Origin of the sequence: Thermus sp. 2.9, from assembly GCF_000794385.1 — a bacterium.
GTDB classification, from domain to species: Bacteria; Deinococcota; Deinococci; order Deinococcales; family Thermaceae; genus Thermus; species Thermus thalpophilus.
On sequence record NZ_JTJB01000039.1, the window covers coordinates 1 to 102766 of the forward strand.

The 102766-nt window shown below is 67.6% G+C and carries 89 protein-coding genes, 1 tRNA gene, 4 pseudogenes and 1 riboswitch; of the genes and pseudogenes, 63 read left to right on the plus strand and 31 right to left on the minus strand.

Going from position 1 to position 102766, the window contains the following annotated elements; genetic code table 11:
* Positions 1 to 43: 43 nt before the first annotated feature.
* From QT17_RS10350 to QT17_RS10445, 20 genes and pseudogenes are all read left to right on the plus strand, one after another.
* A tRNA-Gln gene (locus QT17_RS10350) sits at positions 44 to 117 on the plus strand.
* Between the two features lie 44 nt (positions 118 to 161).
* Entirely contained in the window at positions 162 to 542 is a 381-nt protein-coding gene (locus QT17_RS10355) for a hypothetical protein (protein ID WP_039459786.1), read from the plus strand.
* Positions 543 to 576: 34 nt separating this feature from the next.
* Positions 577 to 2667, plus strand: coding sequence for a transglycosylase domain-containing protein (locus QT17_RS10360; protein WP_152607391.1), 2091 nt, complete (start codon positions 577 to 579; stop codon positions 2665 to 2667).
* A complete protein-coding gene (locus tag QT17_RS10365) occupies positions 2651 to 3391 on the plus strand; it encodes an RNA methyltransferase (protein WP_039459787.1) in 741 nt (246 codons plus the stop codon). The genes QT17_RS10360 and QT17_RS10365 overlap by 17 nt, the downstream gene beginning before the upstream one ends.
* Positions 3384 to 4929, plus strand: a pseudogene (locus tag QT17_RS14900) (GAF domain-containing sensor histidine kinase). Before QT17_RS10365 ends, QT17_RS14900 begins: the two are co-directional and overlap by 8 nt.
* 10 nt (positions 4930 to 4939) lie before the next feature.
* Positions 4940 to 5434, plus strand: a complete 495-nt coding sequence (locus QT17_RS10375) for a low molecular weight protein-tyrosine-phosphatase (protein ID WP_039459918.1) — start codon at positions 4940 to 4942, stop codon at positions 5432 to 5434.
* Positions 5397 to 6185 carry a fructosamine kinase family protein gene (locus QT17_RS10380; RefSeq protein WP_039459789.1) on the plus strand — a complete coding sequence of 263 codons (789 nt, stop codon included), beginning with the start codon at positions 5397 to 5399 and terminating at the stop codon, positions 6183 to 6185. The genes QT17_RS10375 and QT17_RS10380 overlap by 38 nt, the downstream gene beginning before the upstream one ends.
* Positions 6161 to 6916, plus strand: coding sequence for a DUF4388 domain-containing protein (locus tag QT17_RS10385; RefSeq protein ID WP_039459791.1), 756 nt, complete (start codon positions 6161 to 6163; stop codon positions 6914 to 6916). Before QT17_RS10380 ends, QT17_RS10385 begins: the two co-directional genes overlap by 25 nt.
* 7 nt (positions 6917 to 6923) lie before the next feature.
* A complete protein-coding gene (locus QT17_RS10390; protein WP_039459792.1) occupies positions 6924 to 7769 on the plus strand; it encodes a pseudouridine-5'-phosphate glycosidase in 846 nt (281 codons plus the stop codon).
* A gap of 4 nt (positions 7770 to 7773) precedes the next feature.
* Positions 7774 to 8637, plus strand: a complete 864-nt coding sequence (locus tag QT17_RS10395) for a RodZ domain-containing protein (RefSeq protein WP_039459793.1) — start codon at positions 7774 to 7776, stop codon at positions 8635 to 8637.
* A 60-nt stretch (positions 8638 to 8697) separates the two neighbouring features.
* Positions 8698 to 10002 carry a 30S ribosomal protein S12 methylthiotransferase RimO gene (rimO, locus tag QT17_RS10400; RefSeq protein ID WP_039459795.1) on the plus strand — a complete coding sequence of 435 codons (1305 nt, stop codon included), beginning with the start codon at positions 8698 to 8700 and terminating at the stop codon, positions 10000 to 10002.
* 12 nt (positions 10003 to 10014) lie between these two features.
* Positions 10015 to 11352 carry a Trk system potassium transporter TrkA gene (trkA, locus tag QT17_RS10405; protein WP_039459796.1) on the plus strand — a complete coding sequence of 446 codons (1338 nt, stop codon included), beginning with the start codon at positions 10015 to 10017 and terminating at the stop codon, positions 11350 to 11352.
* The gene (locus QT17_RS10410; protein WP_039459797.1) at positions 11324 to 12796 is read left to right on the plus strand and encodes a TrkH family potassium uptake protein; all 1473 of its coding nucleotides are present in this window, start codon (positions 11324 to 11326) and stop codon (positions 12794 to 12796) included. The genes trkA and QT17_RS10410 overlap by 29 nt, the downstream gene beginning before the upstream one ends.
* Positions 12797 to 12820: 24 nt before the next feature.
* On the plus strand, positions 12821 to 15277 hold the full coding sequence (gene glgP, locus QT17_RS10415; protein ID WP_152607387.1) for an alpha-glucan family phosphorylase: 2457 nt from the start codon (positions 12821 to 12823) through the stop codon (positions 15275 to 15277).
* 56 nt (positions 15278 to 15333) lie between these two features.
* Positions 15334 to 16098, plus strand: a complete 765-nt coding sequence (locus tag QT17_RS10420; RefSeq protein ID WP_039459799.1) for an ABC transporter substrate-binding protein — start codon at positions 15334 to 15336, stop codon at positions 16096 to 16098.
* 48 nt (positions 16099 to 16146) lie between these two features.
* Positions 16147 to 16935, plus strand: a complete 789-nt coding sequence (locus QT17_RS10425; RefSeq protein WP_039459800.1) for an amino acid ABC transporter permease — start codon at positions 16147 to 16149, stop codon at positions 16933 to 16935.
* A gap of 56 nt (positions 16936 to 16991) precedes the next feature.
* Positions 16992 to 17942 (plus strand): TAXI family TRAP transporter solute-binding subunit, encoded by a 951-nt coding sequence (locus QT17_RS10430; protein ID WP_039459803.1) that lies wholly within the window; start codon positions 16992 to 16994, stop codon positions 17940 to 17942.
* 63 nt (positions 17943 to 18005) lie between these two features.
* On the plus strand, positions 18006 to 19979 hold the full coding sequence (locus QT17_RS10435; protein WP_039459805.1) for a TRAP transporter permease: 1974 nt from the start codon (positions 18006 to 18008) through the stop codon (positions 19977 to 19979).
* Positions 19976 to 20710 (plus strand): amino acid ABC transporter ATP-binding protein, encoded by a 735-nt coding sequence (locus tag QT17_RS10440; RefSeq protein ID WP_039459921.1) that lies wholly within the window; start codon positions 19976 to 19978, stop codon positions 20708 to 20710. The genes QT17_RS10435 and QT17_RS10440 overlap by 4 nt, the downstream gene beginning before the upstream one ends.
* Before the next feature lie 3 nt (positions 20711 to 20713).
* Positions 20714 to 21127, plus strand: coding sequence for a hypothetical protein (locus tag QT17_RS10445; protein WP_039459807.1), 414 nt, complete (start codon positions 20714 to 20716; stop codon positions 21125 to 21127).
* Here QT17_RS10445 and QT17_RS10450 read toward each other — a convergent pair.
* Positions 21078 to 21929 carry a patatin-like phospholipase family protein gene (locus tag QT17_RS10450; protein ID WP_039459809.1) on the minus strand — a complete coding sequence of 284 codons (852 nt, stop codon included), beginning with the start codon at positions 21927 to 21929 and terminating at the stop codon, positions 21078 to 21080. The two genes, QT17_RS10445 and QT17_RS10450, sit on opposite strands and share 50 nt — an antisense overlap.
* Positions 21930 to 21951: 22 nt before the next feature.
* On the opposite strand from QT17_RS10450, the gene trpC reads away from it, so the two are divergent.
* The 5 genes from trpC to QT17_RS10475 are packed head-to-tail and all read left to right on the plus strand — an operon-like array spanning position 21952 to position 26275.
* Complete coding sequence (trpC, locus tag QT17_RS10455) at positions 21952 to 22716, plus strand: indole-3-glycerol phosphate synthase TrpC (RefSeq protein WP_039459810.1); 765 nt, start codon at positions 21952 to 21954, stop codon at positions 22714 to 22716.
* 4 nt (positions 22717 to 22720) lie between these two features.
* Positions 22721 to 23425: a 1-(5-phosphoribosyl)-5-[(5-phosphoribosylamino)methylideneamino]imidazole-4-carboxamide isomerase gene (hisA, locus tag QT17_RS10460; protein ID WP_039459812.1), complete on the plus strand. Its 705-nt coding sequence runs from the start codon at positions 22721 to 22723 to the stop codon at positions 23423 to 23425.
* A 6-nt stretch (positions 23426 to 23431) separates the two neighbouring features.
* Positions 23432 to 23746, plus strand: coding sequence for a LapA family protein (locus QT17_RS10465; protein WP_039459814.1), 315 nt, complete (start codon positions 23432 to 23434; stop codon positions 23744 to 23746).
* The gene (locus QT17_RS10470; protein ID WP_039459815.1) at positions 23743 to 25740 is read left to right on the plus strand and encodes a DHH family phosphoesterase; all 1998 of its coding nucleotides are present in this window, start codon (positions 23743 to 23745) and stop codon (positions 25738 to 25740) included. The genes QT17_RS10465 and QT17_RS10470 overlap by 4 nt, the downstream gene beginning before the upstream one ends.
* On the plus strand, positions 25712 to 26275 hold the full coding sequence (locus QT17_RS10475; protein ID WP_039459818.1) for a hypothetical protein: 564 nt from the start codon (positions 25712 to 25714) through the stop codon (positions 26273 to 26275). Before QT17_RS10470 ends, QT17_RS10475 begins: the two co-directional genes overlap by 29 nt.
* Here the strand turns inward: QT17_RS10475 and QT17_RS10480 are convergent.
* Entirely contained in the window at positions 26259 to 28850 is a 2592-nt protein-coding gene (locus QT17_RS10480) for a valine--tRNA ligase (RefSeq protein ID WP_039459923.1), read from the minus strand. The two genes, QT17_RS10475 and QT17_RS10480, sit on opposite strands and share 17 nt — an antisense overlap.
* A 49-nt stretch (positions 28851 to 28899) precedes the next feature.
* Positions 28900 to 29487 (minus strand): hypothetical protein, encoded by a 588-nt coding sequence (locus tag QT17_RS10485; RefSeq protein WP_039459820.1) that lies wholly within the window; start codon positions 29485 to 29487, stop codon positions 28900 to 28902.
* Positions 29488 to 29561: 74 nt separating this feature from the next.
* Here QT17_RS10485 and QT17_RS10490 point away from each other — a divergent pair, with 74 nt between their 5' ends.
* From QT17_RS10490 to QT17_RS10510, 5 genes are read left to right on the plus strand one after another with little or no spacing between them, the layout of a single operon-like run.
* Positions 29562 to 30614, plus strand: a complete 1053-nt coding sequence (locus QT17_RS10490; RefSeq protein ID WP_039459822.1) for an Mrp/NBP35 family ATP-binding protein — start codon at positions 29562 to 29564, stop codon at positions 30612 to 30614.
* 1 nt (position 30615) lies between these two features.
* Complete coding sequence (locus QT17_RS10495) at positions 30616 to 31212, plus strand: metalloregulator ArsR/SmtB family transcription factor (protein WP_039459824.1); 597 nt, start codon at positions 30616 to 30618, stop codon at positions 31210 to 31212.
* Between the two features lie 4 nt (positions 31213 to 31216).
* Entirely contained in the window at positions 31217 to 31981 is a 765-nt protein-coding gene (locus tag QT17_RS10500) for a 50S ribosomal protein L11 methyltransferase (RefSeq protein WP_039459826.1), read from the plus strand.
* A gap of 3 nt (positions 31982 to 31984) precedes the next feature.
* Complete coding sequence (locus QT17_RS10505; protein ID WP_039459828.1) at positions 31985 to 32671, plus strand: 16S rRNA (uracil(1498)-N(3))-methyltransferase; 687 nt, start codon at positions 31985 to 31987, stop codon at positions 32669 to 32671.
* Positions 32668 to 33054 (plus strand): hypothetical protein, encoded by a 387-nt coding sequence (locus QT17_RS10510; RefSeq protein WP_039459830.1) that lies wholly within the window; start codon positions 32668 to 32670, stop codon positions 33052 to 33054. Before QT17_RS10505 ends, QT17_RS10510 begins: the two co-directional genes overlap by 4 nt.
* Here QT17_RS10510 and QT17_RS10515 read toward each other — a convergent pair.
* The gene (locus tag QT17_RS10515) at positions 33013 to 33915 is read right to left on the minus strand and encodes an AEC family transporter (RefSeq protein ID WP_152607388.1); all 903 of its coding nucleotides are present in this window, start codon (positions 33913 to 33915) and stop codon (positions 33013 to 33015) included. The genes QT17_RS10510 and QT17_RS10515 overlap by 42 nt on opposite strands.
* Positions 33916 to 33924: 9 nt before the next feature.
* On the opposite strand from QT17_RS10515, the gene QT17_RS10520 reads away from it, so the two are divergent.
* On the plus strand, positions 33925 to 34746 hold the full coding sequence (locus QT17_RS10520) for an ornithine cyclodeaminase (protein WP_039459832.1): 822 nt from the start codon (positions 33925 to 33927) through the stop codon (positions 34744 to 34746).
* Here QT17_RS10520 and QT17_RS10525 read toward each other — a convergent pair.
* From QT17_RS10525 to QT17_RS10545, 5 genes are read right to left on the minus strand one after another with little or no spacing between them, the layout of a single operon-like run.
* Positions 34741 to 35649, minus strand: coding sequence for an NADPH:quinone oxidoreductase family protein (locus QT17_RS10525; RefSeq protein ID WP_039459833.1), 909 nt, complete (start codon positions 35647 to 35649; stop codon positions 34741 to 34743). The genes QT17_RS10520 and QT17_RS10525 overlap by 6 nt on opposite strands.
* 15 nt (positions 35650 to 35664) lie before the next feature.
* Positions 35665 to 36471: a carbohydrate ABC transporter permease gene (locus tag QT17_RS10530; RefSeq protein WP_039459835.1), complete on the minus strand. Its 807-nt coding sequence runs from the start codon at positions 36469 to 36471 to the stop codon at positions 35665 to 35667.
* Positions 36471 to 37580, minus strand: a complete 1110-nt coding sequence (locus tag QT17_RS10535) for a carbohydrate ABC transporter permease (protein ID WP_039459838.1) — start codon at positions 37578 to 37580, stop codon at positions 36471 to 36473. Before QT17_RS10535 ends, QT17_RS10530 begins: the two co-directional genes overlap by 1 nt.
* A gap of 54 nt (positions 37581 to 37634) precedes the next feature.
* Complete coding sequence (locus QT17_RS10540; RefSeq protein ID WP_039459840.1) at positions 37635 to 38870, minus strand: ABC transporter substrate-binding protein; 1236 nt, start codon at positions 38868 to 38870, stop codon at positions 37635 to 37637.
* A complete protein-coding gene (locus QT17_RS10545) occupies positions 38827 to 40020 on the minus strand; it encodes an ROK family transcriptional regulator (protein ID WP_039459842.1) in 1194 nt (397 codons plus the stop codon). Before QT17_RS10545 ends, QT17_RS10540 begins: the two co-directional genes overlap by 44 nt.
* 120 nt (positions 40021 to 40140) lie before the next feature.
* Positions 40141 to 40300, plus strand: a riboswitch (cobalamin riboswitch).
* Between the two features lie 141 nt (positions 40301 to 40441).
* Between QT17_RS10545 and QT17_RS10550 the strand changes: the two genes are divergently transcribed.
* Genes QT17_RS10550 through QT17_RS10575 form a run of 6 tightly spaced genes read left to right on the plus strand, consistent with a single transcriptional unit; the run spans position 40442 to position 45368 of the window.
* Positions 40442 to 41296, plus strand: coding sequence for an ABC transporter substrate-binding protein (locus QT17_RS10550; RefSeq protein ID WP_039459844.1), 855 nt, complete (start codon positions 40442 to 40444; stop codon positions 41294 to 41296).
* A gap of 3 nt (positions 41297 to 41299) precedes the next feature.
* Complete coding sequence (locus QT17_RS10555) at positions 41300 to 42328, plus strand: iron ABC transporter permease (protein ID WP_039459845.1); 1029 nt, start codon at positions 41300 to 41302, stop codon at positions 42326 to 42328.
* Positions 42315 to 43067 carry an ABC transporter ATP-binding protein gene (locus QT17_RS10560; protein ID WP_039459847.1) on the plus strand — a complete coding sequence of 251 codons (753 nt, stop codon included), beginning with the start codon at positions 42315 to 42317 and terminating at the stop codon, positions 43065 to 43067. The genes QT17_RS10555 and QT17_RS10560 overlap by 14 nt, the downstream gene beginning before the upstream one ends.
* Entirely contained in the window at positions 43048 to 43380 is a 333-nt protein-coding gene (locus QT17_RS10565) for a hypothetical protein (RefSeq protein WP_039459849.1), read from the plus strand. Before QT17_RS10560 ends, QT17_RS10565 begins: the two co-directional genes overlap by 20 nt.
* Positions 43381 to 43419: 39 nt before the next feature.
* Positions 43420 to 44157 carry an SDR family oxidoreductase gene (locus QT17_RS10570; RefSeq protein WP_039459850.1) on the plus strand — a complete coding sequence of 246 codons (738 nt, stop codon included), beginning with the start codon at positions 43420 to 43422 and terminating at the stop codon, positions 44155 to 44157.
* A gap of 41 nt (positions 44158 to 44198) precedes the next feature.
* Positions 44199 to 45368 carry a serine hydrolase gene (locus tag QT17_RS10575; RefSeq protein WP_039459851.1) on the plus strand — a complete coding sequence of 390 codons (1170 nt, stop codon included), beginning with the start codon at positions 44199 to 44201 and terminating at the stop codon, positions 45366 to 45368.
* Here QT17_RS10575 and mntR read toward each other — a convergent pair.
* Both mntR and QT17_RS10585 read right to left on the minus strand, forming a co-directional pair.
* Positions 45365 to 46021 carry a manganese-dependent transcriptional regulator MntR gene (mntR, locus tag QT17_RS10580; RefSeq protein WP_039459852.1) on the minus strand — a complete coding sequence of 219 codons (657 nt, stop codon included), beginning with the start codon at positions 46019 to 46021 and terminating at the stop codon, positions 45365 to 45367. The genes QT17_RS10575 and mntR overlap by 4 nt on opposite strands.
* 108 nt (positions 46022 to 46129) lie before the next feature.
* A pseudogene (locus tag QT17_RS10585) lies at positions 46130 to 46976 on the minus strand (transposase).
* A 277-nt stretch (positions 46977 to 47253) separates the two neighbouring features.
* On the opposite strand from QT17_RS10585, the gene QT17_RS10590 reads away from it, so the two are divergent.
* From QT17_RS10590 to QT17_RS10615, 6 genes are read left to right on the plus strand one after another with little or no spacing between them, the layout of a single operon-like run.
* Entirely contained in the window at positions 47254 to 48030 is a 777-nt protein-coding gene (locus QT17_RS10590; protein ID WP_235283916.1) for a GGDEF domain-containing protein, read from the plus strand.
* A gap of 14 nt (positions 48031 to 48044) precedes the next feature.
* Positions 48045 to 49631 (plus strand): gamma-glutamyltransferase family protein, encoded by a 1587-nt coding sequence (locus QT17_RS10595; RefSeq protein WP_039459854.1) that lies wholly within the window; start codon positions 48045 to 48047, stop codon positions 49629 to 49631.
* Positions 49632 to 49666: 35 nt separating this feature from the next.
* Entirely contained in the window at positions 49667 to 51136 is a 1470-nt protein-coding gene (locus QT17_RS10600; RefSeq protein ID WP_039459856.1) for an ABC transporter ATP-binding protein, read from the plus strand.
* Positions 51133 to 52182: an ABC transporter permease gene (locus tag QT17_RS10605; RefSeq protein WP_039459857.1), complete on the plus strand. Its 1050-nt coding sequence runs from the start codon at positions 51133 to 51135 to the stop codon at positions 52180 to 52182. Before QT17_RS10600 ends, QT17_RS10605 begins: the two co-directional genes overlap by 4 nt.
* Positions 52182 to 53015 carry an ABC transporter permease gene (locus tag QT17_RS10610; RefSeq protein WP_039459858.1) on the plus strand — a complete coding sequence of 278 codons (834 nt, stop codon included), beginning with the start codon at positions 52182 to 52184 and terminating at the stop codon, positions 53013 to 53015. Before QT17_RS10605 ends, QT17_RS10610 begins: the two co-directional genes overlap by 1 nt.
* A gap of 3 nt (positions 53016 to 53018) precedes the next feature.
* Positions 53019 to 54158, plus strand: coding sequence for a BMP family ABC transporter substrate-binding protein (locus QT17_RS10615; RefSeq protein WP_039459859.1), 1140 nt, complete (start codon positions 53019 to 53021; stop codon positions 54156 to 54158).
* A gap of 42 nt (positions 54159 to 54200) precedes the next feature.
* Here QT17_RS10615 and QT17_RS10620 read toward each other — a convergent pair whose 3' ends face one another.
* From QT17_RS10620 to QT17_RS10635, 4 genes are all read right to left on the minus strand, one after another.
* Positions 54201 to 55499 carry an acetyl ornithine aminotransferase family protein gene (locus tag QT17_RS10620; protein ID WP_039459861.1) on the minus strand — a complete coding sequence of 433 codons (1299 nt, stop codon included), beginning with the start codon at positions 55497 to 55499 and terminating at the stop codon, positions 54201 to 54203.
* Between the two features lie 65 nt (positions 55500 to 55564).
* Positions 55565 to 56119 carry an NUDIX hydrolase gene (locus QT17_RS10625; protein WP_039459862.1) on the minus strand — a complete coding sequence of 185 codons (555 nt, stop codon included), beginning with the start codon at positions 56117 to 56119 and terminating at the stop codon, positions 55565 to 55567.
* Positions 56116 to 56502, minus strand: coding sequence for a GatB/YqeY domain-containing protein (locus tag QT17_RS10630; RefSeq protein ID WP_039459863.1), 387 nt, complete (start codon positions 56500 to 56502; stop codon positions 56116 to 56118). The genes QT17_RS10625 and QT17_RS10630 overlap by 4 nt, the downstream gene beginning before the upstream one ends.
* 25 nt (positions 56503 to 56527) lie before the next feature.
* The gene (locus QT17_RS10635) at positions 56528 to 57016 is read right to left on the minus strand and encodes a helix-turn-helix transcriptional regulator (RefSeq protein WP_052155207.1); all 489 of its coding nucleotides are present in this window, start codon (positions 57014 to 57016) and stop codon (positions 56528 to 56530) included.
* A gap of 337 nt (positions 57017 to 57353) precedes the next feature.
* On the opposite strand from QT17_RS10635, the gene purH reads away from it, so the two are divergent.
* Positions 57354 to 58844, plus strand: coding sequence for a bifunctional phosphoribosylaminoimidazolecarboxamide formyltransferase/IMP cyclohydrolase (gene purH / locus QT17_RS10640; RefSeq protein WP_039459864.1), 1491 nt, complete (start codon positions 57354 to 57356; stop codon positions 58842 to 58844).
* Here the strand turns inward: purH and QT17_RS10645 are convergent.
* From QT17_RS10645 to QT17_RS10660, 4 genes are read right to left on the minus strand one after another with little or no spacing between them, the layout of a single operon-like run.
* Complete coding sequence (locus QT17_RS10645) at positions 58841 to 59875, minus strand: fatty acid desaturase (protein WP_039459866.1); 1035 nt, start codon at positions 59873 to 59875, stop codon at positions 58841 to 58843. The two genes, purH and QT17_RS10645, sit on opposite strands and share 4 nt — an antisense overlap.
* A gap of 60 nt (positions 59876 to 59935) precedes the next feature.
* A complete protein-coding gene (gene dtd, locus QT17_RS10650) occupies positions 59936 to 60394 on the minus strand; it encodes a D-aminoacyl-tRNA deacylase (RefSeq protein ID WP_039459867.1) in 459 nt (152 codons plus the stop codon).
* A gap of 4 nt (positions 60395 to 60398) precedes the next feature.
* Positions 60399 to 61223: a DegV family protein gene (locus tag QT17_RS10655; RefSeq protein ID WP_235283917.1), complete on the minus strand. Its 825-nt coding sequence runs from the start codon at positions 61221 to 61223 to the stop codon at positions 60399 to 60401.
* Position 61224: 1 nt separating this feature from the next.
* Entirely contained in the window at positions 61225 to 62067 is an 843-nt protein-coding gene (locus QT17_RS10660) for a DegV family protein (RefSeq protein ID WP_039459870.1), read from the minus strand.
* Positions 62068 to 62164: 97 nt separating this feature from the next.
* Here QT17_RS10660 and serA point away from each other — a divergent pair, with 97 nt between their 5' ends.
* Positions 62165 to 63733 (plus strand): phosphoglycerate dehydrogenase, encoded by a 1569-nt coding sequence (gene serA / locus QT17_RS10665; protein WP_039459871.1) that lies wholly within the window; start codon positions 62165 to 62167, stop codon positions 63731 to 63733.
* Positions 63734 to 63778: 45 nt separating this feature from the next.
* Complete coding sequence (locus QT17_RS10670; RefSeq protein ID WP_152607390.1) at positions 63779 to 64045, plus strand: hypothetical protein; 267 nt, start codon at positions 63779 to 63781, stop codon at positions 64043 to 64045.
* Between the two features lie 101 nt (positions 64046 to 64146).
* Here the strand turns inward: QT17_RS10670 and QT17_RS10675 are convergent, their stop codons facing one another.
* Complete coding sequence (locus QT17_RS10675) at positions 64147 to 64575, minus strand: hypothetical protein (protein WP_039459873.1); 429 nt, start codon at positions 64573 to 64575, stop codon at positions 64147 to 64149.
* A 10-nt stretch (positions 64576 to 64585) separates the two neighbouring features.
* Positions 64586 to 65959, minus strand: coding sequence for a helix-turn-helix domain-containing protein (locus QT17_RS10680; protein WP_039459874.1), 1374 nt, complete (start codon positions 65957 to 65959; stop codon positions 64586 to 64588).
* A gap of 147 nt (positions 65960 to 66106) precedes the next feature.
* Between QT17_RS10680 and hpaI the strand changes: the two genes are divergently transcribed.
* The 14 genes and pseudogenes from hpaI (at position 66107) to QT17_RS10750 (ending at position 79806) form a co-directional block, all read left to right on the plus strand.
* Positions 66107 to 67000 carry a 2,4-dihydroxyhept-2-ene-1,7-dioic acid aldolase gene (hpaI, locus tag QT17_RS10685; RefSeq protein WP_039459876.1) on the plus strand — a complete coding sequence of 298 codons (894 nt, stop codon included), beginning with the start codon at positions 66107 to 66109 and terminating at the stop codon, positions 66998 to 67000.
* A complete protein-coding gene (locus QT17_RS10690; RefSeq protein ID WP_039459877.1) occupies positions 66997 to 67737 on the plus strand; it encodes a fumarylacetoacetate hydrolase family protein in 741 nt (246 codons plus the stop codon). Before hpaI ends, QT17_RS10690 begins: the two co-directional genes overlap by 4 nt.
* Positions 67734 to 69281 carry a 5-carboxymethyl-2-hydroxymuconate semialdehyde dehydrogenase gene (gene hpaE / locus QT17_RS10695; protein WP_039459879.1) on the plus strand — a complete coding sequence of 516 codons (1548 nt, stop codon included), beginning with the start codon at positions 67734 to 67736 and terminating at the stop codon, positions 69279 to 69281. Before QT17_RS10690 ends, hpaE begins: the two co-directional genes overlap by 4 nt.
* 11 nt (positions 69282 to 69292) lie before the next feature.
* Positions 69293 to 70744: a 4-hydroxyphenylacetate 3-monooxygenase, oxygenase component gene (gene hpaB, locus QT17_RS10700; protein ID WP_039459880.1), complete on the plus strand. Its 1452-nt coding sequence runs from the start codon at positions 69293 to 69295 to the stop codon at positions 70742 to 70744.
* On the plus strand, positions 70741 to 71190 hold the full coding sequence (gene hpaC / locus QT17_RS10705; RefSeq protein ID WP_039459882.1) for a 4-hydroxyphenylacetate 3-monooxygenase reductase subunit: 450 nt from the start codon (positions 70741 to 70743) through the stop codon (positions 71188 to 71190). The genes hpaB and hpaC overlap by 4 nt, the downstream gene beginning before the upstream one ends.
* Entirely contained in the window at positions 71178 to 72137 is a 960-nt protein-coding gene (gene hpaD, locus QT17_RS10710; protein ID WP_039459884.1) for a 3,4-dihydroxyphenylacetate 2,3-dioxygenase, read from the plus strand. The genes hpaC and hpaD overlap by 13 nt, the downstream gene beginning before the upstream one ends.
* A 123-nt stretch (positions 72138 to 72260) precedes the next feature.
* Complete coding sequence (locus tag QT17_RS10715) at positions 72261 to 73433, plus strand: ABC transporter substrate-binding protein (RefSeq protein WP_039459886.1); 1173 nt, start codon at positions 72261 to 72263, stop codon at positions 73431 to 73433.
* Between the two features lie 3 nt (positions 73434 to 73436).
* The gene (locus QT17_RS10720; RefSeq protein ID WP_039459888.1) at positions 73437 to 74414 is read left to right on the plus strand and encodes a branched-chain amino acid ABC transporter permease; all 978 of its coding nucleotides are present in this window, start codon (positions 73437 to 73439) and stop codon (positions 74412 to 74414) included.
* Positions 74414 to 76165 (plus strand): ATP-binding cassette domain-containing protein, encoded by a 1752-nt coding sequence (locus QT17_RS10725; RefSeq protein WP_039459890.1) that lies wholly within the window; start codon positions 74414 to 74416, stop codon positions 76163 to 76165. Before QT17_RS10720 ends, QT17_RS10725 begins: the two co-directional genes overlap by 1 nt.
* Positions 76165 to 76890, plus strand: a complete 726-nt coding sequence (locus QT17_RS10730; protein WP_039459891.1) for an ABC transporter ATP-binding protein — start codon at positions 76165 to 76167, stop codon at positions 76888 to 76890. The genes QT17_RS10725 and QT17_RS10730 overlap by 1 nt, the downstream gene beginning before the upstream one ends.
* The gene (gene paaI, locus QT17_RS10735) at positions 76887 to 77291 is read left to right on the plus strand and encodes a hydroxyphenylacetyl-CoA thioesterase PaaI (RefSeq protein WP_039459893.1); all 405 of its coding nucleotides are present in this window, start codon (positions 76887 to 76889) and stop codon (positions 77289 to 77291) included. The genes QT17_RS10730 and paaI overlap by 4 nt, the downstream gene beginning before the upstream one ends.
* Positions 77248 to 78581, plus strand: a pseudogene (locus QT17_RS10740) (phenylacetate--CoA ligase family protein). The gene paaI and the pseudogene QT17_RS10740 overlap by 44 nt, the downstream one beginning before the upstream one ends.
* Before the next feature lie 2 nt (positions 78582 to 78583).
* Positions 78584 to 79015, plus strand: coding sequence for a thioesterase family protein (locus QT17_RS10745; protein ID WP_039459895.1), 432 nt, complete (start codon positions 78584 to 78586; stop codon positions 79013 to 79015).
* Positions 79012 to 79806, plus strand: coding sequence for an SDR family oxidoreductase (locus QT17_RS10750; RefSeq protein ID WP_039459897.1), 795 nt, complete (start codon positions 79012 to 79014; stop codon positions 79804 to 79806). The genes QT17_RS10745 and QT17_RS10750 overlap by 4 nt, the downstream gene beginning before the upstream one ends.
* On the opposite strand, the pseudogene QT17_RS10755 reads toward QT17_RS10750, so the two are convergent.
* A pseudogene (locus QT17_RS10755) lies at positions 79747 to 80944 on the minus strand (MFS transporter). The gene QT17_RS10750 and the pseudogene QT17_RS10755 overlap by 60 nt on opposite strands.
* A gap of 83 nt (positions 80945 to 81027) precedes the next feature.
* Here QT17_RS10755 and QT17_RS10760 point away from each other — a divergent pair.
* From QT17_RS10760 to QT17_RS10770, 3 genes are all read left to right on the plus strand, one after another.
* Positions 81028 to 81519 (plus strand): thioredoxin family protein, encoded by a 492-nt coding sequence (locus QT17_RS10760; protein WP_039459899.1) that lies wholly within the window; start codon positions 81028 to 81030, stop codon positions 81517 to 81519.
* A gap of 54 nt (positions 81520 to 81573) precedes the next feature.
* On the plus strand, positions 81574 to 84177 hold the full coding sequence (gene ppdK, locus QT17_RS10765) for a pyruvate, phosphate dikinase (RefSeq protein WP_039459901.1): 2604 nt from the start codon (positions 81574 to 81576) through the stop codon (positions 84175 to 84177).
* Between the two features lie 194 nt (positions 84178 to 84371).
* The gene (locus QT17_RS10770) at positions 84372 to 85316 is read left to right on the plus strand and encodes a DUF523 and DUF1722 domain-containing protein (RefSeq protein WP_039459903.1); all 945 of its coding nucleotides are present in this window, start codon (positions 84372 to 84374) and stop codon (positions 85314 to 85316) included.
* Here QT17_RS10770 and QT17_RS10775 read toward each other — a convergent pair.
* The 9 genes from QT17_RS10775 to QT17_RS10810 form a co-directional block, all read right to left on the minus strand.
* Positions 85313 to 88324 (minus strand): DUF11 domain-containing protein, encoded by a 3012-nt coding sequence (locus tag QT17_RS10775; RefSeq protein ID WP_039459904.1) that lies wholly within the window; start codon positions 88322 to 88324, stop codon positions 85313 to 85315. The two genes, QT17_RS10770 and QT17_RS10775, sit on opposite strands and share 4 nt — an antisense overlap.
* Positions 88321 to 92571, minus strand: a complete 4251-nt coding sequence (locus QT17_RS14905) for a hypothetical protein (protein ID WP_081995812.1) — start codon at positions 92569 to 92571, stop codon at positions 88321 to 88323. The genes QT17_RS10775 and QT17_RS14905 overlap by 4 nt, the downstream gene beginning before the upstream one ends.
* Positions 92568 to 93710, minus strand: a complete 1143-nt coding sequence (locus tag QT17_RS14570) for a hypothetical protein (protein WP_081995813.1) — start codon at positions 93708 to 93710, stop codon at positions 92568 to 92570. Before QT17_RS14570 ends, QT17_RS14905 begins: the two co-directional genes overlap by 4 nt.
* Positions 93707 to 96343, minus strand: coding sequence for a DUF11 domain-containing protein (locus tag QT17_RS14910; RefSeq protein WP_039459906.1), 2637 nt, complete (start codon positions 96341 to 96343; stop codon positions 93707 to 93709). The genes QT17_RS14570 and QT17_RS14910 overlap by 4 nt, the downstream gene beginning before the upstream one ends.
* A 150-nt stretch (positions 96344 to 96493) precedes the next feature.
* On the minus strand, positions 96494 to 99196 hold the full coding sequence (locus tag QT17_RS10790) for a DUF11 domain-containing protein (protein ID WP_039459908.1): 2703 nt from the start codon (positions 99194 to 99196) through the stop codon (positions 96494 to 96496).
* 12 nt (positions 99197 to 99208) lie between these two features.
* Positions 99209 to 99697 carry a hypothetical protein gene (locus QT17_RS10795; protein WP_039459910.1) on the minus strand — a complete coding sequence of 163 codons (489 nt, stop codon included), beginning with the start codon at positions 99695 to 99697 and terminating at the stop codon, positions 99209 to 99211.
* Positions 99698 to 99784: 87 nt separating this feature from the next.
* The gene (gene fni / locus QT17_RS10800; RefSeq protein ID WP_039459912.1) at positions 99785 to 100783 is read right to left on the minus strand and encodes a type 2 isopentenyl-diphosphate Delta-isomerase; all 999 of its coding nucleotides are present in this window, start codon (positions 100781 to 100783) and stop codon (positions 99785 to 99787) included.
* A complete protein-coding gene (crtI, locus tag QT17_RS10805) occupies positions 100780 to 102348 on the minus strand; it encodes a phytoene desaturase family protein (protein ID WP_039459913.1) in 1569 nt (522 codons plus the stop codon). The genes fni and crtI overlap by 4 nt, the downstream gene beginning before the upstream one ends.
* A gap of 44 nt (positions 102349 to 102392) precedes the next feature.
* Positions 102393 to 102617, minus strand: coding sequence for a hypothetical protein (locus QT17_RS10810; protein WP_200883399.1), 225 nt, complete (start codon positions 102615 to 102617; stop codon positions 102393 to 102395).
* Positions 102618 to 102766: the final 149 nt, after the last annotated feature.

Here is a 102766-nt window from a genome sequence, read left to right on the forward strand (position 1 = left end):
TTTGACGGTAAGGCTTTTTTGCCCTACAATCCCCCTTGGACGCTGGGGCGTCGTCTAATGGCAGGACAGCGGACTTTGGATCCGCCGGTCGTGGTTCGAGTCCACGCGCCCCAGCCAGATTTTTTCATCGCATTTTCGCAGAGCTTGGGTAAACTGGCGCCGTGGCGGCGGAGTATCCGGGGCTTCTTCTATTAAGCCGCAACGAGGCGCTGCGGGCTTACGTGGAGCTGGTATTGGTGGAAACCGGTATCCCGATCCGCTACTTTGACTCCGCCAAGGAAGGCCTGTTCTGGCTTCTGGACCACACCCCGCGGGCAATCCTGCTGGACGAGGACCTGGACGTGGACCCCTTTGCCGCCGCGGTACGGATCCGCCACGTGAAGCGGCTCAAGGAGGTGCCCCTGGCGGTGCTCATCTCCCCCTCGGAGCGGCTTCGTGCCACGGCGGAGGTGGTCCGGGTTTTGCCCTTGGAAAAACCCTTAAGCCGCGAGAAGCTTTTCCACTTTTTGCGCCTTTCCCCCCAACAGGGAGAGCTTGGGTAAACTGGTGGGCGTGCGGCTGTTCCGCTGGCTCGTCATGGTGCTGTTGGGGCTTTTGGTGGGGGGGGGCTTCGCCTTGGGCTACCTGGCCTACGCCTACACCCGCCAACTTCCCGACCTTTCCCAGTTTGAGCGCCTGCGCCTCACCGCCACCTCGGTCCTTTACGCCCGGGACGGCACCCCCTTGGCCCAGATCGCCAGCGTGGAGGAAGGGCGGGCCATTCACCGGAGCCTGGTGCGGCTAAAGGATGTGTCCCCGGCGGCGGTGGCGGCCATCGTCTTCTCCGAGGACCGCCGCTTTTTCCAGCACTACGGGGTGGACTTCCTGCGGCTTCTGGGAGCGCTTTATGCCATCGCCCGGGGGGATTTGCAGGGGGGGAGCACCATCACCACCCAGGTGATCAAGAACACCCTCCTCAAGGAGCTGGCCCAGGCCCGTTCCCTGGAGCGGAAGTTCAAGGAATGGGCCTTGGCCTTGGAGTTGGAGCGGCGCTACACCAAGGAAGAGATCCTGGAAATGTACCTGAACGTGGTTCCCTGGGGCGGGAACGCCGTGGGGATCAAGGGGGCGGCGGAGGCTTACTTCGGCAAGGACCCGGCCGCCTTGACCTTGGCGGAGGGGCTTTACCTGGCCTCCCTCATCCCCGCCCCCAACGCCCGCTACCAGGATCTAAAGGGGGTGCGGGAGCGGATGCGCCTCCTATTGGACCAGATGGTGGCGGAGGGGTGGGTGAGCCCTGAGGTGGCCGAGGCCGCCTGGCGGGAGCCCCTGGTGCCCAAGGGGTGGCAGGCCCGCTACGACGGGAAGGGGAACCTACTGGAGGCCCGGCTGGTGGACCCCGAGGCCCGGCTGTTGCGCCAGCTGGACTTCCGCATGGCCCCCCACTTCGTCATGGAGGTGCGGCGCTTCCTCGAGGCCCGCTTCGGAAAGGACAAAATCTACGGAGAAGGCGGACTTAAGGTTTACACCACCTTGGACCCCGCCATGCAACGGGCGGCGGAACGGGCGGCCCGGGGAGCCCGCCTGCCCGAGGGGGCGGAGCTCGCCATCGTGGGCTTGGACCCGGAAACGGGGGAGGTCTTGGCCCTGGTGGGGGGCATCCGGCGGGAAGGGGACGAGTACAACCGGGCCACCCGGGCCCTCAGGAACCCGGGGAGCGCCGTGAAGCCCTTCGTCTACGCCACCGCCTTTGAGGAGGGCTTCACCCAGGCCAGCCTGGTCCCCGACCGCCCCCTGGAGTTCCCCGATCCCAGCCAGCCTGGGGGGGTGTGGCGGCCCAAGAACTTCTCCGGGACCTTCCTCAACCGGGAGATCAGCGTGCGCTACGCCTTGGACCTTTCCTTGAACCTTCCCGCCATTTACACCGCCAACGCCATCGGGGTGGAGAAGGTGGCGCAAAAGCTTTCCCAGGCGGGCTTCGCCGTGCGCTACCCCACCTTGGCCATCGCCATCGGCGGGGCCTCCATCACCCCCGTGGACCTGGCCGCCGCCTACGCCTCCTTTGTGAACGGGGGGTACCGGGTGGCCCCCCTTTACGTTCTGCGGGTGGAGGACGCCGAGGGAAGGGTGCTCTACCAAGCCTCCCCGGAGCGGCGCCCCCTCTTTAGCCCCCAGGTGGCCTACCAAGGGTGGGACCTGCTAAAGGGCTACGTCTACGACCTGGGGGAGAAGGGCCTGGCCAAGGGGGCCCGCATCCCCGGGCGGGTGGTGGGGGGGAAGACAGGAACCACCAACGAGGCCAGGGACCTCTGGTTCGCCGGAGTGACCCGGGGGCTTTCCGCCGTGGTCTGGGTGGGGCGGGACGACAACAAGCCCTTGCGCATGGGGGGGCGGGAGCCTTCCAGCTCCGTGGTGAACCCCCCCATCTGGCGGGCCTTCGTGGCGGAGGCCCTAAGGGGCCGCCCGGGGGGTGACTTTCCCCCGCCTCCTGGGCTTGTGCAGGCCCAGGTGGACCTGGTTTCGGGAATGCCCTCGCAAGCGGGCGTGGCCATGTGGTTCCCCCAGGGCAAGGTCCCCCTTCCCCCGGCGGAACCGGCACCCCCCGCTTCGCCCGAGGCCACGGGCCAGGCGGCCCCAGAAGCTTCCCCAGAAGCACCCGTGGAGGAACCCCATGGAACATCGCCCTGACCTAAGCCATGTGCGCATCGTCTTGGTGGAGCCCCAGGAGCCCATGAACGTGGGGGCGGTGGCCCGGGCCATGCGCAACTTCGGGCTCTCCCGGCTTTACGTGGTCAACCCTCACCCCCGGGTGGGGCCGCCTTGGGCCCGGGAGGCCTACTGGCTGGCGGTGCACGCGGAGGACGTCCTGGACCGGGCGGTGGTGGTCCCCACCTTGCCCGAGGCCTTGGCGGGGACCCAGTTCGTGGTGGCCACCACGGGCCGCCCCCGGGAGCTTTACCCCGCCCCCGTGGTCCCGGCTTGGGAGGTGCCCCGCCACGCCCTCGCCGTGGCGGGGGAGGTGGCCTTGGTCTTCGGCCGGGAGACCTTCGGCCTCACCAACGAGGAGCTAGACTTAGCCCACCTCATTGGCACCATTCCCACCGCCCCGGAGCAACCCTCCTTGAACCTGGCCCAGGCGGTGGTGGTCTTCGCCTACGAGCTTTTCAAGGCGGCCCTGGGTGGCCTCGAGGCCAGGGAGGAGCTGGCCCCGGTGGAGGCCTTGGAAGCCCTTTTCGCCGACTTGGGGCGGTACGTGCTGGAAATCGGCTTCACCGACGCCCGCCGCCACCCCTACGCCATGCGCCGCCTGCGCCGCATCCTGCACAAGGCAAGGCTTGCCCCGGGAGAGGTGCAGCTCCTGCGGGGGCTCCTCCACCAAAGCCGTTACGCGCAGGGGAAGAAGGATGGCTAGCCAAAGCCTTTACCGCTTGGTCCGCCTGGCGCAGCGCCTTTTGCCGCCCCTCATCGCCTTGGTGGTGGTGGCCTTTGAGGTGGCCCTCTTGCCCTACCGCCACGTGGACGCCTTGCTCTGGCTTCGCCTGGGGTTTTACGGCCTGGTGGGGCCCTTGGTCACCTACGCCGTGTTGGAGTGGATCGCCCAGGAGGTTTTGGAGAAGGTGCGGGCGGAAAGGGCCCTGGAGGAGGCCAACCGCAGGCTTCTGGCGGCGGGGCGGGTCTTCCGCGAGGCCCTGGAAAGCGAGAACCTGGAGGAGGCGGTGCACCGCGTGGCCCTGGCCTTGCGGGAAACCTTGGGCTACCCGGTGGCCCTCGAGGCGGAGGGGGTGCGGGCGGGGGAGGAGTGCGGGGGGGTGAGGGTGGAGCTTCCCGGGCTAAGGGGGTACCTGGAGGCCTGCCCCCCGCCCCGGAACGGGCCTTCCTGGAGGTGCTCGCCCACGAGGTGGGGGGGGCTTTGCAGTCCGTGGTGGCGCGAAGCCGCGACCTCCTCACCCTCTTTGAGGTGGACCAGGCCCTAAAGGCCGAGGCCAACCTGGACCGCCTTCTGGAAAACCTCCTGGAGCGCATTCGGGACTGGGCGGGGGCGGAGGGGGGCGGGGTGCTCCTTTTGGACGAGGAGGGGTTCTTGGTGCCCCGGGTGGTGCGGAACCTGTCCCTCCCCGCCCACCCTTTCCTTCCCGAGGGCCCGTGGAAGGGGGCCTTGGAGGGCCCCGTCTTCGTGGCCCCCAAGACCCTGGCCCTGCCCCTGAAGGCCCGGGGGACGGTGGGGGTCTTGGTCCTAAAAGGGGAAGACCTTTCCCGGCGCATCCCCTTCCTTTCCTTCCTGGCCTCCCAGGTGGCCTTGGCGGTGCGGAACGCCCAAGCCTACCTGAGGGCGGAGGAGCTCGCCATCAACGAGGAGCGCACCCGCATCGCCCGGGAGATCCACGACGGCCTGGCGCAAAGCCTGGCCTTCATGGCCTTGAAGCTGGACCTGGCGGAAAGGCTTTTGGACAAGGACCGGGAGGCGGCGCTAAGGGCTTTGGCCGAGGTGAAGGACACCTTAAGGAGCCAGATCCGGGAGGTGCGCCGGAGCATCTTCGCCCTAAGGCCCATTGACCTGGAGCGCTACGGCTTCCTGGAGTCCGTGCGGCGCTACGCCCAGGCCTTCGCCGAGCAGGCGGGGTTTAGGGTCCACCTCTCCTTGCCCGAGGCGGTGGGGCTATCCCAGGCCAGTGAGCTCGTCCTCTTCCGCGTCCTGCAGGAGGCCCTCACCAACGCCGCCAAGCACGCCAAGCCCACCCGGGTGGAGGTGGTCTTGGAGCCTTTGGGGGAACGGGGGCGAGGCTTGTGGTGCGGGACAACGGCCAAGGCTTTCAAAACCCTGAGGCCCAGGGCCTGGGCGGCTTTGGCCTGACCCAAATGCGGGAGCGGGTGGAGGCCAGGGGGGGGCGTTTTTGGGTGGCCTCGGCCCCGGGGAAGGGCACGGAGGTGGGGGCGGAGGTGCCCTACTAGGCGTCCTATGATGGGAGGCGTGGAGCGTCCCGTGCGCGTGCTCTTTGTCTGCTTGGGCAACATCTGCCGGAGTCCTTTGGCGGAGGGGGCCTTCCGCAAGCTCCTAAGGGAGCGGGGACTCGAGGCCCACTTTGAGGTGGACTCCGCGGGCACCGGGGCCTGGCACGCGGGGGAGCCCATGGACCCCCGGGCCCGGCGGGTCTTGGAGGCGGAGGGGGCCTACTTCCCCCACGTGGCCCGGGCCATGACCCGGGAGGACGCCCTATACTACGACCACATCCTGGTCATGGACCGCAAGAACCTGGAGGAGGTCCTGAGGCGCTTCCCCGAGGCCCGGGGCAAGGCGCGGCTCCTTTTGGACTACCTGGGCGGGGGAGAGGTGAAGGACCCCTACTACGGCGACTACCAGGACTGCCTCGAGGCCTACTGGACGGTGGAGGCCGCCTGCAAGGCCTTCCTGGAGGTCCATGGACCCCAAAACCCTCCTCCGGCGGGCGGGGCTTGAGGTGGAGGGTACCCCCCTTCCCCTCCACGGGGGGGATATGGCCCGGGTGTGGCGGGTGGGGCCCTACGCGGTGAAGCTGGCGGAAAACCCCCCGCTGGGCTTCTTCGCCGCGGAGGCGCGGGGGCTTAGGGAGCTCGGAAAAAGGGGGGTCAGGGTGCCCGGGGTGTTCCACGTGGCCGAGGAAGGGCTTGTGCTGGAGTACCTGCCCCCGGGCCCGGAGGACTGGGAGGGGCTTGCCGCCATGTTGGCCCACCTCCACCGAAAGCGGGAGGAGGCGTACTGGGCCGAGCCGGGCTTCCTCGGCACCTTCCCCCTGCCGGGGAGGCGGGGAGGGGACTGGACGGAGTTCTTCTACCTCCGCTGCGTGGAGCCCTTGCTCCAGGCCACCTGGGACCGCCTGGAGGGGCTTGGGCCTAGGGTGGAAGCCCTCTTCCGAAGGCCCCTGCCCACAGAGGGCCCCGCCCCCCTCCACGGGGACCTTTGGCGCGGCAACGTCCACTTCGCCCAAGGGGGGCCGGCCCTTTTGGACCCTTCCTTCTTCGTGGGGGAAAGGGGTGTGGACCTGGCCATGATGCGGCTTTTCGGCGGATTTCCCACCGCTTTTTGGCAGGCCTACCAGGCCCTTTACCCGCTGCCCGAGGAGGTGGAGCGGGCTCTCCCCCGGTACCAGGTGTACTACCTCCTCGCCCACGTGCACTTCTTCGGCAAAGGTTATCTGGGGGCGCTATGGAAGGCGATTTCCGCCTCTTAGGCCCCATTGACCTCCTGCAACTTTTGGCCCAGGGGGGCAAGACGGGCGTCTTCCTGGTGGAGGGGCCGGGCGGAGCGGGGGAGGTTTACCTGGAGCGGGGCCGCCCCGTGCACGCCGCCTTCGCGGGTAAGGCGGGCCGGGAGGCCCTTTTGGAGGTCCTGGCCCTGAAGGAGGGGCGTTTCCGCTTCCACCTGGGCGCCAAGGCCCCCCTCACCACCCTTGCCGGCCCCTTGGAGGCGTACCTCCTCGAGGCCATCCGTTCCCTGGACGAACGGGTGGAGGTGGGCCCCTTTGACCTGGTGCGTCCCTCGGCTCGCCTGGAGGCGGTGGGGGCCACCCTGGACCCGGTGGAGCTCGCCCTCCTTCAGGACCTAGGCCGGGGGAAAAGCCCCTTGGACCTGGTGGGGAGGTGGCCCCTGGAGGAGGTGCTGAAGCGCTTGGGGCACCTGGCCCGGCTCAGGCTGGTGGAGGTGGCCCCACGGGTGCCCCGCACCGCCAAGCTCCGGGTGGCCTTGGGGAAGCGGGGGGCCCAGGTGGAGGCCCTGCTCCTCAAAGCCTGGCGGGTCCACTACGGCCCCTTCGCCCAGGTGCGGGTCAAGGGGGCAAGGGAGGTCCTCTTGCCCGTGGAAGGGGTGGAAGGGCTTGGGGTGGAGCTCAGGCTTTCCCCCGAGCTCCTCCTCTTCCACGGGCTCAAGGTGGGAGAGGAGGTCTTGGTCTGGCCCGAGGTATAGTGGCCCCATGCGGGAAGCTCTGGTGGCCTTGGAATCCGCCCTCCTCACCCACGGCCTGCCCTATCCCCTGAACCTAAAGGTGGCCCTGGAGCTGGAGGAGGCGGTGCGGGAGGAGGGGGCAATCCCCCGCACCATCGCCCTCTTTCGGGGTGAGGTGCGGGTGGGCTTGAAGCGGGAGGAGATGGAACTTTTGGCAAAGGGCGGGGCGGAGAAGGCGAGCCTTTGGAACCTGGCGGCCCTCTTGGCCCAAGGGAAAAGCGCCGGCACCACGGTGGCGGCCACGGTCCACCTGGCCCACCGCCACGGGATCCAGGTCTTCGCCACCGGGGGCATCGGTGGGGTGCACCCCGAGCCCCATGATGAGAGCGCCGACCTTTTGGCCCTGGCCCGCACCCCCATCCTGGTGGTGGCCGCGGGGCCCAAGGCCATCCTGGACCTTCGGGCCACCTTGGAAAGGCTGGAGACCCTGGGGGTGAGCGTGGTGGGCTACCGCACGGACCGCCTTCCCGCTTTCTTCTCTCCCGCCTCCCCCTATCCCGTGCCCGCCCGGGTGGAAAGCCCCCGGGAAGCGGCCCAGGTTTACCGGAGGGCCAAGGAGCTTGGCCTAGGGGCGGTGCTTCTGGTGAACCCGGTCTCCGAGGGCATCCCTTACGAGAAGGTGGCGGCGTGGGTGGAGGAGGCGAGCCACCAAGCGGCAAGGGAGGGCGTTTTCGGCAAGGCCCTTACCCCCTACCTCCTCCGGCGGCTTTCCGAGCTTTCCCAAGGGGAGACGGATCGGGTGAACCGGCGCCTCCTCCTGGAAAACGCCCGGTTGGCGGCCCAGGTGGCCCGGGCGCTTGCGGCGCTAGAATAGCCTTGTGTGCGAGCTCGGGGAAAGGCTTAGGCGGGCGCGGGAGGAGAAGGGCCTAAGCCTTAAGGAAGCGGCGGAGCGGCTTTCCTTGAAGGTGCGGGTCCTGGAGGCCCTCGAGGCCTGCCGCTTTGAGGCGTTGCCCGAGCCAGCCTTGGCCCGGGGGTACCTGAGGCGCTACGCCCTCCTTTTGGGCTTGGACCCTGAGCCCCTCCTGGCCCTCTACCCTGCGCCTTCCCCCAAAACCTTCCCGCCCCCGCCGAAGGGGCGGGCCCGGCGGCCCTTGGGGCTTTGGCTGGCCCTATTCCTCGCCCTGCTCCTGGGCTATGGGGCCTACTTGCTCCTCCGGCCTGAGCCCAAGCAGGTGGTGGTCCTCCCCGAGGCGCCGCCCCCTCCCGCCCCCGCCCGCTACACCCTGCGGGTGGTGAGCGAGCCCCCGGGGGCCCGGGTGTACCTGGACGGGTTTTACCTGGGCCAGACCCCCTTGGCCACCCCCCCGTTGGAGGGGGGGAGGCGGGTGTTAAAGGTGGAGCTTCCGGGCCACGCCCCTTGGGAAGAGGAAATCGTTTTGAACAAAGACCTTTCGCTGAACGTGCGGCTCACCCCCACGGAAAATCCCCTGCCCGAAGGAGCTTCCCCCTCGCCAGGGGAGGGAAAACTGGTCCTGCGGCTGGAGGGGCGGAGCTGGCTTAGGGTGACCCAGGGGGAGAAGCGGCTTTACGAGGGCATTCCCGAGGTGGGGAGCGAGCTTCGCTTTGACCTTCCCGTGGAGGTGCGGGCCGGGAACCCCGGGGGGGTGCGGGTCATCCTGGACGGGAAGGACTTGGGGCTCATGGGGGAACCGGGCAAGCCCCTTACCCGGAGCTTCCCCTAGGCGTGGCCTGGGGTCCCGGCTATACTTAGGCCTTGTTGGGGCCCTGCCCCAAGGAGCGCTATGGCAAAGATCGGCTTTGTGAGCCTGGGTTGCCCCAAGGCTTTGGTGGACTCCGAGCAGATCCTCTCCCGGCTCAAAGCCTTAGGCTACGAGACGAGCCCCACCTACGAGGAGGCTGACCTGGTCATCGTCAACACCTGCGGCTTTATCACCCCGGCGGTGGAGGAGAGCCTCGAGGCCATTGGGGAAGCCCTCAAGGAAAACGGCCGGGTCATCGTCACGGGGTGTTTGGGGGCACGGCCCGAGGTGATCCAAAGCCGCCACCCGGAGGTTGTGGCGATCACGGGGCCAGGGGAGGTGGAGGGGGTCTTGGCGGCGGTGGCGCAGGTCCTACCCCCTTCCCGGGACCCCTTCTTGGACCTGGTGCCGCCCCAGGTGAAGCTCACCCCCAAGCACTACGCCTACCTGAAGCTTTCCGAGGGGTGCGACCACCGCTGTAGCTTCTGCATCATCCCGAGGCTTCGGGGAAGGCTTCGCTCCCGGGACGCCGCCGAGGTCTTGGCTGAGGCGGCACGCCTGGTGGCCACGGGGACCCAGGAACTCCTCCTCATCGCCCAGGACCTTTCCGCCTACGGGGTGGACCTGGGCCACCGGGCAAGCTTTTGGGGGGACCGCCTGGTGCGGGCGGAGCTTAAGGACCTCCTCGCCCACATGGCGGAGCTTGGGGCCTGGATCCGCCTCCACTACGTCTACCCTTACCCCCACGTGAAAGACCTCCTTCCCCTCATGGCCGAGGGGAAAGTCCTCCCTTATTTGGACGTGCCCCTGCAACACGCCTCCGAGCGCATCCTGCGCCGCATGCGCCGTCCCGGGGGGTACCAAAGCCACCTCAAGACCCTTAAGGCCTGGCGGGAGGTGGTGCCGGAACTCGCCCTCCGCTCCACCTTCATCGTGGGTTTCCCCGGGGAGACGGAGGAGGATTTTCAGATCCTTTTGGACTTTTTAGAGGAGGCGGAGCTGGACCGGGTGGGGGTCTTCCCCTACTCCCCGGTGGAAGGGGCGGAGGCCAACGCCCTGGACGGCCACGTGCCCGAAGAGGTGAAGGAGGAGAGGAAGGCGCGGCTCATGGAGCTCCAGGCCCGGGTCAGCCTGCGGAAAAACGAGCGCCTGGTGGGAAAAACGTTGGAGGTCCTGGTGGACGAGCTTCCCGAGCCAGGCCTCGCCGTGGGCCGCACCTACCGTGACTCCCCCGGCATCGACGGGGTGATGTACGTGGAGACGGACGGCACGGTGCGGGTGGGGGAGAGGATCCAGGCCCGGGTAACCCGCGCAGACACCTACGACCTTTACGGGGTCCAGGTTTAGCATAGGAGGCGTATGTACATCGTCATCGCCGGGGGTGGGGAGGTGGGCGGGGAGCTCGCCCGCACCCTGGAGAAGGCCCACGAGGTGGTGGTCGTTGACCGCAACCCCCAGGCCAAGGAGCGCCTGGCCCACCTGGACGTGAAGGTGGTGGTGGGGGGGGCCACGGACCCCGACACCCTGCGGGAGGCGGGGGTGGATCGGGCCGACCTCTTCATCGCCAGCACGGACTCCGACGAGGTGAACCTCCTCGCTTCCCTCCTGGCCAAGGGGCTTGGGGCCAAGGAAACCCTTTGCTTCGTGGGCAAGGGGGGGTACGTGGAGGTGTTGGCCGATCCCCGTACGGCGGAAATCCTCGGCACCCGCATTGACAAGGTGCTCTGGCCCCAGCGGGCCATGGCCCGGGAGATCGTGGAGGTGATCTTGGTGCCCGGGGCGGTGGACACGGAGGTTCTGGCGGGGGGAAGGCTCCGCTTCGTGGAGTACCGGGTGAAGGAAGGGGGGCCTTATGCCCACCGCCTCTTGGCGGAGGAGGTCTGGCCCGAAGGGGTGTTGGTGGTGGGGGTGGTGCGGGACGGGGCTTTCCTGAGCTTCGCCCACCCCGATTTCCCCGAGCTGGTGCTAGAGCCCGGGGACAAACTCCTTTTCGTCACCACCTTAAAGGCTTTTCCCGAGCTCGAGGCCTGCTTCGCCACGGGCCGGGGGGTGCGGCGGGTCATGATCCTGGGCGGGGGGAATGTTGGCTTCATGGTGGCCCAGGAGCTCTTGCGCAGGCGGCTAGAGGTGGTGATCATTGAACCCAACCGGGAGCGGTGCGAGTGGCTTTCCCAAGAACTTCCCGGGGCCTTGGTGATTCAGGGAGACGGCACGGACCTGGAGCTTTTGGAGGCGGAGGGGATGCAGGAGGCGGACGCCGTGGTGGCGGTGACGGATAACGACGAAAAGAACCTCCTGGCTTCCCTCTTGGCCAAGCAGCTTGGGGTAGGTAAGGTCATCACCCGGGTTTCCCGCTCGGAAACCCGAAGGCTCTTTGAGCAGGTGGGGATTGACCTCCCCCTCACGCCGCGACAGGCGGCGGTGCGGGCGGTATTGGACTTCCTGGGACCGGAAAACGTGGAGCATGTTTCCACCATGGACGAAAACATAGAGCTTTTGGAGGTGGAGCTTCCGGAGGACTTCCAGCCCAGGGCTTTGAAGGCCTTGGCCGGGCCCCAGGTGGCCCCCGTGGCCCTGGAGCGGGACCATCGGGTGATGCTGTACCGGGAGGACCTGTTGGCCCTCCCCGGGGATCGTCTCTTTTTGGTGGCGGCCCGGGAGGTGGCGGATGAGGCCGTGGCCCGCATCGCGCGCTAGACCGGGGTTCCGCTCCAGCCTTTACCTGCTTGGCCTTACCTACCAGGGGATGGGGGTGATCCTTTTCCTCTTCGCCCTTCTGGCCCTCCTCCTGGAAGAGGACGCCCGGGGCTTCGCCTTTGGGGCCCTCCTTGGCGTGGGCTTCGGGAAGGTGCTTCAGGCCCTAGGCCACCCACAGGCACAGCCCCGGAGGGCCGAGGTCTTCGCCAGCGTGGCCCTCCTATGGATCCTGGTGCCCGTCTTGGGGGCGGTGCCCTATTGGGTTTCCGGGGGGATGGGCTACCTGGATGCCCTTTTTGAGTCGGTTTCCGGCTTCACCACCACTGGGGCCACGGTCTTGACGGATTTCGGCCGCTTTGGTCAAAGCCTCTTCCTGTGGCGAAGCCTTACCCAGTGGATGGGGGGCATCGGTATCGTGGTGCTTTTCCTCGTCATTTTTCCCCAGCTTCAGGTGGCGGGGCGGCAGGCCTTCTTCGCCGAAAGCACGGGGGTGGAAAAGGAGCGCCTGACCCCGAGGCTCCGGCACACCGCCCTGGCGGTGCTGAAGGTCTACTTGCTCCTCACGGTCCTGGCCTTCCTCGCTTACTGGGGGGCGGGCGTTCCCGTTCACGAGGCTCTGTCCAACGCCCTCACCACCATTCCAGCCGGGGGGCTCAGCCCCAACCCGCAAAGTTTCGCCGCCTACGCCCCCTTGGCCCAGTGGGCGGGGGTAGTCTTCATGTTCTTGGCAGGGGTGAACTTCCTCCTTCAGTACCGCCTCCTGTTTGGCCGGGAGGTGAGGCCCCTTTGGCGCGATGCCGAGTTTCGGGCCTATCTGGGCGTCGTCCTTCTTTTTGGGGCGCTTCTCGCCCTTTACCTCTACACGCACCACATGTACGGGCTGGAGGCAAGCCTCCGCCACGCCTTTTTCCAAGTGGTTTCCATCCTCACCACCACCGGCTTCGCCAGCGTGGACTTCGCCCAGTGGGCGGTTCCGGCCCAGGCTCTTTTGGTCTTCTTGATGTTTATCGGGGGCAGCGCCGGTTCGGGGGCGGGGGGCATTAAGGTGGTCCGGTGGCTCCTCCTTTTCGGGCTTTTGCGGCGGGAGGTTACCCGCACCCTGCACCCCCAGGCGGTCCTTCCCTTGCGCCTGGGGGAGCGGGTGGTGTCGGAGGAGGCCCTCAGGCAGGTTGCTGTTTTTGTCTTCCTCTATACCGTGCTCTTCGGCCTGGGGACCTTGGCCTTGGCCCTTTTGGAAGGGGATTTCGTGGTGGCTTTCACCGCCAGCGCCCAGGCCATCGGCAACATCGGCCCTGGTCTTGGCCCGGTGGGGCCCATGGGTTCGTACGCCGAGCTTTCCCCTTTTTCTAAGCTCGTCCTGATTTTCCAGATGTGGGCCGGGCGCATTGAGATCTTGCCCGTGGTCCTCCTTTTTAGCCCCGAGCTGTGGCGCAGACTTCGCTAGGGGTTTTGGGTATAATCTCCCCCCGTGAGAACCCTTGGCCACATCACCGCCATGCCCCTCCTACCTGGGCCCTTGCAGGGCCTAAGGGAACTGGCCTATAACCTTTGGTGGAGCTGGAATCCTGAGGCGGCGGAGCTTTTTCAAGAGATAGATCCTTTGCTGTGGAAGCGCTTCCGGGGAAATCCGGTGAAGCTCCTCTTGGAGGTGGACCCGGCCCGCCTCGAGGCCTTGGCCACCACCAGCTACCCCGCCCGGGTGGAAGCCGTGGTGGGGGCCTTGCGCCGCTACTTGGAGGAACGGGGGGCCAAGCGGGGGCCCTTGGTGGCCTACTTTTCCGCGGAGTACGGCTTCCACAGCTCCTTGCCCATCTACTCTGGGGGGCTTGGGGTCTTGGCCGGGGACCACGTGAAGGCGGCGAGTGACCTGGGGCTGGCTTTGGTGGGGGTCGGGATCTTCTACCACGAGGGCTACTTCCACCAGCGCCTTTCCCCGGAGGGGGCACAGCTTGAGGTCTATGAACCCTTACACCCCGAAGAACTTCCCCTTCTTCCCGTCCAAGACGCCGAGGGCCGGCCCCTAAGGGTGGGGCTGGACCTGCCCGGGCGGCGGCTTCTTTTGGGGGCCTACCGGGTCCAGGTGGGGGCGGTGCCCGTCTATCTCCTCACCGCCAACCTGCCGGAAAACGCCCCCGAGGACCGGGCCATCACCGCCCGGCTCTACGCCCCGGGCTTGGAGATGCGCCTGTTGCAGGAGATGGTCTTGGGCATCGGGGGGGTGCGGCTTCTGCGCGCCTTGGGCCTTGCCCCCCAGGTCTTCCACATGAACGAGGGGCACTCGGCCTTCTTGGGCTTGGAGCGACTTCGGGAGCTTCTTGCGGAGGGGCACTCCTTCCCCGTGGCCTTGGAGCTGGCCCGGGCTGGGGCCCTCTTCACCACCCACACCCCTGTGCCCGCGGGGCACGATGTCTTTCCCTTGGACCTCTTGGAGCGCTACCTGGGGGGCTTCCTTGAGGGCCTGGGCGTGGGGTGGGAGGCGGTGCTGGCGTTGGGCCTCGAGGAGAAGCCCTGGGGCAGGGTCTTTTCCATGTCCAACCTGGCCCTTTCCACCAGCGCCCAGGCCAACGGCGTGTCCCGGCTTCACGGGGAGGTGTCCCGGCGCATGTTCCACCACCTTTGGCCTGGGCTTCTCCTCGAGGAGGTCCCCATCGGCCACGTGACCAACGGCGTCCACACCTGGACCTTCCTCCATCCCCGCCTCCGCCGCCACTACGCCGAGGTCTTCGGGCCCGAGTGGCTCAAGCGCCCGGAAGACCTCTCCACCTGGAAGGTGGAAGGCCTGGGGGAGGAGTTTTGGCGCATCCACCAAGAGCTCCGGGGCGACTTGGTGCGGGAGGTGCGCCGCAGGCTTTACGAGCAGCGCCGCCGCAACGGGGAAAGCCCAAGCCGCCTGCGGGAGGCGGAGCGGGCCTTGGACCCGGAGGCCCTCACCATCGGCTTTGCCCGCCGCTTCGCCACCTATAAGCGGGCGGTCCTCCTCTTCAAGGACCCTGAAAGGCTTCTTAAGATCGTGCGGGGGCCCTACCCGGTCCAGTTCGTCTTTGCCGGCAAGGCTCATCCCAAGGACGAGCCGGGGAAGGCCTACCTGCAGGAGCTGGTGGCCCGGATTCGGGAACTGGGCCTCGAGGACCGCATGGTGGTCCTGGAGGACTACGATATGTACCTGGCCCGCGTCTTGGTCCACGGCTCGGATGTCTGGCTCAATACCCCCCGCCGCCCCATGGAGGCTTCGGGAACGAGCGGCATGAAAGCGGCTTTGAACGGCGCCCTGAACCTGAGCGTGCTGGACGGCTGGTGGGCCGAGGCCTACAACGGCAAAAACGGCTTCGCCATCGGGGATGAGCGCATCTACGAGAGCGAGGAGGCCCAGGACATGGCGGACGCCCAGGCCCTGTACGACGTGTTGGAGTCCGAGGTTCTCCCCCTCTTTTACGCCGTGGGCTCCGAGGGCTACTCCTCCGGCTGGCTTTCCATGGTCCACGAGAGCCTGCGCACCGTGGGGTCCCGCTTTAGCGCCGCCCGCATGGTGGGGGAGTACGAGGCCCTCTACCAGACGGGAGAGGCTTGGTCCGAGCGGGCTAGGGCCCAGGGGGAGCTTCTTAGGGCCTTTCACGAAGCCCTCCCCGCCTTCTTTGCCTTAAGCCTCAAGGTGGAGGTGCCGGGGGACCTCACCCTAAACGGCACCCCCATGCGGGTGCGGGCCTGGGTGGAAGGGGAGGTGCCCGAGGCCCTGCGGCCCTTTGTGGCCGTGGAGCTCGTGGTGCGCCGGGCGGATGGCGCCCTCGGGGTGGTGCCCCTGGAGCCAGAAGGGGATGGCTATAGCCTGGCCTACCGCCCCCCTCGGCCCGGAAGCTACGCCTACGGGGTGCGCCTTGCCCTAAGGCATCCCATCACCGGCCGGGTGGGGTGGGTGCGCTGGGCCTAGGCTTGCCCCGGGCAAAGGGGCGTTATAATCTTGCGGTGTACGCAAGGGGGTATGACATGAAAAAGCTACTTGTCTTGGTAGGGCTTTTGGCGCTTTCCCTGGGGCTTGCCCAGGTGCGGAGCATGGACCAGATCAGGCGCTCCGGGGAGATCCGCATCGGGACGGAGGGGGCCTTCCCCCCCTTCAACTACTTTGATGAGAAAAACCAGCTCACCGGCTTTGAGATTGACCTGGGCAACGCCATCGCCAAGAAGCTTGGCCTGAAGCCGGTCTGGATCACCCAGGCCTTTGATAGCCTCCTGATCCAGCTCAACCAGGGCCGGTTTGACTTCGTCATCGCCTCCCACGGCATCACCGAGGAAAGGGCCAAGGCGGTGGACTTCACCAACCCCCACTACTGCACGGGTGGGGTGATCGTGAGCAAGAAGGGGGGACCCAAAACGGCCAAGGACCTCCAGGGCAAGGTGGTGGGCGTGCAGATCGGCACCACCTATATGGAGGCGGCGCAGAAGATCCCCGGGATCAAGCAGGTGCGCACCTACCAGAAGGACCCGGATGCCCTGCAAGACCTCCTGGCGGGCCGCTTGGACGCCTGGATCACCGACCGCTTCGTGGCCAAGGAGGCCATCAAGGAGCGCAAACTGGAGAACACCCTCCAGCTGGGCGAGCTCGTCTTCCAGGAAAAGGTGGCCATGGCGGTGGCCAAGGGCAACAAGAGCGTCCTGGACGCCTTAAACGGGGCCCTGGCCGAGCTGATGAAAGACGGCACCTACGCCCAAATCTCCAAGAAGTGGTTTGGGGAGGACGTGCGCTGCCGGTAGCCCTTTTTTGACCCAAGGGCCCTTGGCCCTTGGGGTTTTCTTCTGCCCATGCCCCTTTGGCTTCGCTTCCTCTTGCTGCTGGTCCTCCTCTTGGGGGGCTACTTCCTCTTCTTCGCCCTGTTGGGGTTTGCCCTGGAGCGCTACTTCCTCCTCACGGGCTTCGGCCCGGAGCGGGCGGCCTCCGCCAGCCAGGCCATGGCCCTGGGGGCGGAGATCACGTTAAAGCTCACCTTAATCTCGGGGCTTGCGGGCCTCATCATCGGCGTCTTTGCCGGGATGTTTCGGCTTTCCTCCCGGGCTTGGGTGCGGCTTCCCGCCACCTTTTACATCTGGGTAACCCGGGGTACCCCCCTCTTGGTGCAGATCCTCTTTGCCTATAACGCTCTGCCCCTTTTGCTCCAGCCCCTCTGGCCCGAGGCCCAGCAGGCCCTGACCCCTTACTGGGCAGCCTTCATCGCCCTTTCCTTCAACGTGGGGGCCTACAACGCCGAGGTGGTGCGGGCGGGGATCCAGGCCATTCCCAAGGGGCAGTGGGAGGCGGCCTGGTCCTTAGGGCTCTCCCCGGCGGACACCATGCGCTTCGTGGTCCTGCCCCAGGCCCTGCGCATCGTGGTGCCTCCTTTGGTGAATAACGTGGTGGCCCTCCTTAAGGATTCCTCCTTGGCCAGCGCCATAGCCCTCACCGAGCTCGCCCTTTCCGGGCAACGGATCATCTCCGCCACCTTCCGCCCGGTGGAGGTGTACTTGGCGGTGGCGGCCATTTACCTCCTCCTCACCACGGTGCTCACCGCCTTTACCAACCGCTTAGAAACGCGCTTGAAGGTGCCGGGGCGCTAGGGGTTGTCCCCATTTGGGGCCCCCGGTATACTGCCTTCGGTTAAGGAGGTGTAAAGATGCGGCTAAAACGCTATCTGCTTGCAGGGTTCGCCCTCTTGGGGCTAGGCTTCGCCCAGGAGTTCATCACCATCGGGTCTGGTTCCACCACCGGCGTCTACTTCCCCGTGGCCACGGGCATGGCCAAGCTGGTGAACGATGCCAACGTGGGGATCAGGGCCAACGCCCGCTCCACCGGGGGGAGTGTGGCCAACATCAACGCCATCGCCGCCGGGGAGTTTGAGATGGCCTTGGCCCAAAACGACATCGCCTACTACGCCTACCAGGGCTGCTGCATCCCCGCCTTTGAGGGCAAGCCGGTGAAGAGCATTCGGGCCCTGGCCGCCCTCTACCCCGAGGTGATCCACATCGTGGCCCGGGCCGACGCCGGGATCCGCACCGTGGCCGACCTCAAGGGCAAGCGGGTGGTGGTGGGGGATGTGGGCTCCGGCACGGAGCAAAACGCCAGGCAGATCCTCGAGGCCTACGGCCTCCGCTTTGAGGACCTGGGCCAGGCCATTCGGGTGAGCGCCACCCAGGGCATCCAGCTCATGCAGGACAAGCGGGCGGACGCCCTCTTCTACACCGTGGGCCTGGGGGCGAGCGCCATCCAGCAGCTGGCCCTCACCACCCCCATCACCCTGGTGGCGGTGGATTTGGGCAAGGTGCAGGCCATCGCCAAAAAGTACCCCTTCTACGTGGGCTTTAACATCCCCGGCGGCACCTACAAGGGCGTGGACGTCACCACCCCCACGGTGGCGGTCCAGGCCATGCTCATCGCCTCGGAAAAGCTTTCCCCCGACGCCGTGTACAAGTTCATGAAGGCGGTCTTCGGCAACCAGGAGGCCTTCAAGAAGATCCACCCCAACCTGGAGCGCTTCTTTAGCCTGCAAAGGGCGATGAAGGGGCTTCCCATCCCCTTGCACCCTGGGGCGGAGCGCTTCTACAAGGAACTAGGGGTCTTGAAGTAGGCGGAAAGCGTTGGCCAGGGGCCCCGCCCGGGGCCCCTTTTCCCTGGCGGTGAAGGAGGAAGGATGACGGACGCCAACCTTTTGGTGGAGGAAAGCGAGCTTGGGGGAAGGCGCCCTAAGGGGGTGGGGCGGTTCCTCCTTTTGGGTTTGGGGGTGGCCTGGAGCCTCTTCCAGCTTTGGGCCACGGAGGTGGGCACCCTGGACCCTTTTCGGCTCAGGGCGGTCCACCTGGCCTTCGCCTTGGCCTTGGCCTTCCTGGCCTACCCGGGAAGGCGGGGGCCTAAGGAAAGCATTCCCCTTTTGGACTGGGCCTTGGCCCTTCTGGGCGTGGTGGGGGCTTTGTACGTGGTGGTGGACTACTACGGCATCACCCAGCTTCGGGGGGGCATCCCGAGCGAAAGGGACGTGGCCTTCGGCACCCTCACCCTCCTCGTCCTCTTCCTCGCCGCCTGGCGGGTGGTGGGGCCCGCCCTGCCCCTCATCGCCTCGGTCTTCGTCCTCTACGCCCTCACGGGCCCCAAGGGGCTTCTTCCCTTTAGCCTGCCCTCCTGGCTCCAGCTCCACGCCGGAAGCCAGTGGAGCCAGCTTGTGGGCCAGCTCTACACCACCGCCGAGGGCATCTGGGGGGTGCCTTTGGGGGTTTCCGCCACCTTCGTCTTCCTCTTCGTCCTCTTTGGCGCATTGCTGGACAAAGCGGGGGCGGGCCGATTCCTCATCCAACTGGCCTATGCCCTCCTAGGGACCTACCGTGGAGGGCCTGCCAAGGCGGCGGTGGTGGCCAGCGCCCTTCACGGCATGGTGTCCGGTTCGTCCGTGTCTAACGTGGTGACGGTGGGGAGCCTCACCATCCCCCTCATGAAACGGGTGGGGTATCCCCCCGAGACTGCGGGGGCCATAGAGGTGGCCTCGGGTTCCAACGGCCAGCTGATGCCCCCGGTTATGGGGGCGGCGGCCTTCATCATGGCTGAGTTCCTGCAGATCCCCTATGGCGATCTCATCGTGATGGCCGCTTTGCCCGCCATCTTGGCGTACGCCACCTTGTTTGTGGTGGTCCACCTCGAGGCCCTCCGCATGGGCCTAAAGGGAGTACCCCGCCACGAGCTGCCTCCGGTGGGCCCCGTGTTGCGCTCGGGCTTCCACTACCTAATCCCTCTAGGTTATCTCATCTACGCCCTCGTCATAGCCCACCTGACCCCGGAGCGGGCGGCCCTGAACACGGTGGGTCTGTTGATCGGCCTCATCCTGCTTCAGGAAGCCTACTGGGCCTTTCGCCAAGGGCGGGGCCTAGGGGCTGGTCTGGTCCGGGGAGTCTGGCTGGTGGTGGAGGGGCTGGAAGCCGCCGCCCGCAACATGGTGGGTATCGCTCTGGCCACGGCCACCGCCGGAGTGATTGTGGGCATCGTCACCATGACCGGCATTGGCTTCGGCCTCACGGACATCGTGGAGCGCTTTTCCGGGGGGAACCTCATCTTGGTCCTCGTTCTGGCCCAGCTCACGAGCCTCCTTTTGGGCATGGGCCTTCCCACCACCGCCAACTACATCGTCATGGCCTCCTTGGTGGTTCCCGTGGTGCTTAATCTGGCCGAGAAAGCGGGCTATGCGGTGCCTCCGGTGGCCGCGCACCTCTTTGTGTTTTACTTCGGCATCATGGCCGATTCCACCCCTCCCGTGGCGCTGGCGGCCTATGCGGCCAGCGCCATCGCCAAGTCGGATTTCTGGAAAACGGGGATCCAGGGCTTTATCTACGAGATGCGCACGGCATTTTTGGCCTACATGTTCTTCTTTAACCCCAAGCTGCTGTTGATTGGGGTGAGCGGGTGGCTCGAGGGCTTAGAGGTGGCCCTCAGCGGCTTTGCGGGCATGGTGGCCTTCGCTGCCGCCACCCTTGGCTTTTTGCATAAACCCATGGGCTGGCTCGCCCGCTTGGTCCTGTTGCTGGCGGCGCTGAGCCTGGTGACTCCCGGTATACAGACCGACCTCCTGGGCGGGGTTCTCCTCTTGGGGGTATATCTATGGCAAAGGCTCAGGACGCCATGAGGCCCATCATCCGCATCCACAACCTGCACAAGTGGTTTGGCTCCCTGCACGTGCTGAGGGGCATCCACCTGGAGGTGGCTCCCGGGGAGAAGCTGGTCATCATCGGCCCTTCGGGCTCGGGGAAGAGCACGCTCATCCGGTGCATCAACCGCCTGGAGGACTTCCAGGAGGGGGAGGTGGTGGTGGACGGGCGCAACGTGAAGGAGGAGCGCGCCTTGAGGGAGGTGCGGCGGGAGGTGGGGATGGTCTTCCAGCAGTTCAACCTCTTTCCCCACATGACGGTTTTGGAGAACATCACCTTGGCGCCCATGCGGGTGCGGGGCTGGTCCAAGGAGAGGGCGGAGGGGAAGGCGTTGGAGCTCTTGGAGCGGGTGGGGATTTTGGACCAGGCGCGGAAGTACCCGGGGGAGCTTTCGGGGGGTCAGCAGCAGCGGGTGGCCATTGCCCGGGCGTTGGCGATGGAGCCGAAGGTGATGCTTTTTGACGAGCCCACGAGCGCCTTGGACCCGGAGATGGTGGGGGAGGTGTTGGACGTGATGCGGGACTTGGCGCGGGGTGGGATGACGATGCTGGTGGTGACGCACGAGATGGGGTTTGCGCGGGAGGTGGCGGACCGGGTGATCTTCATGGACCGGGGACAGGTGGTGGAGGAGGGGAGGCCGGAGGAGATCTTCACCCGGCCCAGGGAGGAAAGGACCCGGGCCTTCCTGGAGCGGGTGCTGCACCATTGAACCGTGGACCCCTTCTTCCAGGCACTAAGGGCCTTGGCCGACCCCAAGGCTCCCTACCCTCATCGCCGGAGGGGGCTTCGCCTTTACGCCCTTTCCCTTTTGGGCCTACAGGGGCTTTTCCTCTTCCTTCTCGCTCCCCTGGTGCCCAGGGCTGGGCACCCTTCCCTTTGGCCCTTGGCCTTCCTGGGCGGGGGTTGGCTCCTTTGGCTCGGGACGCAAGCCCTAAAGGAGGAAACCCTCCTTGCCCCCTTGGTGGCGGCGGGGCTTGGGGCTTCCCTGGCCTTTTTCCTCGGGGTTATGGGGCTTCTCCTTTGGCCCTTTGGCCTCGCCCTTTTCCCCTTGGGCCTTTTGGGGTTCACCCTTCTCCTCAGGCGGGCCGAGGCGGCCTTGGGGCGAGGAGGTGGGGGAGGTCCTTGAGGCGCAGGCGAGACAGGGCCTGGATTTCCCGAAGCTTTTCCTGGGCGCGCTTCTGCCCGAGAGTGTAGACCAGGGGAAGCTTTTCGTGGTCAAAGGTGTCTATGGGGAAGGGGGGGTCTAGGGAGAGGACCAGGTCCGCCCCCTGCAGGGCCAGCTCCTTAAGCCGCCTGCGGCTCGCTTCGCCCGCCAGGAGGACGGCCTCGAGGGCCGTCTTGGGCGGCTCATTGGGCGGGGGGTTGGACACGTCCACCGCCACCACCTTGGGAAAAAGGGCCTTGGCTGCCCGCACGGGCACCTTTTCCGCCACGTCCCCGTCCACCAACAGCCTCCCTTCCCAGGCCACCGGGGGGAAGAGCCCGGGAATGGCGGCGCTGGCCAACACCGCCTTCCACGCCGGGCCTTGCCGGAGGACCACCGCCTCCCCCGTGAGGAGGTCCGCCGCCTGGATGGCCAGGGGGATGGGGCTGTCCTCGAGCCTGGCCTCGCCAAAGAGGCGCTTCAGGCCCTCGGCCACCTTGGCGGTGTCCGCCAGGGCCTGCCGCCTAAGGGCGGAGAAGAGGCGGGCGAGGAGGCGGAGGTTTCCCGCACGCCTCAGGTTCGCTACCTCCTCGTCAAAGACCGCCTGGTGCACCTTCCAGGGGTCCTTATGGCCGAAGGCCCAGGCGCAGGCGGCCAGGGCCCCGGCGGAGCTTCCCGCCAGGCCCCGGATTGGGATGCCCGCCTCCTCCAAGACCCAAAGCACCCCCAGGTGGGCGTACCCCCGCACGCCCCCTCCCCCCAAGGCCAAGGCCACGCCCCTCATGGCCCCAGGATAAAATGTCCCCATGCGGCCCGACCTTTCCCGGGTGCCGGGGGTGCTGGGGGAGATCGCCCGGAAGCGGGCCCAAGAGGTGGCCCCGTACCCCCTGCCCGCTCCCCCGCCCGTGCCTTCCTTCAGGAAGGCCCTCCTCCTTCCTGGCCTTTCCCTCATCGCCGAGGTGAAGAAGCAAAGCCCCTCCGAAGGGGCTATCCGGCAGGTGGATCCCGTGGAGGCGGCCCAGGCCTACGCCCGTGGGGGGGCGCGGGCCCTTAGCGTCCTCACCGAGCCCCACCACTTTGGAGGGAGCTTGGAGGACCTTTGGCGGGTGCGGAAGGGGGTAGCCCTCCCGGTTTTGCGCAAGGACTTCGTGGTGGACCCCTTCATGCTGGAGGAGGCCCGGGCCTTTGGGGCGAGCGCCGCCCTTCTCATCGTGGCGGTGCTGGGGGAGCTCACGGGGGCTTACCTGGAAAGGGCGAGGGCGTTGGGCTTGGACGCCCTGGTGGAGGTGCACACGGAAAGGGAGCTGGAACTGGCCCTCGAGGCCGGGGCGGAAATCCTCGGCATCAACAACCGCGACCTCGCCACCTTGCGCATAGACCTCTCCACCGCTCCTCGCTTGGGCCGCCTGGCCCGGGACCGGGGCTTTTCCGGGGTGTTGGTGGCGGAGTCGGGCTATGGCCGACGGGAGGAACTCAAGGCCTTGGAAGGGCTTTTTGACGCCGTCCTCATCGGCACGAGCCTCATGCGCAACCCTGACTTGGAGGGGGCGGTGCGGGAGCTTGTAGGATAGCCCCATGCTGGTCATCCCCGCGGTGGACCTCAAGGGGGGCAAGGCGGTGCGGCTCTACGAGGGGCGTCCCGAGGCGGAAACCGCCTACGGAGACCCGGTGGCGGCGGCGCTCCGCTGGCAGGAAGAGGGGGCGAGGCTTTTGCACCTGGTGGACCTGGACCGGGCCCTGGGCACCGGGGATAACCGGGAGGCCCTTTCCCGCATCGCCGAGGCGCTTTTCGTCCCCTTCCAGGTGGGCGGGGGGATCCGCTCCCTGGAGAGCCTACAGGAGGTCCTCTCCCTGGGGGCGAGCCGGGGGGTGGTGGGCACGGTGGCGGCGAAGGACCCTGCCCTTCTGGAGACGATGTTGGCCCAAGCGGGCCCAGAGCGGCTTGCCGTGGCCCTGGACGCCCGGGGGCTTAGCGTGGTGGTTTCCGGCTGGCAGGAGGCCACGCCCCTTTCTGCCCTAGACCTCCTTCGGACCTGGGAGGCCATGGGTGTCCGCTGGGTCATCTACACCGACGTGCGCCGGGACGGGACGTTGAAGGGATTGGACCTGGAGGTGGTGGCCCGGGTGCGTGAGGCTTGGCCCCACACCCTCATCGCCGGGGGGGGGATTGCGGGGCCGGAGGACCTTCTCGCCCTTAAGCGCCTTGGCGTGGAAGGGGCCTTGGTGGGGAAGGCCCTTTACGAGGGTAGGATACGGCTCAAGGACTTCGCCGTATCCTAGGGGGGTATGAAGCTCGTCCACTGGACCTTTCTCCTGGTGAGCCTCGGGGTGGCGGGGGCGGGGCTTTACCTCTACCTCACCTACCCCTTCTTGGAGGTGCCCACCCCCTGGGGGCCGTGGCCCCTTTACCTGGTCCTTCCCGCCGTCTACGCCTTGGGCTTTTTGGTGGGGGGGCTTTACGCCCTGGCCCTTTGGCTTGCCGGCATGGGGGGGCGGCGGGCCCTTCTCCGGGAGGTGCGGCGGCTCCAGGGGGAGGTGAACGCCCTAAAACGGGAGCGGATTGAGGAGATCCCCCGCATCCCCGACCGGGAAGAGCCATGAGGGAAAGGGTCCGCTGGCGCCTCCTCCCCCTGCCTTCCGTGCCGGAGTGGCTTGGCCTCATGCAGGGCTTCGGGGTGGGGCCCGAGGCGGCCTTGGCCTACTGGCACCGGGGGGTTAGGCGGCGGGAGGACCTGAAGCCCCCCCTTACCCGGCTACCCCTGAAGGGCCTGGAGGAGGCGGCGGATCTCCTCGCCCGGGCCATTCGGGAGGGGAAGCGCATCCGCGTCCACGGAGACTACGACGCCGACGGCCTCACGGGCACCGCCATTTTGGTGCGGGGGCTTCGGGCGCTGGGGGCCGAGGTCCACCCCTTCATTCCCCACCGCCTGGAGGAGGGTTATGGCGTCCTCATGGACCGCATCCCCGAGCACTTGGAGGCGGCGGATGTCTTCGTAACGGTGGACTGCGGCATCACCAACCACGCCGAGCTTAGGGAGCTGGTGGAAAGCGGGTTGGAGGTCCTGGTCACCGACCACCACACCCCCAAGGAAACCCCGCCCCCGGGCCTGGTGGTCCACCCCGCCTACACCCCCGGGCTTGGGGAACACCCCACGGGGGCGGGGGTGGCCTTCCTGCTCCTTTGGGCCCTCCACGAACGCCTGGGGCTAGGGCCGCCCCTGGACTACGCCGATTTGGCGGCGGTGGGCACCATCGCCGACGTGGCTCCCCTTTGGGGCTGGAACCGGGCCTTGGTGCGCGAGGGGCTCGCCCGCATCCCCGCCTCGCCCTGGGTGGGCCTTAGGCTCCTGGCCGAGGCGGTGGGCTACACGGGCAAGGCGGTGGAGGTGGCCTTCCGCATCGCCCCCCGCATCAACGCCGCAAGCCGCCTGGGGGAGGCGGAGAAAGCCCTAAGCCTCCTCCTCACCGACAGCGAAGCCGAGGCCCGGGCCTTGGTGGAGGAGCTAAACCGCCTTAACGCCCGTCGCCAGGCCATAGAGGAGGAGATGCTAAGGAGGCTTCTCCCCCAGGCCGACCCGGAGGCCAAGGCCATCGTCCTTCAGGATCCCGAGGGCCACCCCGGGGTGATGGGCATCGTGGCGAGCCGGATCCTCGAGGCCACCTTGCGCCCCGTTTTCTTGGTGGCCCAGGGGAAGGGCACGGTGCGGAGCCTTCCCCCCATCAGCGCCGTGGGGGCGCTTACGGAGGCAGAGGACCTCCTTTTGCGCTTTGGGGGCCACAAGGAGGCGGCGGGCTTTGCCCTGGACGAGGCCCGCTTCCCCGAGTTCCAAAGGCGGATAGAGGCCTACGCCGCCCGCTTCCCCGACCCCGTGCAGGAGGTGCCCCTTCTGGGCCCCCTTCCCCCCGCCTCACGCCTGGCGGAGCTTTACCGGGCCTTACAGGATCTGGAGCCCTTCGGCGCCGGGAACCCCGAGCCCCTCTTTTTGCTTGCGGGAAGCCCCGAGGAGGTGCGGACCATGGGGGAGGGCAGGCACCTGGCTTTCCGGCTCCAAGGGGTGCGGGTGGTGGCCTGGCGTGTGGGGGATAAAGAGGTGCCAAACCCCCTGGAGGCGGCGGTCCTCCTCACGGAAAACCGCTTCAACGGCACCGTGAGCTATGAGGCCCAAGCCCTGGACTTCCGGGTGCCCGGGGAGCTTCTTGGCCAGGGGGAGCCCTTCGCCCACCCCCTTGCCCTGGGGGAGGCCTTGGCCCGGGCCCGGATGGGGGAGGGGGTCTACATCCCGGAAGGGAACCGGGAGGGGCTTGCCTACGCCAAGGCCAAGGGCTTTGCCCTCCTGCCCCCGGAGGAGGCTTCCCTTTGGCTCGGCCTCCCCCCCTACCCCGTGGTCCGACGGGTGGACGTGGCCTTGGGGAGCGAGGCCAAGCGGCGCCTGGCCATACCCCCCGCCTTGGACACCCCGGAGGAGGCCCTGAAGGCCCACATCGCCCGGCGGCTCCTCTTCGCCTACGAGCGGCGGCACCCGGCCCTCTTCAGCGAGGCGTTATTGGCGTACTGGGAGGTAAGCCGTGTACAAGCAACCGCGGGAAGCCCATGAGGCCCGGATCTATACCCAGGCCTACCGGGTCTATGGGATGATCTACTTGGTGCCGGGCTCGGGCACCGCAGACCTTTTGAACCAGGAAAAGGTCTACCTGCCCGTGACCGGGGCCCTCCTCTATACCCCGGGGTACCTTCACCCACCCGAGGCCAAGGACCTGAAGGCGAGCACGAGCTTTTTGGCCTTAAGAAAGGAGCGCATCCAGTGGGTGGTGGGGGGCAAGGCGGCGGAGCCCCGCACGAGCCCGGCGCTTTTGGAAAGGCTGTCCCTGGCTTTTCTTTTTGGAGAATACCTCTTGGCGGGGGCGCTTTTGGTACCCCGGGGGGTGCGGCTTTCCGACCACCTCTCCCAGGCCAAACCCTTCCAGACCCTCCTGGAAGCCCGCCTATACATCCTCCGCCCCGAGCGCCCCATCGTGGAGCTGGAGACGGTGGAGCGCTTTCCCTTCGTCACCCTCAACCTCCGCCTGGCGGAGGCGGTGGCCGAGGCCCCGGGCGAGGCCCACGACCCCCGCCTCACCCTATTTGGCTGAGGGCTTCGCGGATCCTTTCCGCTTGCTCCAGGTTTTCCTTGAGCCTGGCCTCCTCCGCCGCCACCACTTCCTTGGGGGCCTTTTCCCGGAAGCCGGGGGCGGAGAGCTTCCTTTGGCTCTTTTCCGCCAGCTCTAGGAGGTCTTTTAGCCGCTTTTCCTGCCGGCGCCGCCACTCCTCCACATCCAGAAGCCCCTCCAAGGGCATCCGGGCGGTGACCTTGGACAAGGCCTTGACCAAGGCTTTTTCCGGCTTTTCCTCAAGGAGCTCGGCCCGGGCTAAAAAGCGGAAGGCCTCGAGGTTTTCCCGCACGGGTGCCACTTCCCCCTCCAGGTAGACCCGCACCTCCTGCCCCGGGGGAAGCCCGGCCTCGGCCCGTAGGGCCCGCACCGCCGTCACCGCCTGCTTTAGCGCTTCAAAGGCGTCCTCCGCCTCCTTGTCCTCCTTGCCCTGGGCCTCGGGCCAGGCCTCGAGGGCCAGCTCCTCCTTGCCCGTGAGGGCCTGGTGGAGCTCGCTGGTGAGGAAGGGCATCATGGGGTGGAGGAGTTTGAGGAGGGTGGCGAGGGCCTCCTCCAGGGTTCTTAAGGTGTGGGCGTTCCCGGCCTTGAGGGCGGGCTTGGCCGCCTCCAGGTACCAGTCGCAGAACTCGCTCCAGACCAGCTCGTAGATTTCCCGTGCCGCCTGGGCCAGGTCCAAGGCCTCGTAGAGGGCGGTGATCTCCCGTACTCCCCGGTCCAGGCGGCTTCGCATCCAGCGGTCCGCTAGGGTTGGGGTGTCCGTCTTTGGCTGGAAGCCTTTCCGGGAAAGGAGGACGAAGCGGGCGGCGTTGTAAAGCTTGTTGGCAAAGTTGCGGGCCATCTCCAGCCAGCGGAGGTCCAGCCGGATGTCCTGCCCCCCGGTGGCCAGGTAGGTGAGGGCGAAGCGAAGGGCGTCGGCCCCATAGCGCTCCACCATTTCCAAGGGGTCAATCACGTTCCCCTTGGACTTGGACATCTTCTGGCCCTTCTCGTCCAAGACCAGGCCGTGGAGGAGCACGGTCTTAAAGGGCCTTTCCCCCATGAAGTGGTAACCGGAGACCTCCATGCGGGAAACCCAGAGGAAGAGGATGTCATACCCCGAGACCAGGACGTCCCCGGGATAGAAGGCCTTGAGGTCCTCGGTCTCCTCGGGCCAGCCCAGGGTGGAAAGAGGCCAAAGTGCCGAGGAAAACCAGGTGTCAAAGACGTCCTCGTCCCGTTTGAGCCTCGGGCTTCCGCAGGCCTCGCAGAGGGTGGGGTCTTCCAGGTAGCGCTCGGGGCGCGGGACGTTGATGGCCCCGCAGTCCTCGCAGTACCAGGCGGGGATCTGGTGGCCCCACCAAAGCTGGCGGGAGATGTTCCAGTCCTTGACGTTCCTGAGCCAGTCCAGGTTGACCTTCTTCCAGCGCTCGGGCACGAAGGCGATATCCCCCCGCTCCAGGCCCCTTATGACCTTTTCCGCCAAGGGCTTCATGGAAAGCCACCACTGGGGGAAGATGGCGTACTCAATGGGGGTGCCGCAACGGGAGCAGGTGGCGAGGCTTATGGTGTACTCCTCCTCCTTGACCAGGTGCCCCGCCTCGCGGAAGAGTTCCACCGCCTTCCTGCGGGCTTCAAAGCGGTCCAGGCCCCTGAGGGCTTCGGGCACCCTTTCCCCTTCCATCCTCCCCTCCAGGTTGATGACGGAGACCGCTTCAAGCCCGTGCCGCTCCCCGATCTCGTAGTCCAGGGGGTCGTGGGCCGGGGTCACCTTGAGGGCGCCGGTGCCGAATTCCCTTTCCACGGCGTTATCGGCCACGATGGGGATCCAGATGTCCGTGAGGGGGATGCGGGCCCGCCGGCCGATCAGGCCTTGGTAGCGCTCGTCTTCGGGGTGGACGGCGATGGCCTGATCGGCGAAGACCGTTTCCGGGCGCACGGTGGCGATTTCTATATAGCCGCCCCCTTCCACCTCGTAGCGCAGGGTGTAGAGCCTTCCCGGGGTGGGCTCGGTTTCCACCTCCAGGTCGGAGAGGGTGGTCTCGCACCGGGGGCACCAGTTCACGAGCCGGGGGGCGCGGTAGGCCAGGCCCTCATGGTAGTAGCGGGAAAAAGCGTAGCGCACCGCCTTGGAGCGCTTCTCGTCCATGGTGAAGGCTTCCCGGCTCCAGTCGGCGCTGGCCCCAAGGCGCTTAAGCTGCTTGAGGATGGTCCCCCCCGACGCCTCCTTCCACTGCCACACCCGCTGTAAGAAGGCCTCCCGGCCCAGGTCGTGCCGGGTCTTGCCCTCCTTGAGGAGGAGGCGCTCCACCACCACCTGGGTGGCGATGCCGGCGTGGTCGGTGCCGGGGAGCCATACCGCCTCATAGCCCTGCATGCGCTTGTAGCGGATGAGGGCGTCCTGGAGGGAGTTGTCCAGGGCGTGGCCCATGTGCAAGGAGCCCGTGACGTTGGGGGGCGGCATGAAGATGACGAAGGGGGGTTTGCCGCTTTTGGGGTTGGCCACGAAGGGGTTTTTTGCCCACCTCTCCGCCCACTTGGGTTCCACCGCTTTGGGATCGTAGGCCTTGGGTAGGTCCATGCTATCCATCACTTTACCCGGGCGGGCTAGGGGAAGGCCAGGGCGGGGCTTAGGGGAGGGCGTAGAGGTAGTAGCGCCCGTTTTCCAGGTGGAAGAAGGCCTCCTCGTAGGCCAGGCCCTCAATGGGGGTTTCGGGGGGGATGGGGAGGAAAACCCCTCCCACCCGGATGCCCTCCGGGAGGACTTCCAGGCTTCCTTGGGCCACCTCCCGGCTTTCCGCCTCCGGGTCGTTGAGGGGGGTGTGGAGGAGGCGCACGGGTACCCCCTTTAGGCTAAAGAGCACGTTGCTCGGGTCGTGGAAGGGGGCCCGGTGGAGAAGGCGCTCCTCCACCTCCGCCACCTCCCCCAAGAGGGCGTAGCGGTCTAGGGGTAGGAGGGCTTTGCCGCTTTGGAGGAGGGCGAGAAAGCGGTGGCGGTCCTCCTCCGAGAGGAGGATGGGGGCCCGGTGGGAGCCCACCCTTGGGTCCTGGTCCAGGCGCCCCTTGAGGAGTTCCTGAGCCGCCTTTAGGGCCTCTTCCCGCGTGGGGTAGAGGCTATAGGGGTTCACCTTGAAGAGGAGTTCATACCCCTTGGGCCCTTGGATGAGCCAGGCCAAGTGGAGCTCAAAGAAGCGGCGTTTTTGCCAAGCGGGGTGCATAAGGAGGAGTATACGCCCTCATTGTGCCTTCGCTCCTTGCCCAAAGCTATCGCCGGGTATACTCTAGGCCCGGTATGGCGCTATCCGAAGAGCGGGTCCTCGAGGCCCTGCGCACGGTGATGGACCCCGAGCTGGGGAAGGACCTGGTGTCCTTGGGCATGGTGGGGGAGGTGCGGCTAGAGGGCAAAAGGCTGGAGGTCCTGGTGAACCTCACCACCCCCGCCTGTCCCCTGAAGGGGCAGATTGAGGCGGACATCCAAAGGGCCCTCCTCCCCTTGGGCCTCGAGGAGGTGCGGGTCCGCTTCGGCGGGGGGGTGCGCCCCCCGGAAAAATACCCCATCCCCGGGGTGAAGCACGTGGTGGCGGTGGCCTCGGGCAAGGGTGGGGTGGGGAAGAGCACCGTGGCCGCCAACCTGGCCCTGGCCCTCCGCCAAGAAGGGGCGCAGGTGGGGCTTTTGGACGCCGACCTCTACGGGCCGAGCCAGGCCAAGATGTTCGGCCTGGAGGGGCAAAAGCTCAAGGTGGACCAAAACCGCAGGATCCTCCCCCTGGAGGCCCACGGCATCAAGGTCCTCTCCATGGCCAACATCGTCCCCCCGGGCCAGGCCATGATCTGGCGAGGGCCCATCCTCCACGGCACCCTGAAGCAGTTTTTGGAGGAGGTGAACTGGGGGGAGCTGGACTATTTGGTGGTGGACCTGCCCCCGGGCACGGGGGACGTGCAGCTTAGCCTGGCCCAGCTCACCCAGGTTTCCGGCGGGGTCATCGTCACCACGCCCCAGGAGGTGGCCCTCATAGACGCCGAGCGGGCGGCGGACATGTTTAAGAAGGTGCAGGTGCCCATCCTGGGGGTGGTGGAGAACATGAGCGCCTTCCTCTGCCCCCACTGCGGGAAGCCCACCCCCATCTTCGGCGAGGGGGGCGGAAGGCGGCTCGCCGAGAGGCTTAAGGCCCGCTTCCTGGGGGAGATCCCCCTCACCCTTCCCTTGCGGGAAAGCGGGGACCAGGGGATGCCCGTGGTGGTCAAGGACCCGGAGGGCCTCGAGGCCCAGGCCTTCCGCCGGGCGGCCCGGGAGCTCGCCGCCAGTTTGAGCGTTCAGACCTTCATCGCCTTGCCCATGGCCTGACATGGCCCTTCTTGTGGAAGGCACCAAGGAACGGGTTTTGGACCTCCTCAGGGTCAAGCCCCGCACGGCCAAGGAGGTGGCGGAGGCCTTGGGGATCAGCCAGGTGGCGGCCCGCAAGCACCTGGAGGACCTGGAGGCCCGGGGGCTGGTGCGCTCGGAGGTGCGCCGCTGCCCGGGGCGGGGCCGTCCCTACCGCCTTTACCAGGCCCAGGACGAGGGGGCGCCCTACGCCGCCCTTTGCGGGGATGTGCTGAGGGGCCTCGAGGGGGCCTTGGGGAAGGAGGGGGTGGTGCGGCTCCTTTTGGAAAGGAACCGGCGGCTCCTCGCCCCCCTGAACCTCGAGGGCCTTCCCCTGCGGGAGCGCTTGGAGCGCTTGGCGGCCTTTCTCAAGACCCAGGGCTACGAGGCGGAGGTGGTGGAGGAGGGGGGAAGGCTTTACCTCTGCCAGCGCCGATGTCCCAAGCTCGCCCTTTCCCGGGAGCACGAGGCCCTTTGCCAAAGCGAGCTCTTGGCCTACCAGGAGCTTTTGGGCCTCCCCATCCACCGGGAGGAACGGCTGGCCGAGGGGGGAAGCTGCTGCCGCTACCGCGTAGAATGACGGGGTGTGGGTCTACCGCCTAAAGGGCACGCCCTGGGAACTGGACGCCCTCATCCCCGAGCTCTTTGACCGGGGGGCGCGGGGGCTTTGGGAACGGGAAGGGGAGGTCCTGGCCTACTTCCCCGCGCCCGTGGACCTGCCCCACGGGGGGGTCTGGGAGGAGGTGCCGGACGAGGACTGGCTTCAGGCCTGGCGGCGCGATCTGAAGCCCGCCTTGGCCCCGCCCTTCGTGGTCCTGGCCCCTTGGCACCGTTGGGAGGGAGGGGAGATCCCCCTGGTCATTGAGCCCGGCATGGCCTTCGGCACCGGGCACCACGAGACCACCCGCCTGGCCCTCATGGCCTTGGCCCGCCACCTCGCCCCTGGGGAGAGGGTGCTGGACCTGGGCACGGGAAGCGGCATCCTGGCCATCGCCGCCGCCAAGCTGGGGGCGGAGGCCTTGGGGGTGGACATAGACCCCACCGTCTTGCCCCAGGCGGAGGAAAACGCCCGCAGGAATGGGGTTTCCGTCCGCTTTCTGGAAGGAAGCCTGGAGGAGGCGCTTCCCTATGGCCCCTTTGACCTTTTGGTGGCGAACCTCTTCGCCGAGCTCCACCAAGCCCTCGCCCCCCGCTACCGGGAGGCCTTGGCCCCCGGGGGGAGGCTTCTCCTCACGGGGATCCTGAAGGAAAAGGCCCCCTTGGTGCGGGAGGTCCTTCGGGAGGCGGGCCTTCTCCCCTTAGAGGAGGCGGAGGAGGGGGAGTGGGTCCTCCTCGCCCACCGGAGGTAGCCCATGCGCCCCCACCGCGCCTATAGCCCCGGCCTCACCGGCGTCCTTTCCCTTCGGGAAAGCCGCCACCTCCTGGAGGTGCTCAGGGCCCGAGTGGGGGATCGCTTCACCGTGTTTGACGCCGAGCGGGAAGCCTTGGCCGAGGTGGTGGACCTGGGCCCCCCGGTGCGCTACCGCATCCTGGAGGAGCGCCGCCCCGAGCGGGAGGTGGGGGTGGAGGTGGTCCTCTACATGGCCCTCCTTAAGGGGGATAAGTTGGCCGAGGTGGTGCGCATGGCCACGGAGCTTGGCGCCACCCGCATCCAACCCCTCGTCACCCGGCACAGCGTGCCCAAGGAGATGGGGGAGGGGAAGCTTAAGCGCCTCCAGGCCATCGCCGTGGAGGCGGCCAAGCAGTCGGGAAGGCTCAAGGTGCCCGAGGTCCTCCCCCCCATTCCCCTGAAGGCGGTGCCGGAGGTGCCCCAAGGCCTCGTGGCCCACGTGGGGGCAAGCCGCCTGGTGCGGGGGGTCTTGGACCTGGAAAAGCCCCTGGCCCTGGCCGTGGGGCCGGAGGGGGGCTTCGCCGAGGAGGAGGTGGAGCTTTTGCAGGAGCGGGGCTTTACCCCCGTCACCCTGGGGCGGAGGATCCTCCGGGCGGAAACCGCCGCCCTCGCCCTCCTCGCCCTGTGCACCGCGGGGGAGGGAAGATGAGGGGCCTCCTTCTCCTCCTCCTTTTCCTTTCCGCCTGCCGCTACACCTTCCTTCCCCTGGATCCCGGCAAGCCCGCCCCGCCCGAGCGGCCCTTCGTGGTGGCGAGGCTCGTCCCTGGGGAAGGTGAGGCGAGGCTTTCCCTGAGGGTGGAGCGGCTTCCCCGAGCTGGCTACCTCCACCTCAAGTGGTACCGGGAGGAGCGCTTAATCCTGGAGCGGGCGCTTTTCCTGGAGAACCTTGGGGCATATGAGGCCCGTTTTCCCCTCCAGGAGGGGTACCACCGCCTGGTGGGGATTTTTGAGGGGGCGGTGCTCTTCCAGTTGGACCTGGGAACCCCCCGTCTACCGGACCCCGATGAGGTAGAGGACCAGGGGAACGGTTAGGAAGGCGAAGAAGGTGGAAACCACCACGCTCCTGGCCACCCGGAGGGCGTCTCCCCCGAACTCCCGGGTCATGAGGAAGGCGTTCACCGCCACCGGGGTGGCGGACTGGAGGACCAGGACCTGGTGCTCTAGCCGGGGAAGCCCTAAGGCGAGGCCCACCCCGTAGGCCAGGAGGGGGGCGAGGAGGAGCCTAAGGGCGCTGGCGGTGGCCTCAAAGGCGCCCACCTGGAAGCGGGTCTGGCCCATCTGCATCCCCAGGGTGAGGAGGAGGACGGGGATGGCCGCTTGGCCCATGAGCCGCACCCCCTCGTCCAGGCGGAAGGGGAGGGCGATCCCCAGGGCCTTTAGGAGAAGGCCCAGGAAAAGCGCGTAGAAGAGGGGAAGGCGCAGGGTGAGGCGAAGCCCTTCCCGAAGCCCCCCACCCCGGATGAAGGCGGGACCGAGCCCGAACATGACCGCGCTGGAGAGGATGAAGTAGACCACGGCCCGCCTAAGGCCCTCCTCTCCCAGGGCGAAGTAGGTGAGGGAAAGGCCCATGTTCCCCGAGTTGGGGAAGAGGCTGCAGACCAAAAGCCCCTTGGCGGCTTGGGGGGAGAGGCCCAAAAGCCTCCCCGCCCCTTGGATGGCGAGGAAAAGGAGGGCGTAGGTGAGGGTGAAGCCCAAGGCGAGCCCCCAAAGCCCTTCCCGGGTGTACTCCGCCCGGTACATGGCGTCAAAGATGAGGGCGGGGACCAGGAGGTAGAGGGTGAGGCGGCTTAGGGTGGAGAGGTCCATGGGCACGCGCCGCCCCAGGAGGTAGCCGGAAAGGACCACCAGGGCCACCGGGACCACGGTGTTGAGGAGGGCCTGCATGTGGGGCATTTTAGGGCTATGCCGAGCTACCGGGAACTGGCGGAGGCCATCCGGCGGGTGCTCCTGGAGGGAGGGGTGGCGCCGAAGCGCCAGGTTCTGCCCCTTCCCACGGGGCAGTTTTTGGTGATGCCCGCGGCGGACCATGAGGTGGCGGTGTGCAAGCTGGTGGTGGTGGAGCCGGAAAGGACGCCCATGGTGCAGGCGGAGGTGTGGGCGAGGCGCCTCGCCACGGGGGAGGTCTTCCACCTTCCTGGGGAGGAGCTCACGCAAAGGCGCACCGCCGCCCTTTCCCTCCTCGCCGCCACCCTTCTTGCCCCGAGGCGGGAGGGGGCCTTGCTGGTGGTGGGGCCGGGGGCCCAGGGCCTGGCCCACCTCGAGGCCTTTGCCGAGGCCTTCCCCCTCACCCGGGTCCTGGTGCGGGGAAGGGGGCGGGAGCGGGTGTTGGCCTTTTTGGCGAAGGCGCGGGAGCTGGGGCTAGAGGCCGCCGAGTGGACGGGGGAAGAGGTCCCCGAGGACGTGGCCTTCCTGGTCACCGCCACCCCAAGCCCCACCCCCGTCCTGCCCCCTAAGGTGCCCGATGGGGTATTCCTGGCGGCGGTGGGAAGCTACCGCCCGGAGATGCGGGAGGTGCCGGAGGCCCTCTTGGCCCAAGCCGCCCTCTACTGCGACACGGAGGACGCCCTCTTGGAGGCGGGGGAGCTCCAAGGGGTCGCCCGCCCCGTCATCCCCTTGCGGGAGGCCCTCTTGGGCCGGCGGGGGGAGGGGCGCTTCGTCCTCTTCAAGAGCGTGGGGCACGCCCTCTTTGACCTGGCGGCGGCCAAGGCCTACCTAGGCCTATAGCCGGACCACGATCTTCCCCGTGTGGCTCCGGTCCAAAAGGGCTTGGAAGGCGGCTTCCGCTTCCGCAAAGGGGAATACCCTGCCTACCACGGGCTTGAGCTCCTTCCCAAGCCGGGGGAGGAGGAAGCCCAAGGCCTCCTCCACGAGGGGCCTTTCTCCCATGAGGGGGGCGAGCCAGAAGCCCACCACGGCGAGGTTCTTGCGCATGAGCCTGAGGGGAGGGATGGGGACCACTTCTCCTTCCGCCGCCCCGATGTAGACCAGGCGCCCCTTGGGCTTGAGGAGGGTGAGGCTTTCCTCTATGGCCTTGCCCCGCACCTCCAGAACGAGGTCCACCCCGCCCAGGGCCTTCACCCTTTCGGGTAGCTCCTCGTAGGGGGCGGTGAGGTCCGCCCCAAGGCGTTCGGGGAGGGCGAGTTTTTCCGGCCTCGAGGCCGCCGCCACCACCTTAAGCCCTAGGGCCTTGGCCACCTGCACCGCCGCCGTGCCCAAGGCCCCCGCCGCCGCCTGGACCAAGACGCTTTCCCCCGGCCTCGCCCCCGCCCGCCTCAGGGCCAGGTAGGCGGTGAGGAAGGAAACAGGGTAGGCCGCGGCCTCCTCCGGGGATAGCCCCTCGGGGACAGGCAAAAGGGCCGCTTCCGGCACCGCTACCCGCTCCGCCAGGCCCCCTTGGCCGATGAGGGCGGCGTAGCGCCGCTCGCCCACCCGCCCCACCACCTCCATCCCCGGGATGAAGGGCGGGTGGAGCCGGGCGAGGTAGGCCCCAAGCCGCAGGAGGTGGTCGGCGAAGTTAAGGCCCACCGCCTCCACCTGGAGAACCACCTCCCCTGGCCCCGGCGTGGGGTCTTCCACCGCTTTGAGCGTCAAGGGGCCCCCGAACTTCTCCTGCACCCAGGCTTGCATGGGACCAGTCTACGCCTAACCCTTCACGGACCCCGCCAAAAGCCCCCGGAGGAAGTAGCGGCCCAGGAAGATGTACACCAAAAGCGTGGGCAAGGCGGCCAGGACTGCCCCCGCCATGGGCAGGTTCCACTTCACCGCCTCCCCCCCGGCGAGCTGCGCCAAGGCCACGGTGATGGGCTGGCTTTCCGGCCGGGTCAGGGTCACGGCGAAGAGGAACTCGTTCCAGATCTGCGTGAACTGCCAGATGGCCACCACCACGAAGGCGGGGGCGGAGAGGGGCAGGATCACGTGGCGGAACACCCCGAAGAAGCCGGCCCCGTCAATCCGGGCCGCCTCCACCAGCTCGTCGGGGATTTCACTGTAGTAGTTCTTAAAGATCAGGGTGATGATGGGGATGCCGTAGATCACGTGCACCAGGATGAGGCCGAAAAGCGTCCCGTAAAGCCCGATGGCCTTCACGAACTGGAAGAGGGGGATGAGGATGCTCTGGTAGGGGATGAACATCCCAAAGAGCATCAGGGCGAAGAGGAGGTTGGACCCAGGGAAGGGCCACTTGGCCAGGACGTAGCCGTTTAAGGCCCCCACCAGGGCGGAAAGCAGGGTGGCGGAGACGGCCAGGACCATGGAGTTTTGGAACTTGGGGCGGAAGGCTTCCCAGGCGATGCGGAAGCTTTCCCAGTAGACGGGGTCCGGCCAGTGCCAGACGGTGTCCAGGGTGATCTTGGCGGGTTCTTTCAGGGCGGTGAGGATGACCAGGTAGACGGGAAGGAGGAAAAACCCAGCCATGAGGAGGAGAAAGGCGTAGAGGATAACCCGGCCCATCAGCGCCGCACCTCCTTCCGGAGCTGGCTTGCCAGGTAGGGGATCACCACCACCGCCACCAAGAGGAGAAGGAGGATGCCGATGGTCGCGCCCTTGGCGAACTGGTTGCCGCGGAAGGCCAGGAGGTACATGTAGATGGCGGGCACGTCTGTGGGGGCGTAGTCTAGGCCGGCCATGGCGAAGATCAGGTCAAAGATCTTCAAGGCGATGTGCCCCAGGACGATCATGGCGGAAAGGGTGATGGGGGCGAGGAGGGGCAGGATCACGTAGCGGTAGGTCTGCCAGGGGTTGGCCCCGTCCACCTTGGCGGCCTCTAAAACCTCCACGGGGATCCCCCTAAGCCCCGCCAGGTAGAGGGCCATGGTGTACCCCGACATCTGCCACATGGCCGCCAGGATCACCCCCACCAGGGCCAGGCTGAAGCCGTGGGGCTCGGGGTAGGGAAGAAGGTGCACGCCCCGTCCCAAGGTCAAGGCCCAAAGGAGAAGCGCGCCGCCCGAAAGGAGGGCGAAGAAGCGCCGCTTCCTTTCCCCTTCCCGGTGGGCCCGGTAGGCCACGTAAAGGAGTACGAGGCCCACCACAAGGGCGGTGTAGAAGGGAAGTTGGTTCCAGTCAAAGACCAAGACCTGCTCCCTTGTGGTGAGCCAGGGGAAGGACAAGGGGGGTAGGCCAAGGAGGGTGGGCAGGACGTTCACCCCGCCTTGGGGCTGGAGCAGCCAGCGCCAGATGGTCCCCGTGACCACGAAGGAGAGGGCCATGGGAAAGAGGAAGACCGTGCGGAAAAAGCCTTCCCCTTTGGGGCTTTGGTCCAGGGCCACCGCCAGGAGGAGGCCAAGGCCCAGGCTTCCCGCCATGAAGAAGAGGGTGAAGAAGATGAGGTTCACCACGCTTTGGCGGAAGCGCACGTCCACAAAGCCGGTGAAGAGCTCCTGGTAGTTGGCGAGGCCCACGAAGTGGAGGGTGGGCTCCTCGGCCAGGGCCTGGGCGGGGTTCTTGCCCCAATCACTCAGGGAGACGTAGAGGTTTTGCCCGATGAAGCCGTAGACGAAGATGCCCACCGCCACCAAGGAGGGGAGAAGTACCAAAAATGCCGCGATGCGGTCGCGCATGTTTCCTCGGGGAAAACCCCGTGGGGGACGAAGCCCCCACGGGGAGTAGGACCCTTAGCGGCCGAGACCCACCTGGTCGGCGATGGCCTGGGCGGCGTTGGCCGCCGCCTTCGGGCTCTTGGTCTGGAGGAAGATCTCCATCACCGTGCCGAACTGGCTCATGAAGCTTTCCGGCGCCACGGCCCCGTGGACCAAGGAGCCCACGATGCGGTTGGACTTCCAGTCGCGCATGGCCGCTTGGCCGTAGGCGTTGTACTTGGCGGGGTCGGAGTCCAGGCGGGCGGCGATGGAGCCCTTGAGGGGGTTGAAGGTGTCCTGCCCTTCCTTAGACCCCACCAGCCGGAGCCAGTTGAGGGCGTTCTGGCGGTTTTTGGCCCCCTTGGGCAGGCCGAAGGAGTCGGAGAGCATCATGAACACCCCTTGGGTGCCCGGGGAGGGGGCCCAGGCGAAGTCGGTGCCGGGCTTAAGCTTCAGGGTAGTGGTCATGTAGCCAGCGGCCCAGTCACCCATGATGTTGAAGGCGGCTTGGCCCTGGACAACCCGGTCCACCGCCTGCTGCCAGGAAAGCCCGGCGGCGTCCTTGTTGGCGCAGTCCAGGACCTTGCCAAAGGTTTCCCAGACCGCCACCGCCTTGGGGTCGGTGAACTTCAGCTTGCCGTTCCAGAGGTTATTCCAGCCGTCCGCCCCCAGCATGGCCAGGGCCACGCTTTCCCAAAGGTGCTGCTGCGTCCAGTTCTCGCCCAGGGCCAAGGGGGCTTGGAGGCCCTTCCGCTTGAGGGTCTCGCAGGTGGCGAGGAACTCGGCCCAGGTCTTGGGCGGGTTCACCCCCCATTCCCTGAGCTTCGCCGGGATGTACCACATGACGTTGGAGCGGTGAATGTTCACCGGCACACTCCAGATGCCCCCCTTGTGGGAAATGAGGTCAATGAGCCCCTTGGGGAAGGCCTGGAGCCACCCCTCCTGGCGGAAGAGGGGGGTGAGGTCTTCCATGCGGTTGGCCACCACCCAGGTGCCGATGAGCTCCATGCCGGCGTGGACCTGGAAAGTGTCGGGGGGGTCACCCCCCAGCATCCGGGTCTTGAGCACCGCCTTGGCGTTCACCCCGGCCCCCCCGGTCACCGTGGCGTTGATGACCTCCACCCCCGGATACTTCTGCTTGTAGAGCCGGATGAGGGCCTCGAGGGCCGGGCCCTCGTCCCCCGCCCACCAGGAGAAGATCTCCAGCTTGCCCGTTTGGGCCAGGGCGCTAAGCCCCAAGGCCACGCCGAGTACCAAAAGCCATTTCCTCATACCTACCTCCATTGCGACGTGGGCTTTCCGCCCACAGGCCGCCGAGCTCAAAGAAGCGCGCCAGGAAGAGGCTCGCCCCGCCCACCGCCGCCGCCAGGTGCCCGTAGGAGGAGGGTTGCACGGAAAGCGCGCGGTGGGTTTCCAAAAAGGCGTGGTCCGCCAGGGCCTGGCGCAGGGGAGCTTCCAGGAAGGAAAAGAGCTCCGCCGCTTTTCCCCCCACCACCACCCGGGCGGGGTCGTAGGCCACGGCCAGGTTGGCCAAAAACCGGCCCAGGGCGCTCCCTAGGTGGGCCAAGGCGACTCGGGCCACGGGGTGGCCTGCCTGGGCTTGGGCCAAGAGGGCCTCGAGGTCCTCCACCTCTCCTCCCAAGGCTCGGTGGTGCTGCAGTAGGGCTCCAAGGCCGAGCTCGGTTTCCAGGCACCCTTTGCGCCCGCAGGCGCAGGGGGCTTCCCCGGAGCCGAGCCAGTGGCCCACTTCCCCCGCCGCCCCACTCGCCCCCCGGAGGAGGCGCCCATCCGACACCACCCCCACCCCAAGGCCCGTGCTTAGGACCAGGTAGGCCAGGTTCTCCTCCCCGTGGAAGAAGACCTCGGAGAGGGCGGAGGCCTTGGCGTCGTTCTCCGCCAAGGTGGGCAGGGGGAAGGAGGCCAGAAAAGGGCTTAGATCCAGATCCCGCCAGGCCAGGTTGGGGGCGTAGAGGAGCCTGTTTCCCACCACCACGCCGGGCAGGGTGAAGCCGAGGCCCAGGGCTCCTTGGGCCTCGGGCAGGGTTTCTCGCAGAAGCCGGGCGAAGCGCTCCTCCGGCCCCGCCTCCTTGGCGTGGGCCCACTCCTTGGCCCAAAGGACCTCGCCCCGCCAGTCCAGGGCCAGAAGCACGGTACCTTCCACGCCGATTTCCGCCCCCAGGGCGAAGCGGGCCCCAGGGCGGAGGTGCAAAAGGGTTCCCGGTCGTCCTAAGGGTGGGGAGGTAAAGGCCCCTTCTTCCAGGAGGCCTTCTTGCAGGAGCTCGTCCACCAGGCGGCTCACGGCGCTTTTCGCAAGACCCGTGAGCCGGGACAGGTCAGCACGGGTGAGGGGACCCCGCCTCAGGTGGCCCAAGATGGCCCGGCGGTTGAGCCTGCGGATTTCCTGCGTGTCCCCCTTGCGCACCCCTGTCCCCCTTTAGTTCGTTCTCGGGACTAAGTAAACCACCCTCCCCGTGTTCCGTCAAGTCCTTGTCAGCAAGGGCGAAGTGCCTTAGCCTAAGGGCAAGGCCCGCTAGGGCCCCAAAGCCAGGTCCGTTGCCCTGGTGCCTGGGCGCGTAGTCCAGGCTTAAAGTGGGGAAGTCCGGTGCAAGTCCGGCGCTGTCCCGCAACGGTAACCGGCCACGCTACGAGCTTTTCTTCGCAGGCCGGAAGCCCGAATACCTGCCAGGGCCGCCCGCCCTTCCCCAGGGCGGGCACCTCACGCGGATGGGGGAGCGTTGGGGGCTTCTTTAGCTTTTCACGCCCCTGCCGCTTCTGGCAGGGGCGTTGCCCTACCTCCCCCGGGCCCGGCGCACCTGGCCCTAGCGGCCTGAAGGGAGGTAGGCATGAAGAAGCTTTGGGCGTTTTTCTCGGTTCTCCTGGCCTTGGCCTTCGCTTTTCCCGTCACCCTCACGGACGACCTGGGGCGCCAGGTCACGCTAAAAGCCCCGCCTAAGCGCATTGTTTCCATGTTGCCCTCGGTGACGGAAACGGTTTGCGCCCTTGGGGCCTGCGACCGCCTGGTGGCCACGGACGACTACTCCGACTGGCCGGAAAGCGTCAAGAAGCTTCCCAAGGCCGGGGGGCTTTACAACCCCAACCCCGAGCTCATCGTCTCTTTGAAGCCCGACTTGGTCCTGGTTTCCCGCTACGGGAAGCTATATGAAACCCTGGAACGGGCGGGGCTCACCGTGTTCGTGGTGCGCACGGAAACCTACGAGGATATCTTCAAAACGGTGCGCACCGTGGCGCAGCTTTTGGGGCTTTCCGCCCAAGGGGAAAGGCTTGTGGCCCAGATCCAGAGGGAGGTCTACCAGGAGGAGGCCCGAGCGGCCAAGGCCAAGGGGAGGCCCCGGGTCTACTACGAGATTGACCCCACCCCATACACCGTGGGGCCGGAGAGCTTCATCGGGGTCCTCATCCAGAAGGCTAGGGGGGTGAACATTGTCCCCAAGGAGCTTGGGCTTTTCCCCAAGATCGCCCCCGAGTTCGTGGTGGAGAAAAACCCCGAGGTGATCGTGGCCACCTACCCGAACGCCCGGGAAACCATCCAGAGCCGGCCGGGCTGGAGCCGGGTGAGGGCGGTGCAGACGGGGAGGATCTGCGTGTACACAGGGGGGGAGGACAACCTCCTCTCCCGCCCCGGTCCCCGGGTGGCCCAAGGGCTTAGGCTCCTGGTGGACTGCTTCCACGGGCGCTAGGCCATGACCTTGTCCCTGCCCCTCGCCCTCAAGCGGAGCCTCGTCTTCGCCTGGCTCCTCGCCCTTTTGTCCATAGCCCTGGTCCTGGGGCTCGCCCTGGGGGCGGTGGCGGTGCCCCCCGGGGACGTGGTGCGGGCCCTTTTGGGCCTCCAGGAAAACCCCATCATCACCGAGCTTCGCCTGCCCAGGGTCCTCGGGGGGATGCTGGTGGGGGCGGCCTTGGGGGTGGCGGGGGCCGCCTTCCAGGGCCTATTCCGCAACCCCTTGGCCGATCCCTACCTCATGGGGGCCGCCTCGGGGGCGGCCTTCGGCGTGACCCTTTTGGCGGTTCTTCTGGGGGGGCTTTCCCCCGCCTTCGCCCAGCACGCCGTCTTCCAGGGCCTTCCCCTTTCCGCTACCCTCTTTGGCTTCCTGGGGGCCCTTTTCGCCACCTTGCTCACCCTGGTCCTGGCCGGGGGGGTGGCGCGGACCGGGGAGCTGGTCCTGGCGGGGGTGGTGGTGGGAAGCGTCCTCACGGGGCTGACCACCTACCTGATGCTCCAGGACGCCGACCGGGTCCGGGCGGTCTTCGCCTACACCCTGGGGAACCTGGCCTTTTTGGGCTGGCCGGGGGTGAGGGCCTTGGCCGTTTTCCTCCTCCTCGCCTTGCCGCCCCTTCTCCTCCTGGGCCGGGTGCTCAATGCGCTGCAACTGGGGGAGGAGGTGGCGCGGAGCCTGGGGCTTCCCCTGAATGGGCTAAAGCTTCTCCTTTTGGCCGCGGCGAGCCTCCTCACCGCCGCCAGCGTGGCCCAGGCGGGGATCATCGGCTTCGTGGGGCTCGTCACCCCTCACGCCCTGAGGCGGCTTTTGGGGGAAGACTACCGCCTGCTCCTTCCGGCGAGCGCCCTGGGCGGGGCCGCCCTCCTGGCCCTGGCCGACCTCCTCGCCCGCACCCTCACCCGGCCGGCGGAGCTACCCGTGGGGGTGGTGACCACGCTCCTCGGGGGGCCCTTCTTCCTCTACCTCCTTTGGAGGCGGCGTGGACGGGCTTGAGGCGAGGGGAGTGGCGGGGCCTTTCGCCCTAAAGGGGGTGGACCTCAGGGTGCGCCCGGGGGAATGGGTGGCCCTCCTCGGGCCCAACGGCTCCGGCAAGACCACCCTTCTTAGGGTGATGGCGGGGCTCCTTAAGCCCAAGCGGGGGGCGGTGTACCTGGAGGGGAAGCCTCTTGAGGCCTATGGGAGCTACGCCCGGGGCCGCCTCCTCGCCTACCTGCCCCAAGGGGGGCCTTACCCCGAGGGGCTTTTGGTGGAGGAGGTGGTGCGCCTGGGGCGGCTTCCCTACCTGGGGTTATGGGGCAGGGAAGGGGAGGCGGACCTCGAGGCGGTGGCCTGGGCCCTGGAGGCGGCGGGGGCGGCCCACCTAAAGGGGCGGCTCCTCGGCACCCTCTCCGGGGGGGAGCGGCAAAGGGTCCTCCTGGCCCGCGCCCTGGCGGCGAGGCCTCGCTACCTCCTCCTGGACGAGCCCACCACCTATTTGGACCTGGAGCACCAAGGGGAGGTGGTGGCCCTCCTTAGGGCCCTGGTGGCGCGGGGTGTGGGGGTGCTTTCGGTCCTCCACGATCCCAACCAGGCGGCCCTGGCTCACCGGGTGGCGGTGTTGCGGGAGGGGCGGCTTGTGGCGGAGGGGGCGCCCTGGGCGGTGCTGACAGAGCCCCTCCTCCGGGGGCTCTACGGGCGCCGGGTGCGGGTGGCCCTCCTGGAGGGGAGGCCCCATGTCTACCTGGACGGATAGGGCCCGGCTCTACGTGCGGGGCCGGGCGCTCCTTCTAGACCTGGGCAAGGAAACCCCTTTTTACACGGAAAGCGGCCCCAGGCGGGCCCGCTACCTCCTGGTGGGCCGGCTTTCCCCCCCGGAGTGGCTTCGCCTTGGCCTTCCCCGCGAGGGGGTGCTCCACTACCCCCTTCCCGTGGACCCCTTCACCTTTGAGTGGGAGGGGGAAACCCTCCTTCTGCCGGGGCTACGGGTGTACTTGGGCGGGCCGCCGCCCTTCGTGGAAACGCCCTTTTTCGCCTGGCGCTTGACGGAGGAGGGGGCAAAGGGGTAGGGTGGCCTTACCGACCGTTCGGTCGTGGGGAGGTGCGCCGTGCGGCTCAAGGATAAGGTGGTCCTGATTACCGGGGCGGCCCACGGGATCGGCCGGGCCACCCTGGAGCTCTTCGCCCGGGAGGGGGCGCGGCTCGTGGCCTGCGACATAGAGGAAGGCCCCTTGGCGGAGGCCGCCTCGGCCACGGGGGCCATGCCCCTCGTCATGGACGTGGCGGACCCCGCCTCCGTGGCGCGGGGCTTCCAGGAGGCCCAGGCCCGGTTTGGCCGGCTGGACGGGGTGGTGCACTACGCCGGCATCACCCGGGACAACTTCCACTGGAAGATGCCCCTGGAGGACTGGGAGCTGGTTCTTAGGGTCAACCTCACGGGGAGCTTCCTGGTGGCCAAGGCGGCCAGCGAGGCCATGCGGGAGCGGAACCCGGGGAGCATTGTGCTCACGGCGAGCCGGGTGTACCTGGGGAACCTGGGGCAGGCGAACTATGCGGCGTCCAAGGCCGGGGTGGTGGGGCTCACCCGGACCTTGGCCTTGGAGCTTGGGCGGTACGGGATCCGGGTGAACGCCCTGGCGCCGGGGTTTATTGAGACGCGGATGACGGCCAAGGTGCCGGAGAAGGTGCGGGAGAAGGCCATTGCGGCCACGCCCTTGGGCCGGGCGGGAAGCCCCATGGAGGTGGCCTATGCCGCGCTTTTCCTGGTTTCTGACGAGTCCAGCTTCATCACCGGTCAGGTGCTTTTCGTGGACGGGGGGCGGACCATCGGGGCCGCGCCCGCCTAGCCCGGGGTAGGCTTGGGGCATGCCCGAGGGGGTGGTGAGGCATGGACTTTAGTGGACTGGACCGGCTTTTCCGCCAACTGGCGGAGGAGGGCTTCCTGCCGGGGGCGGTGGTCTTGGTGGCCCGGGAGGGGGAGGTAATCTTCCAGGGGGTCTATGGCTATCTGGACCCGGAAAAGCGCCTCCCCATGAGGGAGGACGCCCTTTTCCGGGTCTACTCCATGACCAAGCCCTGGGTTTCCGCCCTGGCCCTAAGCCTGGTGGAGGAAGGGGTCTTGAGCCTTATGGACCCGGTGGAGAAGTACCTGCCCGAGCTGGGGGCCTTGTGGGTGGGGAGGGAGGTGGGGGCAGAGGTGCGGGAAGAGCCCCTTAGGGCTCCCCTCACCGTTTATGAGCTTTTGCGCCACACCGCTGGCTTCACCTACGGGGTCTTCTTCGCCTCTGCGGTAAAGCGGCTTTACCTCGAGGCCGGCGTGGACCGCTTTGACCTAAGCCGGGAGGCGTTTTTGAAGCGGCTTGCTGCCTTGCCCCTCCGCTTCCAACCGGGGGAGGCTTTTGAGTACGGGCTTTCCACGGACGTGCTGGGGCACCTTTTGGAAGCGGCTACGGGGAAGAGCCTAAAGGACCTCCTGAAAGCGCGGGTCTTTGCCCCTTTGGGCATGCGGGACTCGGGCTTTCAGGCCCAAGACCCCGCCCGCCTGGCCCAGCCCTTTCCCCAGGACCCAGAGACGGGTCGGCGCATCGCCCTCATCCCCGTGGAGGCCCCGCCGCCCCGCTACGCCGGGGGGATGGGCGGGGTGAGCACCGCTTCCGATTACCTGCGGTTCCTCGAGGCCCTGCGCACCGGGAAGGGCCTCCTCCACCCGCGCCTAGCTCGGCTCATGACCGAGGACCACCTGGGCCCCCTCTACGCCGAGGGCTTGAAGCGGGGCCCCGAGTACCTCCCGGGCCCCGGGTACGGGTTTGGCCTGGGGGTGGCGGTGCGTTTGAGCGGGGCGGGGTTTTCCCCGGGGAGCCCGGGGGAGTTTAACTGGGCAGGGTTTGGCGGCACCTACTTCTTCGTGGACCCCGCCTTGGGCTTAAGCGCCCTTTACCTGAGCCAGGCCCCCAATCTGCTTTCCGTCCTGGAGCCTGCAAGGGCCCTCCACTCCCGGCTTGGCGCTAGGCTCCAGCACGCCTTCCGCACACAGGTTTACCGGGCTTTCACGGCCTAAGGAACTGCTACTCCCACCGCCCTGGCCAGTTCCGGAGGGAGCAGGAAGACCTGGCCTCCCACTTCTATCCGCACGTTTCCCGCCCGCTCTAGTACCCGGAGGTGGGCTCCCGGGGTAAGCCCTAGACGGCCAAGCAGGTTTAGGGTACCCGGGTCCTGGGCCAGGGCCCGCACCACCTTTGCTTCGCCCAAAGGTGCCTCGGACAAGGGTAGGGCGGGAACCTCGGGCAAAGCCAGTTCCTTGGTGGGGATGGGGTCCCCATGGGGGTCAAAGGGGGGATGGCCAAGGAGCTCGGCGATCTTTTCCTCCAGGGTCTCGCTGATCACGTGTTCCAGCCGCTCCGCCTCTTCGTGGACTTCCTCCCAGCCAAAGCCCAGGGCCTGGTGCAGGTAGGCCTCGAGGAGCCGGTGGTGGCGCAGGACCTCGAGGGCTATCTTCCGTCCCGCAAGGGTCAGGCTAGCGCCCTGGTAAGGCCGGTGATCCACAAGACCAAGGAGCGCCAGCTTCTTTAGCATTTCGGTTGCCGAGGGGGGGCGAACGCCCATGCGGTTTGCGAGGACTTGAGTAGAAACGGGTCCTTGGCCCTCAAGCTCTAAGAGCAGGAGGTTCTTCAGGTAATCCTCCTGGGCTTCGGAAAGGGGAGGTCGTGGCATAGGGTCCAGGCTGCTCAGCCAGGCTCAGTATAGCTCAAGGGAGCATGGAAAGGTGCGACCGCTTTCGTTACCAAGCCTTCGCTTTTTGGTATACCTTCGTGTGCTACCTCATAGCTCCACCCCGGCCATCCTGAGAAGCACCCGGCTACGTATGAGGTTGTGAACAAGCAGGATGAGGTTCACCCGGGCCACCAGCCCCCAGTAGGACCGGGCCTCTATCCGATGAAGCCCCAAAGACCGCACCATCACGCTGAAGCGGGTCTCTATCCAGTTCCGTACCCTTCCCATCCACCCTCTCCACCCCGTCTCCACCACCCTTCCTCCCCTGACCCGATAGGGTGGTGTCTTGACTCCCTGGACCCAACGAAAGCCCCGGTCCCCGAGGACCGCGGGCAGACCGTCCAGCAGGTCCCTCCCCCAGGTCTCCCGGGCATTACCGGGGAGAATGGCCCAACGAAAGAAGAGACCCCGCTCGTTCATCACTGGCATGAGGACGTAGCCCGCGAAAGCCCCCAGAGGTCCTACCCCCATCGCGGCCTCGGGAAGAGAGAGGCCGTGGATGCGGTGGCCGTGGGCCAGGGGGATAGGCTTGAGGTCCACCACCTGCAGGAGGCCTTGTCCCCCAGAGAGCCTCATGGCCAGGTGAGCCAACAACCCCTGGGCCTTCTGAAGGACCCGGTAGAAGCGGGAGAGGTGGGGGAGGGAGGGGAAGTAGGCCTTGAGGGTGGTCTTGGCGGCCAAGTAGCCTTTGGCGAGGTCTTGGCCTTGCAAAAGGAGAAAGATGGCGAGGGTTAGGAGCTCGGCCAGGGTAGCCTTCTGGTGCTTTTGCTTTGGGGGGAGCTTGAAGTCCTGAGCTTGCAAGGCCTTGAGTTCGTCATCCACCCAAATGTAGGTAGCCACCCAGAAGGGTTTCCGCGTCAAGATAGTAAAGGGGGTGCTCACGATCTTGCTGCATAGCACCCCCTCTTTTTTCACATCCCGAGGGTCCAGATCAAGTAGCACACGAAGGTATATTGAAAGCCAAGTCTATGGACTCTACTTTTCGCTTTCTTTACGCTTTAAGTTGGATAGGCCTTATTGGTGGCTTGATGGTTCGGTTCATCACCCTCCCCCCGAGGGGGTGAGAGCTGGCTGGCTATGTAGCGGTGGGGGCTGTGTTTGCTTACGCATACGCTCAGGGGCCTAGGCGGGCTCCCCGGTATTTAGTTCATGGGGCGGGGCTTTATTTTCTATTGGAGATCGCCCGCTCCTTAAACCGGGATGTGGAAGGTTGGCAATTCCTCCTGCTTGGCTCTTGGATCCCAGCCATTTACGTGTTGGCCGCCTTTGCCCATCCGGTAGCGGCTGCCTGGCGTTATTCCCTTATCTGGACGCTTCTGTTATATGGCCTGGTGGCTTGGGGATTGGAGCGCCGCGAGGGAAGCGCTATTTTGGCCTATGTGGCCACCGCCCTTTTAGGGCAGCTTACGGTGGCTTCCCTCATCATCTTGTTGGCCCGCTTTCGTGAGATGTATGGGCAAACGCGCTTTTGGAGGGAACAGGCTCTCACATGTACGCTTACGGGTCTACCCAACAGGCGGGCTTTTGAGCTTGCCCTTTCCCGGGAGATTTCCAGGACGGAGCGGTACGGAACGCCCTTTAGCCTGGTTCTTGTAGACTTGGACCACTTCAAGAAAATTAACGATACTTTAGGCCACGATTATGGGGATGAGCTTCTGCGTCGGGTGGCCCGGTTGCTTGTGGATCAGGTGCGTCGGGAGGATATGGTGGCCCGGTGGGGTGGGGAGGAATTCGCCCTCTTGTTGCCTTCCACACGGGCGGAGGACGCGCAGCGTTTGGCGGAGCGGCTTCGGCAAGCGATAGAGGCCCAAAGCCTAGGTGTGACCGCAAGTTTTGGCGTGGCTGAATACATGTTTGGGGAAGAGGAGGAAAGCCTTTTTCGTAGGGCGGACCAGGCTCTTTACCGGGCTAAGAACCTGGGAAGAAACCGGGTGGAGGTGGCCGAGTAAGGGAGGGGTTTGGGATGGATCTCGCCTATTACCCTTACCCTTCCCGGCGGCACGTGGTCCTGGGCCGCCGCGGGGCGGTGGCCACGAGCCAACCTTTGGCGGCCCTGGCGGGGATGGAGATGCTCCTCAAGGGGGGAAGCGCCGTGGACGCCGCCATCGCCATGGCCGCCTGCCTCACGGTGGTGGAGCCCACCTCCAACGGCCTTGGGGGGGACCTCTTCGCCCAGGTCTGGGACGGGAAGCTCCACGGCCTAAACGCCTCGGGCAAAAGCCCCTTAGCCCTCACCCCCGAGCGCCTGCCCGAGGGAAGGATGCCCGAAAGGGGCTGGCTTCCGGTGACGGTGCCCGGGGCGGTTTCGGGCTGGCGGGCCCTGCACGAGCGGTGGGGTAGGCTCCCCTTCCCCGAGGTTTTAGCTCCCGCCATCCGCTACGCGGAGGAGGGCTTCCCCGTGGGGCCGGAGACGGGGAGGGCCTGGAAGCGGGCGGAAGGGATCTACCTGCCCCTTACGGGCCCGGAGTTCGCCGCCTTCAAGGAGGTCTTCTTTCCCGGGGGCCGGGCGCCGCGGGCGGGGGAGGTGTGGCGGAGCCCCCTCCACGCCAAGACCCTGAGGGAGATCGCCGATTCCTACGGGGAAAGCCTCTACCGGGGGGCCTTGGCGGAGGCGCTGGCCCGCTTCAGCGCCGACACGGGGGGCCTCCTCACCCTGGAGGACCTGAGGACCCATACCCCGGAATGGGTGGTGCCCCTTTCCCTGGACTACAGGGGCCTCACGGTGCACGAGCTTCCCCCCAACGGCCAAGGGGTGGCGGCGCTTCTGGCCCTGGCCATCCTGGAGGGGTTTGAGCTGAGGCCGGAGGACCCCTTTAGCTACCACCTGCAGGTGGAGGCCATGCGCCTCGCCCTGGCGGACGCCTTCCGCTTCGTGGCCGACCCCCGGTATCTGGAGCTAGACCCTAAGGCCCTCTTGTCCCCGGCCTACGCCGCGGAAAGGCGTCGGCTTATTGGAGAAAGGGCTTTGCCCAGGGTGCTTCCCGGGTTCAGGCCCGCGGGGACGGTGTACCTGGCGGCGGCGGATGGGGAAGTGATGGTCTCCCTCATCCAGTCCAACTACCAGGGCTTCGGCTCCGGGGTCCTGGTGCCGGGGACGGGGATCGCCCTGCAGAACCGGGGCTTAGGCTTTTCCCTGGAGGAGGGACACCCCAACCGGGTGGGGCCGGGGAAAAGGCCCTACCACACCATCATCCCAGGCTTCCTCACCCGGGAGGGCAGGCCCCTTGGGCCCTTTGGGGTGATGGGGGGGTTCATGCAACCACAGGGGCACGTGCAGGTGGTGGTGGCCTTGGCGGACTTCGGCCTGAACCCCCAGGCGGCCTTGGACCGGCCCCGTTGGCAGGTGGTGCCGGGGGACGGGGGGGACGAGGTGCTCTTGGAGCCGGGCATACCCCAGGCCACGGCCCTCTTCCTCAAGGACCTGGGGCACCGGGTGCGCTACGAGGCGGAGTACGGGCTGTTTGGCCGGGGCCAGGTGGTCCTGAGGGAGGGGGAAGCCCTGGTGGCCGCCAGCGACCCTCGGGCCGAGGGACTTGCCCTGGCCCTTTAGCGTGGTATTCTTGCCCCGGGGCCTTGGCCCCTTCCATGTTGCGGCTAGAAAACATCACCAAGCGCTTTGGACCGGTGGTGGCCAACCGGGGCATCACCCTCGAGGTGGGCCGGGGGGAGGTCCTCGCCCTCCTGGGGGAAAACGGGGCGGGGAAAACCACCTTGGTGAGCATCCTCTACGGCCTCTACGCCCCCGACGAGGGGCGGATCCTCTTGGAGGGGAAGGAGGTGCGCATCCCTTCCCCCAAGGCGGCCCAGCGGCTCGGCATCGCCCTGGTGCCCCAGCACCCCGAGCTCATTGACGCCCACACCGTGGCGGAAAACCTGGCCTTGGGGTTGGACCTCCCCCCCGTCTTCGCCCGGCGCGCCCTTTTGGCGCGGCTTGGGGCCCTCCTTCAGGACCATCCCTTGGGGGTGGACCTCGAGGCCAAGGTGGAGCGGCTTTCCGCCGGGGAGAAGCAGCGGGTGGAGCTCCTCAGGGCCCTCCTAAACCGCCCCCGGGTCCTGATCCTGGACGAGCCCACCAGCGTCCTCACCCCCAAGGAGGCGGAGGGGCTTTTCCAGGAGATCGCCCGGCTTAAGCGGGAGGGCCTGGCGGTGATCTTCATCAGCCACAAGCTGGAGGAGGTGCTGGCCCTCGCCGACCGCATCGCCGTGCTCCGGGCGGGGGAGAAGGTGGGGGAGCTTTCGCGGGCGGAGGCGGACAAGGAACGCCTGGTGCGCCTCATGGTGGGCCGGAGCCCAAGCCCCCCGCCCAAGGCCCCGCCGCCCCGGGAGGAGGTGGTCTTGGAGGTGGAAAACCTCCTGGTGCCCCGGCATGGCTTCCCCGTCCAGGGCGTGTCCTTTTGCCTGCGGGCGGGGGAGGTGTTGGGTGTTGCCGGGGTGGCAGGAAGTGGGCAGAAGGAGCTACTGGAAGCCCTGGCGGGGCTTAGGCCCTACCGGGGGAAGGTGCGCTTCCTGGGCCAGACCTTGCCCAAGGAACCGGCCCGGGTCTTCTCCTTGGGGGTGGCCCACATTCCCGAGGAGCGGTCCATGGGGGTGGTGGGGGGGATGAGCGTGGCGGAGAACCTGGCCCTGCGCACCTACCCCGCCTACGCCCGCCTTGGCCTTTTGGATTACCGCGCCATGGAAAAGGAGGCGGAAGCCCTCATGGCCGCCTATGCCGTCAAAGCCCCTTCCCCCAGGACCCCCGTGCGGTTCCTCTCTGGGGGCAACGTGCAGAAGGTGATCCTGGCCCGGGAGCTAAAGGGCGGGCCCCGGCTGATCCTCGCCATGCACCCCACCTACGGGGTGGACGTGGGGGCGGCGGAGGAGGTGCACGGGCGGCTTTTGGACCTGGCCCGGCAAGGGGCCGCCATCCTCCTGGTGAGCGAGGACCTGGACGAGATCCTGGCCCTTTCCCACCAGGTGGCGGCCTTGTACCACGGCAGGCTCGTGGGGCCCATCCCCCGGGAGGTGGCGGACCGGGAGCGGCTGGGGCGGATGATGGCGGAGGGGCGGGCATGAGGCTGGAGTTGGACCCCGCCCCCAGCCCCACCAAGGTGGCCTTGAGCTATGGGGCCTTTTTGCTCCTGGCCCTCTTCCTCTTGGGTTTTCTTTTCCTGGCCTATGGAGTCTCCCCCCTTAGGGCCTACGGCCTCCTTCTCTCCCCCCTCTTGGACCCCTTGGGCCTGGCCGAGGTGGCCCGGCGGGCCATTCCCCTCCTCCTCATCGGGGCGGGCTTGAGCTTGGCCTTCCGCGTGGGGTTTTTCAACATTGGGGCCGAGGGGCAGCTCCTCATGGGGGCGGTGGGGGCGGCTTACGTGGCGCTCTTCCTCCCCCCTGGGCCTTACACCCTTCTCCTCATGTTCCTCCTCGGGGGGGCTTTGGGGGCCTTGTGGGCGGGGTTTGCCGCCTGGCTTAGGGTGCGCTTTGGGGCGAGCGAGATCCTCACCACCCTCATGCAGAACTACCTGGCCTACTACCTGGTGGTCTATTTGGTGGCGGGGCCGTGGAAGGGGCAGTTCGTCTTCGGCTTCCTTTACACCGACCGCTTCCCCGAGGTGGCCCGGCTTCCCCGGCTGGGGGACACCTTGGTTCACTGGCCCACCCTGCTTTTGGGGGTGGGGGCGGCCCTGCTTCTCCACCTCCTCCTCTTCCGCACACCTTGGGGCTTCTCGCTGAGGGTGCTTGGGGAAAATCCCCAGGCGGCCCGCTACCTGGGGCTCAAGGAGGGGAGGCTTACCCTCCTCGTGGCCTTGGCCTCGGGGTTCCTGGCCGGGTTTGCCGGGGTGGGGGAGGTGGCGGGGATCCACGGGAGGCTTCTGGAGCCCGCCCAGATCTCCTTGGGCTACGGCTTCACCGCCATTTTGGTGGCCTGGCTTGCCCGGGGAAGGCCTGGGCTTACCCTCCTCACGGCCCCCCTCCTCGGGCTCATCCTGGCGGGGGGGGATGCCTTGAAGCTCGCCTTCTCCATGCCCTTTAGAGTGGTGGACGTGGTGGCGGGGCTTTTGCTTTTGGCCTTGATCGGGGCGGAGGCGGCGAGCCGCCACCGCCTCATTTGGAGGCGGTGATGGAAGAGGCCTTGGTGCGCGCGGTGCTTTTCGGTACCCCCATCCTCCTCGCCGCTTTGGGGGCGCTCCTCGCTGAGCGGAGCGGGGTGGTGAACCTGGGGGTGGAGGGGATCATGGCCCTTTCGGCCCTGGCCGCCTTCGCCGTGGCCTTGGATGTGGGGCCCTTCTTGGGGGTGGTGGCCGGGGTGGGGGCGGGCGTGGCTTTGGCCCTCTTCTTGGGGCTCTTTGCCATTACCTTGAGGGCCAATCCCTTCGTGGCGGGGCTGGCGGTGGCCGCCTTGGGGCTTGGGGCCTCGGGAATGCTGGGGAAGCGCTACGAAGGGGTGCCCTTGCAGAAGGTTCTTCCCGAGGCGCCCTTGGCCCTTTTGGCCCTTCTTTTGGCCCTCGTGCTTCACCTCCTCCTCTACCGGAGCCGGTTTGGCCTTTACCTGAGGAGCGTGGGAGAGAACCCCAAGGCGGCGGACCTTTTTGGGGTGAACGTGGAGGGGGTGCGCTACCTGGCCCTGGGGCTTGGGGGCGGGCTCATCGGTTTGGGCGGGGCTTACCTCTCCTTGGCCTACCGTCCCTCCTGGACGGATGGGATGACCGCGGGGCTCGGCTGGGTGGCCATCGCCCTGGTGATCCTGGCCGCCTGGGAGCCCTTGCGGGCGGTTTGTGGCGCCTACCTTTTTGGCCTCCTCTTCTTCCTGCAGTTTCGGCTTCAGGGCAGTGTACCTATACCGTCCGAGGCCTTTGCCGCCATGCCCTACCTTCTGGTTATCCTGGTCCTGGCCCTCTCGGGCCGGTCCCGGGCCCCCAAGGCCCTGGGCCAGCCCTTCGAGCGGGGGAGGTGAAGGATGCGAAAACTGGTTTGGCTCTTGGCCCTGCTTCTCGGGACGGGCCTGGCGCAAGGGGAGAAGCTAAAGGCTTGTTTCATCTACGTGGGTCCAGTGGGGGACGCTGGCTGGACCTACGCCCACGACGTGGGGCGGAAGAAGGCGGAGGCGGCGCTTCCCTGGCTGGAAACCCGCTACGTGGAAAGCGTCCCCGAGGCCCAGGCCTTGCCGGTGATAGACCGCTTCGTGAAGGAGGGGTGCAAGGTCATCTTCGCCACCAGCTTTGGCTACATGGAGGCGGTCCTCGAGGCGGCCAAGAAGTACCCGGACGTGATCTTCGCCCACGCCACGGGGTTCAAGCGGGCCCCCAACGTGGCCACCTACATGGCGGACTTCTACCAGGTTTACTACCTTAACGGCCTCGCCGCCGGGGCCCTCACCCGGTCGGGCAAAGTAGGCTACGTGGCCGCCTTCCCCATCCCCGAGGTGAAGCGGCACATCAACGCCTTCGCCCTGGGGGTGCGGGCGGTGAACCCCAAGGCCCAGGTCCTGGTGCGCTGGATCAACGCCTGGTACGACCCGGCCAAGGCCCGGGAGGCCACGGAGGCCCTTCTCGCCCAAGGGGCGGACGTCTTCGCCTTCACCGAGGACACCCCCACGGTGATCCAGACCGCCGCCAAGAAGGGGGCCTACTCCTTCGGCCACTACACCCCCATGCTCAAGTTCGCCCCCGACCACGTGGTTTCCGGCCAGATCGTCCACTGGGACGTGATCTACATTGATTTCCTCAAGAAGGTCAAGGAAGGCGTCTACACCCCGAAGAACCTGCAGAACGTGGACTATTTCTGGCTCCTGCAGCACAAGGCGGTGGAGATGGGGGCGGACTACGGCGTGCCCATCAACCCCAAGCACGTCCCCCTCCTGCAGAGAGCCCGGATGCGGGTGGCGGGGAAGGAGGTGCCGGTGTACGAGCGCATCATGGCCCTTCTTCAGGACATGTCCAGCCCCAAGCCCACCTTTGATCCCTTCACCGGGTCCATCCGGGACCGCAAGGGGGTGGTGCGCATCCCCGCCGGGCGCAAGGCCACCTTGCAGGAACTCCTCACCATGGAGTGGGCGGCGCCTGGGGTGGTGGGGGACTGGCCCGGGGAACCCAAGTAGGGAAGTCCTTTGGGGGGCCGGGCCTTGGGCCCGGCCCCTTGGCTACAGGCTTTGGAAGACCGCTTCCAGGATCTCCAGCCCCAAAGCCGCCTCCTTCTCCGTGAGGGTGAGGGGCGGGGCGATGCGGAGGGCGGAGGGGCCGGCGGGGAGGAGGAGGAGGCCCTTTTGGAAGGCCCGCTCCACCGCCTTGTCCCGGAGGTCGGGCCGCTCCTCCTCGGGGCTTCCGAAGTCCACCCCGATCATGAGGCCCCTCCCCCGCACGTCCCCCAGGAAGGGGAAGCGCCTTTGCATCTTCCTTAGCTCCTCCAGGAGGTAGGCCCCCACCCGGGCGGCGTTTTCCATGAGGCCCCCTTCCAAAAGGTCCAGGGTGGCGTGGGCCGCCGCCGCCGCCACCGCCTGCCCGCCGAAGGTGGTGCCGTGGGCCCCGGGGCGCCAGCTTCCGAGCTCCTCCCGGAAGAGGAGGGCGCTCAAGGGGTAGCCCGAGGCCAGCCCCTTGGCCAGGACGTAGACGTCCGCCTCTATCCCCTCGTGCTCCAGGGCGAAGAAAAGCCCCGTGCGTCCCGCCCCCGACTGCACCTCGTCCGCCACCAGGAGGATGCCGTGGCGCTCCAGGAGGTCCTTAAGCTTGGGGAGGAAGCCTTTGGGGGGAAGCACATACCCCCCTTCCCCCTGGATGGGTTCCAGGAAGAAGGCGGCCACCTCCTCGGGGGGCAGGGTGGTGCGGAAAAGGTGCTCCAGGTGGTCTAAGACGGCCTCCCCCACCTCCTCGGGCCGGGCGCCCAGAGGGGGGCGGAAGGGGTTGGGGAAGGGTACGTGCACCACGCCGGGCAACAGGGGGGAAAACCCCTTGCGGTAGGCGCTTTTGCTGGCGGTGAGGGAAAGGGCCCCAAGGCTCCTCCCGTGGAAGGCCCCGGTGAAGGCCAGGAGGTAGGGGCGGCCCGTGTGGTGGCGCACCAGCTTGATGGCGGCCTCAATCCCCTCGGTGCCGGAGTTGCCGAAGAAGACCCTGTACCTTCCTCCAAGCCGCTTTACCAGGCGCTCCGCCAGGGAGAGGGTGGGCTCGTGGGTGAAGTCGGAGAAGCAGACGTGGGCGAAGCGCTCCGCCTGGGACCGCACCGCCTCGAGGACCTTGGGGTGGGCGTAGCCCGTGGTGTTCACGGCGATGCCCGCCATGAAGTCCAAAAAAACGTTCCCGTCCACGTCCTCCAGGAAGACGCCTTGCCCCCGGGCGGGGACGAAGGGGTAGGGGCGGATGTAGGAAGGGGAGAGCACCCGCTCGGCCCGCTCGGTGAGCGCTTGCGCCATGGGTCCGGGAAGGGGTGTCTTTACCTTGGGTTTCATACGTGGCCAGTCTACCAAGGGCGGGACGAGCGTCCCACCGGCGCTTTATGCGCTCCGGCGCAAGGCTATACCGAAAGGAGGCCCCGGGCCACCAGGTGGGGCCGGGCGTAGAAGAGGGTGAGGGCGGTGGCGGCGTCCTCCACCTCCCCCGCCTCCAGGAGGGCGTAGAGTTCCGGCAAGGGGAGTTCCACGGCTTCCAGGAGCTCGCCGTCCTCGAGGCTCGGGGCCGCCACCACCTCCGCCCCCAGGGCCAAGAAGGGGTGGAAGACCACGGCGGTGAAGGAGGGTTGGGGGTGGAAGGGGGGCAGGGGGATGACCTCCTTGGCCCTCGCCCCCACCTCCTCCAAAAGCTCCCGCCGCGCCGCCTCCTCCGGGGTTTCCCCGACGTCCACCTTGCCCGCGGGCACCTCCAGGAGGAACTTCCCCGTGGGGTGGCGGTACTGCCGGACGAGGAGGGCGGTGGTCCGGGCGGTGACGGGGAGGACGAAGCTCGCCGCCACCGGCCCCGGGCGGTAGATGTAGGTGAGCTCCTTGCCCGTGTGGGTCCTGAGGCGTTCCCGCACCAGGCGCACGGGCTCGGAGAGGATCTCTTCCAGGGAAAGCCGCTTCCAGGGGCTCATGAGGTCAAGCGCTCAATCACCCGCCGCACCTTCTCCCCGGGGGCCCGGGGCCCCAGGGCCTTGGTCACCACCCCGATGGCGGCCAGGGGGGTCTTGAACTGGGAAAGGTCCAGGTTTTCCCGGATCCAGGCCTCTATCTCCTCCTCGCTCATCTCCTTAGGCAGAAAGCGGTCCAAGAACTCCGCCTCAAAGGCGTTTCCCTGCTCCAAGGCGATCTCCTTGAGGGCCTTGAGGACCTTCACCGCCTCGGTGTCGGGGAGGGGCTTGCCGTCCCCCTTGCGGTCCAGCTCCGCCTTCACCACCCGGGCGAAGTCCAGGGTCTTCTGGTCCCGGGCCTTCATGGCCTCCTTGATGGTTTCCTTGATGGCCTCGTAGATCGTCATCCTTACCACTCTAACGGAAAGGTGGCTAGACGGCGAGCCGCACCTCGAGGCCCACCCCCAAAGCCCTGGCCGCCCGCCTCAGGCTTTCCAGGCTGTGGCCGAAGTAAAAGGGGTCCAGGAGGCGGTGGACCGCCGAAGGGGAGGTGCCCATGCGCCGGGCAAGCTCCCGTTGGGAAAGACCCCGGACCTTTAGGGCCCGCCAGAGTTCTAGGCTTACGGGGTTCACGGGGGCGGGCTCCAGAAAGACCACCTCGGGTTGGTGCAGCTCGGCCAAGCCTTCTGGATCCGCCCTTTCGGAAGGCGCGGGGAGAGGCTTGCCCGCTTCCTCAAGCTCCAAAAGGGCCAAGGCCAGCCCCCGCGCCAGGCTATCCATGGCCCCCGCCCGGCTCGCCTTCCCCCAGGCGAACACCGGGAGATCCAAGGCATAGCCGGCGTAGGTTTTCCCTTCAGGGTCCACCTCTAGGACTACTGGGTAGCGGTAAGGCCACTTCTTTACCAAGACGTCTTTTCCCATGGCTTTGCCTATCGGGGTGGGGAAAGATCCCCCACCCCCTCCCTTTCCCTAACGGAACATCTCTTCTGGAATTCCCGCTTGCTTCAAGATCCTCGTTGAAGGTGCCCACGGGCGGGGGATCGTTGCCGGGGTCCAGGACCACGATCCGGCCGTCGGGGTGTTTCCAGACCTCGTGGTCTCCCTTCCCGCGCCGAGGCTAAGGGGAAAAGCCCATTTGCCTAAGTATCCTCCGCCCGCAGGGGTTGGACCCGGGGGCCAGGTTAGATGTTAGCAAAAATGCGAACGCCCCTCAAGGTGTCCTGGGGGAGGCCCACCGTCCGGGAGTACAATCCCTTCCATGTGGGCGCTCCTTTCCGTTTCGGATAAGCGGGGGATCGTGGACTTCGCCCGGGGGCTTTTGGACCTGGGCTTCCGCCTTCTCGCCACGGGGGGGACGTACCGGGCCCTAAGGGAAGCCTCCTTGCCCGTCACCTACATTTCGGACTTCACCGGCTTCCCCGAGATCCTGGAGGGCCGGGTGAAGACCCTCCACCCCAAGGTGCACGCCGCCCTCCTGGCCCGACCCGACCAGGAGGAGGAGCTTAGGGCCTTGGGCTTGGAGCGGATCGGCGTGGTGGCGGTGAACCTCTACCCCTTCCGGGAGGCGGTGGCCCGGGGGGCCTCCTACGAGGAAGCTTTGGAGCAGGTGGATATCGGCGGCCCCGCCATGCTCCGGGCCGCGGCCAAGAACCACCTGGCGGTGCTTCCCGTGTGCGACCCCGAGGACTACCCCCGGGTCCTCGAGGCGCTAAGGGAGGGGCCAAGCCCGGAGTTCCGCCGGGCCCTGGCCCGTAAAGCCTTCGCCCACACCGCCGCCTACGACGCCGCCATCGCCGAGTGGCTTTCCGGGGAGAAGTTCCCCGAGGACAAGTTCTTGGTCCTAAGGCGGGTTTCCCCCTTGCGCTACGGGGAGAACCCCCACCAGGAGGCCGTCCTCTACCGGGTGGCGGGGGAGGAGGGCCCCCTCCTTGCCGCCCGGGTCCTCCAGGGCAAGGCCATGAGCTTCAACAACTACCTGGACGCCGAGGCCGCCTGGAACCTGGTTTCGGAGTTCACCGAGCCCGCGTGCGTGGCGGTGAAGCACCAGAACCCCTGCGGGGTGGCCCTGGGGGAAACCCCCTTGGAAGCCTACCGGAGGGCCTACCAGGCGGACCCTGTTTCCATCTTCGGGGGCATCGTGGCCTTGAACCGCTATGTGGACGAGGAGACCGCCTCGGCCATGGCCGAGGTCTTTTTGGAGGTGGTCCTGGCCCCGGGCTACAGCGAGGAGGCCTTAAGGGTCTTCGCCAGGAAGAAGAACCTGCGCCTTCTCGAGGTCCCGGCCCTAGCCCAAGGCCCCTACCTGGACGTACGGCGCATCCGGGGCGGGGTGCTCCTTCAAGATGCCGACACCCTTGACCCCATCGCCCCCCAGGTGGTGACCAAGCGGGCTCCCACGGAGGCGGAGTGGCGCGACCTCCTCTTCGCCTGGAAGGTGGTGAAGCACGTGCGCTCCAACGCCATCGTGGTGGCCAAAGGAGGGATGACCCTGGGCATCGGGGTGGGGCAGACGAACCGGTACGCCGCCGCCAAGCACGCCCTAAAGACCGCCAAGGAGGGGGCGCGGGGGGCGGTCTTGGCCTCCGACGCCTTCTTCCCCTTTGACGACGTGGTGCGCCTGGCGGCGGACTTCGGCATCGCCGCCATCATCCAGCCGGGGGGGAGCGTGCGGGACCAGGACTCCATCCAGGCGGCGGACGAGGCGGGCATGGCCATGGTCTTCACCGGGGTGCGCCACTTCCGCCACTAGAGGGAAAGCCTGCCCCGAACGGCCCTGAGCCGCCGGTGGGCCTCCTTGAAGCCCACGAGCTTGCGGCTTTCCTCGTCGTGGAGGTGCATGTCGGCGAAAGCGATCTGGAAGGCGTCCTTGAGGGTCACGGTGGGGGCCACCTTCACCAGGTCCACCTCCTCCTGCACCTTGGGGAGGTGGTAGTTGGGGATCTTGGGAGCCAGGTGGTGGATGTGGTGGAAGCCGATGTTCCCGGTGAGCCACTGGAGGACCTTGGGAAGCTTTAAGTAGGTGCTTCCCTCCATGGCGGCCTTGAGGTGTTCCCAGCGGGGGTCGTGCTCCCAGTAGGCGTCTTCAAACTGGTGCTGCACGTAAAAGAGGAAGATGCCCACCATCCCCGCCAGGTACTGGATGGGGAGGTAGACGAAGAGGAGGGTCTTAAGGCCAAAAAGGAGGCCGATGCCCACGAGCAAAAGGACCAGGGCCAGGTTGGTGAGGGCCACGCTGTGGCGCACCGAGGGGCGCTCAGACCCGTAGCCCAGGGGCAGGCGGTAGGAGAGCATGAAGACGTAGATGGGCCCCAGGAAGAACATGACAAAGGGGTTGCGGTAAAGGCGGTAGGCGAGGCGCTGCCGAGGGGTGGCCTGCAGGTACTCTTCCAGGGTCATGGTGTAGATGTCCCCCACGCCCCTTTTGTCCAGGTTGCCGCTGGTGGCGTGGTGCCGGGCGTGGGAAAGCTGCCAGTGGTGGTAGGGCACCAGGGTGAGCACCCCGGCGAAAAAGCCCAGGGCGTCGTTCATCCACTTCTTGGGGAAGAAGGAGCCGTGCCCGGCGTCGTGCTGCAGGATGAAAAGCCGCACCAGGAATAGCGCCGCCACGAGGTCCAAGGCCAAGGCGAGGAGCAAGGAAACGGAAAGGGCCTTGTGGGCGAGGTAAAAGAGGGCGAGGAGGGGCAGGAGGGTATCCGCCACCTGGCGCAGGCTTCGCAGGGTGTTGGGCTTGGTGTAGGGCTTGATGAGGGGGATCCAGTCTTTGGGTTCTACCTTATGCATAGGCGCTCCTCTTTCGGGGAGTGCCTTACCGTACTTCAGCAAAAGATGAGAGGGGTGAGGCTACCTGGGCCTTAGGCGTTCTTCCGAGTCCAGGAGGAGGGTTACGGGCCCGTCGTTCACCAGGTGCACCCGCATGTGGGCCCCGTACACCCCGGTTTCCACGTGGACCCCTTGAGCCAGGAAGGCTTCTATGGCATCTTCGTAAAGCCGCTTGCCCACATCGGGAGGGGCCGCCTGGACGAAGGAGGGGCGGTTGCCCTTGCGGGTGTCGCCGTAAAGGGTGAACTGGCTCACCAGAAGGACCTCGCCCCCCACCTCCTTGAGGGAGAGGTTCATCTTGTCTTCGGCGTCGGGGAAGATCCTAAGGTTTACGATCTTCCGGGCCAGGTAGTGGGCGTCCTCTGGGGCGTCCTTCTGGCCCACCCCCAAAAGGACGAGGAGCCCTAGACCGATCCTTCCCACCACCTCGCCCTCCACCTCCACGAAGGCCTCGCTCACCCGTTGCACCACCGCCCGCACGCCCTCACCTCCTTGGCCCGGCGAAAAGGGCCACGGTCCCGGGCCCGGCGTGGACGCTCACCGCCGCACCGGCGAAGAGGGTGGCTTGGACTTCCACCCCTTCCGCCTTCACCGCCTGCAGGAGGGCCTTTGCCCCTTCGGGGTTCGCCACGTGGGCCACGTGGGCCAAGGCCCCTTCGGGGAAGTCGCGGCGGAAGAGCTCGGCGATCTTCTTCAGGCCCTCGGCGAAGCCCCGCACCCTGGGGCCGGGGAGGACCTCCCCCCGCCGGACCTCGAGGACCGGCAAAATCCGAAGCAGGCTCCCCACCAGATGCTTGAGCCCGGAAATCCGCCCCGAGCGGTGCAGGTGGGTGAGGGTTTTGGGAAGGACGTAGCCGAAGACCCGCTCCCGGTAGGGGGCGAGGGCATGCTCCAGGCGCTCCCAAGGGGTGCCGGAGGCGAGGAGGCGCCTCGCCTCCTGCAACACCAAAAGAAGCCCGCCGTTCAGCGACCCCGAGTCCAGGACCTTCACCCGCCCCCCGAAGGCCTGGGCCACGCTTTGGGCGGTGGCCACGGTACCGGAAAGCTTCCCGGAAACGTGGACGGAAACCACCCGCTCGTGGGTCTTTAAAAGCTTCTCGTAGGTGGCCTTCAGGTCCTCGGGGGCCACTTGGCTCGTGGTGAGGCGCTCCCCCTCTTCCAAGAGGCGCACCACCTCCTCGGGGGTGATTTCCCATAGGTCGCGGAAAGCCCGGTCTTTCCAGATCACCTGCTGGGGCACCAGGTGGATGCCCTGGGCCTCCGCTTCCTTGGGGGAAAGCCCCAAGGTGGAGTCGGCCACGAAGGCCACGCTAGAGGCTGTAGGCGTAGAAGCCATAGGTGCCCGGCCCCGTGTGGCTGGCGATCACTGCCCCAAGCTCGCTCACCAGGGCCTCTTCCACGGGAAGGCCCGAGGCGAGGACCATTGCCTTTAGCTCCCGCACCGCCTGTTCCTCGGCGCTGTAGAGGAAGAAGGCCCGGATCCGCTTCCGCCCCTCGCCCCAGGCGCGGAAGTCCTTCACGATCTCCTCCCGCGCCTTCCTTTCCCCCCTGGCCCGGCCCACCGCCTCCACCCGTCCCTCCTTGAGGGTTAGGATGGGCTTGATGCCCAAAAGGGTGCCCAAAAGGGCCTGGGCCCCACCGATGCGCCCGCCCCGGCGCAAAAACTCCAAGGTGGCCACGCTGAAGCGCACGAAGTGGTCCTGGCGGATGCGCTTGAGCTCTTCCAAGACTTCGGAGAGCGCCTGGCCTTGGGCCAGGAGCTCGTGGGCCCGGAGGACCATCATGCCGATGCCCAAGGAGGCGGCCTGGGAGTCAAAGACCGTGACCCGGCCCGGGAACTCCTGGGCGGCGAGCTCCGCCGACTGCACCGTGCCGGAGAGCTTGCTGGAGATGTGCACGGAAAGCACGTGATCCGCTTCCTGCAAAGCCTCCCCATAGGCTTTCATGAAGTCCTCGGGGGAAGGTTGGCTGGTGGTGGGGAAGGCGGTCCCCTCCCGCACCTTCTGGAAGACCTCCTCGGGGGTGATCTCCTCCCAGTCGCGGTAGACCCGTCCTCCCAGATGGACGTAGAGGGGCACCACCCGGATGCCCAGGCGCTCCCGCAGGGGCTTGGGCAGATCGGCGGTGGAGTCCGTCACCAAGGCTACCTTCATCAACGCCTCCTTGTTGTCCGGCCCAGGATACCACAAGGCGGTGTAGTGTAGCGGAGAAGTTGCTCCAAGGCGGGGTTTTTGCTAGGGTCAAGGGTATATGTGGCGGGTGCTGGTGTCCGATGATATGCGGCTTGGGGACGTGAAGTACCCGGGGGTCCTGGTGGACTACCGCCCCGGCATCGCTCGGGAGGAGCTTCTGGAGGTGATCCCGGCTTACGACGCCCTCATCACCCGAAGCCGGACCCAGGTGGACGCCGAGCTCTTAGGAAGAGGCAAGCGGCTCAAGGTGGTGGGCCGGGGCGGGGTGGGGGTGGACAACGTGGACCTGGAGGCGGCAAGCCGGCTCGGCATCCTGGTGGTGAACGTGCCCGAGGCCAACACCCGCTCCGCCGCCGAGCTCGCCTTCGGCCTCCTTCTCGCCGCCGCCCGGGGCATCGCCCTTTCCGACCGCAAGATCCGGCTGGGGGAGTGGGACCGCAAGTTTTTGGGGCTAGAGCTTAAGGGCAAGACCTTGGGCATCGTGGGCCTCGGGCGCATCGGCGGCCAGGTGGCCCGCTTCGCCAAGGGCTTTGAGATGCGGGTTTTGGCCTACGACCCCTATATCCCCCGGACCCGGGCGGAAAGCCTAGGGGTGGAACTCATGGAGCATCTGGAGGACCTCCTTCGCCAAAGCCACTTCCTCACGGTCCACACCCCCCTCACGGAGGAAACCCGGGGGATGATCGGAAGGCGGGAGCTCTACCTCCTGCCCCGGGGGGCGGTGGTGGTGAACGCCGCCCGGGGCGGCATCGTGGACGAGAAGGCGCTTTTGGAGGTTCTGGAGGAAGGTCACCTCTTCGCCGCAGGCCTGGACGTCTTTAGCCAGGAGCCGCCGCCTAAGGACCATCCCCTCCTCCACCACCCCAAGGTGGTCCTCACCGCCCACCTGGGGGCGAACACCTTGGAGGCCCAGGAGCGGGTAGGGGAGGCCATTTTGGAGCGGGTGGTGCGGACCCTCGAGGGGGATCTCTCCTACGCCCTGAACACCGGCTTTGACCCCGAGGCCCTGGCGGCCCTCCGGGGTTTCTTGCCCTTGGGCGAGGCTTTGGGGAAGCTCCTCGCCCAGATTACCAAGGGTCGCCCCCAGGCTTTGGAGGTGAGCTTCCTCGGCCAGTTTGACAAGGATCCCGAGCCCATCGCCAGCGCCGTGGCCAAGGGGCTTTTGGCCCGGGTATTGGGCGAGGGATCGGTGAACCTGGTCTCCGCCCGGCCCCTCCTCAAGGACCGGGGCATTGGCCTCGTGACCCGCCGCTCCGAGGAGGCTGGGGAGTACGCCCGCCTGGTGGAGGTGCGCCTCACCACGGACCAGGAGGAGCGCCGGGCCCGGGGGGTGGTGATGGGGGGGAAGCCCCGGCTGGTGGGGATAGACGACTACGCCCTGGAGGTGGTGCCGGAAGGGTACCTGCTGGTGTGCGTGAACTACGACCGGCCTGGGGTGGTGGGCCAGGTGGGGACCCTCTTGGGCGAGGCGGGGGTAAACATCGCCGGGATGCAGCTTGGCCGCGACGTGCCGGGGGGAAGGGCGCTCTTCGTCCTGGCCGTGGACCAGAAGCCCACGCCTGAGGTGCTGGAGGCCTTGCGGGCATTGCCCGTGTTGGAGCGGGTGGACCTGGCGGAGATGGGGTGAACCGCAAGAGTGTGGCGGATATTTTGGTCACAAGTCGCAGGAATCGTGAAGCCCGTCACGTATGAGCACGGGACAGGTGAGGTTCTCGGAAAGGGGGTGCGGGCCGCCTATGCCCTCGCCCCGTACCTGGCGGGGGGAGGGGGCGGGATTTCTCTGGAAAGGCTCTACCTGGCGGCGGAGGAAGGGGAGTGGGGCTTGGTGCTGGGGCGCTTTCCCTTGACCTTGGGAGAAGGGCGGCTTTTCCCCTACACCTGGAACACCCTGGGCCCCGCCGGGGGAGAGGAGGGGGTGTGGGGCGGGGCCCTCACCTAGTACGCTTCTGGTTAAAGCTTGGGCGGCTTGGAGGGGTGTGGGCGTGGGGGTTTGCGGTTAGAGGGGATTTTTAGCACAAGCCCTAAATATCGCGAAACAAGTCACTTACGCTTCCCAAACCCGTACACAAGCTCATCCCCCTTCCGCACCACGAGAAGAAGCGCCGGGCGGCCCAAGCTGTCCTTGAGCACGTACTTGGTGCGAACCTCCCCGTCCACCACCCGCTCCTCCTGGGCCTCCACGAAGTAGCCGGCGGCGGCGAAGGCGGTGAGGACCTGCTGGACGAAGGTGGCGTGGAGCCTGGCGGCGATGCCCTTGGCGGCGAAGGCCTCGAGGGCATACCCCTTGGCCTCGGGGAAGCGGGCGAGGAGGGGCTCGGGGCTTCGGGCCTTGTAAGTGCCGGAGGGAAGGCGCACCGCCGGGTCCAGGCTGGCGCTCAAGGCCGCCACCGCCGTCACCTCCACCAAGGTTTGGGCTAAGCCCGTTCCCAACGCCAAGAGGACCAAAAGCCAAAGCCTAAGCTTTCCCATAAAAGCCATCTTAGCCCAAGAGGAGGTCGCGCGCCCGCAAGGCGAGGTGCACCCGGGCCAGGGTTTCCGGTTGGCTCAAGGGACCCACCACCCCTTCAATGCGCTTCAGGCGGTAGCGGAGGGTGTTGGGGTGAACGTGGAGCCTGCTTGCCGCTTCCTCCACACTGCCCGAGGCCATGTAGGCCTCGAGGGTCTTTAGAAGTTTAGGCGGCAGGGGCAGGTACCGCTCCACCAGGGCCCTCAGGTCCTCGGGGGACTGCTGCAGGAGGACAAAGGCCACGGGGTCAAGGCCGCTAAAGGAAAGGGCCTCCCCCGGCCTCGCCGCCTTCAGGGCGATCAGGGCCTCCCGGTAGGCCTCCTGCACCGCGCGGTCGGCGTGGACGCCGGAGTAGCCCAAACGGCTTCCCGGGACCAGGGCTTTAAGGAGCCCCTCCGCTTCCTTCCTTGGGCTATGCACCTGCCACATGGCCGCCACCCGGTTCCCCCGGGTGGCGAGGAGGTAAGGCACGCCAAGCCGGTCCAGGTAAGCCCCGGCCTGGCGGCGGAGCTCCAAGGTGGCTTCCCGCCTCCTCTCCTCCGCCAAGCGGTGGCGGCCCGGAACCTCGGGCGGCTCGGCCAGGGCCAAGACCCACTCCACCCCCTCGGCGAAGCCGAAGGCGAAGAGCCGCTCCGCCTCCGCCTCCCCCAGGATGAGGCCCTCCAAAAGGGCCGCCCCCAAGGACTCTTCCCGCATCCTTTCCAAACTCCTTTCCAGGGAGCGCACCTTGAGGAGGCGGGCCGCCACCTCCAGAAGCCCCCGCGCCCGCCTTAGGGCCTCCTCCTCGCCGTAGGCCACCAGGACCCCTTCCCCGGCCTCGAGGGCCACCCACCCCCGCCCCTCCCCCGGGGCCTCAGGGTGCCTGGGAGGCACGGGCCCGGCGAAGCCCAAGACCTCCCCCCAAGGGGCCACCCGGGCCAGGGGAAGGCCCGTGGCCTGGTGGAGGACCTCCAAAAAGGGGCGGTCCGGAAGCTTCAGAAGGAGGTCCACCACCCCGGAAAGGGCAAGCCCCGGGCCCAAGGCGAAGAGCCTCAGGGCCAAGGCCCTTTCCACCTCCTCCCGCTTGAGCCAAGGCGGGTAGAGGGCGAGCCCCAGCCCCTCCTTGCGGGCAAAGGCCTCCACCTCGGCCTCGGGCTCGGGTAGGAGAAAGCCCGCGGCGGCCCGGTAGCGGAAAAGGCTCCCCTCGGGGCGGAAGAGGAGGAGAGCCCCCTCCACGGCGAAGAGGGGGCGGGGCTCGGGAAGGAGGTAGAGCACGGGGCGCCCTCCCGGTACCAGGACCTGTAGTCCCAGGCCCTCCATCAAGGCGGTGAAGGAGGCGGGGTCTTCGCCAAAACTAAGCCCAAGCATTGTGTAATTCACCAATACCACGCCCATTCCCTGAAGGCAAGAAGGGAGGTCTTGTTCAAATCACCAAACTTCTTGGAGAACTTGTCTTTTACCACACTTGCCCTCTTCCCGCGCCCCCCGCATCCTGGAGGGCGAAAGGAGACGCGCATGTTCCGCGGTTCCATACCGCCCTTACCCACACCCTTCCGCAAGGGAAAGCTGGACGAGGAGGCCCTGCGCCGCCTGGTGGAGCGGGTGGTGCAGGGGGGTTCCCATGGGGTGAGCGTGGGGGGGACCACGGGGGAGCCCGGCACCCAGACCCTGGAGGAGCGCAAGCGGGCCATGGAGGTGGTCCTGGACCAGGTGGCGGGGAGGGTGCCGGTGATCCCCGGCACGGGGGCCTTGCGCCTGGAGGAAACCCTGGAGCTCACCCGCTTCGCCCGGGAAGCGGGGGCCCAAGGGGCCTTGGTCATCGTGCCTTACTACGTGAAGCCCAACCAGGAGGGGCTTTACCGCTACTTCGCCGAGGTGGCGCGGGCGGTGCCGGACTTCCCCATCCTCATCTACAACATCCCCGGGCGGGCGGGGGTGGAGATCGCCCCCAAGACCGTGGCCCGCCTGCGGCGGGACTTCCCCAACATCGTGGGCCTAAAGCACTCCTCCAAGGACCTGGAGTACCTCTCCCACCTCTTCGCCGAGGCGGGGCGGGACTTTTTGGTCTTCTGCGGCCTGGAAAGCCTCACCCTGCCCATGATGAGCCTGGGGGCGGTGGGCACCATCGCCGCCACCGCCAACTGGCTTCCCAAGGAGGTGGCCCTCCTCTGCGAAAGGGCCTTGGCGGGGGACTACGAGGGGGCCAGGGAGATGCACTACCACCTCCTCGAGGCCAACGAGGCCATCTTCTGGGACACGAACCCCATTCCCCTCAAGACGGTCCTCTCCTGGATGGGCCTTTTGGAGAAGGAATGGCGGCTTCCCTTGGGCCCCACCACCCCCGAGGTGGAGGAGCGGCTTCGGCGGATGGCCGAGCGCTACGGCTTAATCCCCGTGGAGGCGGCATGAAGCTCGCCCGCTTCCTTGCCAAGGGCCGGGTCCACCAAGGGGTCTTCCGGGAGGGCCTCCTTCTGGACGAGGCGGGGGAGGCCCACGACCCCAAGGCCGTCACCTGGCTCCTTCCCTTCACCCCAGGGAAGATCCTAGGAGTCGCCCTAAACTACGCCGAGCACGCGGAGGAGCTGGGGCTAGGGCGCCCCGACGAGCCCGCCCTCTTTTGGAAGCCGAACACCAGCCTCCTTCCCCACCAAGGGGTGGTGCTTTACCCCAAGGGGGCAAGGTTCGTCCACTACGAGGTGGAGCTCGCCGTGGTGGTGGGGAGGCCCATGAAGCGGGTGAAGGCGGGGGACGCCCTGGACTACGTCTTGGGCTACACCATCGCCAACGACCTGGTGGTTCGGGACTACGTGACCAACACCTTCCGCCCCCCCATCCGGGCCAAGGGGCGGGACACCTTCTTGCCCCTGGGGCCCTTTTTGGTGGTGGGGGAGGTGGAGGACCCCCAGAACCTTTGGCTCAGGGCCTATGTGAACGGGGAGCTTCGGCAGGAGGGGCACACCTCGAGGATGCTCTACTCCGTGGCGGAGCTTCTGGCGTACATCTCGGAGTTCATGACCCTGGAGCCCTACGACGTCCTCCTCACCGGCACCCCCAAGGGGATCAGCCAGGTGCACCCGGGGGACGTGATGCGCTTGGAGATTGAGGGCCTGGGCGCCCTGGAAAACCCCATAGAGGAGGAGCCATGAGGTACGCCGACGCCGTGGCCGGCATTCCTTGGGAGACCATTGAGGCGGTGCGGAAGCGCCTACGGGAGAAGCCCGCCCTCCACTTCATCAAAGGGGAGTTCCTCCCCTCGGAAAGCGGGGAGACCTTCCCCTCCTTGGACCCCGCCAGCAACGAGGTCTTGGGCCACGCCGCCCGGGGCGGGGAAAGGGAGGTGGACAAGGCGGCCCGAGCGGCCCACGAGGCCTTTCAAAGGTGGAGCCGCACCAAGGCCAAGGAGCGGAAGCGCTACCTCCTAAAGATCGCCGAGCTCATAGAAAAGCACGCCGACGAGCTCGCCGTCATGGAGTGCCTGGATGCGGGCCAGGTCCTCCGCATCGTCCGGGCCCAGGTAGCGCGGGCGGCGGAGAACTTCGCCTTCTACGCCGAGTACGCCGAGCACGCCATGGAGGACCGCACCTTCCCCGTGGACCGGGACTGGCTTTACTACACGGTGCGGGTTCCGGTGGGCCCCGTGGGGATCATCACCCCCTGGAACGCCCCCCTGATGCTCTCCACCTGGCGCATCGCCCCCGCCCTGGCCTTTGGGGACACCGTGGTCCTGAAGCCGGCGGAGTGGAGCCCCTTCACCGCCAGCAAGCTCGCCGAGATCCTCCAGGAGGCGGACCTGCCCCCTGGGGTCTTCAACCTGGTCCAGGGCTTTGGCGAGGAGGCGGGGGCGGCCTTGGTGGCCCACCCCTTGGTGCCCCTCCTCACCCTCACCGGGGAGACGGAAACGGGGAAGATCGTCATGCGAAACGCCGCCCAACACCTAAAGAGGCTTTCCCCCGAGCTCGGCGGCAAAAGCCCGGCTTTGGTCTTCGCCGACGCCGACCTGGAGCGGGCCTTGGACGCCGTGGTCTTCCAGATTTACTCCTTCAACGGGGAAAGGTGCACGGCGAGCTCCCGGCTCCTCGTGGAGGAAAGCGTCTTTGAAGACTTCGTGGGAAGGGTGGCGGAAAGGGCCAAGGCCATCCGGGTGGGCCATCCCCTGGACCCCGAGACGGAGGTGGGGCCCCTCATCCACCCCGAGCACCTGGAGCGGGTCTTGGGCTACGTCCGGGTGGGCCTCGAGGAGGGTGCCAAGCTCCTCGTGGGGGGCAAAAGGGCCACCCGCTCCTTCCGCGGGGAGGACCTCTCCCTGGGCAACTACCTGGAGCCCACCCTCTTCGTGGGGGAAAACTCCATGAAAATCGCCCAGGAGGAAATCTTCGGGCCCGTGTTGGTGGCCATCCCCTTCAAGGACGAAGAGGACGCCCTGAGGAAGGCCAACGACACCAAGTACGGCCTCGCCGCCTACGTCTTCACCCGGGACGTGGAGCGGGCCCACCGCCTGGCCCTGGAGCTGGAGGCGGGGATGGTGTACCTGAATAGCCACAACGTCCGCCACCTGCCCACCCCCTTCGGCGGGGTGAAGCAGAGCGGGGACCGCCGGGAAGGGGGGCACTACGCCTTGGAGTTCTACACCGAGCTCAAGAGCGTGGCCCTTCCCCTGCGTCCGCCCCACATTCCCAAGTTCGGCAAGTAAGGAGGTGCGAAATGGCGAGGACAGGCGCGGAATACATAGAGGCTTTGCGGGAAAGGCCCCCCAACCTCTGGTACAAGGGGGAGAAGGTGGAGGACCCCACCACCCACCCGGTCTTCCGGGGCATCGTCCGCACCATGGCCGCCCTCTACGACCTGCAGCACGACCCCCGCTTCCGGGAGGTCCTCACCTACGAGGAGGAGGGCCGTCGCCACGGCATGAGCTTCCTCATCCCCAAGACCAAGGAGGACCTGAAGCGGCGGGGCCAGGCCTACAAGCTTTGGGCGGACCAGAACCTGGGCATGATGGGGCGAAGCCCGGACTACCTAAACGCCGTGGTCATGGCCTATGCGGCGAGCGCCGAGTACTTCGGGGAGTTCGCCGAAAACGTCCGAAACTACTACCGCTACCTCCGGGACCGCGACCTGGCCACCACCCACGCCCTCACCAACCCCCAGGTGAACCGGGCCAAACCCCCTTCCGCCCAGCCCGACCCCTACATCCCCGTGGGGGTGGTGCGGCAGACGGAAAAGGGCATCGTGGTGCGGGGGGCCCGGATGACCGCCACCTTCCCCCTGGCGGACGAGGTTCTCATCTTCCCCTCCACCCTCCTCAAGGAGGGGCCAGGGAGCGAGAAGTACGCCATCGCCTTTGCCCTGCCCACCTCCACCCCGGGGCTCCACTTCGTCTGCCGGGAGGCCCTGGTGGGGGGGGATAGCCCCTTTGACTACCCCCTCTCTAGCCGCCTCGAGGAGATGGACTGCCTGGTCATCTTTGACGACGTCCTGGTCCCTTGGGAGCGGGTTTTCATCCTGGGGAGCGTGGAGCTTTGCAACAACGCTTACGCCGCCACGGGCGCCCTAAACCACATGGCCCACCAGGTGGTGGCCCTGAAGACCGCCAAGACGGAGGCCTTCTTGGGGGTGGCCGCCCTCATGGCCGAGGGGATCGGGGCCGACGCCTACGGTCACGTGCAGGAGAAGATCGCCGAGATCATCGTCTACCTGGAGGCCATGAAGGCCTTCTGGACCCGGGCGGAGGAGGAGGCCAGGGAAAACGCCTACGGCCTCTTGGTCCCGGACCGCAAGGCCCTGGACGGGGCGCGCAACCTTTACCCGAGGCTTTACCCCAGGATCCGGGAAATCCTGGAGCAGATCGGGGCCTCGGGCCTCATCACCCTCCCTTCGGAGAAGGACTTCAAGGGACCCCTTGCGCCCCTTCTGGACAAGTACCTGCAAGGGGCCACCCTGGAGGCCCGGGAGCGGGTGGCCCTCTTCCGCCTGGCCTGGGACATGACCCTTTCCGGCTTCGGGGCGCGGCAGGAGCTTTACGAGCGCTTCTTCTTCGGCGACCCCGTGCGCATGTACCAGACCCTCTACCAGGTCTACGATAAGGAGCCTTACAAGGAGCGCATCCGCAGCTTCCTACAGAGGAGCCTCGAGGTCTTCGCGGAGGTGCGGGCGTGAAGGAGGCCTTCAAGGAGGCCTTAAGCCGCTTCGCCAGCGGCGTCACCGTGGTGGCGGTGAGGGCGGGGGAGGAGGAAAGGGGCATGACCGCCACCGCCTTCATGTCCTTGAGCCTCGAGCCCCCCCTGGTGGCCCTGGCGGTGAGCGAGCGGGCGAAGCTCCTTCCCCTCTTGGAGAAGGCGGGGGCTTTCACGGTGAGCCTCCTCCGGGAGGGGCAGGAGGCGGTTTCCGAGCACTTCGCCGGAAGGCCCAAGGAGGGGGTGGGCTTGGTGGGAGGAAGGGTGGAAGGAGCCTTGGCGGCGCTCCGATGCCGCCTGGAGGCCCTTTACCCCGGCGGGGACCACCGGATCGTGGTGGGGCGGGTGGAGGAGGTGGAGCTTGCCGAGATGGGCCCGCCCCTCCTCTACTTCGCCCGCGGCTACAGGAGGCTTTTATGGCCATCGTGAGGGTGGGTTTCCTAGAGCTTTGGGTCAGGGATCTGGAGCGGAGCCTGGAGTTCTACCAGGGGCTTTTGGGGATGCTCCTGGAGAGGCGGGAGGGAAAGGCGGCCTACCTTAGGGGCTACGAGGAGCAGGAATGGAGCCTCAAGCTTCGGGAGGCCCCCGTGGCCGCCGTGGCCGCCATCGGTTTTAAGGTGGACGGGGAGGAGGGCCTGGAGGAGGCCCTGGCCTGGGCCCAAAGGGAGGGACTTCCCCACCGCCTCGAGGCGGACTGGGGAAGGCCTAAGGTCCTCCGGGTGCAGGACCCCTTCGGCTACCCCCTGGCCTTCTACTTCCAGGCGGAGAAGCTTCCCCGCATGCTTCAGGAGTACCACCTCTACCGCGGGCCCGGCCTCCTCCGCATGGACCACGTGAACCTCTTCGCCCCGGAGGTGGGCCGGGCCACCCGGTACTACCAGGAGGTCCTGGGCTTCCGCCTCACGGAGTACACGGAGGACGAGGAGGGCCGGCTTTGGGCGAGCTGGCTCCACCGCAAGGGGAACGTGCACGATGTAGCCTTCACCAACGGGGAAGGCCCCAGGCTCCACCACTTCGCCTACTGGCTTCCCGACTCCATGGCGGTGATCCGGGCGGCGGACATCCTGGCGGGCGCCCGGCGCACGGACGGAATTGAGCGGGGCCCGGGGCGGCACGGCATCTCCAACGCCATGTTCCTCTACCTCCGGGACCCCGACGGGCACCGGGTGGAGCTCTACACCTCCGACTACCTCACCGTGGACCCGGACCTGCCCCCGGTGCGCTGGAGCCTCAACGACCCCCGGCGCCAGACCCTTTGGGGCCACCGCACCCCCAAGAGCTGGTTTTTGGAGGGGAGCACCCTTTTGGACCTGGAAGGGAACCCGGTGCCCACGCAAAGCCCCGCCCTCTTGGGCCTTCCCGAGCACGTGACCTAAAGGCCCCGGTCCCACCCCGGGGCTTGACGGGACAAAGGTCCCTTCCTAAACTGGAGGCCGAACCAAACGGGTGTTCGTTAGACCCAATCCGGGCCACGCCCGGTGGGAAAAAGGAGGTAAAGGATGAAGCGTTGGTTGGCGGTAGCTTTGGTCCTGGCCCTTTCCGCTTGGGCCCAGGGGGTCTTGAAGGTGGGGGTGGTGGTCTCGGCCACGGGGCCCGCCGCCTCCTTAGGCATCCCCGAGCGCAACACCTTCCTCATGTTGCAAGAGCTCCTGGACCGCCAGGGCGGCGTGGCGGGGCGGAAGGTCCAGTTCGTCATTCTGGACGACGCCTCGGACACCACCCAGGCGGTGCGGAACACCAGGCGCCTGGTGGAGGAAGGCGCCGTGGCCATCGTGGGCACCACCACCACCCCCGCTTCCTTGGGCATGATCCCGGTGGTGGCGGAGGCCAAGGTGCCCATGATCTCCCTGGCCGCCAGCAAGGACATCATCCACCCGGTGGACGCCCAGCGCTTCTGGGTCTTCAAGACGCCTCAGACAGAGGAGCTCATGGCCCGGGCCATCGTGGCGGACATGGTGGCCCGGGGGGTGAAGACCGTGGGCTACATCGGCTTCAACGACGCCTACGGGGAAGGCTGGGCCCGCTTCTTTGAGGCGGAGGCCAAGGCCAAGGGGCTTCAGGTGGTGGCGAACGAACGCTACAACCGCACGGACACCAGCGTCACCGGCCAGGTGCTAAGGATCATCGCCCGCCGGCCCGACGCCGTCCTGATCGGGGCGAGCGGCACCCCCGCGGTGCTGCCCCAGCGCACCCTGAAGGAGCGGGGCTACCCGGGCCTCATCTACCAGACCCACGGGGTGGCGAACCCCGACTTCCTGCGGGTGGGGGGCAAGGACGTGGAGGGGACCTTCCTTCCCGCCGGGCCCATCCTGGTGGCGGAGCAACTCCCTAGCGCCTTCCCCTCCAAGCGGGTGGCCCTGGACTACATCCAGCGCTACGAGGCTAAGTACGGCATCGGCAGCTACTCCACCTTTGGGGCCCACGCTTGGGACGCCTGGCTTATCCTGCGCCCCGCCCTGGAGCGGGCCTTGAAGAAGGCCGATCCCGACAAGGACCTGGCCGCCTTCCGCGCCGCCTTGCGGGACGAGATTGAGGCCACGAGGAACGTGGTGGCCACCCACGGGGTCTTCACCTTCACCAAGGAGAACCACCTGGGCCTCCGCTTTGAGGACGCGGCGGTGATGGTCCGGGTGGAGGGCGGCCGCTGGAGGCTGGAGCGCACCTTCCGCTAAGCCATGGACGCCACCATCCTGGGCTTCCTCCTCCTGGACGGGCTTCAGAACGGGGTCATCTACGGGCTTTTGGCCATCGCCATGGTCCTGGTCTTCGCCGTGACCCGGGTGATCCTGGTGCCCATCGGGGAGCTCCTCATGTTCGCCCCCCTTTCCCTGGTCTGGCTTTTGGAGGGGAAGGTCCCGGGGACGCTCTGGCTGGCCTTGGCCCTGGGGCTCGTTTGGGCGGGGCTTGCCCGAGGGCGGGGGGCTTGGGGGCCCCTGCTTGGGGCCCTGGGGCTTTCCGCCCTCTTTTTCCTCGCCCTCTTCCTTAAGCCCCTGGCCTACGTGGCGGCGGTCCTCCTCGTGGTCTACCTGGGGGTGGCCACGTACCGGGTTTTCTTCCAGCCCCTGCGGGAGGCCACGGTGCTTTCCCTCCTCATCATGGCGGTGGGCCTCCACGTGGCCTACCAGGGCCTGGGCCTGGTCTTCTTCGGCCCGGAGCAGTTCCGCCCCGAGCCCCTTCTAAAGGGAGAGGTGGTGGTGGGGCTTTCCTGGCAGGGGGTTTTGGTCCTCCTCTTCGCCCTCCTGAGCGTGTTGGCCCTTTACGGCTTCTTCCGCTTTTCCCTTTACGGGAAGGCCCTTTTGGCCGCGGCGGAGAGCCGGCTTGGGGCGAGGCTCACGGGCATCTCCCCGGAGGAGGCGGGGATGGTGGCCTTCGGCATCGCGAGCCTGTTGGCGGGGCTATCCGGCCTTCTCCTCGCCCCCCTCATCAACGCCGCCTACTTCATGGGCTTCATGCTGGGGCTGAAGGGGTTCGTGGCCGCCATCCTGGGGGGGCTTGCCAGCTACCCGGTGGCCTTTTTGGGGGCGCTCTTGGTGGGCTTCTTTGAGAGCTTCACCAGCTTCTTCGCCAGCGCCTACAAGGAGGCCTTGGTGTTTCTCCTTTTGGTGCCCGCCCTCTTCTACCAAAGCCTAAGGGCGCGGGCGGTGGAGGAGTGATGCGCCACCTTTGGTTTCTCCTGCTCGTTTTGCCCTTTTTGCTCCTTCCCTTTCCCTTTTACCTCACCCTCCTCAACTTCTTCGCCCTCTCGGCCCTGGTGGCCCTCTCCCTCTACGTGCTCACGGGCCTGGCGGGGATGACCAGCTTCGCCCAGGCGGCCTTCATGGGGATGGGGGCCTACGCCACCGCCCTCCTCACGGCGAAGGCGGGGCTATCCCCTTGGCTCGGGCTCCTGGTGGGCCTTCTCCTCTCCCTCCTCCTGGCCCTGGTCCTGGGGGGGCTCACGGTGCGGCTTAAGGGACACTTCCTGCCCCTTTCCACCATCGCCTGGCAGGTGGCCCTCTACATCCTGGCGGGGAACCTGGTGAACCTCACCGGGGGGCACACGGGGATCACCGACCTGCCGGCGCTCCACCTCTTCGGCCTCCCCCTGGACACGGGCTTCCGCTACGCCCTCTTCAGCCTGTTCCTCTTGGTCCTCTGCCTTTTGGCCCTGGACAACCTGCGGGCGAGCCGCCTGGGCCGGGCCCTTTTAGCCCTGCGGGGGGACGCCCTGGCGGCGGCCAGCTTCGGGGTGGAGCCGGCGCGCCTCCGCCTCCAGGCCTTTCTCCTGGCGGGGGCCATGGCGGGGCTCGCGGGCTTCCTCTACGCCCACTTCCTGCGCTTCGTGAACCCCACCCCCTTCTCCCTGGAGGCCTCCATCAAGTACCTGGTGATGGCGGTGGCGGGCGGGGTGGGGACCATCCCCGGGGTGGTGCTGGGGGCGGCCTTCTTCACGGGCCTGGAGGACTGGCTCAAGGACCTCCTCCCCCTCCTCCTGGGCCGGGAGGGGAACTACGAGGTCATCGCCTACGGCCTCCTCCTGGCCCTCATCCTCCTCCTGGCCCCCAAGGGGCTTTGGCCCCTCCTGGCGGCGAGGCTTCCCCGAAGGGAAGGACGCCTCCTTGAGGCCGAACCCCTCCCCCTCACCCCGCCCCAGGGGGCGAGGGGGGAGGTGGTCCTCCGGGTGGAGAACCTGAAGAAGGCCTTCGGCGGCCTCCTCGCCGTGAACGGGGTCTCCTTCGCCCTGAGGCGGGGGGAGATCCTGGCCCTCATCGGCCCCAACGGGGCGGGGAAGAGCACCACCTTCAACCTCATCACCGGGGCCCTGGCCCCGGATGGGGGCCAGGTCTTCCTCTTCGGCCGGGAGGTGACGGGGCTTCCCCCCTACCGCATCCACCGCCTGGGCCTCGGGCGCACCTTCCAGCACCCCCACCTCTTCCCCGAGCTTTCCGTCTTGGAAAACGCCGCCTTGGGCACCCACGCCCGCACCCGCTCGGGCTTCCTCCCGGTCCTCCTGGGCCTCCACCGGAAGGAGGAGGCGAGGGCCCTCGCCACCGCCCACCGGGCGCTGAAGCGGGTGGGCCTGGAGTCCCTGGCCTGGGAGCGGGCGGAGCGGCTTAGCGTGGGGCAGCAAAGGCTTTTGGAGATCGCCCGCCTCCTGGCCTCGGGGGCGGAGGTCCTCCTTTTGGACGAGCCGGGGGCGGGGCTGCGGGCGGGGGAGAAGCGGGAGCTCGCCCACCTCCTTAGGGCCCTGGCCCAGGAGGGGTACACCCTCCTCCTGGTGGACCACGACATGGACCTCGTCATGGGCCTGGCGGACCGGGTGGTGGTGATGAACTACGGGGAGAAGATCGCCGAGGGAACCCCGGCGGAGGTGCAGAAGAACCCCCTGGTGCGGGCCGCCTACCTGGGGGAGGAGGTGGCCTGATGCTCCGGGTGGAAGGCCTTTCCGTGCGCTACGGGCCCTTGGAGGCGGTGCGGGGGGTATCCTTCCACCTCCGGGAGGGGGAGGCTTTGGCGGTGATCGGCCCCAACGGGGCGGGGAAGACGAGCCTCCTGCGGGGGCTTTTGGGCCTCGCCCGGACGGAGGGCCGCGTCGCCCTGGATGGGGAGGTCCTGGTCAGGCGAAGCCCCGAGGACCTCCTCCGGCGGGGCCTCGTCCTGGTGCCGGAGGGGCGGGCCCTCTTCCCCGGGCTTTCCGTGGAGGACAACCTCCGCCTTGGGGGGTTCCTCCGCTTCCGGAAGGGCGAGGACCTGAGGCCGGATTTGGCGCGGGTCTACGGCCTCTTCCCCCGGCTAAAGGAGAGGCGGGGGCAGCTCGCCGGGACGCTTTCCGGGGGGGAGCAGCAGATGCTGGCCATCGGCCGCGCCCTCATGGCGAGGCCCCGCCTCCTCCTCCTGGACGAGCCCTCCTTGGGGCTTGCCCCCTTGATGGTGCGGGAGATCTACCGCATCCTGGCCGCCCTAAAGGGGGAGGGGGTGACGCTTCTCGTGGTGGAGCAAAACGCCAAGGTGGCCCTGGAGCTCGCCGACCGGGGGCTTGTGCTGGAGGCGGGGGAGGTGGCCCTGGAGGGAAGCGCCAAGGAGCTTTGGCAAAACCCGAAGGTGGTGGAGGCTTACCTGGGCCTTAAGCGGGAGGTGGGGGAGGGATGAGGGATCCCTTCATGGAGGCCTTGGGGCTTGAGGTGGTGCACCTGGCCCCGGGGGAAGCCAAGGTGGCGGGCCGGGTGGAGAAGGCGCACCTGAACCTCCACGGCACCGCCCACGGGGGGTTCCTCTACGCCCTGGCGGACAGCGCCTTCGCCCTCGCCTCCAACTCCCGGGGGCCCGCGGTGGCCCTTTCCTGCCGCATGGACTACTTCCGGCCCCTCTACCCCGGGGCCCTCGTGGAAGCAAGGGCGGTGGAGGTGAACCTCTCCCGGCGCACCGCCACCTACCGGGTGGAGGTGGTTTCGGAGGGAAAACTGGTGGCCCTCTTCACGGGCACCGTCTTTCGCTTAGGAGGTGAGGATGTACCAGCCGGAGTTGGAAACCCTTCCCAGGGAGAAGCTTAGGGCGCTTCAGGAGGAGCGGTTGCGCCAGGTGGTGGCCTACGTCTACGAGCGGGTGCCCTTTTACCGAAGGCTTCTAGACGAGGCGGGGGTGAGCCCGGGGGAGATCCGGGGCCTCATGGACCTCCCCAAGCTCCCCTTCACCAAAAAGGACCACCTGCGGGAAAACTACCCCTTTGGCCTCTTCGCCGTGCCCCGGGAGAAGTTGGCCCGCATCCACGCCTCCAGTGGCACCACGGGCAAGCCCACGGTGGTGGGCTACACCCGGGGCGACCTCGAGGTCTTCGCCCAGGTGGTGGCCCGTTCCCTGGCGGCGGCGGGGGCGAGGCCCGGGATGATGCTCCACAACGCCTACGGCTACGGCCTCTTCACCGGGGGGCTTGGCCTCCACGGGGGGGCGGAGGCCTTGGGCATGACCGTGGTGCCGGTTTCCGGGGGCATGACGGAGCGCCAGGTGATGCTCATCCAGGATTTCCGCCCCGAGGTGATCTCCTGCACCCCCTCCTACGCCCAGACCCTGGCGGAGGAGTTCAGGAAGCGGGGGGTTCCCCCCGAGGCCCTTTCCCTGGAGTACGCCGTCCTGGGCGCCGAACCTTGGACGGAGGCTATCCGCAAGCAGGTGGACGAGGGGCTTGGGGTGAAGAGCACCAACATCTACGGCCTCTCCGAGATCATCGGCCCCGGGGTGGCCAACGAGTGCGTGGAGGAACGCCAGGGGAGCCACATCTGGGAGGACCACTTCCTGCCCGAGGTGGTGGACCCGGACACGGGAGAGCCCCTTCCCGAGGGCAGGGTGGGGGTCCTGGTCCTCACCACCCTCACCAAGGAAGCCATGCCCCTCCTTCGCTACTGGACAGGGGACCTGACCTTCCTCACCTACGCGCCCTGCACCTGCGGCCGCACCCACGTGCGCATGGGGCCCATTCTGGGCCGCACGGACGACATGCTCATCATCCGCGGGGTGAACGTCTACCCCACCCAGGTGGAGGCGGTGCTTTTGGGCATCCCCGAGGTGGAGCCCTACTACCAGATCGTGGTGCGGCGGGAGGGCACCTTGGACGAGGCGGAGCTTAAGGTGGAGGTGTCCGAGGCTTTCTTCCAGGAAATCGGCAGAAAAGCCCTCTCCGACGAGGTGATTGAGGCGGACCACCGCCTCCACGCCCTTCGGGAAAAGGTGGCCCACAAGATCAAGGACACCATCGGCGTTAGCATGCGGGTCACCCTCCTCGCCCCCGGGGAGGCCCCGAGGAGCGAAGGGGGAAGCTAAGGCGGGTTTTGGACCTGCGCAAGTAGCCATGCGCCCCATACCCGAAGGCTACGAGGCCACCTTTGAAACGGTGGTCACCGAGGCCATGACCGTGGACTTTGAGGAGCTCGGGCCCGTCCACCCCGTTTACGCCACCTACTGGATGGCCAAGCACATGGAGCTCGCCGGGCGGAAGATCATCCTCCCCTTTCTGGAGGAAGGGGAGGAGGGGATCGGGAGCTACGTGGAGGTGCGCCACCTGGCCTCGGCCCTCCCGGGGATGCGGGTCAGGATCGTCGCCCGGCACGAGCGGACCGAGGGCAACCGGGTCCACGCCACCATGGAGGCCTATAACGAGCTCGGCGACCTCATCGGCGTGGGGCGCACGGAGCAGGTAATCCTGCCCAAGGCCAAGGTGGAAGCCCTCTTCGCCCAGCTCCGGGAGCGCTGGCAGGTGAAGAAGGGTATGCTGGGCCCATGAAGCTCGCCGGCAAGGTGGTGGTGGTCACGGGGGCGGGAAGCGGATTGGGCCAGGCCCTCACCCTGGAACTCCTCCGGCGGGGGGCAAGGGTGGCGGCGGTGGACCTAAGGGAGGAGGGCCTACGGGAAACCCAGGCCCAGGCGGGGAGCCTGGCCCCTGGGCTTAGCCTTCACCCTTTGGACGTCACCGATAAGGCGAGGGTGCTAGCCTTGCCCGAGGAGGTGGAAGAAGCGCACGGGCGGGTGGACGGCCTCATCAACAACGCCGGCATCATCCAGCCCTTTAAGCGGCTCCTGGACCTGGACGAGGCGGTCATGGAGCGGGTGATGCGGGTGAACTTCTACGGGACCCTCCACATGACCCGAGCCTTTCTGCCCAGGCTCCTCAAGCGCCCCGAGGCCCACCTGGTGAACGTTTCCAGCATGGGGGCTTTCGTGCCGGTGCCGGGGCAGGCGGTCTACGGGGCCTCCAAGGCGGCGGTGATGCTCCTCACCGAGGCCCTTTGGGCCGAGCTCCAGGGCACCCCCGTGCGGGTCACCTTGGCCCTGCCCGGGGCCATGCGCACGGGGATCGCGCAGCACTCGGGGGTGGAAGCCCCTGGGGCCGAGGGGGCGAAGGTGCCCGTCTTGGAACCCCATGCGGCCGCCCGCATCCTCCTGGACGCCGTGGAGCGGGATGCCTTCCGGGTGCTCCTGGGCCGGGACGCCCGCACCATGGACCTCCTCCACCGCTTAAGCCCCCTCCTCGCCGCCCGGATCATCGGGCGCCGCATGGCCCACCTCCTGGGCTAGGTCCTTCCCCCGCACCAAAAGGGCGGCGAGCCCCATGAGCCCCGCGAGGAGAAGGGCGGCGGCAGCGAAGGCCGGGCCATGGTGGGGGAAAGCCCGGTGGAAAAGCCCCAGGCTCCCCCCGGCCAGGGCGCTTCCCAGGGCCTGCCCCAAGGAGCGGGCCACGGAAAGGGCCCCCGAGGCGAGCCCCTCCGTGCCCGAAGGGGCGAGGGAAAGGACCAGGGCGTTGTTAGCCGCCTGGAACAGGGCCCGCCCCACCCCGAGGAGGGCGAGGCCCAAGGCAGCCCCCCAAAGGGGGTGAATCAGGGGCAAGAAGGCGAAGGCCACGCCCGTCCCCAGGAGGAGGTGGGCCCCGAGGCGAGCCACCCGCCGGTAGCCCTTCCTGTCCGCCAGCCTGCCCGCCCAAGCCCCAAGGAGGAGGAGCTGCAAGGGCCCGAGGAGGAGAAGCCCCCCGATGGCCCTGGAGGATAGCCCCTCGGCCCCCAGGTGGAAGCTTAAGGCCACCGTGGTCCCCAGGGTGTGGGCGAAGTAAAGCCCCGTGGCGAGAAGGGCCCGGAGGAACCCGGGGGCGGAGAGGAGTTGTTTCAGAGAACCTCCTTGTTCCGGTAGGCTTGGCAGATCGCCCGAAAGGAGAAGGGCCAAAAAAGGCGGCGGGAAGGGGGAGGAGGAAAACGAGGGAGAGGCTTTTGCCAGCGGCAAGCCCCCCTAAGGCCGGGCCCAGGAGGGTGCCCGTGGCCACCGTGCTCGCCACCATACCCAGGGCGTAGCCCCGGGCGCTGGGGAAGGCGGTGGCGGCCAGGCCGGGCACGAGCCCCACCACCATGGCCGTGGCCAACCCCTGGAGGAAGCGGAGGAGGTAAAGGACCCACACCCCGGGGGCCAGGGCGAGGAGGAGGGCGAAGAGGGCGTGGAGGAAAAGCCCTAGGCGGAATAGCCTTGCCGCCCCCATCCGCCCCGCCAGGCCCGCCACGGGCAAGTAGGCCAGGGCCGCCCCCAGAAGTCCCATGGACACCACGCCCTGGGCCGCCTCCGGCCCCACGGCGAAGGTCTTCTGAAGGAGGGGAAGCGCTGGGGCCAGGCTACTTTCGTTGATCGTCCCCAGGAGCACCCCGGAAAGGAGGGCGAAAAGCCGCCGGTCCATGGGCTAAGCCTAATTCCCGCGCGCCGGAACGGGTGTGATGGCCCTCCTTGCCCTTCAGGGGGGCCTGGGCGCACCATGGGGCCATGCTTTCCGAGCGTTGGACCCAGGGGCTTTCCTATGAGGCGCTTCTTCCCAGGCTAGGCGCAGGGCGGACACGGGTGGAGGCCTTTTACCAGTTCCTGGAACCTTTGGATCCCCTTCCGGGGGCGGCCCGGGTCCTGGCCCTGGTGGAAGCCTGGTGCCCGGACTGCCTCCAGGCCATCCCCGTGTTGGCGAGGCTTCCCTTAGGGGTCCGTTTCCTCTTCCGGGACGAGAACCCGGACCTGGCCGAGCGGTACGCCAAGGAGGGCAAGCGCATCGTTCCCACCGTGGTCTTCCTGGGGGAGGGTTGGGAGGAGCTTGCCCGCTGGCACGGGCCCCCCGGGGAGGCCCGCGCCTTCTTGGGGAAGCTCAAGGCGGAGGGGGTGCCCCCGGGGGAGCTCTTGCGCCGCTACCACGAGGCCTTTCCCCGCTTCGCCCAGGCCATGCTGGCCGAGTGGCGAGCCCTTCTGGTTCCCCCAAGGCGAACGGTGTAGTCTTCCCAGGAGTACACCTTTCCACGTTTCCACGTCCTCCCGGATACTCGGGGTGTGGAAAGCCGTGTATTCCTGCTTTCGGAGGCTCAAGGCCTTTCCAAAGAGCTCCTTGGGGGTAAGGGGTATGGTCTTGTGGCCATGTCGGGGGCGGGGCTTCCCGTGCCCCCGGCCCTTATCGTCACCACCGAAGCCTGCCGGCAGTACCTGAAGCGGGGGGAGGTGCCGGGGCTTTGGGAGGAAGTGGAGGCCAAGATGGCGGCCCTCGAGGGCCTAACCGGGAAGCGCTTCGGCCAAGGGGAGGGGAAGACCCCTCCCCTTTTGGTCTCCGTGCGGAGCGGGGCCCCAGTGTCCATGCCGGGGATGATGGACACCATCTTGAACCTGGGCCTCACCCTGGAAGGGGTGGAAGCCCTGGCCCGGGCCGCGGAAAACCCCCGCTTCGCCTGGGACACCTTCCGCCGCCTCCTGGCCATGTACGGGGAGGTGGTCCTGGGGGAGAAGGCGGAGGTCTTTGAGGGGATGCTCGCCGCCTTGAAGGCGGAGCGGAGGGTGGAGGCGGACACCGCGCTATCCGCCGAGGACCTGGAGGAGCTTTCCTTCCGCTACCTCCGCCACCTCGAGGCCAAAGGCACCCCCTTCCCCATGGACCCTTGGGCGCAGCTTTCCGCCGCCGTGGAGGCGGTCTTCCGGAGCTGGCTCAACCCCCGGGCCAGGACCTACCGCCGCATCTACGGCATCCCCGAGGACCTGGGTACGGCGGTGGTGGTTCAGGCCATGGTCTACGGCAACCTGGGGGAGGACTCGGGCACCGGGGTGGGCTTCACCCGGAGCCCCGTCACCGGGGAGAAGCGCCTCTACGGGGAGTACCTGCGCAACGCCCAAGGGGAGGACGTGGTGGCGGGCATCCGCACCCCCGAGCCCCTGGAGCGCCTCCAGGACTACGCCCCCGCCCTTTACGCCGAGCTCCTAGAGGTGGCGGAGCGGCTGGAGCGCCATTTCCGCGACATGCAGGACTTTGAGTTCACCGTGGAAAAGGGGCGGCTTTACCTCCTGCAGACCCGCTCCGGCAAACGCACGGCCAAGGCGGCGGTGCGCATCGCCGTGGAGATGGCGGAGGAGGGCCTCATCTCCAAGGAGGAGGCGGTCTTGAGGGTGGAGGCCAACGCCCTCCCTGGCCTCCTCAAACCCAGCGTGGACCGGGACAAGGCCCCCAGGCCCCTCCTCAAGGGGCTTCCCGCAAGCCCGGGGGCCGCCAGCGGCCACGCCGTCTTCTCCAACGAGGGGGCGGAGCGCCTTAACGCCCAGGGCCTCCCCACCATCCTTATTCGCCCGGAGACCACCCCGGAGGACATCACGGGCATGTACCTCTCCAGGGGCATCCTCACCGCCCGGGGCGGCCTCACCTCCCACGCGGCGGTGGTGGCCCGGGGCCTGGGGGTGCCGGCGGTGGTGGGGGCCGAGGTCCTAAGGGTCTACCCGGAGGAGGGGAGGGCCGTGGTGGACGGGGTGGAGATCCGGGAAGGGGACCTCCTCACCCTGGACGGGAGCACGGGAGAGATTTACCTGGGGGCGGTGCCCCTGGTGGAGGCGGAAGGGGAAGCCCTTTTGCAGAAGCTCCTTTCCTGGGCCGAGCCCTTCAGGCGCCTTGGGGTGAGGGCCAACGCCGACACCCCGGAGGACGCCCGAAGGGCCCGCGCCTTCGGCGCCGAGGGGATTGGGCTTTGCCGCACCGAGCACATGTTCTTCCAGGAAGAGCGGCTCCCCTGGGTGCGCCGGCTCATCCTGGCCCAGAGGGAGGAGGAGGAAAGGGAAGCCCTGGAGGAGCTTTTCCGGTTCCAGAAGGAGGACTTCAAGGAAATCCTCCGGGCCATGGACGGGCTTCCCGTCACCGTGCGGCTTTTGGACCCGCCCCTTCACGAGTTCCTGCCGCCCTTGGCCGAGCTGGAAGAGGCCGTCAAGGCGGGGGACGGGGAAGCCGCCCGCCTCCTGGAGCGGGCGAAGGCCCTCGAGGAGGCGAACCCCATGCTGGGCTTCCGGGGAGTTAGGCTCCTCCTCTTAAGGCCCGCCATCTTCCGCATGCAGCTTAAGGCCCTCCTCGAGGCGGCCAAGGAGCTAAGGGAAGAGGGGCTTGACCCCCACCCCGAGGTCATGGTTCCCCTGGTGGCGGACCCCAAGGAGGTGGAAAGGGCCCGCCTGTTGGCGGAGGAACTCTTCGCCCAGTACGGCCCCATCCCCTTCGGCACCATGATAGAAACCCCGAGGGCCGCCCTCCTGGCGGGGGAGATCGCCCCCTTGGTGGACTTCTTCAGCTTCGGCACCAACGACCTCACCCAGATGACCTTTGGCCTCTCCCGGGACGACGCCGGGAAGTTCCTGCCCCGGTACGTGGAGGAGGGGCTATTCCCCTTTGACCCCACGGAGCGCCTGGACGAGAAGGGGGTGGGGAAGCTTCTGAGGCTGGCGGTGGAGGAGGGCAGGCGGGCCAACCCCAGGCTCAAGCTCGGCCTCTGCGGGGAGCACGGGGGCGAGGCGGGAAGCGTTCGCTTCGTGGCGGAGCTTCTGGACTACACCTCGGCGAGCCCCTACCGGGTCCTCACCGCCCGCCTGGCCGCCGCCCAGGCGGGGCTCCGGCGAGCGCCTTTGCCAGTTTATAGGTGAACTGGGCCCAGGTGACCCTGGAGATGGCGGGGAAGTTGGTTTCAGCGTTGCGCCCCGGCATGGGCTTCCCCAGCCTTTCCAGCCAACCTAGGCACGGGCTGCATCCTAGACCACGCCATAGCCTGGACGGTATTACGACAGGTTTTGTTTTGTAGCCCACGGCAAAGGCGCTATAGGAGCGTACAGTAGCGGTTATGGAAAGCCTCTGGCCCCGGCCCCGACTGGTGGTGAGCGCCTGTTTGGGCTTCGCCGCCGTGCGCTACTCGGGGGAGCTGATTCCCGACAAGGTGGTGGCGGCCCTGAGAGAGTTTGCGGACTTCGTCCCCGTCTGCCCCGAGGTGGAGATCGGCCTGGGGGTGCCGCGGCCCACGGTGCGCCTGGTGCGGGGGGAGGATGGCCCAAGGATGGTCCAGCCCAAGACGGGGGAGGACCTCACGGAAAGGATGAACGCCTTCAGCCAAGGCTTCCTCGAGGGCCTGGGCCCGGTGGAGGGCTTCATCCTCAAGAACCGCTCCCCCACCTGCGCCCTAAAGGACGCCAAGGTCTACGCCCGGGCGGACGAGGGGGGCGTGGTGGCGCGGGGGCCCGGCCTCTTTGCCCAGGCTGTGGAGAGCGCCTTTCCCCTCCTGCCCAAGGAGGACGAGGGGCGGCTTTCCAGCGCCCGCATCCGGGCCCACTTCTTCACCCGCGTTTTCGCCCTGGCCCGGCTCCGGAGGGTGGAGAGCTTTGGGGAGCTTCAGGCCTTCCACGCCCGCTACAAGCTCCTCCTCCTGGCCTACAACCAGGCGGGGGCCCGGGCCCTGGGGCGGCTTCTCGCCGAGGCTGAGGGGAAGCCCTACCCCGAGGTGCGGCGGGCCTACGAGGATGGGTTCTTGAAGGCCACCCGGCTTCCCTTCCGCCTGGGGCCCATGGCGGACGCCCTCCTGCACGCCTTTGGATACTTCAAGAAGGTTCTCACGCCCAAGGAAAAGGCCCACTTCCTGGAGCTCCTAGGGGCCTTCCGCGAGGAGCGGGTGCCCCTCGAGGCCCCCCTCGCCCTCCTCCAATCCTGGGCCTTGCGCCACGGGGTCCCTTACCTCGAGGCCCAGTCCCTTTTTGAACCCTACCCAAAGCCCCTTCAAAGCCTCGCCAGCTCCTAGCGCACCTGCACCCGGTAGCACACCTCTCCCGTGGCCCCGGGGTCTAGGGTGCCCACCGCCACCCGCACGATGCCCCCCTGGATCTCCCCGGCGTCGTCCCCGCTTTGGGCGGTGAGGAAGAGGGTGCTTGCCCCGTGGGTCCAGCGGATGGCCCGGCCGCCGTAGTCTCCCACGGCGGTGAGGGGGTCGGTGAAGAAGGGCACGGGGTCCGTGAGGACGAAGGCGGTGACGGGGGCCGTGCCCAGGTTTTGGTAGGCGATGCAGTACTCCAGGACCTCCCCGGGTTTCCCCTGAGCCGTGGTGCCGAAGGGGGTGTTCTGGGAAACGTTCCGCACCCGCTTGCTGAGGCGCACCTCGCCCCCCGCCACCTGGAGGGTGTCCGTGAGGCCGTCGCTGTCCACCACGGGCGCGTTCCCGTTCCAGGCCAAGGCGGAGCGGAGGAGGAGGATATCCACCGCCCCGCTGGGCTCCCCGGCGGGAACCAAGGCCCGCACCTCCAGGGCGCAGGCCTTCAGGCTCCCGTCCGCCTCCCGGGGCCAGGCGCTCCCCACGCTGAGGCTGTAGGGCAGGGCCTGCCAGTCCTCCCCGGGGCCGAAGGCGCCGTCGCAGTTCAGGTCCAGGCGCACCTGGTAGGTGTAGCGGGGCGTGTTGCCCGTGCTCAAGGTCAGGGCGCCCAAGGTGCCGGGGGCGTACCAGTGGCGGAAGGTGTAGGTGCCCGGGGAAGTGGTCTGGCCCGAGCCGTCGGGGTAGAGGCGGCCATCCCGCACCACGCCGAAGTTGCGCGGGAGGGTCTGCCCTGAAAGGGTTTGGGCCTGCCCTAGGCCCACCGTGGCGCCAGGGGAGGCCGAGGCGGTGGCGTCCTGCCAGCTCGCCACCTTTTGCGCCGCGGTTCCGTCGTTCCAGCCCGTGGCGGGGCGCAAGGGGTGGGAAAGGGTGACGCTCCCCCAGGAGGCGGGGACGTAGAGGCGATAGAAGCCCGAGCCGTCCGTGAGGGTGGCGCGGGTGTTGCTCCCATCCGTGGCCCGCACCTCCACGTTGCCGATGCCCGCCTCGCCGCCGTTTTGCCAGGCGTCGTTGGCGGTGCCGCCGCCAAGCCCGTCGTCCCGGAAGACCCTCCCCTCCACCACAAAGCCGCGGAAGAGGCCGAAGAGGAGGCCCGTGACGTCGCCAGTCACGTTCACGGAGAGGCTTCCCGTGGCGGGGTTGATGAAGAGCCAGCCGGCGGGGGGTGTGGGGGTGGTGTCCCCCGCGCTACTGTTGTCGTCCAGGACTAGGGTGTAGCTCCCCGGGGCGATGCCTTGGAAGCTAAAGGCCCCGCTTCCCGGGCTCACCTGGGCCGCGGCCACCAGGGTGGTGCCGGAGAAGAGCTTCACCCATACCGCGGCCCCGTCGGACCAGTCCTCCCCCGGGGCCTTGAGGCCGTTGGGCTCCCGGTCGTGATAGACCTGGCCCGAGAGGGTGAAGCCCACCACCGTCACCGAGGCGGCGGCGGAGGCGGTGTCGGTATAACTGCTGCCAAGGGTTTGGGCGTTGTAGCGGATCTCCGCCGTATTCACCACGTTTTGGTTGGCGGCGCTGGGGAGGATTTTCACCCTAAAGCGCACCCTGGCCCCCTGCCCAGGGAGGATGAGCCCTCCTTGGCTCGCAGTGGCCCCGGTGCCCAGGCGGAAGACCACCCGTCCGTTTTGGGCGTCGTATTCGGCGATGTCGTCCCCGGGGGCGTCGGTGAAGGTGCCCGTGGGCGCGCCGGCGGCGTTTTGCACCACCTGGAGGCTTCCCGGCACGTACTGGGTCCCCGCCGGGATGGGGTCGGTGAGGACCACGTTGATGGCCCCGTCTAGCCCCGTGTTTTGGAAGCTGACCTCGTACTCCAGGATGTCCCCCACCAGCACCTGGCCCCCGTTCAGGTCGGTGACGGTTTTGGTGAAGGTGGTCTTGAGGTCGGGAAAGTAGATGTCCACGGCGAAGGTGAGCACGGCGGGGAAGTAGACATCCTGCGTGGAGGTAAAGGTAAGGGTGGCGCTGGTGGCCCCGTTGGGGATCCTGCCCGTGGCGTCAAAGCGGTCCACATCCACCGCCATTTGGTTGAGGAAGTTGGGGGTTTTGTTGGTAAAGCGGGTACCCATGTCGGAAACAGAGCTGTTGAAGAAGTTGTTGGCGGGGTTTTGGGCGTCGGAGATGGCCTGGCCGTTGAGTAGGAGCTGGTCGCCCGTAATCCCAGCATCCCCCTCAAAGGCCACCGCTCCCACGCGGGCGTTCACGGTTCCGGTGGCGGGGGTGAGGAAGCCGCTTGGGACGATGGTTGCTGGGTTATTCGCGCTCACCACCGCCAAGCCGTTGTAGACCACCAGGTTCTTGAAGGTGGCGTTGGGATCCCGGTACGCCACCACCAGCGCCCAGCCGGCGTAAAAGCCCAGGCCGTCGTTGCCCGTTTGGGCGAGGATGCCCCCCACCCAGTAAGCGCCGCTTCCCCGAGCCTGCACGATGGAGGTGACGTTGGCAAAGGCGGCGTAGGGTCGGGTGGTGTCCGTCCCTTGGGTTGTGATGGTGCCCAGGAGGGTCCCGGTGATCTGCTGGTACGAGGAGGCGCCGGGGGGCTTCAAGTAGATGGTGTTCCTGCCACTTGCGCTAGGGTCTGCCCGGGCGCCCCAGTAGAGCCCAGCCCAAAGGACCTGGGCTCCTGGGGGGAGGCTGAGGGTGGCGGAGGAGGAACCCCCGCGGCCTTGGCCCCAGGGGGGCGCAGCTGGGTCGGCGTTTACAAAGATCATGCGGCGGTTCGGATCCGGTTGGCCGTTAGAAAGCGCTGTGTTGTTGGACGAGGAGCTGTTCATCCAGTTGGTATCGCATTGGGTGGTACTCCCGGATTGGGACATGCACATCAGGGTATTCCCGATGAGGAGGATATCCCCCCGCTCGTTCACCGGGCCGAAGCGGGCCTGGAAGGGAGTGATCACTTGGGCCAGGGCGCTCGCTAGGGCAAAGAAGACCGTGGGCCAAAGGCGCTTCATCGGCTACCTCCGAAGAAGTCCAGGCGTAGGTAGAGGCCCTCGGGCTGGAGGAGGCTTTCGCCGAAGCCGTAGCCCAGGTTGAGCCAGAGCCCGTCCAGGGCCCGAAGGCTCCCCTCTACGCTATAGACCAAGCGGTCTGTGCCGGTGCCGGGTTGGAAGACGTAGTAGAGGGCGCCCCCCAGGCCAAACCGCTCCGTGAGGTAGAGGTTGGCCCCAAGGCCCAGCTGGTAGGTGTTGGCGGCGGGGTCTTGGGGCTTCAGGCGGTAGGCGAAGCCGGGTCGGAGCTGGAAGCCCGGCTGGTGGTAGGCGAGGAGGGCTTCCCCCTCCAGGACGGGTTCAGCCTCCCAGGTGAGGCGGTGATAGGTGAGGACGTTCACCTGGGAAGCGAAGAGGGCGTAGGCCACGGTGAAGCGGGCCCTGGCCTCGGGAAGGACTTGAAAGGCGAAGTCGGCCGAGAGGGTGTTCTCCTCGTCCAGGCTTCCCGCCGCCCCGCCCCGGAGGACCAGCTTGGCCTCCTCTCCCAAGGAGGTTTCCGCCCCTAAGGTGGCCACGAAGTCCGCCGCCTTGTACCGGGCGGCGAAGCCGAAGGCGGTGAGGGTTTCCCCCGTGCTGAAGCGGCGCTCCAGCCCGGCGGAGAGGTTTAGGCTGAGCCGCTCCGTGAGGGGGAAGGGAGCCTCGAGGCCAAAGCGGGCCCGGTTCCCCTCCCCGCTCGCCGTGGGAAGCTCGTAGGCCAGGGCCAGGTTGGCGTCCCCAAGCCGCTGGCGGAGGCCCAGGGTGCCGAAGACCCCCTCGCCCCAGGTGTAGCCCAGGCCTCCTTCCAAGCTCAGGTTGGGGTCCAGGGGCCAGGCGGCGTCCAGGCGGGTGATGGCCCGCCCCACGCTGAAGGGCTGCGTGTGGGTGAGGAGGAGCTTCGCCCGCCCCTCCTCATACCCCGCCCGCCCCAAGAGGGCCCAAGCCCCATCGCCCCAGAGGTACCCGAGGCCCGCCCCTAGGGTGAAGGGCTTGGGCCGATACTCCAGCAGGAGGGAAGTCTGCGCTGGGGTGGTGTGCTCCAGGGCCACCCCCAAGGGGCCCTCCTCGTAGGCCAGGCGGGCCTGGCCTTGGAGGGCGGCCATCCCTTGGCGGAGGTCATCCGCCCGGAGGTCCCCCCTCAGGCGGAAGGCCCCAAGGCGGGCCTCGGCCCCGAAGGCCAGGCCAAAGCGCCCGTCAGCGTAGGTGCCCTTGAGGGAGAGGCGGCTCCCCTCCTCCTCGTAGCCCGCCTCCGCCCCGAAGCGCCAGGCGCCCAGGTAGGCGGCGGAAAGCCCGAAGCGGAAGCCCTCCTTCTCGTACACCGCCCCCAGGCCGTAGGCCAGGAGGTCCCGGGGGGCGTCCGCTGGGGCGTAGCGGGCGAGGAGGTACACGGGGGCGAGGTCGGGGGTGGTGGGGAAGAGGGGTCGGGAAAGCTGCAGGTTGCCGAGCTCGTCCACCGCGTAGTCCTTGCCCGCCACCAGGGGGGTTTCCCGGGCCCCCTCCACCAAGGTGAGGGTGAGGCTTCCCGGCTTGGGCCTCTGGGAGAGGCGGTAGAAGGCGGTTCCGTCTGGGACGATCACCTCCTCCACCTCGTCCCGGGGGAGGAGGGCCAGGAAGCCCTCGAGGCGCGCCTCCCCCCGGGTGCTGAGGCGGAGGGCGGTGGCCTCAGGTAAAGCGGCCCCTAGGGAAGCCCGTTCGTAGCTCAGGGAAAACTCCGCCTGATCGTAGCGGAAGGCGATGGAGTCGTCGGAGGTGAGGGGGCGCTTGGCCTCGGTGGCGGCCCCGGTGACGGGGAAGCGGTCTTGGGCGAGCTCCTTTCCAAGGCCACCCGTGGTGTCCAGGGCCAGCTGGCCCTGGCCCGAAAGGATGGGGCCCTCGGCGTAGGCGCGCGCTAGGCCGAAAAGCCGGAGGTCCTCCAGGCGAAGCCCCGTCACGCTCCGCCCCAAGGCCACCCCCACGCTCCCCTGGGCGAGCCACAGGCCCTCCTTCCGCTCCCCGGCGAAGAACCTGGCCTGGGTTTGGAGCTCGTTGAACCGGGCCCGCACCCCAAACTCCTTGGGGGCGAGGAGGGGCTTAAGGAGGACCTCCGCCCGGCCGTCCTTGAGGAGGACCTGGTAGCCCGAGATCTCCAAGAAGGCGTCGGGGTTTAAGGGCTCCAGGTCCGCCTCGAGGGTGACGGGCCCAAAGCCCGTGGCGAGGCCGTTTTCGTCCAGGGCCTCCACCAGCACCCGGATGGGGGTGCGCCCGTCCGCCTTGGCCTCCAGGAGGGAAAGCCGCAGGCGCGTGGGGTTTCCGGCCCGGAAGACCTCGAGGCGGTCCTGGGCCACCCCTTCCACCTCCAAGACGTTCCGCCCCACCGCCAGGGGCACCCCGTAGTACTCCAGGCGCTGCCAGCCCCGCCCCTCGTCCAGCTCCGCCTTGCCCAGGCGGTCTTGGCCGATGGGCTGGCCGTTCACCTTGAGGGTGAGGGAGCCCAGGGGGGCTTCCAGCACCACCCGGATGGCCTCCCGGTCGCGGAAGACCTCGCCCTCCCTAGGCTCGCGGATCACGCCCCGCCGCTCCGCCACTAGGGGCTTGGCCTTCCGGTAGTCCTCCAGGGTGGCCTTGCCCTTCAGGTACACCTCCCGCCCCCCGGCGAGGAGGGTGAGGGCGGGCTCGGCCAAGGGGGGCAGGGCCCGCTCGTGGCGCAGGGTGAGGCGCACCTCCCCCTCCTTTAGGAGGGGAAGGCGCCAGTAAAGCGCCTTCCCGTCCGTGAGGGGGTCTTCCAGGGGAAGGGTCTTTTCCCCTTCCTGGAGCCTGGCGCTACCGGGAACGTACTCCGCCCCCTCGGGCAAGGGGAAGGCCAAGAGGAGCCCTTCCCCTTCCCCTTCTACTCGGAAGGGGAGGCGCACCTCGGAAACCCTTTCCGGGGTGAGGAGGGGAAGGGCCACCACGCTGGCCTCGGCGGGGAAGGCGGCGGGGGTGTCCCCGAGGAAGGCGCTCGCCCGGTTCACGTGGGCCCCAGGGGGGACGCCCTCGGCCTTCAGGGTGAAGGCCTTCACCTCCCCCGGCCCGAGTTCCCCTTCCCAGTCCAGGCCCTTCATGGCGAGCCCCTTGGGGGGCGTGTCTAGGAGGCGGACGCGAACCGGGTGGTCCGCCGGGTTTTCCACCCGGAGGAGGAAGACCGCCTCCGTGCCCTCCAGGACCCGGGGGGCTAGGGCCTCCTTGGTGAGCTTCAGGAGGAGGCGGGCCAGGGGGGTTTCCGCCCGCAAGGTGCCCCCCTCGTGGCGCAGGGTGGCCTGGCAGGTGCCCTCCCGTTCCTCCCCGAAGCGCACCCGAGCCTGGTAGGTGTGAACCCGCCGCCCTCCGGGGGCCAAGGTGCCCTCAAAGCGGGCCTCCGCCGGCTCCAGGAAGTCGGGGCAGGCGTCCTCCAGGGTGTAGCGCAAGGGGGCTTCCCCATGGTTTTCCACCACCAGGCGGTGTTCCACCACCTCGCCCGGGAGGTAGCGGCGGAAGGGTAGCTCGCGGGTGAGGGTGGGCTTGGGCAAAAGGACCTCCACCCCCGCCTCGGCCCGGGCCAGCACCTCTTCGCCCTTAAGGAGCTCCGCCCGGTTCACCAAGACCCCCTCGCCCACCGCGCGGAAGGCCACCTCGTAGCTCCGTCCCTGGCGGGGCTCCAGGTAGACCTCCTGGTCCAGGCCGGGGCCCTCGAGGCCCGCCCCCCCCAGGTCCCTTAGGCGCACGCGGCCGGGCTCGTCCCCTTGGTTCACCACGGTGAGGCGGAATCGGGCCTCCTCCCCCTTGGCCACCCTTGGGGTAAGGGCTTCCTTGGCGAGGGTGAAGGCGGCGGGGCGGAAGAAGTCCACCTGGGCCGAGCGCTCCAAGCCGAAGGGAAGGAGGCGGCCTTTCACCTGGTAGCTTCCCCTAGGCCCCTTGAGCTCCAGGGGAAGCTCCAAGGGCCTGTCCTTGGAGAGGGGCCCGGTGAGGCGGGTGGGGGAGAGGGGCTCGAGCTCCGGGGGAAGGTCCAGGAAAAGCTCCGCCGGGATGAGGCCAGGGTAAGGGGTGGTGGCCCTTAGGAGAAGCCTCGCCGCCTCCCCTTCGGGGTGGCGCTGGGTTTCGGGGGTGAGGGTGAGGGTTACCCTTGGCCTAACCCGGAAGACCACTTCCTTTTCCTCCCCGGGGAGGAGACCCACTTCCCTGGGCCCCGTGGCCTCGGCCCCCTCCACCTGGAAGGCGAGGGGGTAGGTGCCGGGCTTCAAGGCAAACAGGGCTTCCCCGCCACCTGCTTGGCCTCGCCTGCGAGGAGGAGGGTCCCTTCCCCGGGCCTATCCCCGGGGAGGTCCAGGACGACCCGGACCCTTAGCCTCGCCTCCGGCGCCCGCACCACAAAGGTCACCCTGCCCCCAGGGCAGCCGAAGCGGGCCCGGTTTCCCTCAATCACCACCGCTCCTTCCCCCCGCGCCTCCAGGAGGCGGTAGCCTTGGGGAAGCTCCAGGAGGGCGAGGCCTTCTTCGGTGAGGGTGGGTTTAAGGTCCAGGGGTTTTCCCCCCTCATCCACCACCCGCACCTCCCTGGGGCCCGGTGCCACCACTTGGAAGCGGTCTTCGGCCAGGGCCAGGCACGCCTTCACCTGGAAGGCGAAGGTGTTGGAGTACTGCTTGGCCGTGGGGGGCTGGGCGAAGAGGAAGCGGGTGACGCCGGGGAGGCGCAGGGTGTACTCGGCCCAAGCCCGGTCCCCAGAAACGGGCCGCTCCTCCACCTGGCCGTTGGGGAGGAGGACCCGGGAAAGGAGCTCCTCGGGGCCGTCTTCGTCGTAGAAGCGCACGGGGAGGGGAAGGAGTTCTTTAGCAGCCTCCAGGGCGAAGGCCTCCACGAACCGCCCCCGCTCCCCGGGGAGCTGCCGCAGGGTGAGGCCTGGGCTCTGGTCCCTCACGTCCACCACCTGCATCCTCGGGTCAAGCCGCACGGAGAACCCTTCCGCTCGGAGGACGAAGGCGTTTTTCCCCAGGCCCTCAAACCGGGCCACCAGGCGGTAGACCTCCCCCTTCTCCAGCTTGCCCCGGAAGAACTCCACCTCCCGGTGGGGCTCCACCCCAAAGACGGCCCGGCGCAGGAGCGTGTCCCCCCGGTAAAGCTCGTAGACCGCCCTCACTTCCCCCTTGCCCCCGTCATAGCGCTCGTCCCCCAGCTCGGGCTTGCCCTTTAGGGCGCTCCGGTAGTCCTCGGGGTCAAAGCCGGGGGAGTAGAGGAGGAGGCGGCCCTCCTCACCCGTGGGGAGGAGCCAGGCCTCGAGGCGGTCCAGCTCCCATTCCAGGCCGGTTCCCACCAGGGTGGCCTTGAGCTCCACGCCTTGGGCAAAGGCAAAGGAAAGGAGAAAAAAGGTCCACAAGCGCTTCATGGGTACCTCCAGCGCACCTCGGGGTCGGTGAGTTGGGCCTCTCCCACCTCGTAGGTCAGGGTTTCCTCGCCCTGGAACTCCGGGTAGGCGAACACCTTAGCTCCTCCTTGCGGCAGGGGATCGGTGAGGGTGAACTCGGGTAGGGGCTCGGCGCTCCGCAGGCGGAGCTCCACCAGCCACTTGTCCCCGAGGCAAAGGAGCCTTTTTTCCACCACCAAGGGTCCCATGCGCAGGGTGGTGGCGCGCTCCACCCGCACGGAGCCCTTGGGGGGGCGGAGGGGGAAGTCCACCACCGTGGCCCCCTGGACCAGGGCCCGCTTGCGGTACCCCTCCCCCAGGTTCTCCGGCATGGCCCGGGGGGGAAAGGGGGCGGAGGCCGGGTCCAGCATCACCTGGTGGAGGCCCGAAAGGTCGCGGAAGGCGTAGCGCCCCGCCGCGTCGGTGAGGGCCTGGAGGCCATTGGCGAGGAGCACCCTAGCCCCGGGGAGGGGGATGTCCCCTGGGCTAAAGACCCCGTCATCGTCCAGGTCCAGGAAGACCCGGCCCAGGAGGACCCCCCCCAGGGCGAAGGGCCCAAGGTCCAGCTGCGCCACGGCTTGGGCCTTGCCGCTCGCCGTCACCGCTCCCTGGCCGCTCACACCCAAGGCTTCTGCGGTGTTCACGAGCTCCCGCGGGGCCCCGGGCAGCACCCTCAGGCGGTACTCCAGGCAGACCCGCCCCTTGGCGGGCAGGGAAAGCCCTTCCCACACCAGCTTGCCCTCCACCACCTGGGGCTCTTGGGGGGCTTTCTCGCCGCAGCCCAGGAAGGCGGTGCCGGGCTCATAGCGGGTGCCGGGGGGCGGGGTGTCCACCAGGCGCGCGGTGAGGGGGGCGGGGGAGGGGTTTTCCAGGATGAGGCGGTAGGTGAGGAGGTCGCCGATGCGGGCTTCCTTTGGGCCCACCTCCTTCCGCAGGAGGAGGTTCACGCCGAAGACGGGGTGGCGCACGGGGTTGGACCCCACGGGGTTGGGCACCTCCTTTGCCCTAAGGAGGAAGGTGTTTTCCACCAGGGCGTCGTCCGGGGCATCCGGCCGCACCCGCACCCGTAGAGTTAGGAGGGTTTCCCCAAGGGGCAGGGCATCAAGGCGCCACACCACCTTGTGGCCCGCGGGGTCGTACGCTCCCCCGTGGGAAGCCTTCAGGAACTCCAGGTGGGGGCTCAGGGCGTCCTCCACCACCACCTGGGCGAGGGGGGCGAAGGCGTTTTGCACCTTAAGGGTGTAGGTGACCTCCTGCCCGGGGCGCAGGGTGGTGCCGGGGGCGGGGTCGGCCTCCTTCTGGAGCGTTAGGGCGCCCCGCGGCGCCACCTCTAGGGTGTCCCACGTGGCGTTTTCCGCCCCCGTGGCCTGGGAGCGGGCCACCACGCTGGCGGTGAAGGTGCGGGCGTCTTGGGCCAGGTAGCAGACCTGGAAGTCCTTTTGCGCCCCCGCCTCGAGGACCAAGGGGTTGGCCAGGGGCGTTCCCTCCAGGTCCTCCAGCCAGACGCTTACCCCCGCGGGCACTTCCTCCACCCGCAGGGAGTAGGCGTCTTGGGCGGTGCCGGCGTTTTCTAGGGTGTGGCGGAAGCAGACGGGCTGCCCCGCCAAGGCCCTTTCCGCCTGGCGGTCGTCCGCCGAGCCCTCCCCGCCGGGTAGGGCCCGGGGATTGCCCTGGGGCCCCAGGTGGTGCCTGAAGAGGGGAAGCACCCGGGTCACGGCCCTGCCCTCCGCCGGGCCTCCATCCCCTCGGGCCACCGCCCGGTTTTCCACCTCGCCGGGGGGTGTGCCCTCGGATACCCGGAGGCGGAAGGTGAGAAGGGCCTCTTCCCCTGGGAGGAGGCGCGCCAGGCTTAGCCGCACCCCCCGCACGGCAGGGGGTTCGGTGGCCCCCCAGCTGGCGCCGTCAAAGTAGGCGATCTCGCCCTTCCGGGCGCTGGCGGAGCCGGGCACGAAGGGGAAGGGGAGGGGAAGGTCTTCCAGCGTCACGTTCAGGGCCTCCACATCGCCCAGGTTGAGTACCCGGAGGCTTACCGTCACCTCCCCCCCCGGGAGGGCGGTGGGGGTCATGCTCTTTTCTACGTGCAGGGCAGGGCCGGAGGCGGCCCGCACCCTTGCCCAGTTCTCCCGGTCCTCCTCCCCGCCGGGGCAACGGGCGAGGGGGGTGAGGAGGAGGCCACCGCTGGCGCTCAAAGGGAGCTTAACCCGAAGGACCAGGCGGAGGCTTTCCCCCATGCCCAAGGTGGCCTCGGTGATGGGATTGCCGTTGGGGATGCCGTCCCCGTTGGGGTCCGGGAAGATGAGGACCTCTTCCGGGGAAAAGTCCCGGGCACCGAGGAGGTGGCCCAGGGAGAAGGTGAAGCGGTCGTTGCCCCCGTTGGTGAGGAGGTAGGGGAGGTAGGCGTAGCCCCCGGGGCTTCCCTGGGCCACCTGCCCCGGGGCCGCTTGGGTGCCGTCGGGCCCGAGGAGGGGAACGCAAAGGGCCTCAACCACCGTCTCCACCACGTTGGAGAGGTAGCGCGCCTCCCCCACCTGGGCCGCGGCTTGGTTGCGGATCACCGCGCCCGCCGGGGTGAGGGCCAGGACGAAGGAGGTGAGGAGGGGAAGTAGGGCGAGCATCCCCCTCAGGCTTCCTTGGCTCCTTTGCCCTCGCCATCCCATCGGCTTCATCCTCCCCGGTCCCCGTGAAAACCTTGCGAAAATTCTTCTTAAATTGCCTCTCGGTTTTTAAGGGGCCCGCCCCGGGAAACCCCGGGGCGGGCCGAAAGGCTACTGCACGGTCACCATCAAGGTGATGGTGATCTTGGCCGCGGGGGGCATCACGTCGGCGTTGGTGATGGCGTTATCCCCGTTCGTGTCCACGCCCACGTAGACCGCGCCGCCCGTGGGCACGGAGGTGGGTGGCGTGGCGCTCCAGGTGGTGCCGTCGGTGGAGTAGAGCACCTGGGCGCCCTGAGCGAAGCCCGTGATCTGCGCGCTCACGCTGACGAAGGTGGTGTAGGCGGGAATGGGGTCGGAGACGATCACCTTGGTGAGGTTCCCGGTGCCGATGTTCTCGGCCACGATGGTGTAGGTCAGGTTCTCGCCCGGCTTGGCGCTCGTCTTGTCCACCTGCTTGGTGAGCCGGAGCTCGCCGCCCACGATGGTGGTGGTCTCCGTGGCGGCGTCCGTGGCCTCGTAGGTGTTGTCCGGTTGGCCGGTGGTCACGTCGCACCGGGCGGTGACGGTGTTGGTGTCCACCCGGCCCACGGGCTCCCCAGCGGGGACGATGACCCGGACATAGAGGGTGGCGGTGCCGCCGTTGGGGGCCACTTGCACATCCTGGAGGTTGGGGGACCAGTTGGTGCCGTCCGTGGAGTACTGGTAGGTCCAGCCGTAGGCGCCGCCCGAGCCGGAGACATCGCAGTAAGCGCGGGCGTTGGAGTTGTTGAGGAGGGTGTGGGTGTAGACGATGGTGCCCGGGCTCGTCACCGTGCCGGAGCGGTCGGGGTCCAGGGTCACTTGGGCCACCAGGTTAACGTTCACCTGGCTGGTGACGGTGTCGGCTACGTTGGCAAGCGTGGTGCTCTTGGCGGTGAAGGAGACGCTATTCGCTCCAGGAGCCGCGCCGGCGGGCACGGTGACCGCCGCCACCACGCACTGCTTCTGACCGGGGTTCAGCAGGCTCGTGTTGGTGATGGGAGCGCCATCGGGCTGGCCGTCGCAGTTGGCGTCGGGGTAGAAGGTGACGCTGAAGCCCGTGGGCACGTTGGCCGTGAGGTTGTAGACGTCGGGGTTAGCCCCGGCGTTGTAGACTTCCAAGGGGAAATAGACCGTCTGGCCGGGGTTGGCGCTTTGGGCGGGCGGGTTATCGTTGTTGGCATCGTTGTCCCCAGAAGCCCCTTGCTTTGCAAGGTCCACGGCGTAACCGGAGACCACCTGGTTCACGGTGTCCGTGGCGAGGTCGCTCTTGCTGGGGTCGCCCACGCTGGTGGCGGTGACGGTGAGCGTCACGGGGTTGGTGGAGGTGTAGCTGGCGGGGATGCTGCACTTCACGGCGAAGTTGTAGGTGCCACCCGCGCCAAGCGGTCCCACGGGGCCGTTGATGGGGGTGGTGAGGTCGTCCGCCACCAGCTGGCACGCCCAGCCTTGCGGGGCGCCGGAGAAGCTCAGGTTGAAGCTGTCCTGGGTGTTCCCCGTGTTCTTCAGGGTGTGGCGGAAGATGACGGTGGTGCCGCTAGAGGCGGAGGCGATGGACTGGGTGTCGTTGCTCCGGGTCACGGTGTAGGCGCCCGCTTGGTACGTGCCCGTGGCGTTGCCCTCAGGGTAGCCGTAGGGCCCCACCGCCACGTTGTAGGTGGCCCCCACGGTGTTGCTGGTGCTGTTCGTGCTCACGCTCTCCCCGGGATCGGCGGCGTCACCGTCCCCGTTGGCGTCAAAGGTCACCCTGGCGGTGTTGCTGTAGGTGGCCCCAGCAGGGGCGTTCTGCGGCACCTGGGCAACGAAGCTGAAGCTGTACTGCGCCCCTTGAGGGAAGAAGGCCCCTGTGCCCTCGATGAGCATGCCGATCTTCTTGGCGCCGTCGCCCGTGAGGGGAAGCATGCTGGACGTGAGGGTGACCCAAGACGTGTTGTTCGTGCCGTTGTGGTACACGTAGCGCACGGTGCCGGCCCCGGCGGAGCCCGTGGGCATGGCGCTGACCACAAGGCCCGCGGGGATCACGTCCTCCACCAGGATGCCCGTCCGGCTTTGCCCGTCCACGGTGACGGCGTAGCCGTAGGCCGCGCTCCCGCCCGTGTTGCTCCCGGAGATGGTGTAGGTGATGGTGCCGCCCGGGGCCACGTTCCCGCTCGGGGAGGCGGACTTGAAGGCGCTGAGGGCGGCTGCGGTGGTGGCGGTGGCCCGGGCCCAGTTATCCGTGTCGGTGACGGTTTGGTTGTTCTGGGCGGCTCCCTGGGAAGTACCCGTGAGGTTCAGATTCCCGTACTGGCCGTTGGTAGCGGTAACGGGAAGGGTGGCCGCCACGATCACGCAGACCTGGGCCCCCATGGCCAGGGTAACGCCCGTCACCTGGGCTTCCCCGGCGTCCACGTTGCCGTTGCAGTTATCGTCCCGGTAAATGCGGATGTTGGTCAGGTCAAAGTTGTCGTTTACGCCCTGGGCGGTGGCCAGGTTGATGGTGTCGGTGCCGTTTCCGGTGTTGGTGACGGTGTAGTTGAAGAGCACCTGGGCCCCGGGCAGGCCGCTACGGGTCTGGCCCGGGTTGGCTTCCGTGCCGTTGGGGGCGATGGTGAAGCTATAGACCTGCTGGACGATGGTGGTCACCAGGTTGGACGTGGTGGTCCTGGGCTGGCCGGCGGAGTCAATGTAGCTGGCGGAGGCCTGGTTGCTGATGGCCGTCCCCGCCGGGGTCATGGCCCAGGCCAGGCTCAGGACGAGGGCCAGGGCGATGGCCAAGCCCTTCAAGATATGCGCGCTTCCTCGTACTCCCATACTTCTACCTCCCTAACGAACCATGGTGCGCAAGGACACCTGGACCTTGCCTCCCTTGGGCAGCTCGGGGATGAGCCACCGGACGTGCGTGTACTCCTCGGGTTTCACTTCCACTTCCTTTTCCACCTCCTTGCCGTTTTCCACCACCCGGACCCGCTTCTTGAGGGGCGGGACCCCGAAGGTCCGGCCCCCGTCAAAGCTGAACTCCGGGCGGATGGTGGACCCGTTCAGGCTGAGGGGCTTGGCGCTCCCGTCCAGGTACGCCGTTTCCTTAGGAATAGGGATGACCAGGGCCACCTGGCGGAGCGCCCCTTGCGCGCGGTTTTCCGCCACAAGGCGCCACTCCAGGACGTCCCCGGGCTTCACCGCCACGGGGTTTTCCTCGTAGATCTCCTTGCCCTCCACTACCCGTACCAGGTAGGGCTTTAGGTCCAGGCTCAGGGCCTGGGCCAGGGCTATTAGAAGAGCCAAGAAACCGAGCCAGATCCAGGGTCGCCGCATATACCACCCCGCTGGGAAGGGTAAGACCCACATGTGAAAGCCTTGTGAAAGGGCAGGCAAAGGCTGCCTGCCCTTAGGGGAGTGCTTCTAGATGGATTCCACCCGCCCCCTGGCTTCCCGGGGCTGTCTTGCTCCGATGGCGAAAAGGGCGGTGCGCATCTCCTCCAGGTAGTCCCCAATCCAGGCGGACACGGCTTCGGGCCCCTCGAGGGCGGGCTTCAGGAGGGGCCTCGCCACCGCCACCAGATCCGCCCCCAGGGCGAGGGCCTTCACCGCATCCGTGCCCGTGTACACGCCCCCCGAGGCGATGAGGGGGGTATTGGGCAGGACCTCCCGCACCTCGAGGATGGCCTGGGCGGTGGGGATGCCGATCTCGCAAAGCTCGGGGTGGCGCACCTCCCCAAAGCGCACCCACTCCTCCACCCGGGCCCAGCTCGTCCCCCCCGCCCCGGCCACGTCCACCGCCGCCAAGGGGAGGCCCTTAAGGGCCAAGGCCGCCTCCCGGGAAAGCCCGTGCCCTACCTCCTTCACCAGTACAGGGAAGGGGAGGGGAAGGAGGTCCCCAAGGCGCTCCACAAGGCCCCTGAAGTCCGTGTCCCCCTTCTGCACCGCCTCCTGGAGGGGGTTCACGTGGAAGGCCAAGGCGTCCGCCTCCAAAAGCTCCACCAGGCGGATCAGGTCCTCTCGGCCGTAGCGGCGGAGTTGCGCCAGGCCCAGGTTGGCGATGAGGAGGGCTTTGGGGGCCACCCGGCGCACTTGGAAGCTCCCTAGGGCTTCCTCCTTTTCCAGCACCACCCGCCCCGAGCCCAGCATCATCCCCACCCCCAGGGCCTCCGCCGCCTCCGCCAGGGCGAGGTTGATGCGCCTCCCGAGGGCCTCGCCCCCCGTCATGGCCCCGATGAGGAAGGGGGCCTTCAGGTTCTTCCCTAGAAAGGGCGTGGTGAGGTCCACCTCGGCGAGGGCCAGCCCCGCCAGGGCCTGGTAGCGGAGGCGGAAGCGCTCCAGGCCCGTGGTGATCCTTTGGTAGGCCACGTCTCCTTCCAAGCAGGCCTCGAGGTGCTTCCGCTTCCTCTCCAGCGTGCTCACACCCAAGCCTCCCGAAGCCCCTTGGGGGCCCTTTCCAGGCCCAGGTCGTGGGCGATGAGCCTCGCCGTCATCTTGGCGGACATGAGGACGCTGGGAAGTCCGGCCCCGGGCTGGTAGCTCTGGCCCACCAGGTAAAGGCCCTTCACGTCCTCCGAGCGGTTATGGGGCCTAAAGCTCGCCGTCTGCCAAAGCACGGGCTCGGGGCCGAAGGCGTTGCCTAGGTGGCTGTTCAGCGTCCATTGGAAGTAGTCGGGGGTGATGTAGTGGGTGTAGACCAGCCGGTCCACGAGGCCCGGGAGGAAGCCCCTTTCGTCCAGGTACCGGAGGGCTTTCTCCAGGTACATGGGCCCCAGGGCCCGCCAGTCCAGGCCGCTCCCGTTGTGAGGCACGGGGACCAGGGTGTAGGCGGCGTGGTGCCCGGGCGGGGCCAAGGAGGGGTCGGTGAGGGTGGGGAGGTGGAGGTAGTGGGCGAAGTCCTCGGGGAGGACCTTGCGAGCGAAGATGTCCAGAAGAAGCCCCTCGTAGCGCTCGGAAAGGAGGACGTTGTGGTGCTTGAGCCTTTCCCCCTCGTCTCCTCGGGCGCGGAAGCCGAAGTAGGCCACGAAGAGGCTCATGGAAAGCCGGGTGCGCTTGAGGCGCCAGTCCCCGTGGAGGCGGCGGTCCTCCGGGGCCAGGAGCTCGCCGTAGGTGTGGACGTAGTCGGCGTTGGAGACCACGAGATCGGCGTCAATCCGCTCCCCGTCCTCCAGGACCACGCCCACGGCCCTTCCCTTCCGGGTGAGGATGCGGCGCACGGGAGCCCGGTAGCGGATCTTCCCCCCAAGCTCCTCCAGCTTCCGCACCATCCCCTGGACCAAGGCCCCCGTCCCCCCCAGGGCGAAGTGCACCCCCCAGGTGCGCTCCACGAAGTGGATCATGGCGTAGATGGCGGGCACCGCTAGGGGGTTTCCCCCGATGAGGAGGCTTTCAAAGGAGAAAACCCGCCGCATCTTGGGGTTTTTGAAGTACTTCTTGACGAAGGAGAAAAGGGGCCGCACGGCGTCCAACCGCAGGAGGTCCGGGGCCACCCGGAGGAGGTCAGGGAGGCTTCCAAAGTGGGTGAAGCCGAGCTCTAGGAAGCCGCGGCGGAAGATGGCCTTGGCGTCCGCTTCAAAGCGGAGGTAGCCCGGCAGGTCCTCGGGGGCGAGGCGGCGGATCTCCGAGAGGAGGTGCTCCCGGTCGTCCTTGTAGTCAAAGTGGGTGCCGTCGGGGAAGTGGATGCGGTAGAAGGGGTCCAGGGGGACCAGCTTCACGTACCGCGCCGTAGCCTTAAGCCCCTCCTCCTCGGGGAAGTCAGGGTAGAGGCGGGGGTTGCCGGGCCCCGTGGCGAAGAGGTCCTCCAGGAAGGGGGGCACGGTGATCACCGTGGGGCCCATGTCAAAGGTGAAGCCCTCCGCCCGGTGCACCCGGGCCCTGCCCCCGGGGCCGTCCAGCTTCTCCAAGACCAGAACCTGAAGGCCCATGGCGGCGAGGCGGATGGCGCAGGCGAGGCCTCCCACCCCGCTTCCGATGACAAGGACGCGCATGGAATGGAGATTACCCCATGGGAGGGGCGGGATTGCGGGGCGGGCTACAGGCCGAGGAGGCGGCGCAGGCGTGGCTCCACCTGAGGGGCATCCTCCGCCGCCAGGCTGTGGTCCAGGGTGAAGAGCTTGAGGAGAACCACCGAGGGAACCGGTAGACCGGCGGCTTGTAGGTCTTGGACGGGCCAGTCCAGGGGCCACGGGGCGTGGCGCTTGCTGGCGATCATGGCCATGCCCGCGGCGTTGGGTAGCCACCCGGGTTGGGACAACACTAAGGCCGGCGGGTGTTTAACCCCCCTCTGATCGGTAAACGGAAAGGGGACCCGGGCCACCGTGTAGCGTTCCAAGGTCACGGTACGCTTCCTCGTCCTCGAGGCTGGCCCACTCGCTGAAGGTGTCCTCCAGGGACTTCAGGTAAATT

Bases quoted from the DNA above. Each gene is read 5' to 3' on its own strand.
- trkA (WP_039459796.1), top strand. From the start codon at position 10,015: ATGTACATCGTCATCGCCGGGGGTGGGGAGGTGGGCGGGGAGCTCGCC.
- QT17_RS10675 (WP_039459873.1), bottom strand. From the start codon at position 64,575: ATGGGAAAGCTTAGGCTTTGGCTTTTGGTCCTCTTGGCGTTGGGAACG.
- QT17_RS10715 (WP_039459886.1), top strand. From the start codon at position 72,261: ATGAAGCGTTGGTTGGCGGTAGCTTTGGTCCTGGCCCTTTCCGCTTGG.
- QT17_RS10430 (WP_039459803.1), top strand. From the start codon at position 16,992: ATGCGGCTAAAACGCTATCTGCTTGCAGGGTTCGCCCTCTTGGGGCTA.
- QT17_RS10745 (WP_039459895.1), top strand. From the start codon at position 78,584: ATGCGCCCCATACCCGAAGGCTACGAGGCCACCTTTGAAACGGTGGTC.
- QT17_RS10595 (WP_039459854.1), top strand. From the start codon at position 48,045: ATGGATCTCGCCTATTACCCTTACCCTTCCCGGCGGCACGTGGTCCTG.
- serA (WP_039459871.1), top strand. From the start codon at position 62,165: ATGTGGCGGGTGCTGGTGTCCGATGATATGCGGCTTGGGGACGTGAAG.
- hpaE (WP_039459879.1), top strand. From the start codon at position 67,734: ATGAGGTACGCCGACGCCGTGGCCGGCATTCCTTGGGAGACCATTGAG.
- QT17_RS10490 (WP_039459822.1), top strand. From the start codon at position 29,562: ATGGCGCTATCCGAAGAGCGGGTCCTCGAGGCCCTGCGCACGGTGATG.
- QT17_RS10550 (WP_039459844.1), top strand. From the start codon at position 40,442: ATGAAGAAGCTTTGGGCGTTTTTCTCGGTTCTCCTGGCCTTGGCCTTC.
- QT17_RS10555 (WP_039459845.1), top strand. From the start codon at position 41,300: ATGACCTTGTCCCTGCCCCTCGCCCTCAAGCGGAGCCTCGTCTTCGCC.
- trpC (WP_039459810.1), top strand. From the start codon at position 21,952: ATGCGGCCCGACCTTTCCCGGGTGCCGGGGGTGCTGGGGGAGATCGCC.
- QT17_RS14910 (WP_039459906.1), bottom strand. From the start codon at position 96,343: ATGCTCGCCCTACTTCCCCTCCTCACCTCCTTCGTCCTGGCCCTCACC.
- QT17_RS10535 (WP_039459838.1), bottom strand. From the start codon at position 37,580: ATGCGCGACCGCATCGCGGCATTTTTGGTACTTCTCCCCTCCTTGGTG.
- QT17_RS10435 (WP_039459805.1), top strand. From the start codon at position 18,006: ATGACGGACGCCAACCTTTTGGTGGAGGAAAGCGAGCTTGGGGGAAGG.
- QT17_RS10365 (WP_039459787.1), top strand. From the start codon at position 2,651: ATGGAACATCGCCCTGACCTAAGCCATGTGCGCATCGTCTTGGTGGAG.
- QT17_RS10660 (WP_039459870.1), bottom strand. From the start codon at position 62,067: ATGAAGGTAGCCTTGGTGACGGACTCCACCGCCGATCTGCCCAAGCCC.
- hpaB (WP_039459880.1), top strand. From the start codon at position 69,293: ATGGCGAGGACAGGCGCGGAATACATAGAGGCTTTGCGGGAAAGGCCC.
- QT17_RS10575 (WP_039459851.1), top strand. From the start codon at position 44,199: ATGGACTTTAGTGGACTGGACCGGCTTTTCCGCCAACTGGCGGAGGAG.
- QT17_RS10390 (WP_039459792.1), top strand. From the start codon at position 6,924: ATGCGGGAAGCTCTGGTGGCCTTGGAATCCGCCCTCCTCACCCACGGC.
- purH (WP_039459864.1), top strand. From the start codon at position 57,354: ATGTGGGCGCTCCTTTCCGTTTCGGATAAGCGGGGGATCGTGGACTTC.
- QT17_RS10725 (WP_039459890.1), top strand. From the start codon at position 74,414: ATGCGCCACCTTTGGTTTCTCCTGCTCGTTTTGCCCTTTTTGCTCCTT.
- QT17_RS10485 (WP_039459820.1), bottom strand. From the start codon at position 29,487: ATGCACCCCGCTTGGCAAAAACGCCGCTTCTTTGAGCTCCACTTGGCC.
- QT17_RS10690 (WP_039459877.1), top strand. From the start codon at position 66,997: ATGAAGCTCGCCCGCTTCCTTGCCAAGGGCCGGGTCCACCAAGGGGTC.
- QT17_RS14570 (WP_081995813.1), bottom strand. From the start codon at position 93,710: ATGAAGCGCTTGTGGACCTTTTTTCTCCTTTCCTTTGCCTTTGCCCAA.
- QT17_RS10520 (WP_039459832.1), top strand. From the start codon at position 33,925: ATGCCGAGCTACCGGGAACTGGCGGAGGCCATCCGGCGGGTGCTCCTG.
- QT17_RS10720 (WP_039459888.1), top strand. From the start codon at position 73,437: ATGGACGCCACCATCCTGGGCTTCCTCCTCCTGGACGGGCTTCAGAAC.
- QT17_RS10770 (WP_039459903.1), top strand. From the start codon at position 84,372: ATGGAAAGCCTCTGGCCCCGGCCCCGACTGGTGGTGAGCGCCTGTTTG.
- QT17_RS10515 (WP_152607388.1), bottom strand. From the start codon at position 33,915: ATGCCCCACATGCAGGCCCTCCTCAACACCGTGGTCCCGGTGGCCCTG.
- QT17_RS10600 (WP_039459856.1), top strand. From the start codon at position 49,667: ATGTTGCGGCTAGAAAACATCACCAAGCGCTTTGGACCGGTGGTGGCC.
- hpaD (WP_039459884.1), top strand. From the start codon at position 71,178: ATGGCCATCGTGAGGGTGGGTTTCCTAGAGCTTTGGGTCAGGGATCTG.
- QT17_RS10480 (WP_039459923.1), bottom strand. From the start codon at position 28,850: ATGGACCTACCCAAGGCCTACGATCCCAAAGCGGTGGAACCCAAGTGG.
- QT17_RS10425 (WP_039459800.1), top strand. From the start codon at position 16,147: ATGCCCCTTTGGCTTCGCTTCCTCTTGCTGCTGGTCCTCCTCTTGGGG.
- QT17_RS10760 (WP_039459899.1), top strand. From the start codon at position 81,028: ATGCTTTCCGAGCGTTGGACCCAGGGGCTTTCCTATGAGGCGCTTCTT.
- hpaI (WP_039459876.1), top strand. From the start codon at position 66,107: ATGTTCCGCGGTTCCATACCGCCCTTACCCACACCCTTCCGCAAGGGA.
- QT17_RS10450 (WP_039459809.1), bottom strand. From the start codon at position 21,929: ATGAGGGGCGTGGCCTTGGCCTTGGGGGGAGGGGGCGTGCGGGGGTAC.
- QT17_RS10635 (WP_052155207.1), bottom strand. From the start codon at position 57,016: ATGGGAAAAGACGTCTTGGTAAAGAAGTGGCCTTACCGCTACCCAGTA.
- QT17_RS10610 (WP_039459858.1), top strand. From the start codon at position 52,182: ATGGAAGAGGCCTTGGTGCGCGCGGTGCTTTTCGGTACCCCCATCCTC.
- crtI (WP_039459913.1), bottom strand. From the start codon at position 102,348: ATGCGCGTCCTTGTCATCGGAAGCGGGGTGGGAGGCCTCGCCTGCGCC.
- QT17_RS10530 (WP_039459835.1), bottom strand. From the start codon at position 36,471: ATGGGCCGGGTTATCCTCTACGCCTTTCTCCTCCTCATGGCTGGGTTT.
- QT17_RS10495 (WP_039459824.1), top strand. From the start codon at position 30,616: ATGGCCCTTCTTGTGGAAGGCACCAAGGAACGGGTTTTGGACCTCCTC.
- QT17_RS10615 (WP_039459859.1), top strand. From the start codon at position 53,019: ATGCGAAAACTGGTTTGGCTCTTGGCCCTGCTTCTCGGGACGGGCCTG.
- QT17_RS10730 (WP_039459891.1), top strand. From the start codon at position 76,165: ATGCTCCGGGTGGAAGGCCTTTCCGTGCGCTACGGGCCCTTGGAGGCG.
- QT17_RS10420 (WP_039459799.1), top strand. From the start codon at position 15,334: ATGAAAAAGCTACTTGTCTTGGTAGGGCTTTTGGCGCTTTCCCTGGGG.
- QT17_RS10505 (WP_039459828.1), top strand. From the start codon at position 31,985: ATGCGCCCCCACCGCGCCTATAGCCCCGGCCTCACCGGCGTCCTTTCC.
- QT17_RS10410 (WP_039459797.1), top strand. From the start codon at position 11,324: ATGAGGCCGTGGCCCGCATCGCGCGCTAGACCGGGGTTCCGCTCCAGC.
- QT17_RS10605 (WP_039459857.1), top strand. From the start codon at position 51,133: ATGAGGCTGGAGTTGGACCCCGCCCCCAGCCCCACCAAGGTGGCCTTG.
- QT17_RS10360 (WP_152607391.1), top strand. From the start codon at position 577: ATGGTGCTGTTGGGGCTTTTGGTGGGGGGGGGCTTCGCCTTGGGCTAC.
- QT17_RS10440 (WP_039459921.1), top strand. From the start codon at position 19,976: ATGAGGCCCATCATCCGCATCCACAACCTGCACAAGTGGTTTGGCTCC.
- QT17_RS10565 (WP_039459849.1), top strand. From the start codon at position 43,048: ATGTCTACCTGGACGGATAGGGCCCGGCTCTACGTGCGGGGCCGGGCG.
- QT17_RS10645 (WP_039459866.1), bottom strand. From the start codon at position 59,875: ATGCATAAGGTAGAACCCAAAGACTGGATCCCCCTCATCAAGCCCTAC.
- QT17_RS10625 (WP_039459862.1), bottom strand. From the start codon at position 56,119: ATGAGCCCCTGGAAGCGGCTTTCCCTGGAAGAGATCCTCTCCGAGCCC.
- paaI (WP_039459893.1), top strand. From the start codon at position 76,887: ATGAGGGATCCCTTCATGGAGGCCTTGGGGCTTGAGGTGGTGCACCTG.
- QT17_RS10775 (WP_039459904.1), bottom strand. From the start codon at position 88,324: ATGAAGCGCCTTTGGCCCACGGTCTTCTTTGCCCTAGCGAGCGCCCTG.
- hisA (WP_039459812.1), top strand. From the start codon at position 22,721: ATGCTGGTCATCCCCGCGGTGGACCTCAAGGGGGGCAAGGCGGTGCGG.
- QT17_RS10750 (WP_039459897.1), top strand. From the start codon at position 79,012: ATGAAGCTCGCCGGCAAGGTGGTGGTGGTCACGGGGGCGGGAAGCGGA.
- QT17_RS10380 (WP_039459789.1), top strand. From the start codon at position 5,397: ATGGACCCCAAAACCCTCCTCCGGCGGGCGGGGCTTGAGGTGGAGGGT.
- QT17_RS10620 (WP_039459861.1), bottom strand. From the start codon at position 55,499: ATGAAACCCAAGGTAAAGACACCCCTTCCCGGACCCATGGCGCAAGCG.
- QT17_RS10795 (WP_039459910.1), bottom strand. From the start codon at position 99,697: ATGCGGCGACCCTGGATCTGGCTCGGTTTCTTGGCTCTTCTAATAGCC.
- QT17_RS10470 (WP_039459815.1), top strand. From the start codon at position 23,743: ATGAGGGAAAGGGTCCGCTGGCGCCTCCTCCCCCTGCCTTCCGTGCCG.
- QT17_RS10630 (WP_039459863.1), bottom strand. From the start codon at position 56,502: ATGACGATCTACGAGGCCATCAAGGAAACCATCAAGGAGGCCATGAAG.
- rimO (WP_039459795.1), top strand. From the start codon at position 8,698: ATGGCAAAGATCGGCTTTGTGAGCCTGGGTTGCCCCAAGGCTTTGGTG.
- QT17_RS10525 (WP_039459833.1), bottom strand. From the start codon at position 35,649: ATGCAAGCCTGGGTGCAGGAGAAGTTCGGGGGCCCCTTGACGCTCAAA.
- QT17_RS10510 (WP_039459830.1), top strand. From the start codon at position 32,668: ATGAGGGGCCTCCTTCTCCTCCTCCTTTTCCTTTCCGCCTGCCGCTAC.
- QT17_RS10375 (WP_039459918.1), top strand. From the start codon at position 4,940: ATGGGAGGCGTGGAGCGTCCCGTGCGCGTGCTCTTTGTCTGCTTGGGC.
- QT17_RS10680 (WP_039459874.1), bottom strand. From the start codon at position 65,959: ATGCTTGGGCTTAGTTTTGGCGAAGACCCCGCCTCCTTCACCGCCTTG.
- mntR (WP_039459852.1), bottom strand. From the start codon at position 46,021: ATGCCACGACCTCCCCTTTCCGAAGCCCAGGAGGATTACCTGAAGAAC.
- QT17_RS10385 (WP_039459791.1), top strand. From the start codon at position 6,161: ATGGAAGGCGATTTCCGCCTCTTAGGCCCCATTGACCTCCTGCAACTT.
- QT17_RS10790 (WP_039459908.1), bottom strand. From the start codon at position 99,196: ATGGGAGTACGAGGAAGCGCGCATATCTTGAAGGGCTTGGCCATCGCC.
- QT17_RS10540 (WP_039459840.1), bottom strand. From the start codon at position 38,870: ATGAGGAAATGGCTTTTGGTACTCGGCGTGGCCTTGGGGCTTAGCGCC.
- QT17_RS10465 (WP_039459814.1), top strand. From the start codon at position 23,432: ATGAAGCTCGTCCACTGGACCTTTCTCCTGGTGAGCCTCGGGGTGGCG.